The organism is Micromonospora sp. DSM 43699 (assembly GCF_055517075.1).
Genome location: NZ_JBTMMT010000017.1, coordinates 1 through 107,674 on the forward strand (window position 1 = coordinate 1; position 107,674 = coordinate 107,674).

Consider the following 107,674-nt stretch of genomic DNA (forward strand, 5'->3'; position numbering starts at 1 on the left):
GAAATGGCGGGTGTGGGAGGGGGTAGGTGGCTTACCCTGCGCTGCGTGACGATTACCTCCGTGGCCGCCAGCTGGACCGACCCGCAGTGGCGGTCCGACGCGCTCGACTGGGTGAGCGGGCAGCTCGACAGGCACGGCCGCCGGGTCACCGGCCCGGTCGAGCCCCGGATCCGCCCCTGGTCGCTGGTGTGGCGGGTGCCCACCGACACCGGGCCGTACTGGTTCAAGGCGAACAACCCCGGTACGGCGTACGAGGCGGCGCTCCTGGTCGAGCTGGCCCGGCGTGCTCCCGGTCGGGTGCTCGAGCCGGTGGCCGTGGACTCCGGCCGGGGCTGGTCGCTGCTGCCCGATGGTGGCCCGTCCCTGCGTGACCTGGCCGAACCCGATTCCGGTCGCTGGGCCGACGTGCTCGCGACGTACGCCGCACTCCAGCGGGCGGTGGCCCCGACGGCGGACGAGCTCGTCGCGCTCGGCGTACCAGACCAGCGACCGGCGGTCATGCCGGGCCTCCTCGCCGACCTGCTCGACGACCGGGCCGCCCTGCTTCTCGCCCCGGAGAACAGGCCGCACGCCGCGGACGAACCGCACGCCGAGGGCGGGCAACACCCCGAGGGCGGGCAACACCCCGAGGGCGGGCAACACCCCGAGGGCGGGCAACACCCCGAGGGCGGGCAACACCCCGAGGGCGGGCAACACCCCGAGGGCGGGCAACACCCCGAGGGCGGGCAGCACCCCGAGGGCGGGCAGCACACCGAGGGTGACGGCGGCGACGAGCGGATGGACGTGGCTACCCACGACCGGTTACGGGCCTACCTGCCGCGCTTCGCCGAGGACTGCCGGCGACTCGCCGACAGTGGCATCCCGGCCACCGTGCAGCACGACGACCTGCACGACGGGAACGTGTTCGCCACCGGCGACGGATACCGCTTCTTCGACTGGGGGGACGCCTCCGTCGCCCACCCGTTCGGCACCCTGCTGGTGACCCTGCGCTCGGTGGCCCACACGTACTCGTTGGCCGAGGGTGATCCGGTGCTGCTCCGGCTGCGCGACGCCTATCTGGAGCCGTGGACCGACCGGCACGACCGGGCCGCCCTGCGGGAGATCGCCGGCCTAGCCGTGCGGGTGGCCACGGTGGGCCGGGCGCTGTCCTGGCGGCGGGCCCTGGACACCACCGACCCGAGCCGCACCGGCTACGCCAGCGCCGTGCCCGGCTGGCTCGGTGAGCTGTTCGCGCCCATGCCCGTCTGACCGAGCGCCGGGGCAGACACCGATCATCGCCGGGTAAGGCGGCGATCATCGGCGGTTCAGGTGTCGATCACCGGCGGGTCGGGAGGCGATCACCGCGGGGTCGGGCGGGAGGACGCACCTCCGGTGCGACCCGGGCGGGTGGAATATCCAAAAGTCGACAGTGACCCATGTCACCCCTGGTTACGGCTCGTTGGCCGAGTATGGACGTCTTCTCGCGCACCTTCCTCCCGGCCGCCGCCGAGACCGGGCTGGCGGTCCAGACGGTGAGCCGACACATGCCGGTCTTCCGGCAGTGTGTCGGGTCGGGTGACGCCACCGTCCTGGTCGCCCGGTGCGCCCGCCCCGACCGGCCGGTCGGCGGGGAGTACCTTCTCCTGCTCACCCACCGCCGGTTGGTGGTCACCCAGCAGACCCGGGTGCTGCACCGGCTGCGTCTGCACCTGAACACCGAGCTGCGTGAGCTGAGCAACGTCACCTGGAGCCCCGACGCCCGGGCGCAGGCGGTGGAGCTGGCCGCCACCGCGATCGACGGGGTGCGCGAGCGGTTCGTCATCCGTACCCAGCACCCGAAGCAGGTGTGGCAGCTCGACACGCTGCTGCACCACGCGTTCCGGACCCGGCTACGCAAGCCCGAGGAGCGGGTCGTCGCCACCATCGGTGACGCCCCGGCCGTCGCGCCGCACCCACTGCCGGTCCGCTGACCGCATCCTTACCTGACCCGAACACCGTCGCACGTCCCGCCCGACCCCGGGTCGGTCATCATGGGCCGGTGACCGTCGACGCCGCCCCGCAGCGCGGGCTCGTCCTCGTGGTGGAGGACGAGCCGGCCATCGCCGACCTGGTCCGGCTCTATCTCAGCCGGGACGGGTTCGGCGTACACCTGGAACGGGACGGCACGGCCGGGTTGGCCGCCGCCCGCCGGCTGCGACCGGTGGCCTGCGTACTCGACATCACCCTGCCCGGTCTGGCCGGCACCGAGATCTGCCGCCGGCTACGCGAGGCCGGCGACTGGACCCCGGTCATCTTCCTCACCGCCCGCGACGACGAGGTCGACCGGATCGTCGGCCTGGAACTGGGCGCGGACGACTACGTCACCAAGCCGTTCAGCCCCCGGGAGCTGGTCGCCCGGGTCCGGGCGGTGCTGCGGCGCACCGCCGGCGCACCGGACGGTGTGGACCGACCGCGCACGGTCGGCCCGGTCACCCTCGACCCGGGCCGCCGCACGGTGCTCTCGGCCGGCGTCCCCGTGCAGCTCACCTCCACCGAGTTCGACCTGCTCGCCCACCTGATGGCCCGCCCCGGCCGGGTCTTCACCCGGGAGGAGCTGCTGGCCGGCGTCTGGGGATACGCGGCACACGGCGGCACCCGTACCGTGGACGTGCACGTCGCCCAGGTCCGGGCCAAGCTCGGCCCGGCCAGCGTGATCCGCACGCACCGGGGCGTCGGATACGCCGCCGATGGCTGACCCCGCCGCCCGGCCGCGACGCCGTCGGCCGCGCCGCCGGTTCACCCACACGCTGACCGCCCGCGCGGTCCTGGTCACCTGCGCGGTGGCGCTGGTTTCGGTGCTGGTCACCGCGCTGGTCGCGGTCCCCCTGGCGGTACGCGGGGTGGAGCGCCGCGACCAGGCCGCGCTGGCCGCCCAGGCCCGCCTCGCCGCCGACGTGCTCCGGGTACGCCCCAGCCGCCAGCGCGACGCGGCAGGCGACCGGCTGATCCGCCAGCTCCAGGAACAACAGATCGAGGTGTACGTCGTCCAGGGCGGGCTGGCCGACCGCCCCGGCCTGCCCCGGCAGGTGGTGAACCGGATCTCCGCCGGCCGGGACGTCTCCGGTCGACGGTTCGTCAACGGCCAGCGGACCCTGGTCGAGGGGCGGGCGCTGCCCGGCGGGGACGGGGTGGTGCTGACCCGGGCCACCCCACAGGGACCGTGGCGGCAGGTGCTGCGCGCCCTCTGGCTGCCGCTGTTGGCGGGGCTCGCCGCCGGGGTGGCCGCCGGGCTGCTGCTCGCCCGCCGGTTGGCCCGGCCGATCCGGCACGCCGCCACCGCCGCTGCCCGGCTGCGCGCCGGTGACCGGGCGGTCCGGGTGCCCGTCGAACCCCCCGACGAGGTCGCCGACCTGGCGTACGCGTTGAACGGGTTGGCCGCCGCGTTGGCCACCAGCGAGGGTCGACAGCGGGAGTTCCTGCTCTCCGTCTCGCACGAGTTGCGTACCCCGTTGACAGCGATCCGGGGTTGGGCAGAGGCGCTCGCCGACGGGGTGATCGACGCGGACCAGGTCTCCGCCACCGGCCGGACCATGCTCACCGAGGCGCAGCACCTGGACCGGCTGGTCGCCGACCTGTTGGCGTTGGCCCGCCTGGAGGCGGTGGACTTCCCGCTGGAACCGGTGCCGGTGGACCTCACCCGGTTGGCCGTCGACGCCGAGCGGACCTGGGCGGAGCGGTGCGCGGCCGTCGGGGTGCCGTTCCGGCTGGAGACGCCGGGCACGGCGGTGCCGGCGTACACCGATCCGGGGCGGATCCGGCAGGTGCTGGACGGGCTGTTGGAGAACGCGCTGCGGGTCGTACCGCCGGGGGCGCCGGTGGTGCTCGCGGTCCGGGCGGCCGGTGCCGGGCCGGCCGCCGGTGGGCTGGTCGAGGTCCGCGACGGCGGACCCGGCCTCACCGACGACGACCTGACGGTGGCCTTCGAGCGTGGCGCGCTGCACCAGCGGTACCAGGGGGTACGCAAGGTGGGCAGCGGGTTGGGGCTGGCGCTGGCCGCCGGGCTGGTACGCCGGCTCGGCGGCCAGATCGTCGCCGGGCACGCCGCCGAGGGCGGGGCCGCGTTCACCGTCCGGCTCCCCGCTGGTCCTTACCTGACCCGAACGTCGGCCTGACCCCGCGCCCATCCCGCTGCGCGACGCTTGTGGCACCACGGACGAGAGGGAGAGTCATGGCACATCGGGGAATCGCCGTCGCCGCCACGTCGCTGCTCGCGGCGCTCGCACTCGGCGTCGCCGGCTGCGGATCGGCCCAGGTCGCGCAGGACAGCACGAAGGCCGCCGCGATCGACGTGGCCGCCGCGCTGGGGGTCGAGGGGCAGGCGCTGGTCGCACTGGGCGTCGACCCGACCGAGTTGGACCTGCTCGCCGCGCCCGCCCCGGCAGCCGGGGAGTCGACCTCCCCGTCCCCGTCGGCCGGGGCGAAGGGCAAGCGTGGGGAGCGGGCGCAGGAGCTGCGTCAGCGCCGACAGGCCCGGGTGCTGCTGGGCCGCAACGGCCTGCACGGTGAGGCGGTGGTGCAGACGAAGGACGGCGGCACGAAGACCGTCGTCGTGCAGCGCGGCGCGGTGACCGCGATCGACGGCGGCTCGGTGACCGTGAAGTCCACCGACGGCTTCTCGCTGACCTGGAAGCTGGGCGACCAGCTCCGGGTGGTCGAGCGGCGCACCACCATCAAGGCCGCCGACGTCAAGGTGGGCACCAAGGTCCACGTGGCCGGGGCCCGCGACGGCGACGCCAGCGTGGCCCGGCTGATCGTGGTGCCCGTCAAGCAGCAGTGACCCGTGGGGGACGGTCGGGGCCGGCGTGGACCACCGCGCCGGCCCCGACGTGTGCCGGCCGGCGGTGAGCGCTGAGGTCAGCCGATCGCCGCTGCGGTCGGCCCGGCCTGCGCTGCCGGCGGTCGGGGTCGTCGGTCAGCGGGTCGGGGGCAGCGCGTAGCCGACGTGGTCGCGGTACTGGATCGTCCAGCCCGCCGGGACCAGCCGGGCGCACTCCGTCCGGGGGCCGGTGCAGACGATCGCGTCGACCGAGGTGGGGGCTGCCGGCGGCCGGTCCGGCAGCACCGACTGCAACGCCACCAGCTCGGGCGACCGGCCGTCGTCGTCACGCAGCAGCAACCACCAGGGGTACTCCCAGTTGTCGTTCTGCTGCACCAGGCCGATCCGTCGGGCGTCACTGGCCCGGACCGCCGAGGCGGCCCAGCGGAACTCGTCGGCCCACTGCGGCCGGCGCAGGAACCGGGTGTCCCACTCGGCGGTGGTGAAGACCGAGCCGCTGCCGACCAGCCGGCGCGGGAAGCCGTACGACAGGGCCAGCACGCCGGCCAGCGCGGAGGTGGCGAGCACGGTCACCACCAGCCCGGCGGCCACCGACCGTCGGCCGGGACCGGACCGCCGGCGCAGCACCGCGTCCACCCAGAGCCCGGCCAGCGGTACGGCCAGCACCAGCGCGTAGAGCAGCAGCCGGTTCCCCCACGGCTGCCACTTGATCATCGCGGCGTGCAGCAGCACCGCGAACACCACCACACCCGCGTACGCCCGCAGCGCCCCCGCCCGCCCGGGGCTGAGCCGCCGGGGTCGGGTCAGGGCGAAGACCGCCCCGAGCAACGCCAGCGACCCGGCCAGCGGAAAGGCCACCCGGTCCTCGTCGGGATACCAGGACGGCACCGGGAAGACCTCCCGGCCGAAGGTGATGGCCCGGTCCTGGGGGTCCACGCCGACCGCCCGGGAGCCGGCCTCGATGACCCCGGCGGTGCCGGCGCGCAGCGGGCCGAGCGGGGTGTCGAACGCGGTGTGCCCGATCCGCAGCGCGTTGACCAGGACGGATGCCGGGTCGTGCCGTTCCATCGGGATGGATTCGCGCAGCCGGGGCGGCCCCAACGGGTGGCCGAACTCGGCGGTCTCCCGGGCCAGGAACGGCCCCACCACGGTCACCGCGACCAGCAGCACCAGCAGCGAACCGCCCATCGTCCGGGCCACCTGCCGGGCCCCGCTGAGGCGGAGCTGGGCCAGGCCCCAGAGCAGCAGCAACGGCCCGACCGCGAGCAACCCGCTGGTCTTGGTCAGCGCGGTCAGGCCGGTGGCCGCGCCCAGTGCCAGCGCGTCGGCGAGGTCGGCCCGGCGACGCAGTCCGTCCAGCGCCAGGGTGGCGGCGCAGGCGGTCCAGGCGGCGGCCACCAGGTCGGTCTGGGTGCTGGTCGCCTGGAGGGCCACCATCGGCGTGGTGGCGAGCAGGAACGCGGTGAGCAGTTGGGCCCGCCGACCGCCGCCGAGCTGGGCGGTGATCCGGGTGGCCGCCAGCAGGCAGCCGATCCCGGCGGCCCACTGCACCAGGTTGTGCAGAGCGTCCCCGCCGGTGAACAGGCGCAGGTGCAGCAGCAGGTATTCGGCACCGGGCGGGATGGTCACCTGCCGGTGGATGGCGGTGGGCCAGAAGTCCAGGCTGCCCTGGGCCACCCAGTGCTCCACCTTCGGCAGGTGGTAGGTCTGCGAGTCGAAGTTGTTCGGCTCGGCGAGCAGCGCCACCACCAGCTCGACCAGCACCAGCCCGACCACCGTGCCGGCGAGCAGCCGCTCGCCCCGGGTGGCCGTACGCCGGAGGTCGGCGAGCCGGTCGACCCAGCCGGTCAGCATCGCCGCGACGCCGGCCCGGCCGGTGGCCGGTGGTGTCGCCGATGCGGCCGGCAGCTCCGCCCCGGGCGCCGCGTCGGGCCCGGCGGCATCACCCACCACCGAGCCGCCCGAGACCGAGCTACCCACGGCCGGGCTGCCCGCTGCCGGGCTGCCCACGGCCGCGCCGACCAGCACCGCCCGGCGGGCCTCGGCGACCCCGGCCCCCTGCCGGACGGCGTCCCGGCCGCGTCGCCGGCCGGCCGCCGCCGCGATCCCGGTGACGAAGAGCAGCCAGGCCAGGGCGAAGGCGGGCAGGGTGAGCGTGCCGAACGCGCCGAGCAGTTCCACGGTCAGCACGGCGAAGACGCCGGTCAGCAGGGCGGCCCGGATCACGCCGAGGCGGTTCGGGGCGACCGACCCGGCGGCCCGGGGCCGCAGGAGGGCGGTGAGCATCACGAGCGCGGCGACGGGGGCCGCCACGAGCATCCAGCCGGCTGCCGACATGGGCGGAAGTAAACACCATCCGGCTGAATGACCGGGTGCCGGCCGGTCCGGTGGCGACCCTCGCGCGGCTGACCTGCCAGGCTAGGCTAGGGCCCGACTCACTGTCGCCACCGTGGAGATTCCCGTGAAGCTCTCGATCCTCATGCCGGTCTACAACGAGGAAGAACGCATCGCGGATGCCCTCAAGCAGGCATTGGCTGTCGATTACCCGTGCGAGATCGAGCTGGTCGTGGTGGACGACGGCAGCCGGGACGGCACCGGGGAGATCCTCGGCCGGGCGGACGACGCGCGGCTACGGGTGATCACCCATCCCCGCAACGCGGGCAAGGGCGCGGCCATCAAGACGGCCGTGGACAGCGCCGAGGGTGAGTACATGGTCATCCTCGACGCCGACCTGGAGTACGACCCGCAGGACATCCCCCGGCTGCTCGCCCCGGTGCTCGACGGGCGGGCCACCGTGGTCTACGGCAACCGCACCTTCGGCAGCCACAGCGCCTACAGCTTCTGGTACGTGATGGGCAACAAGGGCGTCACGATGGCGGCGAACGTGCTGTTCAACTCCTACATCGGCGACCTGGAGACCTGCTTCAAGCTGATGCCGGTCGAGCTCTACCGGTCGCTGGGCATCCGCTCCCGGGGTTTCGGGATGGAGGCCGAGGTGACCGGCAAGCTGCTGCGTCAGCGGATCCGCCCGTACGAGGTGCCGATCAGCTACCGGGCGCGCGGGCGCGAGGAGGGCAAGAAGATCACCTGGAAGGACGGCGTCGAGGCGATCTGGATCCTCGGCCGGGAGCGCACCCGCCGCCGTACCGCCCGCGCACCCCGCTGAGCCCGGCGACGGCCCCGCCCGGGTTGGCGACCCCGCCCGGGTTGGCGGGTCCGGCCGCCGCCGTCGGCCCGGTCACCGCGACGGGGCACCCTGCGTCCGGTCGCCCGAGGTCAGGAAGTCGCCGATCGCGCGGCGCAGTCCGGCCGGGTCGAGGCCGTGCCAGCGGTCGTGGTCCTCGGCGGTGCCGTAGCGCCGCAGCTCCGCGCGGCCCACACCGAGGCTGAGCAGCCGGTGCGGCCGGTCGGCGAGCGCCTCGGTCACCACCCGGGTGGAGGTGCCGGCCAGGTAGGGCTCGACCATGATCACCTCGCTGCCCGCCAGCGTCCGCAGCCCGGCCACGTCGAACGGCCGGGGCCGGTGGGTGTAGGCCACAGTCACCGGCAGGTCGGCCACCGCCGCGAGCGCGTCGTCGAGCACCGGACCGACCGCCACCAGCAGCGCCGCGCCCGGCCCGGCGTCGCGCACCACGTGCAACCCACCCGCCTGCGGGTACGCCCGCGCGTTGCTGCGCAGGGACAGCCGCAGGTAGGTCGAGTGCTGCCCGCAGACCGCGTCCCACAGCAGGTCGGGCACCTCGTCGGGGTGACCGGGCACGTGCACGGTCCAGCCGTCCAGGGTGTCGATCAGGGCCACGTCGGCCGGGGCCAGATGGGTCCGGCCGGATTCCGCCCGGTCGTAGGAGGCGCCGATGCTGACCAGCACCGCGCCGACCCCCTGGTGGTCGAGGTCCAGCTTGATCTGCTCGTACGCCCGCTCGACGAGGAACGGGGCGTAGCTGTGCACGATCGGGCGTTGCCCGGTGAGGGCGAGCCCACCGGCCACCCCGATCATCAACTGTTCCCGGATGCCCACGTTGACGACCCGGTCCGGATACCGCCGGCCCGCCTCGGTGAAGGCGTCGGCGGAGATGTCGGCCAGCACGATCGTGGTCCGGGGGTCGTCGAGGAACCCGGTGGCGCTGGCGACGAAGGCGTCCCGCATGATCATTTCCCGCTCCCCGGGGTAGGGCCGTCGACGGCGACGACCACGTGTGGACGGTGGCCGTCGTGGCCGGTGAGGGCCGTGTGCAGGGCGTCGTGGTCGTGCCCGTCGACGACGCTGGCGGTCCAGCCGTTGACGGTGAACCGGCTGGCCGGCCCACCCGGCCAGCCGTGACTGGCCGACGAGTTGTCGACCACGATCGCGGTGAGCCCGGCCAGCCCGGTGGCCCCGGCGTAGGCGATCGCCTCGTGGTTGGAGCCCTCGTCGAGTTCGGCGTCGCCGAGCAGGACGTACACCCGGGGGGTGGTGCGGCCCTGGGCGCGTAGGCCGAGCGCGGTGCCGACGCCCAGCCCGAGGCCATGGCCGAGGGAGCCGGAGCCGATCTCGACGCCGGGGACCAGGGTCCGGTCGGGGTGGCCGCCGAGCCGGCTGTCCGGCCCGCCCTCGTCGTCGAGCCAGTCGAGGGGGATGAACCCCTTGGCGGCGAGTACGGCGTAGTAGCCCGACACGGCGTGCCCCTTGGAGAGCAGGAAGCGGTCCCGGTCGGGGTGGTCGACGGTGGCCGGGGTGACCCGCAGGACCCGGTCGTAGAGCACCCAGTGCACGTCGACGGTGGAGTAGACGTTGGCGTCGTAGCTGCGGCCGGCGCGGAGGCGTTCCAGCGGCGCGACGACGGGCGCGGGGAGGAGCCGGCCCGGCGGGTGGGTTGTGGTCGATGTGGTCATGCCGCTAGCGTGCAACTTGAAGTTAACTTCAGCTCAAGGACAGTGATGCACGAGTCACTCACCATCGGACAGCTCTCCGCCCGCAGCGGGGTGGCCCAGTCGGCGCTGCGCTACTACGAGCGGCTCGGCCTGATCCGCGCCGAACGCACCGGCGGCAACCAACGCCGGTACGCGCGCACCGAGCTGCGCCGGGTGGCGTTCATCCGGATCTCCCAGCAGGTCGGCATCTCGCTGGAGGAGATCCTTACCGCGCTGGACTCGCTGCCCTCGTCGCGCGCGCCCAGCCCGGACGACTGGGCCGCCCTCTCCCGCACCTGGCGGGAACGGTTGGACGAGCGGATAAAGCTGCTCGGCAAGCTCCGCGACGACCTGGACGGCTGCATCGGCTGCGGCTGCCTGTCGTTGCAGCGCTGCACCCTCTACAACCCGGGCGACTCGCTGGCCGACGAAGGCCCCGGCGCCCGCCTGGTCCTCCCCCGCCGGGACGGCCCTGTTTCGCCTTCCTGAGCGTGCCGGCGGGGGCCGTCACGCGGTGGTGAGCAGCACCTTGCCCACGTGGTCGCTGGACTCGACCAACCGGTGCGCCTGCGCCGCGTCGCGCATCGGCAGCCGCCGGTCCACGATCGGCCGGATGGCACCCGACTCCACAAGCGGCCACACCTGCTCCCGTACGCCCCGGACGATGTCCGCCTTGTCGGCAAGCGGACGGGAGCGCAGCGCGGTGGCCGTCACCGAGGCCCGCTTCGCCAGCAGCGCGCCCAGATCCAGCTCGGCCGTGCGCCCGCCCTGCATGCCGATCACCACCAGCCGCCCGCCGTCGGCAAGCGCCGCCACGTTCCGGGCCAGGTAGGACGCGCCCATGATGTCGAGGACCACGTCCGCACCCCGCCCGTCGGTGACCCGCCGGACCTCCTCGACGAAATCCTGCCCGCGGTAGTCGATGGTGTGTGCGGCCCCCAGCTCACGCAGCCGGTCGTGCTTGGTCGACCGGGCGGTCACCACCACCGTCGCGCCCAGCGCCGCGCCGAACTGCACAGCGAACGTGCCGATCCCACTGCCACCGCCGTGCACCAGCAGCGTCTCGCCCCTGCCGAGGTGGGCCACCCGGACCAGGTTCGACCAGACCGTACAGGCCACCTCGGGCAGCGCGGCGGCGTCGACCGGGTCGACCCCGGCCGGCACCGGCAGCAACTGCCCGGCCGGCACGACCACCCGCTCGGCGTACCCGCCGCCGGCCAGCAGCGCGCACACCGGCTGACCCACCGCCCACCCGGTCACCCCCGCACCGACCGCGCCGACCACCCCCGAACATTCCAGCCCGGGGTACGCGGGCGCGCCCGGCGGCGGCGGGTAGTGCCCCTGCCGCTGGAGCAGGTCGGCCCGGTTGACCGCGCTGGCGGCCACCTCGACGACCACCTCACCCGCGCCGGGCTCGGGGTCGGGCACCTCGGCCCAGACGAGCGCGTCGGGTCCACCGGGTTCCGGGATCGTGATCGCGTGCATGGCCCAGTCTTACCCGATCCGACCCCCGGACCACCCCGTCCGACGACAACTGCCAACCAGGCCACATCCGGACGGCAGAATCCGCCACCCGTCGTCGGGGGCGGACCATCGCTCGCCCACGACGGTCGGAATTTCGGCCACAGTGGACCGTCCGGGTGAGGCGATGCTGGTCGTGCCATGGATGAGCGAGCCGACTCTGGCACAGGAAGCGTGATTAGGGGGCGGTGGGACGGCTCGCCCGGCAGCCGTTCGTGGCAGACTAGGTACAGCCGTGCACCTCTGGGTGGCGGTCCGGGAGGGTTCGCCTAGTGGCCGATGGCGCTGGTCTTGAAAACCGGTAAGGCAGCGATGTCTTCGTGGGTTCGAATCCCACACCCTCCGCCTCCAAAGCAGCAGAAGCGCACCCTAAACCCGGGCGGACGCCGATCAGGGTGCGTTTTGCCGTTGGTGAACCGCAACCCCCACGGGATGTCATGGCCGCGCTGCCCCCGCACACTGCCCGTGATGACTGCCCCTGCCGGGTGGCGGCTGCTCGACGGGGCGCGGTAGGTGCGCGCGGCGGAGCGCCGCTGCTGGTCCAGTCGGCGTGGGACTGCCTGGACCACCACCGCCACAGCCGGTGCGGGAGGTGCACCGAAGGCGGCTTCTGCCCGATGGTCGAGGCCGCCCGTGCCCGGATCAGGACATGGCGCAGACTACGTCAGGTCTGGGGTCATCGATGAACGCGCCGCTGCCGAAGGCCGGCGACCTGGTGTACGTCACCCGCGCCGCCAGCGTGCAGTTCAGCAAGCCGATCTTCTGCCGGGTCATCCGGGTGCTCGACTGGATCACCTACGACGGGTGGTGCTGGCTCGACGTCTACCAACTGGACGCCAAGGGCGATGCGGTCGTCCGACGATCGATCTTCGTGCAACCGGCGAAACTACAACGCCAGCAACAGGCACCCACGCCCCGCGCCCGGCACGACCAGCGCCCATCCCCGGGTGTGCGCCGCCCTCGTCCGTCGGCTGGGGCCCGGACCGCCGCCCGGATCGACACCTGACCAGCGGAAGTCGTCTGACCCGTTCAACGGTCAGGGGGCAGGGCTGAGGTGGGCCGCGAGGATGCGCCAGCCGTGCTCGTCGTCGTAGGTCCAGGTCCGGGTGTAGCGCAGTCGCGCGGCGAACGCCTCGCCCTCGAAGGTGCCGCGCACCCGGCCGCGGAAGAACGTCACCCCGGTCGTCCCGGCGACGATCAGTTCCAGCTCCTCCTCCACCAGCTCGTCGAGCACCGAGCTGCCACTGCTGTGGGCGGCCAGGTCGTCGGCCTTGCTGAAGGTACGACCGTCCGGCCCGACGGCGACCAGGCGGTCGTCGAGCAGGGCGTCGAGCGCGGCCACGTCGCCGGCCCGCTGGGCGGCCTGGAGGCGGCGCTCCGCGTCCAACAGGTCCGCCTCACGTTCGGTGTCCCGCATGCGCCCTCCCGGTCCTCGGCCCGGCCGGTCGGCCGCGCCCCCTCATTCTGGCGGCCCGACGGTGCGCGGTGCCTCCGGTTCGATCGTCGCGCCCGGCGGGGTAAGAAGGGCAGGCGGGGTAAGAAGAGCAGAGGAAAACGCGCCACACCGGAAGGAACCTTCCCGATGACCCTGGAACGACCGATCGCCCCGGACCCGTACGAGTTGCTGCCGACCGTGTCGTCGTTCGACCTGACCAGTGACGACGTGCACAACGGCGAGCCGATGGACGCCCGGTACGCGCACGGCAGCACCGGTGGCGAGAACGTCTCCCCGCACCTGGCCTGGTCGGGCTTCCCCGCCGGGACGAAGAGCTTCGTGGTGACCTGCTTCGACCCGGACGCCCCGACCGGCAGCGGTTTCTGGCACTGGGTGCTTGTCGACGTGCCCGCCTCGACGACCAGCCTGCCGACCGGCGTGCAGGAGGCCGACCTGGGTGGGGCGTTCAGCGTCCGCAACGACTACGGCGACACCGGCTACGGGGGTGCGGCCCCGCCGCCGGGTGACCGTCCGCACCGGTACGTCTTCGCCGTGCACGCGGTCGACGTCGAGCGGCTCGACGTCGGGCCGGGTGCCAGCCCCGCGTACGTCGGCTTCAACCTGGCCTTCCACACCCTGGCACGGGCGGTCATCCGGCCCACGTACCAGATCAAGGAGTGAACGGTGTCCCGCCGGTCCCGCACATGCTGCGGGACCGGCGGGCGCGACGGTCAGGCAGGCACCCGGGCGACGGCGAAGACGGACTGGCCGAACGGGGGCCGGACGAGCTGCTCGGCGGCCTTGGTGGCGGGCAGGACGAGGGTGTCGTAGACCTTGACCATCGGGCCCTCCTTCGGCATCAGGCGGAAGACCTTGGTGGCCATGAAGTAGCCGATCAGGCCGAGGGCGTTGGCGTAGTGCATCGTCTCGACGTGCAGCCCGGCCGAGGTCATCGCGTCGCCGAGGGTCTTCTTGGTGTAGCGGCGCACGTGGCCGGTGGCGATGTCGGCGGGGCCCATCGCGAACTGGAACGCCGGCACGATGATGATCACCGCACCGCCGGGCCGGACCAGGTCGCGCATGCTGCGCAGCGCACCCACGTGGTCCTCGATGTGCTCCAGGACGTTGTACGAGACGGCCGCGCTGTAGTCGCCGCCGCCCGGGTGCGGCAGCAGCATCTCGCGCACCTCGATGGTCGGCTCGTCGACCAGCCGCTCCTTGAGCAGGATCAGCCGGTCCGGGTCGGCCTCGGTGGCGGTGAACCGGGGAACGTGCCGCGCCCACTCCAGGGCGTAGTCGCCCAGGCCGCTGCCGATCTCGATGGGGTCGTCACCGAGGTGGGGCACCGCCAGTTCGACGAACCACCTGCGGTGGTTGACCGCGGTGGCCAGGCCCTCCAGGACCTCCGACTGGACGCGCTGATCCCCAGTGATTTCTGCCATGCGTCGATTCCTCACGATATATGACTGATCCGCGCCTGGACCGACAGAGTGAATCATCCGCAGGAGGGGCGGAGGAAACGGGGCACCGTGGGGGCTGAAATGTGGTCGGGGGAGGGCACGCGATCGGCGGTCGGCGAACCCGGCACATAGTACGGCAGTACCCGAAACATGTCACGTGCCCGCCATAGGCCAACTACGCTGTGAATTGTCATGACTACTCCCGAATCGGGCCCCGGGGCCGGTCGATCCCCCGGCGACGCCGGGTCGACGTCCGCTCGGCGTGTCGTCCGGCGGAGGTGGCGACGGGCGTTCCCGCCGCCACCGGCAGGCTCGTCGCCGTCGGCGGACGCTTCGGTGCGGGCAGCGCGGTCGGTGGCGGCCGGGCCGACGGCGGCGGGGTGGCGGTGGGACGCGCTCGCCGTGGGCAGCTATCTCCTGCTGGCATTCTGGGTGACCGCCCGGTTCTGGCGCGACCCAGGAGCCGGAGTGCGGGACAACCGCTCGGACCAGGCGCAGTTCGAGTGGATGATGGCGCACGGCGCACGGGTACTCACGGAATGGAGTTATCCATTCGGTTCGGACCGGATGAACGTGCCCGACGGCGTGAATCTGATGGCGAATACCTCGGTACTATCCATTTCGATACCGATGACCCCGGTCACCCTGCTCTTCGGGCCGCACTGGTCTTTTCTCCTTTTCCTCACCCTGGGAATGGCGGCCACCGGCACCGCCTGGTATTTCTTCCTGTCCCGGGTGGTCACCCGCTCCCGGGGGCCGGCCTGGCTCGGCGCGGCGTTCTGCGCGTACGCCCCGGCGATGGTGTCGCACGCCAACGCCCACCCGAACATCGTCTCCCAGTTCGTCGTCCCGCTCCTCATCTGGCGCACCCTGCGGTTGGTCGAGCCCGGCCGGTGGCTGCGCAACGGACTCCTGCTCGGCCTGTTGATCGTCTGGCAGGCGTTCCTCAACCTGGAGATCCTGCTGATGACCGCGATCGGGCTGGCCGTGGTGATCGCTGCCCTCGTCGTCGGCCGACCGCAGCTGCGCACCTCGACCCGGCCGTTCCTCGCCGGGCTCGGCGTGGCCGCGCTCCTCTCCGCCGTGCTGCTCGCCTACCCGCTGTACGTGCAGCTCTTCGGGCCGGGCTCCTACCACGGGCTGTCCCGGCTGATCCGGGGCTACCGCACCGACCTGGGCGCGTTCGTGGGCTGGTCGCGGGAGTCGCTGGCCGGCGACGCCCGGTCCGCCGATCCGCTGGCCCGCAACCCCACCGAGGAGAACGCCTTCTTCGGCTGGCCGCTGGCCGTCCTCACGGTCGCCCTGGTCTGGTGGTTGCGGCGCAGCGCCCTGGTGGTCGGCCTGGCCGTGCTGGGGCTGCTCTTCGCCGTCCTGTCGCTGGGGCGGGAGGTGCAGCTCAACGGGCGCAACACCGGCGTTCCCGGCCCCTGGGCGCTGCTGGAGAAGCTGCCCCTGTTGCACTCCGTGGTGCCCACCCGCTGGTCGCTGGCGATCACCCCGATCGTCGGGGTGCTGCTGGCGCTCGGCACCCAACGGGCCCGGGACCTCGCCCGTCGACACCCGGCGGCCCGCCGGCAGATCCGGTTCGTCACCACGACCGTCCTGCTGATGGCCCTGCTGCCGCTGTTGCCGACCCCGCTGCCGGCGACCCGTCTGGACCCGGTGCCGGAGTTCGTCACCTCCGGCGGCTGGCGTCCCTACGTGGCGGGGGGTCGCAGCGTGGTGACCCTGCCGCTGCCCGACAACACCTACGCCGACCCGCTGCGCTGGTCGGCCCGGACCCGGCTGGAGATGCCGCTGGCCCGGGGTTATTTCCTCGCCCCGGACACCCGCCCCTGGTCACCCGAGCCCGGGGCCGCCCTGTTCACCGCGCCATACCGGCGGACCAGCAACCTCTTCGGCGGAATCGCCCGGACCGGAACGATCCCGCCGGTCACCGCGGCGGACCGGCGGGCCGCCGTGACCGACCTGCGTTACTGGCGGGCCGGCGTGGTGGTCCTCGGCCCGCACCGGTACGCCGACGCGCTGCGCCGGGCGATGACCGCGGTGACCGGCATCACCCCCACCTGGACCGGCGGGGTGTGGCTCTGGGACGTCCGGCCGCTCACCGGTTGACCCGGGCCGGCACCCGGGGGGGGAGGTCAGACCGAGCGAACGCAGCAGCCCTGGCAGACCTTCGGGCTGGGCAGGGTGAAGGCCAGGCAGCAGGTACGCCGTTGCACGGTCGGCTCGCCGTTGCGGCCGGGCACCAACTCGACCAGGTCCGCCACGCCGAGGGTGTCGAGCAGGGTGTCGACGGTGCGCACCGACGAACCCGGCAGGGCGTCCGCCGCGCGCAGGATGCCGTGCGCGACGCCGGAGGCCACCGAGCCGAGCAGGGTACGGGCACCCACCCGCACCTCCGCCTGGATGGCGGCGATCATCGGGACGAGGTGGGCGTCGAGCAGCGAGGCCCGCAGTACGCCGAGCAGCTCCGCCTCGTCGGCGACCACCCGGACGCCGGGCTGACCGGTGAGGGCCAGCGGGTCACCGGGCAGCACCGCGACCTCGGTCGAGTGGCGCAGGCCGATGGTGAGCAGTTGCCTGTGGTCCTCGAAGTGGATCAGCACGTCGGCCGGGTCGAGCAGCGACACCCGGCGGGCCGAGGCCCAACCGAGCACCACCGGCAGCGCCGTCCAGTAGCTGTAGGACTTCCAGGCCAGCGCGGCGCACGCGTGCGGGGTGCCACCCCAGCGGCGGGCGGCGGCACCCAGGAAGTCGGGCATCCGGGTGCCGTCGACGAGCGTGGTCGCGGGGCTCCAGCCGGCCTCGTCCGCCACCACCAGGCCGGGCGCGAGGCCGGGCAGCGCATCGGTGCCGAACATGGCGCGCAGGGTCGCGGTCACCGGGGCGAGCCGACCGGCGAGATCCTGACCCGGCATCACCGCCGTCATCCGGACCGCCCTCCCGTCCCCCGCTCGGCCGCCGCGGACGGCGGCGGTCTCCTCGGCCACTCCGGTGCCGGAGGGGTCGCCCGTGAAGCTAAGGCTAGCCTAACCATGCCCGGGGGTCGGAGGGAAGCCTCTCCCGGAGGCCGATCGGGAGGCCGGGATCACGCGTCCGTCCCGCCGGTCCGGGCGGGTGCCGAGAGCCCGGTCGGCCAGGTTCGGCCCGACCGGGTGCTGATCGGCCACGTTCGGCTCCTACCCGGCGGAACGCGGAGAAAACACGAGGCGATGTCAAGGCATATGTCGGCAACGTGCCAGTTCGCTATGGGCCGCCGACAAGAACATGAAGACTTGTCATCCCGGCTGCGTGAGGAAGCTGATGACGACCTCCCCTCTGGAGCGGGCCGCCGACGCGTTCGCGGCGGATCTCGCCCGGCACCGGGCGGGGCGAGGGCTGACCAAGAAACAGCTCGCCACCATGATGGGCTTCGACCCGTCGTACGTGAGCCACGTCGAGGGGCGTCGACACCGGCCCACCGAGGACTTCGCCCGCCGTGCCGAGGCCGTCCTCGACGCCGGCGGTCTCATCTGGCAACGGTTCCGCGAGTACGACCAGCTCCGTCAGGCCCGCACCGCCCCCGGTCAGCGCGAACCCGCACCCCCCGGGCGGTGGCTCCCCCCGGGCACCGGGCTCGTCGTCGAACGGGAGACCGCCAGCCTCACCCTGGTCGACGGCACGTACCGGTGCGTGGTCCGTCGCCGGCTGCACAACGCCGGCACCGAACCGGTCACCCGATACCTCGTCCGGGTCGCCGTCGACAGGTGGCCCGACGACCCGGGGCGCTCCAACCGGCACCACCGGGAACACCCGCTCACCTTCGCCGAGCTGCGCTTCCGGGCCGTCCACCACGACGGCGGGGCCCGCGAACCGATGCACTGGCGGGTCCGCCACGACCGGGACGCCTACAAGGAGATCTGGCTGCTGTTCGAGAACGCCGACGGGCCGTTCCCGCTGCACCCCGGCCAACGCGCCGAGGTCGAGTACGCCTACCGGGTCGGCCGGGTCAAGTGGGGACCCTGGTTCCAACGGGCCGTCCGCCTGCCCACCCGGCACCTGGCCGTGCGGCTGGACCTCCCGGCATCCCTCGACCCCCGGGTCTGGGGTGTGGAGACCTCGCTCTCCGCCGACGAGGGGCCACTGCGCACCCCGGTACGCCGACACGACCGCGGCGACCGGGCGGTCTTCGACTGGTCCACCGAAGACCCGCCGCTCAACACCCGGTTCCGCCTCCAGTGGCGGTTCCGACAGGAGCCCACGGAGACGACCTCGCGGGTGCCGACCCGCCCCGCCGAGCAACTGCGCGCCCTCGGCGTACCGGCCCCCGACGCGACCCCGCCCGGCCGCCCGGCCCGCCCCTTCGACCTGCCCCGGGAGGCCACCGCCGCCCGTGAGGTGGTCGGCCGGCTCACCGACCTGCTGACGCAGGCCGACGAACTGCACCCGTTCAGCGCCGGAATGGGCCTCGCCGCACCTCAGCTCGGCCTGGACGTCGCGGTGGCGGTGATCCGTCCCGCCGACCGGGCCGCCCCGCCGGTCGTCCTGGTCAACCCCCGCGTGGTCGGCGAGAGCCCGGAGACCGTCGAGCAGTACGAAGGCTGCCTCGCCGCCGCCGACCACCGTGGGCTGGTCCCCCGCCCGCTGCGCATCGAGGTGGAACACGCCCGCTGGGACGGCGGACGGATGATCACCTCGTTCGCGTACGGGATGGCCCGGTTGGTCGCCCACGAGATCGACCACCTCGATGGCCGGGCCTGGACCGACCGGATGGCACCCGGCGTGCCGTTGGTCCCCGTCGAGGAATATCGCGACAGCAACGTCTGAGCCCGACGGGCCGACCCGTCGTCGGCACCCGGGCGGCCCGGTCGACGGCGACCGGCAGGCACGGACGTGACCGGGCAGGCACAGACATGACCGGACAGGCGCGGACGGGCGACCGGGTCGCGTGCCCCAGGGGGCGGAGGCACGCGACCCGGTCTCGGGGGGAGTAAAGCTCTACAGGTTGCCGAAGGTGTCGTACCGGATGTGCTGCGGCGGCACCTCGTCCTCGGCCAGCGCCCGCAGCGTCGCCCGGACCATCGGGGCGGAGCCGGAGACGTAACAGTCGTGCGTCGTCCACGGCCCGTAACGGGCGACCACGTCGGGAACGTCCCCCCGCTCACCGTCGAAGTCCGGGTCGTCGCTGCACGACGGGGTCACCGACAGCCAGGGGTGGGCGGAGACCAGCTCCTCCAGGCCCGCCAGGCCGTACAGCTCGTCGGCGTGCCGGGCACCGTAGAAGACGTGCACCCAGCGTGCCCGGTTCCAGCCGGCCAGCTCCTCCACCATCGCCTTCACCGGGGCCAGGCCGACCCCACCGGCCACACAGAGGATGTCCCGCTCGGATTCGCGGTCCACCGTCATCGAACCCATCGGCGCGGCCACCCGGAGCAGGTCACCCGGCTTGGTCCGGCGGACCAGCGCGCCGGAGACCCAACCCGCGCCGACCGGCGTACGGACGTGGAACTCCAGCACGTTGTCGTCGTTCGGGGCGTTCGCCACCGAGTACGTCCGCCACACCCGGGGCAGGTGCCGGGGCACCTCGACGCTGACGTACTGCCCGGCCTTCCAGACCAGCGGGTGCTGGAGGGCGCGGACGGTCAACACGGCGGTGTCCGCACCGAGCCGCTCGTGGGTGAGCACCTCCGCATGCCAGTACGGCGGATTCTCGTCCAACTCCGCCCCGGCCAGCATCGTCGCCGTGATCGCCGCGTACGCGTCCCGCCACGCCTGGTCGTACTCCAGGTTCCAGCCGCCGCTGGCGGTGCTGCGCAGCGCGTCCAGCAGCGCCACCCCCATCGTCGCGTAGTGCGCCGCGTCGACGTGGTATTTGCGGTGGTCCCGACCCAGGGAGCGCAGGTACTCGGTGAAGCTTTCCGGGTCGTCCATCACCTGGGTGGCGGTGACGATGGCGTCCAGAATCCGGTCACCCTGGCCGGTCATCTCCACCGGGAAGAGCTTGCGCAGCTCGGGGTCGAGCAGGAACAGCCGGGCGTAGAAGCGACCGCTCAACCGGTCCCGGTCCTCCTCGACCAGGGTCCAACTCTCCTTCAGCAGCCGAGCGAAGTTGTCCACGGGGGGCGGTCCTCCTCCTGACGGCGGATGGGGCCCGGATAGAATGTCCACGGACCGTGGTCACCGGTCGCACAGTCAGTGCGACCGGCCGATACCAGTCCATTGGCCGGTGCCACCGGCGCGCCCCGTCGGGCAGAGTGGTGCGGTGACCGTTGAGCAGCACACCCGCCCGATGCCCCGGCGGGTCCTCGGCACCGAGACCCTGCTGGTGCTCGGCCTGTCACTCGGGCAGTCGGCCGTCTACGCCGTGGTGTCGCTGACCGCCAAGCTGACCGCCGACGGGCCGTTGTCGAAGCAGACCGCCTCGCTCAACACCTCGCAGTCCGCCCGACCCTGGCTCGACCTGACGTACCAGCTGCTCGGCATCGTCTTCGCGTTGCTGCCGGTGCTGCTCGCCGTACACCTGCTGGCGCGGGAGCCCGGCGACCCGGCGCGGACCCTCGGCGTGGACCTGCGACGGCCCGGGTCCGATCTTGCCCGGGGTGCCGGGTTGGCCGCGCTGATCGGCCTGCCCGGCCTGGCCCTGTTCTGGGTGGCGGCGCAGCTCGGCGTCAACGCCACCCTGGTCCCCGCCGGCCTGCCGCCGCTGTGGTGGGCGGTGCCGGTGCTGATCCTCGCCGCCGTGCAGAACGCCGTGCTGGAGGAGGTGATCGTGGTCGGCTACCTGGTCACCCGGCTGCGCCAGCTCCAGTGGCGGCTCGGCGCGGTCGTCGCGACCAGCGCCCTGCTCCGCGGCTCCTACCACCTCTACCAGGGCTTCGGCGCGTTCGTCGGCAACGCCGTGATGGGCGTCGTGTTCAGCCTGTTCTACCTGCGCACCCGGCGGGTGATGCCACTGGTCGTCGCGCACACCCTGCTCGACGTGGTCGCCTTCGTCGGCTACTCGCTGCTGCCGAGGGACTGGTTCGACTGGCTCTGACCACTGCCGCCGGCCCGGCCCGGCCGGTAGGCGGCCACCGCCCGCGCGGCGAGCCGTCGCGTCGCCGCCGCGTCGCCCGCCGCCGTCGCCAGCACCGCCGCCCCCGGCAGCAACCGGGCCGCCAGGCGTAGCGCGGCCCAGCCACCTGCCTGCGCGGCCAGCGGGGCCGCCAACCGCGAGGCCGCCTCCGCCGCGCGTGGCCACGGCCCGTCCGCCGGTCCGTCCGCCGCCCGCGCGGCCTCCAGCGCGGTACGCGCGCTGTCCGCGTCCGGGTGCACCCGGGTCAGCACCAGAAGTTCCACCGCCCGGTCCGGGTGGACCGGATCCCGGCCGTACGCCGCCGCCAGGTGCAGCACCAGCGCCGACTGCGTCCAGAGCACCGCCGCCAGCTCGGCCACCGGCGCGAACAGCCCCGCCACCGCCGCCGCGGCCCCGCCCGCCCCGGCCAGCCGCACGAACCGCCGGGCAGCGAGCCGGGCCAGCCCGTCCGACCCGGCTCCCGGGTACGCCTCACGCAGCCCACGCGCCCACTCCCGGGCGCGCGGCCCGATCCCCTCGACGGCGGCCAGGGCCAGCAGTTCCGGTGCGAACCCCGGGTGGGCCAGCAGCCGGGTACAGAGCATCGCCAGCTCCCCTCCCCCGGTACGACCCGACACCGCGACGCCCATGCCCGTCGCCGCGGCCCGGGCGGATTCTGCGGTGGTGGTCGGGTCGGTAGCGGCCGGTTCGGTGGTGAGGGTCGGTGCGGAGCGCACAGTCCTGCTCGGCGTCGTCGCCGCAGCGACCGCATTGCCCCGGATCGCGGTCTGTTCGGTCTGTTCGGTCGGCACGGTCGGCGTGGTCGGTCTGGCGGTGTTTTCCGAGGTGGTGTTCTGGGGCGGGGTCGCCCGTTTGCGCGGTGTGGCATTGCGGGAAATCTGCCCTGTTTCGTCCTTTACGGTGGCCTTTCGGGTGGTCCGCTTTCGTGGCGGCGTGCTCGTCCCCGCCGAGGCGCTGTCCGTGCCGGTGTCGGCACCCTCGACGGGTTCGGTGGGGGTCCGGGCTGGCCGAGCCTGTGCGCCGGTCAGCGCCTGCCCCTCTGATGAGGCGGCGGCCGGCGGAGCGCTGCCGGCAGCCTCCCCCGTCGCCCGACTGCGGGGGGCCCGACGCGGGGTCACCTTCGCGGGGATCGCCTTCGCGGGGATCGCCTTCGCGGGGACGGAACCGCGTGCCGAGGTCGGCGCAGCATCCGTCTCGGGCTGGGCAGAGCCTGCCGGCGCGCCGTCCGTCGCGGCGGTCGGCCCACCCACCGGCGTGGTGTCGTCAACCGCTCCGCGCGATCGGGTCGCTGCCGGCGGACGAGGCGTGGCCGGCTCGGCGGCGGGCGGTTGGAACAACACGCCCGGTGCCGCCTGCGCCGGACGGGTCCGCTTCGGCCGGGGCGTCGCCTCGTCGTCGGAGGGTTGCTGCTGGCGGGGTGGGGCCGGCGGCGGGGTGAAGGTCGCCTCCGGGGAGCGACGACGCGCCCGGTCACTGGCGGGGCGGCGGGGCGGGTCCCTCGGCGGCTGCTCCTGCATGTCGATGGAGCGTAGTCGCGAACGTGACCTCGCACACGGTGGAATACGGCGCGGTCCCGCGCGGCGTGGCCTCCTGGGCCGGGCCCTCACCAGCGAACCGAGCCCCGCCCGGATAGTCGCTTTGCCCCGGGTGGGGGCGGACCTGTATCCTCGTCCGCGGTGGTCCGCAGGGTCACCGGGGAGACTTCGCCTAGTCTGGTCTATGGCGCCGCACTGCTAATGCGGTTGGGGTTTTAAAGCCCCTCCCGGGTTCGAATCCCGGAGTCTCCGCGCAAAACCGGTTGTGTAGACTGGCTTAGCACCGAGCGCCCGTAGCTCAATGGATAGAGCATCTGACTACGGATCAGAAGGTTAGGGGTTCGAGTCCCTTCGGGCGCACAAGATCAACAGGGGTCTGACCTGCCGAAACGGCAGTCAGACCCCTTCGCTTTTCTGTCCCTTGTGGTCGGTTGGGTGCTCGGTGGGTGCTCGTGCGACGAGCATCCCTCACGTCCGGCCGTGTCCGATGCGCGGGTGCCGTGTCCGGGTGGGTTTTGATCATGGTGAGGTCTACCGTTGCTGGTGCCCACATTCTGGTACGCGAATCTGTTCCGAGTTCGTCGTTGAACCTGGTGGGTTTGGGTGTTTCTCGGTTTGGGGGCGTGTGCGGTGGTGCCCTCGGGTGGGGATGGCCCCCTGCTACTGCGATCGTCTACTGTCAGCGTGCCGTGAGGGGTCAGTAGCGAATGGTGATCAGCCCCTCCGATGACGTGGGGGGACGTCCTCATGGATCCGCAGGGACTCAGTGACGTGAAGCGGGCGCTCGGGCGGCGGCTCGGGGCCTGGCGTAGGAAGCGTGGGCTGACTCAGGATGATGTCGCGCGGTTGGTGCACAGCACGCGGAGCACGGTGGCTAACGTCGAGAGTGGCCGGCAGGTGGTGGACCGGGTCTTCTGGGCGCAGTGCGAGTCGCTCCTTCGAGCCGGCGGCGAACTGCTCACCGGTTACGACGAGTACCGCTCTCTTGATGCCCGGCATCAGGAGGAGAAGGCGCAAGCGGCTCGGCACGCCCGTTGGGGAGCGTTGGCGTCGCTTGACCCGGCTGCGGGGCCTGGGGTGGTGGGTCGTCGGGACGAGGTGGTCGAGCCGGTTGCGGAGGTGCAGGCGCGGGTCCGCGACCAGCATTTCTACGTGCTCGACGAGTCGTTCCTCGACGCGATGGAGGCATTCGTCGCTGAGGTGGTCGATTCGTACGAGCTGCGGGGGCCGCGGGTCCTCGCGCCGCTCCTGGTCGGGGAGCGGCGGCGTGTTCAGCCGATGCTGATGGGCCGGGCGCGTCCGAGGCAGCAGCAGCGTCTGCTGGCCGTTGCGGGGCGTCTTTCCGGTCTGTTGAGTTACATGTCGGTCAACCTGGGGCGCTTTGACTCGGCTCGCGCGTACGCGCTGGAGTGCTTCCAGTTGGCGGAGCAGGCCGACGATCGTGATCTTCAGGCGTGGGTGCGGGGAACGCAGAGTCTGGCCGAGTTCTATGCGGGCAACTACCGTGACGCTCTCGCCTTCGCGCAGGACGGCCGGCGCTTCGCCGGCACGGGACGTCAAGCGGTACGACTCGCGGTGAATGGCGAGGCGAGGGCGCATGGCAGGCTGGGCGACCGTCGCGCGGTGGAGAAGGCGGTCGGTGACGCCTACGATCTTCTTGCGGGTTTCTCCCCGGAGCCTGGCATGACTCCGTGCATATCGTTCGGTGTCTACAGCGAAGCCCGCACCGCGTCGAATGCCGCCACCGCGCACCTGGGGCTGGGAAACGCCGGGCCGGTCCTTCAGTTCGCTGGACGCGCCCTCGACATTGTGGACAGCTCGCCGTCGCGGTGGAGTCAGGCTCTGGTGCGCCTGGACATGGCATCCGCCCTGCTCGACACGCCGACCGAAGACCTGGACCAAGCCTTGGCCTTGGCACGCGCGGCGATGGCCGCCTCGGAAGGCAATCGCATCGAGTCGATCGAGCAGCGACTGCGATCCTTCGCCGCAGGACTGCAAGGATCCTCCGACTACGCGCCGGTAGCGGCCTTCACCGATGAGGTGCGGCAGTGGTTGCGTGAGCGGAAGCCGGACAATGACAACCTCTTCTAGCCAATCCAGCGAACGGCGCGAACCGTACGACTACGTCGAGGAGGACTGGGCGCGCTACCGCGAACTCGATCATCTGGTCAATCACTGGGAACGGACGGGCTGGCACCCAGGCCGACGCTCCTACCACTGGATGATCTGTCTCGGCGAGAGCGAAACTGTACGCGCGCTCGCAACGAGATGCCAGGCCGCACTTGGTCATATACCGACCCTGGACCTGGTCCCCCTGAAATGGCTGCACCTCACCGTGCAGAAGGTTGGCTTCACAGACGAAGTGCCTGCCGCGCAGCTCGACCAGATCGTCGCAGCAGCGCAGCGACAGCTCGCCGCCATTCCCCCGATCTCACTGCGCGTGGGGCCGCTGGCGGGATCAGCGGGCGCTGTGCGATTCAGCGCGGGCCCCCATCCCCTGGTACGCAGCGTTCGCCAGGCCCTGCGGCAGGCGCTCGCGGACGTCAGAGGCGAACGTGCGGTCCCCACGCGCGCCACCGCCTTCGTCCCCCACGTCAGCATCGCCTACAACAACACGCCGACCGACGCGACGCCGGTCATCGACGCAGTGGCCCGCCTCCGCCACATCGCATCCGTCACGACCGTCGTTCACCGCGTCGAGCTTGTCGAGCTACGCCGAGAACCCCGCAGCTACGCGTGGCATGTCCTGGCTACGGGCACGCTCGCCGACGACGAACAGCCCCCCAGATCATGACCCCCCGAAGCTCCCGCCCGCCCAACAGCGACGGCAGTCCCCCGCAGCCCGACCAGGCCATCGACAGTTTTACGGCGGCCATCAACGAATGTCCCGAGCACCGCCAGCGCGAACGGCGCATCTACCTCTCCCGCACCGCGCACAAACACCTTGTGTCGGCTCCAGATCCCCGCCCCGTCACCACCGTCAACGCTTCAGCGCCGGCGATGGCGGCGGGCGTTGCTTGGGTCCGCCGAGACGTTGCCGCCCGTGCCCGGCAACTCGAATCTCGCCGAGGTCAGCGGGACGTGCGGCATCTGCTCGACCACCTGGCCACGGCCAGATGAGCCACCCGCCCGGTTCAGCGCAGATGTCCGGTGTGCCGCGTGTCGCCGTCGTGGGCCGCGCCAACATCGACATCACTGTGCGGATTCCCGGGCCGCCGGTTCCTGGCCGCACGACGTTCGCGTCGTCGCCGGCGACGACTACCGCTGGCGGTAAGAGCCTCAACCAGGCCTTGGCCGCCAGCCGGGCGGGCGCGCACACCAGCCTGATCGGCAACGTCGGCGACGACCACTGGGGCGCCTTCCTGTACCGGGCACTGACCGACGCGGCCGTTGACGTGTCCTGCTTCCACCTCGTGCCGTCGGCGTCGACCGGAGCCGCGGTCATCGAGGTCGACCCTGACGGAGAGAACCGCATCATCCTCGCGCTGGCCCCGAAAACCGAACTCACCGGCGAGCAGGTGAGCAGCCGACTCGCGGGGTTGCACGCCTCGGTCGTGGTGACCCAACTCGATCTGCGACCCGACGCCGTCGACGCCGTCTTCCGACACCACCGCGCGGACGCTCATCGGCAACCTGGTGCCGCATCCCACGCTTGGGCCGGCTGCGTTGGCTCCGCTGGACCTGTTCGTTGCCAACGAGGCCGAGGCAGCGGCGATACTTGGCCGCCACCACGACGATCCCACGGTCGCCGCGCGGGAGCTCCGCGGACTGGGCCCCAGAGCGGTCGTGGTGACCGCCGGCCCGCGCGGCGCCGCCTACAGCGACGCCCACGACACGGCGCTCGTGCCCGCACCACACGTCAACGCGATCAACACCAGCGGAGCGGGCGACACCTTCCTCGGCACTCTCGCGGCACGCCTCGCCCACCAGATCCCGCTCTCCGACGCGGTCGCCGACGGGGTGGCCGCCGCGACGACCTTCGTGAGCAGCAGCATGCCGCAATAGCACCACTCCGACAGGAAGGACACAGTCGTGACCACGGTCGTAGCCGCCGAACCCGTCCATGTCGACGCGATCGCCGCACTTCTCGAAGAGTTGCACACCTTCTACGGCGAGACCGAGGTCGAGCCCCGTGACGTGCGGATCCGTCAGATCACCGAGGCGCTCTTCGGCGACCCGCCCTTGGCCCACGCTGTGCTCGTCGAGGACACGCAGGCACTCGTCGGGCTGGCGACGTACTCCTTCCTGTGGCCAGCCGCCGGCCTCACCCGCTCGCTCTACCTGAAGGAGCTGTACGTGGCGGAGGCGGCCAGGGGGCAGGGCCTGGGAACGCTGCTCATGGACAGTCTGGTCGGGGTGGCCGTCGCGAACTCCTGCAGCCGGATCGAGTGGACCACCGATCGGGACAACACGCAGGCACAGCGCTTCTACGACAAGATCGGTGTCGCGCAGCGCGGCGACAAGATCTTCTACCGACTTGAGGGCCAACTGCGTCCAGCGGCAGATGCCAGGTGACCTCGTGGCGGTAGCGTCGCTGACCATGACGGATACGGGGGATGCGGGGTGAACCCGGGATTCATGACCACGGCGACGACCACGGAAGAGGCCACCCGACGCGCGGATGTCGCGGTGCTGCCGGTGGGCAGTTTCGAGCAGCACGGCGATCACCTGCCCCTGCTGACGGACACGATCGTCGCCTGCGCCATCTCGAAGGCCGCAGCCGCCGCATACGACCTGATGCTCCTGCCGCCGGTGACCATCAGTTGCTCGCAGGAACACACCGGCTGGCCCGGCTCGGTGAGTATCCGCTCGTCCACCCTGGCCCGCATCGTCACCGACGTCGCCGAATCCCTGCGCGGCTCGGGTGTCGATCGGTTGGTCGTGGTCAACGGTCACGGCGGGAACTACGTCCTGTCGAACGTCGTGCAGGAAGCCAACGTCGGCGGACGCCGCATGGCGCTGTACCCACGCCGGGAGGACTGGGAGACCGCCCGCCGGCAGGCAGGGCTGGACAGCAGCGGCCACGACGACATGCACGCCGGGGAGATCGAAACCTCCCTGCTGCTGCATCTGTGCCCCGAACTCGTCCGCGACAGCCATCGGGCAGCTGATCACCGCGTCGAGCGTCCGGACCTCCTCGTTGTCGGGATGCGCGGCTACACCGACACCGGGGTCATCGGCGCACCATCCCTCGCCACCGCCAGCAAGGGAAAGGCGGTCCTGGACAGCCTGACCGCCTCGTTCGCGAGCACCCTCGCCGTGCTCCGAGACCCTGCACAGCACTGAACGACCTCTGGGTAAGGATCGAGGCGCGTTCGATGGAGCGAGGCCCGGCGTACGCGGCGTCGGCGTTCGTTCATATTGCCGCGCGGGCACGTGGTGGCCGTGCTACAGGGTGGTGACGTCGATCGCCCGGGCGGGGTAGCCGTCCTGGCCCGGAACCTCGTAGTGGCCTCGCACCCGCTGGCCCGGTGCGAGGCTGCGGTACTCGTTCGGGCCGGCGACAATGTGCGAGTAATGCACCCAGACGGTCAGGTCGACGTGATCGAGGGCGACGGTCCCCCAACCTTCTTCGGAGCGCCAGGTCTTCACCACGCCGGTGTCCTGTAGGCCCTGATCACTCATACGCATGAAGGTATCGGCTCGGCGAGGGCCGGGCACGGGATCTGCCCCGGCTGGGATGCCATGATGTGGGACATGTCTGTGACTCCGTTGCGGGTGGCCGTGCCGAATAAGGGATCGTTGAGTGAGGCGGCGTTCAAGCTGCTGACCGATGCCGGCTACCTGGTCCATCGGGGCAATGGCAGGGAATTGCAGTGCAATGATCCCGAGAACAACATGACGTTCTTTTTCCAGCGGCCTCGTGACATCGCGGTGTACGTCGGATCGGGTGCCCTCGACGTGGGTGTCACCGGGTTGGATCTGCTTCTGGACTCGGGTGCCCCGGCCAGTGAGGTGCTGCGGTTGGGGTTCTCGCGGTCGCGGTTCCACTTCGCGGCCCGACCGGACGGCCCGCAGCGGCTTGCTGACCTGTCGGGGTTGAGTGTGGCCACCAGTTACCCGACTCTGGTCGGGAAGTACCTGGCCGAAGCCGGGGTGAGTGTGTCGTTGGTGAAGCTCGACGGGGCGGTGGAGAACGCGATCAGTCTGGGGCTGGCTGACGCTATCGCCGATGTCGTGGAGACGGGCACGTCGTTGCAGAACTGTGGGCTGGTGACGTTCGGTGAGCCGTTGATGGAGTCGGAGGCGGTGCTGATCCGCAGTGAGGCGTCCCGGAGGTCGGAGCGGGCGGCTGGGGCGATCGACGCGCTCGTGCAGCGGCTGGAGGGTGTGCTGACCGCCCGCCGGTATGTGATGGTCGAGTACGACTGCCCGGCCGAGGCCCTGGACGCGGCGTGCGCGTTGACTCCCGGGATCGAGGGGCCGACGGTGTCGCCGTTGGCGCGTGAGGGTTGGATGGCGGTCCGGGCGATGGTCCCGAGGGCCGGAGTGCAGCGGACGATGGACGGTCTGAAGCGGGCCGGAGCGCGGGCGATCCTGGTCACCCCGCTGGAGGCGTGCCGGATGTAGCTACTGGTGGTGCGTGCGCCCTGGCCCAGCGCCCTCGACAGCGATAGCCAACCGGAGACGAGCACAACGCATGCATAGCCACGAACTCACCCCAGGCCGGATGATCGGCGTCGTCCTCGACCACGGCGACGACTTCTTTACCGCCCTCACCGACACCTGCCGTGCACACGGCATCAAGCAGGGCTACATCCCCGTCTTCATCGCCGGCCTCAGCACCGCGAGGATCGTCGGCACCTGTCAGCGGCTCGACAACCCTGACGCCCCGGTCTGGTCCCACGTCGACCTGACCAACGTTGAGGCGCTCGGTGGCGGCACCATCGCCTGGGACGAGAGCACCCAGACGATCAAGCCCCACATCCACATCACGGTCGGACTGAAGGAACACAGCGCGACGGCCCACACCAGCCACCTGTTGGATGCCACGGTCCAGTTCCTCACCGAGATGCTCATCATCGAGATCAGCTCGCCGGCGATGAGCCGCCTACCGAACTCGGGCCTGTACGACGTGCCACAACTGCGGTTCGGCCAACGAGGCGGCACCGAGACATAGCCCTACGCGGACGGCCCTGCCGGCGGCGCGTCGTCCCCTGAGGGCAGACCGCAGGTAGCAGACCGGGGTCTCCGCGCCGCGGCAACGGCGCGTGCCCATGCTACGTAGTGCTCGTCGCCTGGTCGGTGACCTGCTCACCCTTGCACGACGCGCCGTCACCGTCGTGTTTGGTGTTCGACGCCGTTCAGTCCCTGCGACGGCACTGTGGCTGCAGTCCGGCGAGAGTCCTCCTAGCGCATCCTTGGTCGGGTCGTTCGCCGTCGAATGCCCTCACCGGGTGTCGTCGGGCCTCCGGCGTCCGGTCTTACCACCGGCCGTCCGGGGTGAGGGGAGCATCGGAGAAGGCTCCCAGCGCCGCGTGGCTGGTCTGAGTGGCAACGTAGACGAATCCGAGGTGACCCGCGATCGGCGGCATGGGGATGTCCGCACGGTCGTGGACGCAACCCGCAACGGCCCGAAGCACGGTCCCCGGGCCGCTACGGGTTGGGAGGCAGTCTTAAACGCCGGCCGGGCTGGGTAGCGGTAGCCGGGGTACCCGGCTGGCCAGCGTCACGGTGCCATCGAGCAGTTCGAGGATCGGCCGGACTGCGGTGTCCGGGTCGCTGTCCGCTCGGCAGGTGAAGATGTCGACGTGCGCCAGCGTGAACTCCGGCCAGGTGGTCACGACGATGTGTGACTCGGCGAGCACCAGTACACAGGTGACGCCGTGTGGCTGGAAGGGCTCGATCAGTTCCGAGCGGGGCATGTTGCCCAGTAGCCGGCAGGTTTCGCGCATGGCGGTCATGATGTGTGCTGGGCTGACCTGGGACACCCGGTGGCAGTTGGTGAGATCGTAGACGGCGTGGATCACCGGGGGCCTCGATTCAGGCGGCGCAGGGCGCGGAACGGGCGGTGAGGTGGTCGTCCAGCAGGGCGGCGAAGTAGTCGACGGTGTAGCTGCGGTGTAGGCGACGGGGTTCGGTGGCCCACCGGTTGACCTCGGTCCACAGTGTGTCGAGTACTCGGTCGCCGTGCTCGGCCAACAGGACGTCGAGATTGAGGAACAACTCCGGCAGGCCGGCGTAGGCGCCTTTGGCGACGTAGAGGCTCTTCGACAGTTTCCCGCCGGTGTGGTCGACGACGAGCGGCGTGAACACGGAGATCGGCCAGTCGCGCGATGGTATGCCGAGGGTTGCCAGGCCCGGGGCGAGGACATGTCCGTGCCAGGCGCCGCCCCAGTCGGCGCCGTCGACGGAGACGGAGCATGCGTCGTAGAGTTCCCGTTCGGCGGCCAGGAGGAAGCCCTTCTGGATTGACCGGACCGGGGTGTTCGCGTCGTACCAGCCGCCGCCTTCCACCGGTAGATGCTCCTGGTAGGGGCCGTGGTCGGGGCAGGCGCTGTCGAGCCGTACGGCGTCGGGCAGTGCGGTGATCCGCAGGCGCTTGCCGGCCTTCTCCATCAGCTGGCAGGCAGGGCAGCGGGGGCGGACCTTGACGATGCCGTCGCTGGGCGCGCAGATCGGGGCGAACGCGTCGACCTGCTGGGCCATGCGGTGGAGGCACTCCCGGACCGGACGCAAGTTCTGGTAGACGGCGTACGGGCGGAGTTCGTACGGCACTCCTGAGCGGTCGCGGGCCCAGTCCAGCAGCCGGCGGAAACCGTCGGTGCGTTGGGTGCCGTCGAGGCGGCCGGCGTCGATGAGGTCGCCGACGGTGCGGGTGTAGTGCTCGCCGTCGCGTTCCAGGTGCTCGGCGGGTGCGTTTTCGAGGGCGTCGAAGACGACGGTGGGGGGCAGTCCCAGGTCGTCGGCGGCGTGGGCGGCGAACGCGAACACGGTGAGGATGGTGACGGTGGTGCCGAAGTGCGGCACCCCGTTGAGTTGGGCGGCGGTGGTGACGCGCAGCGTGGACCGGCCGGTCGCGGCGGCGCGCAGCAGATCAGCGTTGCGGTGGGTGAGATGAGCGATGCCGACCGGGGCGAAGATGAGGTCGTCGCTGGGGGTGGTCACTGCTTCCTCCCGAGGTAGAGCCACAGGCTGGGGAACTGCGGGTCGACGCTGGGCACGCGGCGCAGCAGGTGCGGGTGGATACCGGCGTCGGCGAACGCGCGGCGGTAGAGGTCTTCGGTCAGGGCTACCCGGTCGGCTTGGCGGGACGGCTCGGGCACCCAGTTCGCCCCCGCGCACCAGCCACCCGACGTGAGTGGTTCGTGGGCACGGCGCCAGGTGTGGATGAAGTGCTCGGGTGACTCGGTGAGGCCGAGAAGGCCGAACTGAGTCAGCAGGTCGGTGGTGTCGGGGGCGAGGGGCAGCGCGGGGGCGCCGAGGCAGTCCGCGACGACCGTGCCGGCCAGGGATCGACATCGGGTGGTGTAGTCGTCCCGGGTGCGGTCGCAGAGTCTCAGGGCCGTCGCGTACGCGGGCCGGGGCTCTTCCTGGGCGGCGTAGCGCGACAGGATGGCCAGCCGGTTCGGATCGACGTCGACCGCGATGAGGTGGTCCGCGGCGAGGGGGATGGACCACAGCAGCGACTCCGAGCCGGACCCGAGATCGCACCAGGTGCGTACGGCCGGCACGTCGGCCAGCGTGGCGAGTACGTCCTCGGTGCCCATCCCGAACTCGAACTCGGCGTGGTAGTACCGGTCCCAGTACGCGTCGGCGGCGGCGATACTCCGTTCGGTCATGTTGGTGCTCCGGTGAGGACGACCTCGGTGAGCTGGCCGAGACCAGGCCGGTACGTGGCCACCGTCAGTCCCGCGACGGTCGCCGCGTGCGCGATCGACGCGCGGTCGGTCAGCCGCAGGGCGACGGTGTGCTCGTAGACGAGGGACCTGTCGCGGTGCAGCGTGAAGTCGACGCTGACCGTGGCGCCGTGGTGGCGTTGCCGCCGGCGACGCACCAGCGTGCCGCCGGCCGGGTCCGGGATACGCCGGTCGACGAACCAGGAGCCGCCGCGTAGCGGTTCGTAGAAGCCGCACGCCTCGACGGGCTCGCCGAGGAGGGCCTGTACCAGCACCTGCCCGCCGGGGGCCAGCACGCCGGCGAGCGTCCTCAGGATGTCGGGCAGGGGCTGGGTGTGGGCGAGTTGGTTCAGCGCGCCGTTCGGCATCACCGCCAGGTCCGCCAGCAGATGCTCGGCGGTGAGCGCTTCGAGCCGCGCGTGCACGAAGCTGACGTCCGGGATGCCCGCGGCGCTGTCCGCTGCGGCGGTGAGCATTTCCTCGCTGGCGTCGACGAGCACCGTCCGGCATCCGGCGTCGGCGTACGCGCGCACGTAGTGCCCGGTGCCGCTGGGGATCTCGGCCACGGTCATCCCGGGCCGGAGCAACGTGTCGAGCAGTTGGGGCGCTGTCAGCCCGGCGGCCACTTCCGCCGCGTACGTCCCGGCCCGGCCGGCGTACCCGGGCGGCGCGGCGGTCACTGTGCCATCCCGTAGAAGCGGGCGTGCTGGAGGATCACCGGGTGCACCAGCGCGCCCTCGGCGGTGATCTGCGCCGACCGCACTGTCGGGTCGTCCCGGCCGCGTAGCACCGTCTCGGCGAGGCGGAGCAGGTACGGCGCGGCGTTCGCGGCGTATGCGGTGCTGGCGGTGACCGGTACCAGGGCGGGCCACACGTCGACCTTGACGTGCAGGACGCCCTGGACGATCTTCGGTGGGTCGCCCGCCTTCTGCACTGGGCCGGCGGTCGGAAGGTAACCTGGCCCGTAGCCGCAGGTGGCGTCGACGATCACCGCGCCGGTTCGCATGCTGGCCAGGTCGTTGACGTCGATCATGGGCGGGGTGTCGTAGGTCGAGATGAGGACGGCCCCGATCACGAGGTCGGCGCTGGCCAGGCACTCGCGCAGCACCGGACGCTCGTTGACGAGGACCGTGACGTCGGCGGGAGCCTCTGCCTGGTACGCGTCGCGGGACTCGGGTCCGCTGGTGAGTGCGGTGACGAACCCTCCGAGTTGCGCGGCGGTGAGGGCGGCTGCGCGGCCGACGTTGCCGCTGCCGATCACCATGACGTTGGCTGGCGCGGCGCCGGGGATACCGCCGAGGAGGATGCCGCGCCCGGCCGGGTGCTGCAACGCCTGCACGCCGGCCAGCACAGCTTGGATTCCGGCGATCTGCCCGCCCGGGCGACCGAGGGGGAATCGGCCGCTTTCGGCCAGGAACTCGTAGCTCCATGCGGTCGCGCCGCTGGCGGCGAGGGCGGTGAGCAGCTTCAGGTCGCCCTCGGCGTGGAAGAGCGCACCGATGTGCTGGCCGGAGCTGAGACGGGCGAGGTCGCGCGGGTCGGGTGACTTGTAGCGCAGCACCAGCGGCGCCGCCCACACCTCGTCGGTCGGGCAGAGCCGCACGCCGGCTTGGCGGTAGGCGTCGTCGTCTAGGAATATGCCCGTGCCGACGCCGGGTTCGGCAACGACGTCGAAGCCAGCTTCGGTGAGAGAGCCGGCGAGCGCTGGGGTCAGAATGGTCCGGCGGTCGCTTCCACTTTCACAGGGAAAGCCGATGGTCTGCGGGGGGTGATGGGTCACAGTGGATGACCTCCCGATGAGTGCCCGACTGGTAGTGGAACCATCACCTGGAGTGGCTGCGGGAGCCAGTTCACTGTTGTCGTCGCGCTGTCGACCGGTTGTTCACCCGCTGCTGACGAGGCCGCGAAAGCGCAGATCAGCGTGGTGTGAGCAGGCGAAGAAGTGTCCGATGGTAGACAGCCTGCACCGGTGGGATGGAAGCTAGCCGGATGCGCTCGTCCGTACCGTGCAGCCCTTCGTAGTCCACACCGAACCCGGCGGTGGCCGGGATGCCGAGACCTGCGAGGTAGTTCCCGATGTTCGACGGGCCGGCGATCTTCGGCGTCGGAGCGAGTCCGTAGTGTCCGGCTGATTCGACCAGTTCGCGCACCATCGGTGTGGTGGCGGGCAGGGCGTACGGCGGCCATCTGGTGGTGATCTCGACGTGGGTCGGGGCGGTGTCCGGCCACGCACGGTCGATCGCCTGCACGCACTCGCGCAGCAGCGCTTCGCCAGCGTGGTGGTCGAGGGCGGGCGTCAGCCGCACGTCGATGTTGAGCGTGCACAGATCGGGCACGACAGAGTATCCCTCGCCACCGCTCACGGCGGTCACGGTGAGCTTGGGCGCGGGCGGAAACCCGTCGCTGGGCCCGGGAAGCTGCGCGGTTTCCAGCCCTCGAATCAGGGCGGCGGCCTTCACAATGGCGTTGGGAGTGGAGCGGCTACCCCCGGAGTGGCTGGAAACCCCGTGTACGTGCAGGCGGGCGCGGAGGACGCCCCGGCCGCCGACGACGATGTGCTCACCACCCGGATAGCCGATCATCACACCGTCGACGGAGCCGGCGTCGCGGAAGTACGCCTTTGCTCCCCCGAACGCGCCCGTGTGCTCATCGACGTCGAACAGCAGCACCGCCGTGCCGCATAGCTGCTCAGCGGCGGCGGCCAAGCGTAGGCCGATGTGCGAGAAGACCGCGACGGCTACCTTGGAGTCGGCCGCGCCGCGTCCGTACAGCCAGGCATCCACCGTGGTCGCCGACGCGGGCGGGTACGTCCACGCAGCCTCGTCACCGAACGGCGCGGTATCCAGGCAGGCGTCGAGCACGTACCGCGGCCCCGGCCGAGCACCAGCGATCTCAACCACCAAGGCGACCGGCTCGCCGCCTTGGCCGTTCAGCCGGCGCGCGGGAAGCCCGCGCTCGCCCATCCAGGCACCAAGGTAGTCGAGTGCAGGGCCATACGGGTCGATACCGCCCCGGCTCGGCAGCCGGACCAAATCCGTCGTCAGAGCAGCGACGGACCCGTAGTCTTCCTGCGCGGCCCGCCACACCGGATCCTGGCTCACCGGTCCTCCCGCTCCCGCAGCACGTCCAACGCCTGGATGTCGGCCACCGTCTCGATGCGTCGAGCGGCAGCGTACGCCTGCCGGCCGTGGTCGAGCAGCCGTGAGGCCGGCCCCGCCCCCAGAAGCACCCCAGAGTCGAACGCCTCGTGGGACGTCAGCGAAGGGATAGGCACCACCGCGGCCCGTTCGCTGGCGACGAAGAACCGCTCCGGTGCCAGCGGATCCTCATCGATGCCCAGGTTCAGCGTCTTCACACCGAGGCTCCGATCGCGCGGGTCGCGCAGCTCCAGCAACCGCAGCAGGTGATCCCAGAGCACCCGGTAGTGCGGCGGGCCGTGCAGGACGCGGTAGAAGATCAGGGCCGGGCTGGCGGCGAGAGCCGCTTCGATCGCCTGCAGGTAACCGCCGTTACGCGAACGGGAGCCGGTGACGACCAGACACTCCCGGGCCTCCGCGACAACGGTCACCATCGCCTCGTGCAGATCGGCGTACCGTGCCAGCAGCACAGGGCCCTCGCCGGCCGCGGTGAGTTGTTGGTCCTGGTGGACGAACAACTCGTCGATGCTCTTGCCGTAGATGGCGCACAGCGTCTTGCGGTGGGCGTGGCTGGTCGTATGCCGTCCCAGCTCCCAACCGCTGATCATGGTCGGGGTGACGCCGGAGTGCCCGCCGGGCGTGCGCTGGTCGATCGCCTCGACGACGTTCTCCAGCGTCCATCCTCGCCCCAGGCGAGCCCGGCGTAGCGGCGACGGCTCCCGTGGGGTCGCCCGGCGACGAGCGATGATCTCCACCTCCCAGTCGTCTCGGCCGAGCGTCTCTAATGACCGGACACGGTCATCTCGCGGATAGGCGAGTCGGCCGTGACCTTGTCGCAGATGCTCAACAGGTCAGGATGCTGACGCAGCCTGGTGTACCCCTGCGGCGGCTGAAACGCACCCAGCTCAGTCCTTAGCTGCTCCAACGGCATCCCCGGATACTCCGCGACCCGCTGAATAGGGATCGCGAACGCCTGGTCCAGATCCCGTACGTACTCCCACACCGAGGCACCGTTGCCGACACGGGCCTGCTCGGCGATCTCGGCGATCCGCTGCGGCGCGTCCACGACGGCGGGCCCGAGGTCGATCACCGCGCTGAGGCGAGCGACCGGAGCGGTGAGGTAGACGTACCAGCGCACCGACTGACCCACCAAGAAGCGGCGCCGAAACTCGTGCCGCTTCTCGCCGGCCCAGATCAGGTCGTAGTACACCGGGTTCAGCGACATGAGCACCGGCTCACGCCTATCGCCCACCGGATCGTCGTCGTCGAACAGGCTGGGCTGCCCACTGCCGAAGAGATTCATCGTCACCCGATCCATACTGCGGTCACTCACGGTCGACATGCCATTGCCCGACCGGCGTGTCATTTCCTGCCGTGCCGAGGTGCTCACGATGATCCGGTCTTGAGTCGCCCTTGGTGTGGGGCTGAGATGGCCCCTTGATGTCCTGACGGGCGGCGTCATCCATTCAGAGGCGCGGTTGCCATGGTCGACCATTGGTAGGTGCGGTCTTCTCTGCGTAGTGCGATCAGTGAGACCTCGCCGATAGTTGCCCGTACTGGGGGTAGGTGTCGCAGTTCGGCCAGTCGGGCGCGGATCGGCGCGGTGGGCGTGGGCGCGCCGCTGTAGGCGATGGTGACGTGGGGCCGGAACCCGTCGGCTGGTTCGGGAACGGTGGGCCACACTGCGGCGATCGCGGCCCGGACAGCAGCGCGTACTCGTTCGACGGCGACCCAGGGTTGGACGAGCAGGCCGATGCCTTCGGCGTCAGGGTCAACGGGTCCGAGGGACAGCTTCAGCGGTGGCAGGGCGGCGCACCGTTGGCGGGCTTCGGCGACGATCGCGTCGATGTCGTTGTCGGGTACTTCGTCGGTGAAGCCGATGCCCTGGGTGGTCAGGTGCAGGCCGTCGAGCGGTACCAGGTCCAACCCGGGCAGCGGGGCGAGTTGCTGTTGAAGGTCGGTGACGTGGTGGTGGAGGGCGGGCTGCTGTTGGAAGGTGAGGTGCCAGGTGTAGAAGTGGCGGCCGGCGTGCCAGCCGGGACGCCAGTACCAGTGCTCGGTGAGGGTGGGCAGGTTCTGGTAGGCGGTCCACCGTTGCCGCAGGCTGGTCATCTCCCGGCTGCTCATGTCGGCGATCGTAGGCCCGCTGGTGGCGCGGTGCGGGGGTGTGTGCGGTCGGCGAGCAGGTCCGCGACGTCGCGTATCCGGGGGTGGTGGCGTAGGGGGTGGGCGGTGGTGAGGAACTGGTGGGTGCGTTGGTGGACGGATTCGAAGCGGTGCTCGGCGGTGAGTGCGAGCGCCTGCAACGCCAGCTCGGCGGCCTGTTCGGGGTCGCCGGCGTGGAGGTGGGCGGTGGCCAGGTCGAGGCGGCTGAGGGCTTGCGGGCCGCGTAGCTGGGCGGTGTCGAATGCGGCGATGGCGGTGGTCAGGTGCCCGGCGACGTCGTCGGTGTGGCCGATGGCAAGGTAGGCGGTCGCCGCGTTGGCCGCGGCCCGGGTGGGGCAGTACGGGCCGAGGGTGAGGCTGGTGCTGACCTGCCCGCCCGACGGATGCTCGGCCAGCAGGTCGAATGCCCGGCCGACAGCCCGGTCGACGCCGGCCCGGTCGCCGAGGTGGGCGAGGGCCCGCGCCTGTCCGTTGACGGTAAGGCGGATCCGGTGGGGGCCGGTGCCGGCGTGGCGGAGGCCGTCTTCGGCGTAGGCGAGCGCGTCGCGGTGGTTGCCGGTGTAGAAGGCGATCAGGCTCTGGGTGGCGCGGGCCCAGGCCTGGGTGTCGGGTTGTTGGGCGGCGTGGGCGAGGTCGAAGGCTTCGGCGGCGTAGGCGTGTGCGACGCGGAAGGCGCGCAGGTCCAGGGCGAGGGCGGCGAGGAGACCGGACAGGTGCGCGGCGGCGGTGTAGAGCCGGGCGCGTTGTGGCGGGTGCTGCCGGCCGGCCATCAGCTGGTCGACACAGGCCCGCAGTGGACGTAGCCGGGCGACGAGGGCGGATGGTGGGCAGCGTTCGTTGTCGGCGATCGCCTGCCGGACTTCGTCCTCCAGGTGCGTCAGCCGGGCGTCGTCGTCGGTGGCGGTGGTCAGCGCCGACCGGCGGGCGGTGATGGCGTCCTCGGGCTCCCACCACGCCGCCGCGCTGGTGCTGTCGGGGGATTCCGCCGGGCGGTGGCGGCGGTGGTGCAGGTCGGCGATGCGGTCGTACTCGGCGGTCAGCACACCTTCGGTGCGTAGCACGTGGTCGCAGCGGGTCCAGAACGGGCGTTCGGGATGCTGTCGGCCGGTTTCGGTGTTCGCCACTGAGCTGCGCCCGTACTGCACGAGCCGGGCGAGGCTGTGCTGGGTGTGGCCGGCCTCTTTGCGCAGGTGGGCGAGGTGGCGGCCGAGCGCGCGGCGGGCGGCGGTGATCTCGTCGTGGTCGACCATCGTTGCCACCCCCGGGTTGCCGCGGTCACGATGAGCGCACACCATAGCTGCCCCGGGTGACACTTTCCGAGCTGCCGGCGACGGCCTCGCCCGGCTGTCGGCGGTGGTTACGCGGGTTGCGACATCGCTGTCGGCAGGTCGGGGCGGCAGTGCTGGCGTTGTCGGGGTTGGTGTCGGAATCTGCCGACAATGTCGGCGCACGGCGCTGCGGGCGTGTCGCCCCTGCCGCGCCCTACCGTCTCCGCATGCCCTCCGGACGCCGCGACTTCACCGCCGATCTGCCCCGTAAGCGGATGGCCGCCGGGCTGCTGATCACCGACGCGGACGAGCGGGTTCTGCTGGTCGAACCCGTTTACAAGGCGGAGTGGGAGATCCCCGGTGGGTGCGTCGAGGCGGACGAGTCGCCGTACCAGGCCGCGATCCGGGAGTGCCGGGAGGAACTCGGCATGGACCTGACGCCAGGCCGCCTGCTCGTCGTGGACTGGGTACCGGCCCGCGACGGGCGCACCGAGGGCGTCATGGTCGTCTACGACGGCGGCACCCTCGACGCCACCGCGACGGAACGGATCGTGGTGCCGCCCGGCGAGTTGAAGGGCTGGGCGTGGTCCGACCCGCTACAGACCGCCCGGCGGTTACGGCCGCTGCTGGCCCGCCGGGTCGCCGAGGCGCTGCGCGCCCGCGCTGACGGGTGTTGCTACTACCTCGAAGACGGCGTCCGGGTCACCTGAACGTAGGCCGACCGGGGCCCTTCCTGCGGGAGACGCGTCTTCGGCGGCGCCAGCCGATATCACCGGCGGGGCCTGGGCGTCCCGCCGTCCGCCATCGAAACACCACCACCGTCGTTCACGCTGCCCACCTTCGGGAGGTACCGCCATGCCCAGAGCCGCTAACCCCGATCGGACGTCCGCCGGTTCCGAGCCGCAACGGGATTCGGTGCTGCCGGAGTTGCGGGAGATGTGGTGGGAGTCCGGGGTGCGGGCGCGGGCGCAGGCCGGCCTGTTCGCCGTGTTCTCCGAGTTGCCCCGCCTGGTGTGGGCCGCGCTCGTGGTGAGTTGGCGCGCCGACCGGGCACGGACGGTGGTGGTGGCGGGCACGACGGTCGGCGCGGGGGTGATGGCGGCGTTCGGGCTCCTCGCCGTGCAGCGGGTGCTGGTGGAGTTGTTCGCCGGTGGCCCGACCGCCGACAAGGTCACCGCCGCGCTGCCCGCCCTGGCCGCGCTCGCGGCGGTGACGGCGCTGCGCGCAGGCATGGCCACCGCGATGGGGTACGCGCAGAACGGCTTAACGCCGAAGGTGGACCGGGAGGTCGAACGTGGCCTGTTCGAGGTGACAACCGCGGTGCGGCTGGAAGCGTTCGACGCCGACGCCTTCGCCGACGACATGGAACGGGCCTCCCGCGGCGCGAACTCCACCACTGGGCTGGTGCAGGCGTCGATGAACCTGCTCGCTGGGCTCGCCGGTGTCCTCGCGGTCGCCGTCGCCGTCGTGGTGGTCCACCCGCTGCTCCTGCTGGCGCTGCTGGTGGCGACGGTGCCGAACGGGTGGGCGTCGCTGCGCGCCGGGCATCTGCGCTACCAGACCTACGCCGCCGGATCGGTACGTCGTCGGCGGTTGTGGCTGCTGCACCGGCTGATGGCCGAACGCGACTCCGCCCCCGAACTACGCTCCTACGGCCTGCGCGGGTTCCTACTCGACCAGTACGACCGGGTCATGGCCGTCGAAACCGACATCCAACTCGCCCTGGCCCGCAGGGTCACCACGACCACCACCGTCGGCGCGATGATCGGCGGGATCGCCACCACTGCCGTCTACGTACTCCTCGGCGTGCTACTCATCGACGGGCAGATCCCCCTCGCCGCCGCCGCGACCTGCGTCATCGCCGTCCAATCCGCGCAACGCTCCCTGGCGGTGGTCACGTTCCAGATCGACCGCGTCTACACCGAAGGGCAGCACTTCCGCGACTACACCGGCTTCATGACCCGCGCCACCGACTACCTGCCCACCCACACCGAACCGGACGCCAGCACGCCAGCCCCGGACCGACTGGCGGAGATCACCGTCGACGCGGTCAGCCTGCGCTACCCCGACCGCGACACCGCAGCCGTCGACGAAGTCAGCCTCACCATCGAGGCGGGGCAGACGGTGGCGTTCGTCGGGGAGAACGGCTCCGGCAAGTCCACCCTCGCCACCATGATCGCCACCCTGCGCACCCCCACCGGCGGCACCATCGGCTACAACGGCCGACCAGCCGACGACTGGGGCACCGACGCGCTACGGGCGAGGATCGGGGTCGTGACGCAGGAGTACCACAAGTGGCCGTTCACCGCCGCCACGAACATCGCCATCGGCGACATCGCCACCACGACCGAGCAGGGCCGCATCGAGGCCGCCGCCGACCGCGCCGTCGCCCATGACATGATCACCGAACTGCCCCACGGCTATGAGACGTTGCTCGACCGCACCTTCGCCGGCGGGCAGGACCTCTCCGGCGGCCAGTGGCAGCGCATCACCGCCGCGCGCGGGTTCCTGCGCGACGCCGACGTGCTGATCATGGACGAGCCGTCGTCCGCCCTCGACCCGCGCGCCGAGGACGCCCTTTTCCAGGCCATTCGGGACCGGCAGGGCCGTGGCATCACCATCCTGATCACCCACCGGCTGGCCAACGTCCGCCACGCCGACCGCATCTACGTCCTGCACCACGGCCGCCTCGTCGAGTCCGGCACCCACGAGCAGCTCATGAGCGCCGGCGGGCGGTACGCGGAGCTGTTCACCCTGCAAGCCGCCGGCTACGACACCACCGGGCCCGCCGCGACGGTGCCCCGCCAGACCGCCACCGCCTGACGGAGCACGCCATGACGACGCCGAACCCCACGAGACTCTCGCCGCCTTCGTTGGTGATCATTCGAGGGAACTCCGGCAGCGGGAAGACCACGACGGCCCGGGAGGTCCGGCTACGTTTCGGGCGCGGTGCGGCGCTGCTGGAACAGGACTACCTGCGTAGGACCGTGCTCAGGGAACACGACAGCGCCCGCATCGACCCGGTCGCCCCGACGTTCATCACCGCGACCGTCCGCACCGCCCTCGACCTGGGCTACCACGTCATCCTCGAAGGCATTCTGCACACGGAACGCTACGCGGTCGTGCTGCACCAGCTCATCGACGACCACTCCGGCCCGGTCGCGGTGTTCTACCTGGACGTGTCCTTCGACGAGACCGTCCGCCGCCACCTCGGCCGCGACGAGCCGATCCCCGTCACCCCCGACGAGATGCGCCACTGGTACACCCACCGCGACCTGCTCGACACCCCCGGGGAGACCGTCATCGGCGAGACCAGCACCTTCGAACAGACGGTCACCACGATCCTGTACACCAGCGGCCTCACCACCGCCATACCGCAGACGCCCTGCCCCCGACGATGCCCGCACTGCGCCCGCAAGGCCGACCAGACGACCACCGCGACGGATGCTCCTTGACACCGCGCCCGGACCGAAGCCATGAACACGAGACCTCGCCCTGGTCCGCCTCAACGCATCCAGGGCGTACCCAGCCAAGAAGGGAAGGACCGCACCGATGAGAGATACGCGGCCGACGTCTCGACGGACAACCGAGGTGACCAGCACGTTCGTGATCGATGGTGTTCCGGGACGGCTGACCACAGCCGTCGCGCCCAGCGGCGAACTCGGTCACGTCGACCTGCGGGTCGGTACACACGGCTCCACCCTGGCTGGGCTCACCGACGCCCTGTCCACCGCGATCACCACCGCACTCCACGCCGGAGCACCCCCAACCGTGTTCGTCGACGCCTTCCGCCGCACCCACTACATTCCGGCCGGCACCACCGGCGACCCAGACGTGCCCTACGCGACATCGCTGGGCGACTACCTCGCCCAGCGCCTGCGCCACAACCACCCCGACGGGCCGGAACGCCCATGACGGCGCTGCCCGCCGGCCGGGCCGACCCGGCAGACATCGAGCGCGGCGACGAGCTACGGGAACTGGTCAGGGCCGACGTGCCGCTGATGCGGGCGCTGGCCGTGGTGCGGGACTCGGGGCTGCTCGACGCGTGGATCGGCGCGGGTGTCCTACGCGACCTGGTCTGGGGACGCCGCTACGGCACCGGGTTCGACCTGCGCGCGGTGCGGGATGTGGACGTGGCGTTCTTCGACCCCGCCGACCTGAGCCGGGACAACGACGACCGGGCCACCACCCGGCTGGCCACCGCCGAGCCGGGCCTGCCATGGGAGGCGAAGAACCAGGCCGCCGTACACACCTGGTACCCGCGACGACTCGGCGGCCCGCCCGTCCCACCGTTTCGCGGCATCGCCGAGGCGGTCGCGACCTGGCCCGAGTACGCCACCGCCGTCGCGATCCACCTCGACCCGGACGACCACCTCGCGGTCTGCGCCCCGCACGGCCTCGACGATCTCCTCGACGGCGTGTGGCGACGCAACCCCACCCGCGTCAGCGAACAGACCTCCCACGAGCGGCTTGCCCGGCACCGGCCGGCGCAGCGGTGGCCGGGAGTCCACGTCATCACCGGCCCTCCCGCACTCGGGGAGGGCCGGTGACCGGGTTGTTCCTCGTCGACGGGCACCAACTGCTCTACCGCGCCTGGTTCGGATTCCCCGCCCGGATCACCAGCCGCGACAAGACCCGCGACCTGACCGGCGTGTTCGGGTTCCTCGCCCTCATGCGCAAAGCCCACCGCCTCCACGCACCCGACCACGAACTCGTCGTCGTCTTTGACGGCGAATACGCCGCCGCCCAACGCGCCGCCGCCGTGCCTGGTTACAAGGCGAACCGGGCTGGCGCCGACCACACCCCCATCACCGCACTACCCGACGTCAAACGAGCGCTCGACGTCGCAGCCGTCCACTGGACAGAGATCGACGAGATGGAAGGCGACGACATCATCGCCACCGCCACCACCAGCGCCGTCCAGACGGGCCGATCCGTCGTCTGCTACTCCAGCGACCGGGACTTCTACCAACTCCTACGGCCCGCCGTCACCGTCCTCACCCCCACCGCACCGTCATCACCGCCGCCGAGATCCACCGCCGCTATCGCATCCACCCCCGCCAGTGGCCCGACTACCGGGCACTCACCGGCGACCCCGCCGACAACATCCCCGGCATCTGCGGCATCGGCCCCACCACCGCCGCCACACTCCTGACCGACGGCTGGCACCTCGACCAACTCCCCAACAGCCCTCGACTCCGCAACCCACGCTGCCACCCCATCACCCACCAATGGACCCAGCTGCTCGCCTGGCGCGACGCCATCCGCCTGCGCACCGACATCCCACTCCCCGACACCCTGATCACCGGCCAGCCCACCGCACCCCTGCCCCACGCGGCCCACCTCCTCGACGAACTCCACCTCTGGTAACAACCCGATCCGGCCGGCCCGAATCGTTGGACCCAACGCCGGCAAAGTCGTCGGTGCAGCCACTGTCCGAAAGGAGTAATCCGCACCAGCAGTACCGATGGACGCCGGGATCGACCGCGCTGAAGGGCTGACAGCGCGCCCTGGCTCAGCCCTCGGCGACCCTGAAGCCCAGCCACCAGCAACGGCCGCGAGCCGCTGTGCGGCTCGGACCTGCCGCACGCCGTCGAGGCATTCGGCAGATCGTCACCGGGGCGGCAAGGCGAAGAGTCCAACCGACTCACAACGCGAGGGAGTAACCAATGTCTGAGCCTGTTATCGACATCAAGATCCGCACCGGCGGCTGCCTGTGCGGCAAGATCCGGTTCACCGTGAGCGGCGAGCCCGACTACCCCCACGTCTGCAGCTGCCCGCACTGCCAGAAACGGGCCGGCGGGCCGATCCAGTCGTGGGTCAGCTTCCCGCAGGAAGGGCTGAACTGGACCGGCGAAGCCGGCGAGCCGACGTGGTTCGACACGTTTCCAGGCGAGACCACGCGAGGCTTCTGCGCCGCCTGCGGCAGCTCGGTAGCGGCGTTCGACTACGGCGACACGCTCATCGGCATCAACCTCACCGCCCTCGACGACCAGGACGACCCTTGCCTCGTCCCGGTCAACCAGTCCTTCCGCGGCGACGCGGTCACCTGGCTGCCTCAGGTCCCCGACACCCAGCACAGCATCATCAGCTGAAAGCCTGGCGCCGGGATGCCTGACAGCAGGAGGCCCGAAGCCTGGAGTTCTGCCAGGGGCCCCCGGCGCATGTCCACGACTACCATGCTGTCGCCCGAACATCGATGCCGAGGAGGACTGACGCTCCGACACGCCACGCCCACCATTGGAACACTCGTTCGATGAGGTTAGGCTGGCCGCTGCCCGAGCCACCAGAACGAAGGCGGTGATCCTCTTGCCTATCGTGGGCGCCCTTATCGTCGAGAGCCTGGCCCTGAACGCCACGATCGACGTGCCGTTGACGTTGCGGCGTATCCACCGCCTCCCCGCCTGGAGCGCCGCCGGCGACCAGCCGGCCCAGTGGACACTGATCGACTTCACGGGCCCCGACGACGCTGGCGACGAACTCGCCCGTCAGCTCGCCGCCGCGCTGTCCCCGGGGCGCTGGTACGCCGACTACGCCACCGACAGCACCAGCTGGGTCGTGTTCGCCGGCCGTGTCTTCACCTATCCCCGAGGCGACGACATCGGGCGGCGGGAAGCGGTCACCTACGCCCGCGATGTCGGCGTGCCCGAGGCGCAACTCGACTGGCCCCGCTGACCGGAGTTGGCCAGCGCCGGTCGCTCTGCGGGAGGCGTGCCGGATGTGGTCGGGGGCGTCGGAAGCCGTTGTGGGGGAGGACCGTCGCTGTTGGCATCGGCTACTGTCAGCGTGCCGTGAGGGATGCGTAGCGAGCGGTGACAGCCCCTCTGGCGGTGGGAGGGAGGTCCTCGTGGATCCGCAGCAGCTCAGTGACGTGAAGCGGGCGCTGGGTCGACGGCTCGGCAGGTGGCGTCGGACGCGTGGGCTGACTCAGGACGATGTCGCGCGGCGGGTGCACAGCACCCGGAGCACGGTCGCCAACGTCGAGAGCGGCCGGCAGGTGGTGGACCGCGTCTTCTGGGCGCAGTGCGAGTCGCTGCTCCATGCCGACGGTGAGTTGATCAGCGGTTATGACGAGTACCGGTCCCTTGAGGTTTGGCACCAGCAGGAGAAGGCCGAGGCGGCCCGTCATGCCCGCTGGGGAGCGGTCCTGGATCGCCGGGTGATCGCCGAGGCAGCGCAGCATCACGACACGTCGTTCCTGCCCCGGGGCGATACCGCGACGGCGGAGGCGGCGTTTGTGGGGGCTGCGGACGGGGCGTACGTTGGGGTGCAGCAGGCGATCAGGGTCGCCGCGCGGGAGACCAGCGAACACGCGATGAACGCGGGGGCGAGGGCCGTGTCAGACCTCACCGTCGAGCAGCTACGCGACGACGCGATCCGAATGGCCCAGAGTTACGGGCAGTTGACGCCGACCGTGGCGATCACCGAGACCTTGCGGGTGCGGGCACTCGCCGTCGAGGCTCTGGGGCGCACCCACCGTCCCGGTCAGCAGCACGAGTTGTACCTGATCACCGCGCAGGCGGCGGCGTTGCTGGCCAGCGCGAGCGCGGATCTGGGTCTGTGGACGTCGGCGATGCAGTACGCCCGTGCGGCCGACACCTACGGCGAGATCATCGGCCACCCCGGTGTGCGTGCCTACGCGCGGGGGATGCAGGCCACCATCGCGTACTGGACCGGCCGCCACGAGGAAGCCGTGCGGTACGCGATGGCAGCGGTGGACACCGCCCCGTCCGGCATCGCTCAGGTGCGTGCCCAGTGCGTGTTGGCTCGGGCCTGGGCGCATCGGGGCGCCGTCGACCAGGTCCGCGAGGCGCTCTCCGCAGCCGACGACGCCCGCGCCGTCGATGGTGACGACGTCCTGCACGACGCCATCGGCGGGGAGTTCGGCTTCACCGCGTCCCAGCAGGCGCGCTGCGCGAGCACCGCCTGGCTGCAGGTCGACAACCTGGACGAGGCCACGAAGGCAGCGACCGTCGCGCTGCGGTTGGCCGCGACGCAGGACGCCACCCCGTGGTCGACCATCGAGGGCGAGGCCCGAGTTGACCTGGCCACCTGCCACCTTGCCGGCGGACGGCTCGACGCCGCGCAGGAGACGCTGGCGCCGCTGTGGTCGATACCGCCCGAGTGGCGGCGCACCGGTCTGCTCGGACGCTTGGGCAGGGTGCATGAGGTGCTGTCGGCGCTGCGGTGGCGTCAGGTGCCCGAGGCGCGTCAGCTCGCCGAGCTGGCGAGTTCCTTTGCCACGGCCCGGCCCGTTCCTCCCGCGCTGCCGTCGCTATGACCTTCGGGTCAGCCGCGCTGGTGCCAGGCCTGCAGTAGCTCGCGTTCCCGCTCGGCCGGGATGCCGTGGTCGGCGGCCCGGCCTGCTTCGCCCTCGCCGGTGATGGCGCTACCGCCTGCGGTCATCCACGACCAGGTTTCGTTGACGGTGTCTCGCAGGGGCCTGCAGGCTAGTCCTGCTTTGGCGGCGCGGGAACTGTCGACGGCCCACACGCCGGGGTGGGTGCGCCACAGCGGCAGCTCCGTCCACTGCTGCACACCCTGCTGGATCAGCCAGTCGGGGTCGGTCCACACCGGCCGGGTGCCGGCGTCCGTCACGGCGATGCAGGCGTCGACAAGCTCGGAGAACGTCGCGTGGCCGACCGGTGCGGTGACGTTGAACGAGCCGTACTCCCGTCCTGCCGCGCGGGCCAACGCGAACGCGGCGGCGTCGCGTACGTCGACCGGTTGGATGGGCCGCTCCGCAGGTCCCGGCGCCAGCAGTTGACCGCCCCGGGCGGCGCGTGCCAGCCACCAGGTCAGCCGACCTACATACTCGCGAGGTCCGAGGATCACCCCGGGCCGCAGCAGCACGGCTCGTTGTTGCCCGACGGCGTGGGCGACAGCGTTCTCGCAGCCTGCCTTCAGCGCCCCGTACTGGCCGGCGTAGCCGAGGTCGGCGCCGAAGGTCGCGTCGGCGTCCGGCGGGCAGTCGAAGACCGGTGAGTCGTCGTCCAAGGGCTCGTTCGGCCAGCCGGTGTACACGTTGACCGAGGACACGAACACGTAGCGGCCGACGACCGGCGCGAGGGCGTTCGCGGCGGCGAGGACCTGGTTGGGGACGTAGCCGATGGTGTCGATGACGGCGTCCCACGGGCCGTGTTCGGCCAGCCGTGCCAGGTCCTCGGGTCGTTCCCGGTCGCCGTGGACGGCCTGGACGCCGGGCAGGTCGGCGGCGGAGACGCCACGGTTGAACGTCGTCACCGACCATCCCGAGGCCAACGCGAGTTCACCGAGAGTGCGCCCGAGGAACCAGGTTCCACCGAGTATGAGCAGCCGCATGCCCGCCATCATCGCCTATGGTCAAGCGACCGGCACACCCAGCGCGTCTCGCGGAGGAGACCCCACTCGTAACCCCACAGAGCGCGTTGTCGTCGAGACAAGGCCGGTGCGGAACGGGTACGCAAACGTTCAGCGGGGAGGTGAGTTCGCAGTGACGAAGCGGCGGCGAGCGGCGGCGGTGATCGTACGCGATGGTCGGGTGTTGATGGTGCGGGAGCGCGGGCGTGGTCCTTCCGGTCGTCACGACGGCCAGGAGTACTGGACGCTGCCCGGTGGTGGCATCGGCGTCGGCGAGACAGCCGAGGACGCAGTCCGTCGCGAGGTTGTCGAGGAAGTCGGTCTTCGGCCCGTGGCTGTGCGGTATCTGCTCGGCGTGCCGTACCCGTCGGGTCTGACCTCCTGCTTCGCGGTGCAGGTAGCCGACGGCGAACCGGGACTCGGCGATGACCACCTGCCGTGTGACTGCCCGGCCATGGTCGGCGTGGACTGGGTACCGCTGCCCCAGCTTCAGACCGAGACGCCAGGGCTGCCCATCCCGACGATGATCGTCGTCTGGGAGCCGTCGACGTAGGCAGGGGTGACCACACGTGCGCCCAGCGGCGAAGCCGCCCGGCTCTGGCAAGCCTGGTCACCGTCGCGTTCTGTTCGCGCTCGAGTGGAAGCCGGACCGCAGATCGCTCTTCGAACGAGTGGATGAACGACATCGGGGCCAACATCGAAACAGCAACGCCAAGATCTGGCCATGGTCCGGCGGGCAACGGCACGCGCCTGATCGGCGAGAATCTGCCGGGCCGGATCAGCCACCTCACGCTGGCGTGGTCACCGCCCGTGCGATGCGGTGTCCGACAAGCCGCTGCGCCGTGGAGAGCGGGTACCACGCGGCACTCCGGACCTCCGACTCTTGGATACGCCCTACCTCCGCCCGCGCTGTCACGAACGAGTAGCCGAAGTCGAGATGGAAGTGTTCCGGCTCGTCCTTCGCGGCCCGTGCCGGAACCTTCCCGTACTCGACGTAGACCGGGACCTCCGACGCAGGGAAGAGCCCCCTGGGGTCAACCCCGGTCTCTTCCACCAGCTCACGCAAGGCGGCGCTGATCAGCGTGGAATCAGTCGCCTCAAGATGCCCTCCAGGCTGCAAGGGGATTCCGTAGGCAAGGTGATCGACAAGCAGCACATCCGTGCCGCAGACGAGGAGCGCACCGACAGTTACGTGCATCGAGAAGTTTCGCCGCGAGGCGAAACCCGCCCCTTCAGCCAGCAGCCGCAGCGGCTCGGACAGCGACACGGCATCGTCGGGATAGCGCACGAGATAGGCCGACAGCGCACTCGAGATGTCCGAATCACTGATCGCCACGAGTCGACCCCCCAGCCTGAGAGCCCGGATGCGCAGGATCGCCTGCCATAACAGGGGCGGCGTGACCTGACACGACAGCTCCAGTCGCATGGCGTACGAGGGAGGATCTCGCACTCTACAAGCGAGCCTGGGTGGCGGGCGCGTGCCACGCCGCGACACAGCAGCATCCGCGTGTGCCGGATCCTGGTGGTCGACGTTCCGTTTCGCCTACGGTCCTGCCGTGACCCCGCTTCGTCCAACCCGCCGAAATCGGGAGGGCTCAACACAGTTCAGGTTCTTTCAAGGACCTGCAGTCGAACAGCGACCTCATGGGTGGGGCGACCTGGAGCCGGGAAGTCAGAACATCACCGCCAGACCAAAGAACCGGTCCTCACCAGTTAGAGGCCCGAGACGTTGCCGGTCGCTGTCGCATGCTGTGCTGATGAGGTCAGGCAGTCGGGTGTCCTGCACCCACGCGCATTGCGGGCCGGTCAGCTCGGCCGGCCGACTGGACAACGTCTCCCAGAACTCGTCGTCGAGCGGGATCTCCACCACTCGCTCCGGCGAGTAGAGGACCTCGGCCGCGCGGTTGTCGGCTATCGCATCGCGTAGCAGGTCCACGGCCCGCGACCACCAAGGGTTGGGGAACCAGGCCGCGGCGTAGATGATCCCCGAGAGGCCCGCGTACCAGAGGGCGCGCCGAGCCCCGATGAGATCGGTGACCTTGATGTGTGTCGCCACCTTGCGCATGACATCTTCGGCGTACTCGTCCCACGTCGCGCCGAGAACGTCACCGGCGGTGACCGCCGAGCCTCCCACGGTCAGCTCCCGGTCCGGGTCCTGCAATAGCTCGACCAACGCCGCGATGTGCTCGGGCACCGAGCGCCGGTCGTAGGCAATCTCGGCCCCTGGCTCGGTAACCGAGTCTGGTAGGACGTCGTCGAGCATGTCTCGGACATCCAGGGCGGTACTGATGTTCAGCCTCATCATGATGTCGTCGGGGATACCGAAACCCTGCTCGCGGCCGTCGAGGAACACGTCGATTCGAACACTCTCGTCGGGGTCGACGTCGGCCATCATCTCCCAGTTGGCGTTCAGCAACTGGTAGTGGTCGCGCCGGGTGCGGCGCTCCGCAGCCTGCACATCAGGATCGTCCGGGTCCCTGCCCAGCAGTTCCAGGCGTTGGACGCGTTCGACTCCGCCGTGGACGCCTTCCAGCGCGGTGTTGCGCCAGCAGAGCACGGTCAGCCCCACCGCCACAGCGTCCAACAGTTGGTCACGGTCGCGCAGGTCGAGGCCGTAGTCTCCGGCCCACGCCAGCCACTGGTCGTCGCTGAGCCAGCCGTCCGGCGCGGCGAGTTTCGGTCTGCGGGTGTGCTGCGCGGCACGCCGACGACGTTCCGCTTGCTGCCTTCGACTAGCCATCCTCGTCTCCTGTCGTCGACCGGGCGCCACACCGGCCGGTCATCGCGCTGACGGTACGCGGCGACTACGATATTCCTGGGCAGCACGCGGTTGCCTGTCTCCGTGCCGGCCGACGCCCACACCGTCGCGGCAATCGCGGACAAGGGCCTCCGGCTCGCGCGCTGCTCACACCCGTCTTTTCGTCGGTGCGGGGTGTGGGGCCGCCCGAAGGGGTCGAAGACGATGGTCAAGGACAGCGCTCGAAAGAAGGCCGCCAGGGCATACGCTGAGGCGACGGGGGTGTCCCACGCGGCCGCTGCGCGACTAACCGCCCGCCGCCACGGCGGCTTCAGCGCCGCCGCCGTGCACACCGAACTGATGCAAGCCCTGCACGAGGCGGGTTGGCCCGTGGAGTACGAAACCTTCGCGGAGAACGCAGAGTACCGCGGCTACGCTGGCCCGGCCCGGTTCTTGGTTGGTCGCGCCTCCCAGGTCGCGGAATTCGGCGGCGAAGCCCCGGACCCGGACGACGACACGCGGCTCGATGTGTCCCAACCGCCGACGGTGGAGATGGCCGCCCCGCTGACCCCGACCGGCTTCGAAGCACACGCCCAGATCAGCGGTGACCGTCCCGCCCACGAGTTGATCGCGGAACTGAACCGCATGCTGGCCGCCGGACGTGCACGCGCGGTGGCGAAGGCCGCCAACCAGGCACAATGCGCCGTGTGTGGGGACGCCTACCCGGGCGCACACTTACTCCCCGCCGCTGGCGACGATGAGCTAACGCTGTGCCCGGTCTGCGCATTCGATGGTGACGTGCACGTCACTGCCGGGCACGTCACCGCCTACCTGACCTACCAGATCGACCAGTTGGCCGCGACCGACCTCGCGATGCCGGCTGGCTGGGCCGGGCCAGTGGCGCTGCTGGCGTGTACGGCACCAACCGGGTTCGACGACCAGCTGACAAGACTGTGGAAGCAGGCGGGCACGGTTCTTCTGCCCGCGGACTACTGGTCGCAGCCGGAACAGCTCTGGGTATGGCTGCCGCCCGGTGCCCGGCCCGCTCCATTGGTCAGGTTCGGGCCCGGCGCCCGACTCGGAGCCCTCGTCGCAGCACTGGACGAACAGTGCCCCGACCTTCGCCAGCGTGCCCGTTCTGCCGAGACCGAGAACTGGCGCGACGCGGGGTGGAGTGACGACGAACCTCCTCCCGGGCTGTTCCTCGACCAGTTGTGGCCGGCCGCTGTCGCATACGCGGTCTCGCTGCAGACCCAGGCTGCCGAACGCCGCGAGCATCGACCACCACTGCAGCACCTTGCCGGCTCGTTCGACTCCCTGCTCGACCACCTTGCGCTCATGGAAAGCACGCTCGACTTCGATGACATCGAGTCGACCCTCAGCGTCAGCATCGAGACCATCATCGACGTGTTGTGGCCACACCCGGCACAGACGTCGCCGCCCGAGGGCGGAAGGCACTCGGCGATGAGGTGACCCTGGGGCGGCGCCAGAATCCCACATGACAGGGCAGGGCATTCACAGAAGACGCTATGGCACCGGCCGGCGCGCGTAACTGTGCAGCGCGAGGGTTGAAACTCGCTGGTCGATGGCGGCCAGGCCCGCCATCGACCAGCGAGCGCCGTCCTTGACGGGTCAGGTCGGACCAGCGGCGGCCAGGCAGACGACGTTCAGCGCGGCCTACCTCGTTGAGGACTGGGACAACTGCACCAACCACGCGTGCGTCCCGTCGTGCTCCCCCTACTCGGTTGAATCCCACGCGACGCGGAAGCGAATGTCAACGACGTACCCGGATGGGGGCCATGCCTCCGGTAGGGCGGAGCGGGATGCTCAACTGATTCCGAGATCGGCCTCTGACCTACCGGTCACGCCGAGCGGCAGTTCCCCGCTCCGGGTCCTGGACCGTGCTCTGGCCCGCTACGGCCATCCATGCCAGAGACCACAGCCTTCCTCGTCGGGGGCGCCCATGCGGGCGCCCCCGACGACTTTGTCCCGCATGATCCAAGGAAGGTCGGCCAGTAGGCACCAGGATGTGGCTATCCGGTCGCGAGGACCGCGAGCACCGCTCCGCCTACCAGGTACGGCCCGAACACGGGGTGGCTGCGCCCGCGTGCGGCGACGCCAATCGCGACGGCGTGGGGCTCGGCGAGGAGATAGGGCAGTACCGCTCCGAAGAGCACCGCGGTCCACGTGGTAGTCCCGAGGGCCAGGCCGAGCATTCCGGCGAGTCGGACGTCGCCCATCCCCATTCCGCCGCCGAGCAGCGCGAGTAGCAGGTAGATCCCCGCGAGCAGTCCGCCGGCCGTGAAGGCGTTGACGAGCATCCAGGGCTGGCGAGAAACGGTGGCAGCGACACCGACCACTCCGACCAGGGCGGCGGTAGCGAGCACGATCGGGGTGGGTAGCCGTCGTACTGCCACGTCCACGCACGCCAGCAGCACCGCGACGGACGGTCCGGGCCGCTGACGCCAGTGGCCGATGACCTTCAGCAGCGCGAGAACGGCATGAGCGGATGTTCAGGTAAGGTCGTCACCGCTGACCACCGGGCAACCGAAGAGATCGCTGAGAACTGTCCGCTGATGCTCGGTCAACGGGTTGACAAAGACGGCCATGGCGGCCGCGGCTGACCGGCAGGCGTCGGCGACCTCGTGGGCCTTGCCCGAGCTGAGCAGGGTTCGCCGAGAGAACGGCAACGCCATCCTGCTCGCGCCGCCGCGTGAGATACCCCGCCTCTGGACCTGCCGGCCAACCACTCGTCCACCACGTGCTTCCACTGAAGCCGCCAGAAGGTCAAGTTTCGTGTCAACCTGCCTGTCCTTGGCAGAGAACAAGCCGACTAGCACCACGTCGGTGCCCGCCAGACGGATGCTTGGGTGCCCAGTTCGCCTTCCTGTCACTACGCAAGGTTACAAAGCCCCGCCACCTCGCAGGCGGTTGCCGCACCCGGTCGGCGGCAGACGCGGGCTGCCTGCGACGTTACCGTTGACCTGCCGGGCGGAGGATGTGGTGATGGAGTCGAACTTTCCGTCCCGAGCTGCGATGGAAGCAGCGACGGCCGACCTGCTCCATCTGGGCTTCCTGGAGATCCGATTCCTCACTGCGCCGCTACCCGAGTCGCACCCGGCAAACGCTCTGGTCCGACGTAGTGAGCGCGCCAACTTGATCGCCGACATCTGCCACCAGCTTCCCGGGCTCCTTGCGCCACAGCGACGCGATCAGCTCGCCGACGGGCTGCGATCCCTATGGGTCACGGCGGGCACGACCAAGCGCCAGTGGCTGCGATCCCGCTGGGACCACCTGAACTATGACCACCGCTGGCTGACCGAAGCCGGGACCACCGAAGGCTGACGAAGGGTCGACGCGGGCTCTCTCGGATGGCTCCTGACACCCCAAATCGTCTGCACGCTCATCGGCAGATCGGACGCCGCCGGTCGACCAACATGACTGACTGTAGTCGATCCTGAAGAGCAAGCTCGGCCGTGAGCTGCAGCCGCGTTCGCAGATGTCGGTAGCTGCCGTGTACTCGGTGGCGGCCCTGGCTCTGCACTCGAAGCCGTACGCCGACAACAGCGGCGGTACTTGTCCTACCTGATGCGCCGGGGCCGTGTCGAAGGTGCGTGTCGAGGGTGTTCGACACGTGTCGACCAGCTTCTACTTATTTCCGGCACTCGAGGGTTCGGCGGTTTGGCCGGGCGCCAGCGACGGTGGGTGTCAGTGGCGTCAGGAGGCATCCCGGACGCGGCAGCACCCGTAGAGGTGAGGCCGCAGCGGGCGCGTCCAGACCGCATCGAGATCCGGGGACGGGTGCCGGTGAAGAAGGGAAGCGGTGGTCATGGGCTTGGATCACACGTCTGCTAGGGAAGAGATCATCCGGCACCGTGGGATGTTCGTCGGTCCAGAGGGGGTTGACGGGGCTGGCAGGACAATCGTTGTCGATCATGCCCTCGAGGTGTTGGGCGGTCGTACCGCCCTGAGGTTGCGCTGATGGTCAGGCCGCCGATTCCCCACGTCGCTATGCGTCCGCTCTGGCGGTGCCGCAACTGTGGTGCCGAGTGGCCCTGCCAGCCGGCACGGCTGGCACTGCTGACGGAGTACCGGCACGACCGGACCGCGCTGCTGCTGTTCCTCGGGGTGCTGATGACCGAGGCGAGCGGTCAGCTTCACCAGCTCCACCCGGACCGGCCGCCCAATCTGACGGAGCGGTTCATGTCCTGGGCCAGGGCCCGCTGATGAGGGCTATGCCAAGGGTGAGAGGTCCCCCGGCCTCGACCCTGCCGCGAGTCACCTGCGCTTCATGACCGCTTCACCGCAGAACAGGCATGCGGACCCCCAGCTCCGTACGCGGCGTCGACCAGCGCCGCTGACCGCACCAGGTGTAAGGAGAGAAGTCGTGACTGTCACCGCACACGAACCGACCACGACCGCGACCACGGCCGCCCTCGACCCTCGGAACCTTGTCACGCCCGAGGTGTTCGGGAAGCTGGTCGACTACTTCGCTGCCGACCGGCACGTCACCCGCGCGTACGCCGAGCGGGCCGTGGAGCAGTTCCTGGTCTTCCTCAAGGCGCACGCCGACACCGTGGGCAACGAGGATTTCGGGATGTTGCTGCCTGACGGGTCGATCGGCCGTGTCGTGCCGACCCTCCCGGTCGACGCCGTGTGGCATTGCGTGTTGCAGCACACCGTGCCCTACGCCGCGGCCTGCGAGCAGGTCGCCGGGAGCTTCGTCCACCACATCCCCATCCTGACCGAGGGGATGATGGACGGCACCGCCGTCACGTTCACGCTCGCGGCGCTGCACGCCACCGGGTACCGGGTCGACATGGAGTTCTGGCACGGTGAAGCCGAGTCGTGCTGCCCGCCCGGGGAACCGGACTTCACCGGCAAGTAACAACGAGAGGTGATCATGCGCAGCGACTGGGCCGCCCTACCCGAGCATGTGGGAACAGCGGTCGGCGAACGAGTCGGCGGCATCGTCGGCGTGTACCCGGCTCCGCGTGGTGACCACGCGGAGATCGCGTCGACCGTCATCGGTTCCACCGGCACCGTCTTCGTCAAGGCCGCCTCTTCGGGGCCGGGCGTCCGGTCACTGCGCTACGAGGTGGCGGCAACCAGAGCCATCGACAGGTTTCCACCTACGGTTCTGTGGGACTTCGAGTCCGACGGCTGGTTGGTGGTGGGGGCCGAGCACCTGGACGGCCCCCACCCCGACCTGTCACCCGGGAGCCCGGACCTCGACACGCTCGCCGCGACCCTCGAAGGGCTTCAGGCGACCGTCGCGCCGGACGTGCGGCTGTTCGGCCCAGCGGGGCGGCTCAGCTTCGCCCACCCGGCGATGGAAGGCGATGCGCTCGTGCACTCCGACCTCAACCCGGCCAACCTGATACTGACATCGCAGGGACTGCGGATCGTCGATTGGGCGTACGCGACCAAGGCGGCACCGTGGGTCGAGCTGGCGTTGCTCACTCAGTGGCTGATCGGCAACGGCCACACCCCGGCCCAGGCGGAAGACTGGCTGAGCCAGTTCCCCGCCTGGGCCGGGACCGACCCCGAGGTTCTGGACGACTTCGCAGCGAGGAACGCCTCGAAGTGGGCCAACAAGTCACGGCAGAGCGCGGAGGGCTGGGTGCGTGACCTCGCATGCTGGACCTACGAATGGGCGGCCCACCGGGCCTAAAGTATCGGCCACGCAAACGGAAGGGACACCCCCTGTCAGGGTCATTGCATTCTGGGTAACTGCTGGTCAGGGTGGCGATGAGTTCGGGTGAGCGGCGGTTGGCGCAACCCTGTCTGTCAGGGTGTCGAACACCCTCGACACGAAGTCTCGACAGTCGCTCCCACCGTTACCGGCTACTGTCAGGTTGCCGTGAGGGGTACGTGCCGAACGGTGATCGACGCCCCCGATGATGGGTGGAGGGCATCTTCGTGGATCCGCAGCAGATCAGTGACGCGAAGCGAGCGCTGGGGCGGAGGCTCGCCGGCTGGCGCAAGACTCATGGACTGACTCAGGATGATGTGGCGCGTCGGGTGCACAGCACCCGAAGCACGGTCGCCAACGTCGAGAACGGCCGGCAGGTGGTGGACCGCGTCTTCTGGGCGCAGTGCGAGTCGCTCCTGCAGGCCGGGGGCGAGTTGCTCACCGGCTATGACGAGTACCGGTCCCTTGAGGTTCGGCATCAACAGGAGAAGGCCGAGGCGGCCCGTCACGCCCGCTGGGGAGCAGTCCTGGATCGCCGGGTGATCGCCGAGGCGGCACAGCATCGGCAGCCACCAGTCGCTGACGCGGAGGCCGGCCGTCGCGAAGACGACAACTCTGCCGCCGCCCGCCTACTGGCTCACCTTCGCCACCGTCTACTCGCACCCCACCGACCGGACCAGGCGATCGACCCCACCAGGTTGCCGGAGGTCCGTCAACGGGTCGCGCATATCCACAACCTGTATCAGCGGGGCAACTACGCCGAGACGATCCGGGAGCTACCCGACACGATCGAGCAGGCGGACCTCATGATCCGCGCCTGCACCGGCACCCACCGCAACCGGGCTGCCGCGGTCCTGGCCGGGGCGAATCTCGCCGCTTCCAAAGTCGCCGTCAAACTCGGCGATCCCAGCCTCGCGTGGATAGCTGCCGACCGAGCCGCCCGTGTCGCCGCCGACCACACCGAGGACGCCGCCCTCGTCGCCGCAGCGGCGTTCTCGGTGGGAACCGCACTGCTGGCCATGCCACACCGCACCGACAGTGCCGAGGCAGTGGTACTGGCAGCCCTTGACCACCTCAAAGAGACCGCAGTTCCACGCGGGCCGCGGGCTCTGTCGGCCCAGGGAGCGCTGGTCCTGCTCGCGGCACTGGTCGCCGCCCGCCAGGCCCAGCCCGCTGCAGCCGAGCGGCACCTCGACGACGCGCATGCCCTGGCCGAACAGGTCGGCGCTGACCGCAACGACCTCTGGACCGGCTTCGGACCGACGAACGTCATGATCCACCGCATCAACATCGCCACCCGAACGGACCGACCACAGCTAGCCATCCATCTCGGCGAACACCTCGACACCTCGTCGCTGCCGAAGGCCCTGATGAGCCGCCGGGCCCAAGTCCACCTCGACCTCGCAGCGGCTCACGCCAGTTCGTCCGGCAACGATCCCGCAGCAGTGCTGCACCTCCTCGAAGCCGAACGCATCGCACCCCAGACCGTGCACGTGCACGCCAGGACACGCCGCTTGATCGGCGGTCTGCTCGCCCGTGAGCGACGCTCCGCCACCCCCGGCCTGCGAGCACTCGCCGAACGAGCCGAGATCGCCGCCTGATGCCCGAGCCTGTGAACACCCGGCTGCTCTACCTGGTGGTCTGTGCCGCTCCACCAGCCCGACACATCGCCGAACTGGTAGAGGCGGCACAGCGCGACGGCTGGGACGTGTACATCATCGCGACCGAAACCGCCTACACCTGGCTTCCCACAGAACAGTTGGCCGCACTGACAGGGCATCCCGTCAGCTACCGGCAGCGGCACCCCGACGAACCCCGCAGCCTGCCACCTGCCGACGCCATCGCCGTCGTCCCGGCAACCTTCAACACCATCAACAAATGGGCCACCGGCATCAACGACAGCATGGCCCTCGGCATCCTCAACGAAGCACTCGGCACGGGGCTTCCGATAGTGGCCTCCCCCTTCGTCAAGACCAGCCTGGCCCGCCATCCCGCGTTCAACGCCCACCTACGACTACTCGCCGACCACGGCGTACGGCTCACACCTCTCCAAGCCCTGAGCCCTTGCGAGGACGGCGAGACCTTCTGCTGGCACGTCATCACAAAAGAACTTCACATTCTGCCCACCTCGAACCGGTAGCATGCTCCCCCTGGCAGGATCGAAGGGCTTGATCAGTCGGTCTGGTCCGTTCCGTCGTCCCGGTTGGCCAGTTCGATGAGAAGTCGTTCGTACTCGGCCTGGCTGCCGATAGCCGGCCGGTGTTCAGGACGACAGACGTAGTGTCGGATCGCGGTGGCGAGGAACCGGGCGTCGACGTTGTCTGTGCGCAGTGCGTTGCGGCTCCACGGGATGCCACGGCGCTTCACGAGCAGCGGTTCCGCGAAGGCCATGCGAAGCCGCGAGGGACGATCGGTGCCTGGTCGGAGCTGAGCTGCGGGGATTGCCTCCCACGGTACGGTGAGCGAGCCGAGCGGCCAGCTCTGCCGTATGCCGTAGGGCCGTAGTTGCACCTCGTTGTCCCGCCACACATCGATCAGTAGCAACGTAACCGCTACGAGCCAGGCGAGAGCAAGGACCACGTCGAGCGTCGACACGAAGTCCGCCCTCGTGGAGCGGACCAACGCGCCGAGGCTCGCCGAGTTGGGCCAGAGGACGCCCAGCGCAAGGAACACCTTCCATGCCGGCGGTGGCGTCGCGAAGGCCGGCACATCCGGAAGCACCACGAAAGAGGCCGGCCGGATCCCCATGGCGATCACCGACAAGAGCAGAACCGCCAAGGTGATCAGGACGAGCGGGAAGAACAGGATCTGTCCCAGGGAGGGCGTGAGTCCGATGGTGGCAGCGTTCACGACTGCCACCAGCAGGCCGAGCAGGAGAACGACGTGCCGATGGCGCACCGTGGCAGCGCACAGCTCACTGATCATGCCCGTGACGATACGAGCCAGCGGTAGCGGGACAAGGTGGGCCGATCGGCTCTCACCGGCAGACGCGATCGGTGATTGATCGACTGACCGTCGATCTCACGGCGCTGGGCGGCTCAGGCTACTCGGCGTCGGCCTTGCGATTGCGTCGACGGCGGCGTTCGCAGGCTGATCCGGGTGACAAGGAGCGTAACCGGCCCGGAGAGGCCCGCGAACTCCCGTGGCACGGCAGGCCAGTTCAGCCCTGCTGGCGCAGCCCGTCGACGGTCCGTCGTTTCGCGGGACGAAGAGGCGCCTGACCGGCGGGCCGGCGGATCTATCGCCGCGCGGCAGGGTGGGGTGGGGTGATACCAGCGTCGGTGAGTCTCTGTTGGTAGCGGGTGAGGAGCACGTCGGCGTCGTGGGGTCTGCCGAGTGTGGCCAGGGTGTCGGCGGCTTGGTGGTGGAGGTGTTCGTTGTAGGGGTCGAGGCGGAGGGCGTTCTGGAGGTGGTGGAGGCGGGTGTGGGGGTCGGGTGCGCTGGTGGCGAGGGTGGTGTGGGCGTCGATGACGTGGCGGCGGGTCTTCTCACGGATGGGGTCGAGCCAGGGCCAGGTGTGGTTGGCGGCGATGTCGCCGGTGTAGAGGTCGATGACTGCTTGGTGGGCGTGGGCGTGGTTAGCGACGGTGGTGGTGGCGTGGTCGATGGCGGCGTTGAGGTGCCAGAGGTCGACGTCGATGTGGTGGTGGAGGAGGTGGTATCGGTCGTCGGTGTGGGCGATGGGGTGGGGGTGTCCGGTGGTGGTGATGTCTTTGCGGAGGTCGCTGAGGGTGGTGTAGAGGCGCCGCGCGACGGTGCGTCCGGCGAGACCAGGCCAGATCGTGGTGGCGAGGTCATGGGTGGTGGCGCCGTCGGGGTGGACGGCGAGGGCGACGAGGATCTGCAGGGCCGCAGTGCGGCGGATCGTGACGGGTTTGCCGGCTGCCCACAGGGTGGGGCTGCCGAGGACGCGCAGGGTGAACAGCTTCGGTGCGGGGGACGCCTCGGGCGGTGGGGTGGGCGCTGGTGGTCGTTGCCGGGGTACGGCCACCGCCGGTGGTGTGGCCGGGGTGGGGGTGAGGACGGCGAGGAGGTCGCGGGCGGCGGTGGCGGTGAGTACACACAGCCGGGTACGGCCGCCGCCGATGCCACGCTCGGCGTGTCCGTCCGGCGTGATGTTCCAGGTAGGGCCGTGAATCCAGGTGCCGATGACAACACCGGGAGTGTGGGTCAGGGCGGCGGAGAGGCGGGTGGCGGTGTCGGGGTCGGTGGGTGCGTGGGTGAGCAGTATCGGGTGTGCCGCGCCTGGGTGAGGCGGGTGGGTGATGGTGGTGATGGCGTCGGCGGGGGTGTCGGTGACGGTCAGGCCTGGCAGGTGGTGCAGGGGCAGGGTGTGGGGTCCGAGGAGAGTGTGCAGGTCGGTGCGGCTGGTCACGATCGTGGCGGGTTGTGTGGGGTCGCGGAGGGTTCGGAGCAGGGTGGTGAGGAGGATGCCGCGGGCGGCGTCGGTGGCCGCCGGTCCGGTCAGGCCGATGCCCCCGGTGGGGATTCTCAGCGGGGTGGCGGGGGTGGGTGGGGTGTCGGTAAGGGCGGCTTGGACGGCGGTGACGGTGGGTGGCAGGGCGGTCAGGTCGCTGTCGTCGCGGGGTTGTCCGGGGAGTGGGGGCCGGTAGAGGCGGCGGCGGCGGAGCCAGACCAGGGTGCCGGCGGCGGCGATCTGGTGTGCGGTGTCGGCGGGGATCCATCCCCCGGGCACGTCCACCCCGGCGTCGGCTGTCTGCCGGAGGTGTTCGCCGGTGCTGGTGGGTGTGGGGGCCGGTGGGGTGTCGGTCGTGGCGGTGGTGGTGGGTGCCCACAGGGCGGCGGCGCCGGCCATGCCGGTCGCGGTGGCCTGCATCGGGGTGGGCAGCGGCAGGCGTCGTAGCCGCCGGATCGTCGCCGCCGCCCGTGTCACGGTGGTACGGAGGGTGAGCCCGGCGATGAGGAGCCACAGCATCCAGGCCAGAAGCACCAGGCCGGCGATGAGGGTGTCCTCGGTGAGGGGGTCGCTGAGCCACTGGCGGAGGTGTTCCTGGGTGGGGCGGGTGGGCAGGGACCAGCCGGCGGTGTAGGTGAGCACGATCGGTGGACCGGCCAGGACGGCGGCGACCGCGGTGGCGGAGGCGATCTGGCGGGGCCACCTCACCGTGCCCGTCCACCATGATCGTGTCGATCCGGCAGCGGATGCCGGTGGCGGGGCCGACCCGTGGTGGGGTGGTGGCGGGTCATGGAGTGGCCGGGGCGCGAATGAGGCGGGTCCACAGCCGGTACACCCACCATCCGGCCACGGCGGTGGCGTAGATACCGGCGAGGGTGCCGGTGATGCGGGGTGCGGTGATCGCGGCGGTGATGACCGCCAGCGGCGCGCCCAGGACGAGCCGGAGCGTCCAGGGGCGGACCAGGGCCATGACGGTGCCGATGCCGAGCAGGAGTCCCCCGACCCGGCCGGCGAGGTCGATCCAGACCACCATGTCGGGCCACCGGGCTGCGGTGTTCGAGTACTGGACCAGGGCGATGCCCAGGCCAGCGGTGAGGGCGGAGCTGGTGGGGAACGCCAACAGCGCCGACCACCCACCGGGTGGGGTGCGCCGCTGGCGGGCGGCGACGAAGGCGGCGACGAGGGCGAGCACGACGATCGGGGCGATGGGGTACAAGGCCCAGCGCAGGAACGGGCCGACCGGCATCTTCAGGTACTGGGCGGCCACCACCGCATAGAGACTCGCAGTGGCGGCGCCCAGGCAGACGGCAGACAGGACGCCGATGCTGACGGTGCCCGCGGGAGACTGGGTCATGGCTCCGGGGTTGTGGGCGGCGGCCAGGGATCCGATGATCGTGCCGGCGGACAGACACGCGATGACCGCGAACACGGCGGCCATCGCCAACAGCCCCCACGCCGGTTCCGCCCACTCGAGGGGGTACACCCCGCCGCGGGTGACAGTGAGGAGCATCTGCGTGATCATCACCAGCGACGCGAAGCCGGGCACCGCGATGCCCAGCACCCGCCGCACCTGCGGCACCGGCTCCTGCCCCCCACCATCACCACCACCCGCGGCGGTGGGGCTCGCGCCGACGGCGCCGTGAGCCGCAGTGAACGTCGGGTCGAGGGCGACCTGCGGGATGAGGCCGGTTCGTTCGGCGATCACCGTGGCGGCCAGCGGTAGCCGGGCCGTGCCGCCGACCAGGTACACGCCGGTCAGGTCCGCCGGGGTGAGTTCCGCAGCGGCGACCGCCTCGCAGGTCAGCTGACCTACCCGGTCCAGGACCGGCCGCGCCGCCTGCTCCAGGGTCATCGTCGTGGCCACGACCGCCGTGCCGTCGGGCTGCGGCACAGTGATCGCCGCGTGCTGGGCGAGGGCTTCCTTCGCGGCCCGCACACTCGCCACCCACGCCCACCCGCCGTCGCCCTCCCCCGCCAGGGTGGTCGCGAGAGCCTGGTCGATGGCGTCCCCGCCGGCGTCGGGGTCGGCGAGGGTCGCGAGGACCTCGAACCCGGAGGGACCACGACGCAGGACCGTCACCTCCGCCCCACCGCCGATGTCCACCACCGCCAGATACGCGCCCACCGGCATCTGCGTACCAGAGGCAACCAGGTGGTCCGCCACCGCGACCGGGGCCTCCACCAGGTGGGGCTGCCCCAAACCGGCGCGGTGCGCCGCGTGCCGCATCCAGGTGCGCCGTCGTGGCCCCCATCCGGCCGGCACCACCAGCCGTACGTCCCCCACCGGCCCGCCGGCCACCTGCCCAGCCTGTTCGGCGACCCTGCGCAGGGTCGCCGCCACCAGCGTCGTCGCCTCGACCTGCCGGCCGTCGACGGTGAGGGTCTGCTCGGCGAACCTCTGGGGCGCCGCGACGAACCGGTGCGGCTGACGCGCGGCGGCCTGCCACGCCTGCTGCCCGGTCCACACACCCGAGTCCTCGGCCACCCACACGGCACTGGGCATCACCGGGTTGCCATCGACGGCCACCGGAACCCATCGACCGTCGGGCCACGCCAGCACCGCCACGGTGCTGGTAGCGCCGTAGTCGATCGCCAGCCGCACCTGCCCTGACATGGACATCAGTCAAACATGAATAAGATCCTCACGTCACCCGTCAATATTGCAGGGGCCAGGAGGAGAGTTCCTACCGGTGGCCACCTCACCCAGGTCGCCAACCTCGCCCCGCCTGGGAGGCTGAACCAGCACCAGCCCCAAGGTCGCGGAATAGCCGTCCGGTGGCGTCAAGCTCGACCGCAGCGGTCACGGAGCTTGGCAATGACCTCTTTCTCGTGTGCGGTGACGTCACCGTCTACCGTGGCCACCCGGTTGGCAACGTCAACAAGGTCCGTCAGGTCCCCGGACTCGGCGTCCAGACGCTTCCACACATCGTCGGGGTCCATATCGACGACACTGGCCAGTTGATCATCGACCACCCCGTGCAGGTCGCGGACGGCACGCGCCAAGTGTTTCATGAGCAGTGATTCATCGTCGCCGACTTTGTTGTCCGCTGTGATGACGAGCCACGCGACCCACAGCAACAGCTGGGGGTGCTGACTCCGGCTGCTCAGCTTCTCGGCGAGTTCGATCACCCGCGCCTCGTTGCGGAACACGGCTCGCGCGTGCCGACCAGCGATCAGCGTCGTATAGCGGTTGAGCACGACAGTGAGGGGAATGCCGACCAGGGGGATGCCGACCTTGATGACGTTGCGCTGCAGGAGATACTTCCCGACGACGGGTAGCCCCTTGGCTGCACTCAGGACGTTCCTGGAGTAGAACCGCTTGACCAACGGATGCACCATGAGCGGGACCGCCTTTGTGACGCCCTCCCGCGCCAGTTCCCCACCCTTGATCGTGAAGGCCACGCGAATGAGCTTCCACATGTCGTCCGGGTCGTCCACGTCGAGCGGAACCCCATATAGCACGGAGATGTCGTAGGCCAGGCGCAGCTGAAGCTGGGTGATATAGGCAACGTCGATCATGAGTGTCACCGCGGCGGCTGGCAAGGTCAGAGGTGAGGCACCGCCGCCGCTGCCGATGGTGGCGGCGACGGCAGCTGAGTAAGCCCCTGCAGAGAGTCCGCCTTCGAGAGCGGCATACCGCGATGCCATCGTGATCCGCTGTTCGACAATGCCGTCCGCCGGCACACCCTGGTACTTGTCTCGAAAGTACCGCCAGTCAACCTTGTCGGTGTAAGAGCTTAGGGCCTGCGCGACGAGTTTCGTGAACCAGTTTCCTGACTTGACGTCGCTCGGACTCAGCCCCTTGATGAACTCCCGCAGCTCTGCCCGTTCCCGCTCGACAGCCTCCCGGGCGGCATCGTCGCCGGGGTCGCTCCCGTCAATCGGAGCTTCGGTCATGGCGAGTTCTCCCAGAAGGTTCGGCGGGCAACCAGCTCGCTGATGTCGATCGTGCCCGCTGGAGTCTCAACGCGGCGACGCAGCATCCACAACACCTGTCGCCGGATGCCGAGTTGAGCCGTCACTTTAGCCTGAGCGTCCCACTGCTTCCACCGCCTGCGGTCTGCATGATCGCTTAATCCGGCATACTGCGGCAGCCACATTCGTTGATCTTGCGGGTAGCCCTTGATCGGTTATTCCTGCAGCTCATCGCCGACGCTGATCCCGTCGGCAGTCACGGCACCAATCCATCGCGACGTGACACCACGGGCCTTGAACCGGTCGTGGAGAGAGCAGCACGGAGAAAGCCCTACCTGTCGTCTATCTGCGATCGTGCTCGCCGCTCCCGACGGTCGGCCGACCAAGGCTGGTAGGCCTCTGACCTGCGTTTGTAAGGTCGTGTGAGGTGCTGTGACCTTCTGTGAACCGCCGAATCCCGTCCCACCGACCTGTCCGGGCCTAGCGTTCCCCGCACACCTCACCGGTCGGCAGAAAGGGACGTCATGGGCATCCGGACAATCGCACGCGCTTGCAGGGCACTGATTGGCGGAGCCGTCATCGGCGCTCCCGCGCTCCTGCTGTACGGCCTCGGCCACTCCCAGGTGCGATGGCCAACCGGCAACGACGCGCGGGCGTGGGTCGCCCAGCCGTTGACACCGGGGTTCCTCGCCATCCTGGCGATCACCGTGGGGTGGGCTCTCTGGGCGCTACTCACCGTCACCATGCTCACCCATCTGTCCGACCTGGCGGACCGCCGCCTGCGCCGGGTCGCCTTGCTGCGCCTTCCGGGCCCGCTGCAGGGGCTGACCGCAGCACTGCTCGGGGTCACCGCCGTGACCGCCGGCGTCAGCGGTACGGCTCCCGCCGCCCTCGCCGCCACGGCCACCGACTCCCCGGACAGCACCCCGCCACCTGCCAGCAGCGACAGCGAGGTCCGGGCAGCACCGGCATCAGCGAATCCGCACGGAGGCGAGGCCTCGCAGCGGCGGACCGTCACGGTGCGCCGGGGAGACACCCTGTCCGCGATCGCCGCACGCCGTCTCGATGACCCCGATCGGTGGCGGGACATCTACTCCCTCAACCGTGGCGCACGGTTCACCACCGGCAGCCTGACCAACCCGGACCTCATCCAACCTGGCTGGAAGCTGCGCCTACCTGCTCCGGCGAACGCTCCCGCCCCACGCCCGCCCTCCGCTCCCTCACGATCCGCGCCCGACACCACGCCGAACAGGACGCCGGCTCCGCCCGACACGGACACCAGCCCCTCGCCCGCACCGGGCACCACCACCCCGGCGACACCGGTCGCCCCCGGTCCTGACGAAGCATCGGCCGACTGCGACCAGACCGGAGTGTCGCTCGGCGAGCAGGGATGGATCGACGCCGCGTTGGCCACGGCCCTGCTGGCCGCCGGCACTCTCGCCTACGTCCATCGGCGACACCGCCACACCCCGCCACGTGACCCGTCACCCAGAGCCCCCAGGCACGATCCGCAGTCACCGCCGCTGCCTGCCGTCCTGGCCCACATCCGCCGCGCCCTTCCCCGCCTCACATCCACGTCCGCCATCTCGAGCAGCGGAACCTCCGACCACGCCTCCCGTCCGGCCACGACAGCAACCGTTCCCCCGACGGCCCCCGCCGACCCGCGCCTCGTCGACACCGGCCCTGTCCCGACCAGGTCGTCTCTCAGCGGTCGATACGGATCCCTCTGGCTGGGTGCGGCCGCCCCCACTCCTCCCGATCAGCTGACGTCCGGGGCGTGGCCGGCGACGGGACTCGGCCTGACCGGATCGGCTGCTCACGCGGCGGCACGCGGCCTCCTGGTGTCCGCACTCGCCGCCGGCGCACCAGCCCAGCCCGCCCACGTGGTCATCCCGGCCAAGACCCTGGCCACCTTGCTGGAGGACCACACCCACCTCGTCGGGGACATGCCTCACCTGACCGTCACCGGTGATCTCTCTGACGCGCTGATCATGGTGGAGGAGCAGATCCTGCACCGCACCCGGGTGTGCCTCGACTACGAGGCCGACACCGTCGCCGTCCTGCGTGACACCCATCCGTCGGCTGAGGCGCTGCCACCGCTGTTGCTCATCGCGGACGCCGCCGCAGAGCACGAGCGTGCCCACACCGCCGCGCTACTCACCCAGGGACAGCACCTCGACATCCAGGGCGTCCTGCTCGGTACCTGGCCCCACGGCCACACGATCGCCGTCGCTATCGACGGAACCACCACGGCCGCCGACGCAGACGAGAGCCAGGGAGCAAACCTGCCGGAGGTCGGCCGGTTGACTGTCCTGACGGCCGCGGACACCATCGACCTGCTCACGACGCTCGCCGACGCTCACACCGGCCCACACCAGGCCCCTGGGCCGAGTCAATATGCCGATACCCGGGGACCACGGACCTCTCCCCCAGTAAGCGGCGGACCGGGAGCGGACGCAGGCCCGCCGACCGCCGACGAAGGCCCACCGGTGCCCGTCGCGACATCTGCAGCCTCGACGAACGCCGACCTTCCGCAGGTCCCATCGCCTGCGGACGGGCCACCAGAGTTCTGTGGCGGGCAGGTGGGAGTACAGGTCCTCGGCGGGGCTCTGATCCTGGGCAGAGACACCGGCATGCCGCTGCGGGCGAAGGCCCTCGAACTGCTGGTCTACCTCATCGTTCACGACGGCGAAGCGACCCAGGACGCGATCCTCGACGACCTGCTGCCCGACGCGCCCGCGGCGAAGGCGCCGCATCGGCTGCACACCTATGTCTCCGCGCTGCGTAAGGCCCTCACCCGCACCGGTGGCCCAGGCACCTACCTCACCCACCCCACCCACCGGTATGCCCTCAACCGGCAGAGGGTCGACACGGACCTGTGGCGTATGCGCGCCGCGTTGCGCGACGCCGCCCGCGCCACCAGTGACGTCGACCGGATCGCCGCGCTGCGCCGCGCCGTCGACGTCTACGGCGGCCCTCTCGGCGAGGGCTTCGACTACGAATGGATCGAAGCCCACCGCGAGGGCATCCGCCGGCAGGCGCTCGACGCCCATCTCACCCTGGCCACCACGACACCAGACCCGGACGAGGCCCTCACTGTTCTACAGGCCGCTATCAGACATGACCCCTACGCCGAACCGTTGTACCAGCAGGCGATGCGGGCCCACGCCGCCCTGGGGCAGCTCGACGAGGTCCACGCCCTACGCCAGAGCCTCACCCGCCGCCTGGCCGAGATCGACGCCACACCGAGCAAGGACATCCTCGCCCTCGCCGACCACCTCGCCGCCGGCCCACCACCCCACCGGCCCGCAGACCAACGTCGGACTCGAGGCAACGGACCCCAGCGATGACGTCACCTCCCGCCCCGCAGGACCTCGCCGGTCCGTCCGCCACCACCCTGACCGGACCTGCGACACCGGCCGCCGACGGCCGTTTCGGCCTCCCATCAACACCCCCACCCGGCGAGACCACGTCGTCCGTGACCGGTCACGGACGTGCGGACGTGCGGCGATCCCACGCCGTTCCGGTAACCCGCGCCGACCTCGACGCCGAGGTGCTCCACGCCCTCAGACGAGCGACCCGGACCCGGCAGGCGTTCTACGTCCTGGTCCTGGCCGTGGCCCTCGTCGGTCAGGTGACCGGTGCCGCACAGGCCCTCGGCATCCCGCTGGTCGTCGCCGTCCCCGCCGTCGCCACCCTGGAACTGGGTGGCGTGGTGGTGATGGCCGACGCGGACGTACGCCGCCGGCTCGGCGAGCGGGCACTGGCCTCCCGGCTGCTCTCGGCGGCGATCGCCGCCGCGGCGGTGACGTTCAACTGGACCGCCCACCCCGACCACCTCCTCGGCGGCTTCTACGCCGGCATGTCCGCCCTCGGATACCTCGTCTGGCTCATCCACGCCGGCAACCAACGCCGCGATCGGCTCCGCGCCACTGGGAACCTCCCACCCACACCACCGGCCTACGAGATCGTCGGACACTGGATCCGGCATCCCGCCCTCACCCTGCGAGCCCGGACGATCGCCAAGACCGACGGCCTCGACCTCTACGAGTCCCTTCAGGAAGCCCGCGCCGGGATCACCCGGGAAGACCGCAACACCGCGATCGCACGGCTGCTACACCGCAAGATCCGCGCGAATCTGGACCCCACCACCGCCGACATCGCCGTGCGGGTCTACGACCTCGACGAGATCGCCACCCGCCTCACCGCCACCGCCGACTACCACGGGCTGACCACACTCCTTGCCACGGACCTCACCCCAGAACGCGTCATCGCGGCCACCGCCACCGGCCGTCGCCGCCGCCGGTGGCACCGTCGAAACAACCACACCGAGATGACGAGGGCGGCGCAGCCCGACGCGTGTCCGCCAACCGCCTCCGTCCCGCCCGCAGCGCACATGCCGGCAGATGACGGACGGGAGCCGCAGCCGCGGCCAGAGCGGGAGCCCGAGCCCCTCCCCCACAACGAGCAATGCCCGCCTGATGCAAGCCACGACGGTGTTCCCCCACCATCGTCCGCGCCGCCGCCGAACGCACCGGCTGCCACGCGCCCGGAAGATCGCAGCGAGAGCGGTATTGATGCCGCTGACGGTGACGGGGAATCCGAGGTTCCTCAGGGAACCGCGGAGGCAGTGGCCTACTGGCTGCGTAGAGAACCGAACATGGACCCCGAGCTGCTTGCCGAGAAGGTCGGCAAATCGCTGCGTTCGGTCTACCGGCACCTGCCTGCGGACTACCCCCGGCGACCGGGAATCGCAAGAGACCGGACGCGACAACATCCCCGCCCCGTGCGGCGTGCCGGCCAGCGCGAGTGACGCCCGCCGAAGCGACATCCATCCGCCGATACAACGCGAAAGGGGACCGGCTTCCTCCTCGAGCTCGGGGTGGGGGGGGGGGCCCGCCCCCCCCCCCCCACCCCCGACGATCTGCGGAAGCTACTCCGCACCCGTGTCGTGGCAACCATCCCCGCGTCCAGCCTCGGTGTGGTCACCTTCTGGCCATCGGTAGAGGTAGGTGGCGATGCGGCCGCGCGGTGCCCGTCCTGGGAGGCCTGCGGGGCGTCCGGGGCTCAGACGTGTCGGCGGGGTTGTCCGGCTACAGGCTGGCGATCAGCGGCTGTGCTTCGGGGTCGAGGCTGTACCCGGTTTCCCAGGGGAACAGGCCTTGTTGGTCGGGCCACACCATCTGCTGTAGGCGGATGTGAGCGCGTCCGTAGCGGGCGATCGCCATCCCTGGTAGCAGGTCGTCGGTGGGAGGGCCGTCGATGATGATGGCGTCGTAGCTGGCGATGAGGTTGTGGATGCGCTGGCCGTGGGTGAATCGTTCGGCTCTGTCGTAGACCCGGCGGGCGAGCTCGTTGAGCAGGCTGTGGGCGATGTCGGGGGACAGCCCGGCGGTGATCAGCTCCGGATGGTCGTGGGCGGTGAGCCCGACGGTATAGGTGAACGGGGTGGTGCCGGAGTCGTCGGTGGGCAGCACGTGCGTGACGGCCCAGCCGGTGGTGTCGATGATGTGGTCCTGGCGTCGGAGGAAGTCGTCGATGCTCGGCATGTGTCGTCTCCTGATCATTCGGGGGTGCGGGTGGAGTCGGGGTCGGGTGGTGCGACTTCGACGAAGCCCCAGAGCCGTTGCATGACCTGCAGTTGCCAGGTGCGGTAGCGGTCGGCGAAGCCGCGGCAGACGGCGGGTGGGATCGGGCTGCCGGCATACGGCAGGGTGGAGTGGCAGATGAGGTAGCCGGCGTTGCCGCAGGCCTCGGTCACCATCTGCTTCAGGCGGCCTGGCTCGAGGTGCATGGGGTTGCCGGGTCTGAAGATGCAGGTGGCGCACTCGCGGGCGAGTAGCCGGGTTTTGCCTAGTTTCGGATCGCCGACGGTGAGGCAGGCCTGTGGGTCGGCGTCTGGTTCTTCTTCTGCGGGGTGGGTGGTGGTGTCCATCGTTGGTTCCTTGTCGTTACGGCGTGGGGCCCGCATCGGTGGATGCGGGCCCCACGTGCTGTGGTAGGGCGTTCTGGTGCTGGTGTGGCCGGGTTCAGAGCTGGCTCAGCCAGGTCAGGACCGTGTCGATGTCGGTGCTGCGCAGCCCGTGGCGCGGGTCGACCGGGTGGAGCAGGGTGGGGGTGCCGTCGGCGGTGCGTTGGTCGGCGGTGGTGGGGTCCTTGCCTCCGAACTCGTCGTCGAGGACGGCGAGTGGCCGCCGTGCGGCCCAGGTGTAGAGGGGGCGGAGTTTGCTCTGGTGGCCGAAGCGGACACCGCCCGCGTGGACGGGCATGTGCGGCCAGGTGGGCGGGAGGCCCAGCCGCGGTGCGATCCACTCGGCGGCAAGGTGGTTCCAGCTGGTGCACCACACCGGTTGGGCGTGGTCGGCCAACTCCCGCAGCCATGACCCGTGGTCGGGGTGGAGCCAGACGGTGCCGGTGACGTGCCGGCCGTCGGGTCCGGGCCCGTCGTAGCGGTGCGGCTGGTAGCCGAGTGCCGCGGCGCGGGCCGGGTCGTCGGGGTTGAGCACCCCGTCGACGTCGATGGCCACCACCGGTGGGAGCGCCGGGCGTACCTGCGGGTGGGTGCTGGTCATCGCTGTGGCTCCGGCAGGGTGACCGGGTGCAGGGGCACGATGAGCCGGTCTGCGGTGCGGCCGGGTCCGGTGTCGGGTTGCCACGCGTCGGCGGCGGCGTGGCTGGGGAACGGGCCGACGGTGGCGAGCCGGCCACCGGTGCGGTCGAGCAGCACGAGAACGGCGGTGCGGGCATCGTCGAGGGCGGGCCGTAGGGCGGCGGCGAGGTCGGTGGGCAGGTCGACCCAGCAGGTGGCGGGCAGGGTTGGGGCGGCGGGGGCGTGCAGCGGTACGGGCCTGGTCGCGGCGAGGGTGGTGCTGTCGAGGGCGAGCGTCGCCGCGTGGGAGCGGGCGGCGGCGGCGCCGCTGGTGGGTCCGTACGCGTCGAGTTCACCGCCGGTGTGGACGGTGAGCAGCGTGTACGGGTCGCCGATCTCCAGGGAGTCGAGGACGGCGAGGGTGACCGTGTCCCCGCTGTGCATGTCGATCAGGGTGAGCAGGACCGGCCAGCCGTCCGGGTCTCGGGTCCAGGTGATCGCGTCGAAGTGTTCGCTCGTGACGTCGCCGAGGCGTCGCCAGGCGCGGTTGTCGGTGTCGAAGGGGTGTTCGCTGTCGGTGTCGTAGCGCATGGGATGAACTCCTGGTGATGGGTAGCGTCGTACCGCGTTCGGCCCCGGCCTGCGGTGGCCGGTCGGGTACTGCGGTGCATGCACGCTTCGATGGCGCGGAATGGTCAAGTCGCGGACCTGGGCGAGGGCCGCCCGTGCCCGTGCGACGCGGGCCGGTGGCCGGTGGCAGCCGCGATTCCCTCGTGGAGTGGGGTATGGCGTGGTCGGCGCACGCGGCGCTGCCCGGCTGCGGCCATCGCCGCGCCGCGCCGCGCCGCGGGGCGGGGCGGGGCGGGGCGGGGCGGGGCGGGACTCGGTTCGCCGCCCGGACGGGTCCGGGTCGGCGTGGTGTTCAGGCCTGGGTGAGCGCGGTGACGGCGGCGTCGGCGATCGCCGTGATGGCCTCGACCGGGTCGGTGACGGTCAGCGTGGTGGCGTGGGTGAAGGTGTTTCCCCAGACCTCGTCGGGGTTGACCGGTTCGCCGTCGGTGGGCGGGTCGGCCGGGTGGAGCCACAGCACGGCGCAGCCGGCGCGGTGCAGGGTGGTGACGAGTTGTTGTCCGGCGGGGATGTCGTCGAGGTAGCCGTCGGAGACGACGGCGAGCATCCGCAGGGTGCGGCCGTGGCGCAGGTCGAGGAGTTGGTCGGCGACCTTGACCGCTTCGGGGAAGGTGGCGGTGGCGAAGCCGGTGCGCATGTGCAGCACCTGCTTGGGGTAGGTGCGTGGGGGTACCAGGACGGTGGTGCGGTCGCCGAAGCTGATCGTGGTGGTCGTCGCGTCGGCGCGCTGTGCGGCGTGGGCGAAGATCCACGCGGCGGAGGACATCGCCTGCGTGTAGGGGTCCATCGATCCGGACAGGTCGACCAGGATCGCCAGGTGCAGGCGGGGTTTCTCCGGTGGCAGTGGGGTGCGTTGCTGCCACGGGGCGGCCGTGGGTAGTTGCCCGGCGGCGGTTTGCGCGTCGGCGGTGATGGCGTGGCGGGTGCGGAGCCGCCCGGGTGGGATCAGGGAGGGCCGCCGGCCGGGTTCGGGGTGGCGGGTGCGGGCCTGCCGTAGCCGGTTGGCGAGGTCGCGGGCCGCGCGGTGTTCCTGCTCGGTCGGGTCCCGGCGGTCCCATTCCGACGGTGGGCTGTGCCGGTGGGCCAGTATCGCCGCGGCGTACTCGGCCGGGGTGACGCCGGCGGCGACGGCGAGGTAGTCGACGAGGGCCGCGGCGAGGCGGCCGGGAAACAGGCCCGGGTCCGGTACGGGGGTGTCGTACTGCTGGTCGGGGTCGATGCCGAGGACCTGACACCACCGCCGGGCCAGGGCGATCATGGTGTCGACGTCGGTGTCGGCGCAGGTGTGGGCCTCCCGCCAGATGTCGCGTAGTTGCCGCAGGCGTGTGCGTCCGAGGACGCCGGTGACGGCGTCCCGGACCGGGCGGACGTCTTTACTCGTGACAATGCGGGCGTCGACGCGGGCCAGGAGCAGGGCGGCGAGTTGCCCGGCGTGCCACAGGTCGTCAACGGCCGCGTCGTCGGGGTTCAGGAGGGTCTTCACGACGTGGCGCAGCCAACGGCGGTCGCCCCGGCGGCGGGCGCGTTGGCGACCTTCGGCCCGGGATTCCTCCAGCATGTCAGCGACGGAGGCGAGGATCGGCGGCGTGCCGGGCGGGGTGTTCCAGCGGCTGTGCGCGGCGTGCGCGGCACCGTGCACGAGCAGCCCGTACCCGGTGGGCACGAGGCGCTTGTGCCGCGGCTTGGCCGGGTCGGTGATATCGGGCCGGTCGGCGATGTAGGTGGCGTCGACCTCGATGCGGTTCAGGTCGGGGTAAAAGCACTCAGGCGCGTCCCCGGCGGCGCCCGGGGCGACGAGGACGGTGAGGTCGGTACGGCCGGTCAGCAGCGGCACGTGCCGGGTCCACGCCGCGGACCAGGCATGCCAGTCGCTGCCGCCGGCCGGCGTCGGCGGTGCGCCCTGCTGGAGGTGGGTGCTGGGATGTGACACGGGATTGGCTCCTTCCAGAGAACTGAGGGGATGGGTCAGCGCTTGCCGAGGGCGAGCGCGGTGATCGGGGTGCCGGTGTGTCGGGACAGGACGGCGGTGACGTCGTCGCGGGCGTCGGCGGGGGCGATGCCGGCCAAGTTGGCCAGGGCGGCGGTCATGCCCAGGTGGTCGCGGACCTTCACGAAGCCGAGCAGCTCGCGTAGCTGCGGCGCCCACACCGTCTTGCCGGCGTGGAGGTCGGCGTTGAGGTCGATCGCGGCGGCCACGACCTGTTTGGGGACGCCGAGTTGGCGGGCGAGGTCCCAGTCGGTGGTGACGTGCAGGTGGACGGTGAACCGGGAGGCCAGGGCCTCGGTGAGGACCGCGCCGTGCACGCCCGGGTTGTGGCCGGCGACGATGTAGAACCCGTCGACGGCTTCCACGGTCTCGTTGCCGTTGGCGGGGATGGTGATGACCCCGCGGCCGTCCATGGCCGGGTACAGCACGGCCAGGACGCGGGGTGGGATGAGGGTGGCGTCGTCGACCAGCAGCACCCGCCCGTTCCGCATGGCGGTGACTAGGGGTCCGTGGACGAACTCGTAGCCGCCGCCGGGGACCGGGTTGTAGGAGCCGAGGAAGTCGTCGACGACGGTGTCGCCGGTACCGGCGACGGTCAGCAGGTCGGGGAACGCGGCCTCGACCATGGCGGTCTTGCCGGTGCCGGGCGGCCCGTACAGCAGCACGGGCACCTGCTGGGTGCGCAGCCGCCGTAGTTCCTCCACGTCCCAGCCCTTGCCGAGCCGCCGCGGGTGGTACAGCGTCCCGTTCGGTCGCGGTACCGGCGCGGGCCGAGACTGCCGCCCACCACCAGCGCTACCGCTGGAGCGGGTGCGGGGTGCGGCGGGTGGGAGGGTGCCGGCGGCGTCGATGCCGGCCTGGGTGATCTGGAAGCGGTGGTGCGGGTCGCGGTGGTGGGTGGCATGCCCGGCGGCGGCCATCTTCTCCAGCGCCCCGAACACCGCCCCGGACGACGGTGCGCCGATCGCCTGGGTGATCTCGCCGACCTTGAGAATCTGGTCGGGGTGGTTGGCCAGGTGCAGGGCGACCTTGCGGTAGAGGTAGCCGGACCGGCCGGAGCCCGCATCGGCGGTGGGAGTGCCGGCGCTGCCGGGCGGGGCCGGGTCGTTCTGCGGTGAACCGGCCGGCGGGTGTCGTGTGGTCATGGGGTTGCCTCGATTCAAGGGGTTGGGCCCGCGCACCCGTCTCCGGGTGCGCGGGCGGTGGGTACCGCACAGCGGAGACGGGCGGGGCCAACCACTGCCGGCCCTGAATCGGGCCGGGCAGGTGGGCGACCACACCCCGGTGGTGCTGAAGAGTCACGGCGACACGTCGGGTCGCCGCTGGTGCGTACTGGTCGGTGTCGGGGCCACGCGGGCGGTGTCGACGCCGACGATGGAACCCCCGCCACCCCGATCGATCAAGTCGAATGGGTGCGCGGTGCAGGGGTATGGGTGCGCCGCTGACTACCCGCGCACCGTGAGGGCCGGGAGCGACGCTGGCGGTCCGGTCGTGGTCAGTCGGCGCAGCCGCGTTCGCAGCCCTGCGGATCGCACTGCTGTCCCTCGGCCATCCGGGCCAGGGCCGCCCTGGTGTCGCCGTCGAGGTCGTCGAGGAACGACCAGCCGAACCCGTCGGCGAACGCCTTCACCTTGGGCGCCCCGTACATCGGGTAGCCGGCGTTGTCCATCGTTGCCGCGATGTCGTCGCGGCCGAGGAGCCAGGCGAGTTCGCCGAGCTTGTCCACCGACCTACTTGCCGAGTTGCCGCGGTGGTCGAGGATCTTCCCGATGGCGAATCGCAGGTAGTCCCGGGCGTAGGTCTCGTGGTCGACGCGCCGGGTCCACGCCTCGGGGTGTCGGGGGGTGATGACCTGGCGGGCGTGGTCGAGGTCGAGGGCCTCCACGAGCACCTCCTCCCGGAAGCCGAAGATGTCCTCGCGGTTGGCCCGCAGAGCCCAGACGCGGGTGACGATCTCCTCTTGGGTACGGATGGTCACGGGGTTTCCTTCCTGTTGGTCTCACCTGTCGTGGTGGTGTCGGGTGCCGCCGCCGCCGGCGACGCGGCGGGGCTCGGCCGGGGCACGGCCTACGCCTGATCGGGGTCGGGCAGGTCGCCGATGATGCGGTCGCAGGTGTACGGGTCGACGGCCTCCCAGCACCAGGTGTGGCCCATCACCACGTACCGGCCGTCGCCGTCGGGGGTGATGCGGTCGATGGCGTCCGGGTCGTCGGCCAGGGCGCGTTGGTCGGCGATGATGACGTCGCCGTCGAAGGACAGGTCGGCCAGCGCTTCGTCGACCCGACGGTCCAGCTCGTCGGCCGGAACGCCCTGCTCGCGGAGGTGGTGGCGGTGCTGGTCGCGGTGGTGCTGCTGGTTGGCGACGATCTCCTCGGCTACCGGGCGGGTGCAGGAGAACACCGCCCATCCGTTCCATGAGTCGATCAGTGTGCCGACGAACCCGACCGCGATGCGGTCGTCGCCGTCCGGGCCGGTGGTGCGCGCCCAGTCGCCGGCGAACACACCGACGCCGCCGACCCGGACCCGGTCGGGGTGCAGGTGGGCTACATCGGCGCCGGTGGGGCTGGCCGCGAGACGACACAGTTCGGTCACGCGGTCGGTGACGGCGGTGTCGTAGGCGTCGCGGTAGACGGTCATCGCCTCGTCGCGCTGCGGGCTACGCAGTCCGAACCAGGCGGAGACGTCGCCGGTGGCGTCGGCGAACAACTCCCACCCCGCGGTGTCGACCGGCTCTCCGGCCAGGGTGAAGTGGGGCAGGGTGTCGAGGACGGCGGGGTCGCCGTCCTCGACACCGGCCAGGATCCGATGCGCGGCCAGGCGGGTGTCGCCGTTGGCTCGGGCGCCGATGGTGTCCTGCGCCCACCGTTGGGCGGCGGTGCGTCCGGCCTCGGTGCCGGCGGCGCGCATCCGCCGTAGCGAGGTGGCCCATCCGGTGGCCTCGTCGACCAGTCCGCCGGTTGGCGCCGCCGTGGTGGTGGCTGGTGTGATGTGGTCGCCGTTGTCGAGGCACATCGCCAGGGTTGAGCCGCTGTCCCAGGTGACCTCGACGGTGTGGTGCCGTTGGTCGTGGTAGCGGACGGTGCCGGTGTCGCCGGGCCGCAATCGGGTGTGCGGGTCGTCGGTGTGGACCAGGGTGACGCGCTGGCCGGGCTGGTAGTTCATGGTGTGCTCCGATCGGTGAGTGGACAGGGCAGGCCGCCGCCGGAAGGCGACGGCCTCGGGGTGGGCGTGCTCATGGGGTGCCGCCTGTCGTGCCACCCGTCGGGGGCTGCGGCGGCCAGGGCTTGCGGACGAGGTGGTCGCCGAACATCGGGTCGGTGGCGATCGAGGAGCCGCAGCGGGTGCAGCTGGTGACGGTGTCGTAGCCGTAGCCGGCCATGGACGGCACCTCGACGTGGTCGATCTCGTCGACCGCCCCGCACACCGTGCACACCGTCATCCCCGGGCCACCGCCGTCGCCGGTGGGTTCGGTGACGAACAGTTCCTCGACAGGGTCGAGATGGTGGGCACTGTGCCGCAGCCAGCGGCCGTGGACCGTCGCCTCGTACACCACCAGCCGCCGCTGGTCGAGGTGCAGCAGGTACATCCACTCGACGACCCCGTCGAGGTCCTCGCGCAGCGAGCCCTGCCGGACCGCGCCGTACTCGGTCGGGTAGCCCAGTCCCGGTACGGGCGGCAGCCGGTCCCACCGCCGACGCTTGGGGTTGACGGCGAGGGTCCACCAGTCGTGGGCCAGCAGCGCGACGCCCATGGCGTCGGCGTCGCGGCCGAACGTGTCGGTCCAGATCCGGCGCAGCAGCGGCACCAGGGTCTCCGGCGCCTCACCGAACTGGAGCCGACGGGCGGTGTACCTGCCGCGTAACGCGGCGACACCGATCAACGTGGGTGTACTCATGTGCCTTTCCTCCTCAGGAATGGGGATGGGGTTGCGGTGGTCGCCCCCTGGCGGGACGACCACCGAGCTGGGGTCGGCCGCAGCGCTGCCGGTAACCGCGACCGGGTCCTGCGGACAGACGCGGTGTACGCATCGCGTGGAGTTCCTTCGTCGACCGCTTCGCCGGGACGGAGCCCGGCCTGGGTGCGGGCGGGGGCTGTCGGTGGTCGCCGCTACCGTGCGGGGCATGGCGGCACCCATGAGGCGCGCGAAACACATCGCGGCCGCCCTGCGGGGGACCTACCTGCAGGGCCACGTGATTCGGCCGGAGATCGGCGAGACGTTCGTGGTGAGCGGGGTTGATCCCGCTCACCTGCTCGAGGCGTGGCAGGCCGCTCACGCGGTCATGCCGGTGACCGGCCGGTGGCCCGTCTTCACACTGCCGGGCGAGCTACACCACGGCCCGTCCACCGCGGAGATCGCCGAGCTGCGCCGGGTGGCGCAGTCCGTGGATCCGTGGCCGGTGTTCACGCGGTACCGCGTCGACGAGCCACAGCACCACGCGGACGTGGAGCGCTACGTGGGGGCGTTCCTGGGTGACGAGATGGTCGCCCCGGCGATGGAGCAGCTGGGGCTACCGACCACCACGAAGGCGCTGACCCGGTGGACCTACGACACCCTTCTCGCCAATCCGCACCTCGCCGCCCGGGTGGTCCGCGGCTACGAGCACCTCATCGGCACCCGGCAGTGGCACACGTTCTCCGAGGTGCAGTTGGTACTTCTGCCGACGACGTCGCAGTGGCTGGCTCCCGCCTGGGTGCAGTACTTCGGCACACCCTGCGAGAACGGTGTTGCGGCGTGGGCGGCGGCGATGCGGCAGTGGGAGCAGCGGTGGGGCGCCGCCCTCATCGCCGCCTGGGGCACCATGCTGCAATTCACCGCGCAACGCCAGCCTCCGCCCGGTCCGCAGGCATGGGAACTCGCCGGCCAGCTGATGGCTGTCGGCGGCAGCCTGCAGTGCCAACAGTGGCAACTCGCGATCGCTCTCACCCGCAGCGACGCCTGGTTCCTACACGACCGCCCCTGAACGGTGTCGGTGGTCTTGCTCCCTTCGGCCTGGCGGCCAATGCCCTCCGGGTTCGTGGACAGCCAGGGCTGCGAATGGGCGGTCACCTCGTGACGCTGGCTGTTGCTGGCTGGGTGCCTCAGGTTGGTTCAGTCACTCGGTCGCGGGGAGATAGCGCAGCTGACCCTCTCTGGGGATCAGGTACCCGATGCTGTGGTGTGTGGGTGGATTGGCGGCGAAGGTGGTGGCGTCGATCTGGCCGGACACCTCGTTGCCGATGAGACCTAGGCGGAAGTCGACTGCGGTGTAGACCCGAGCGCCCAGGTCAGCCAACCAGTCGTCGATCGGTCTGCGCCAGGCCAGGGAGGCCGAGTTCTGATCGGGATCGCCGGCCATGTGCTCGTGGGAGCGTGGGTCTGCCCGGCCCAGGGCACCCAGCGGCAGGTAGAAGTCGAGCCAGTCGGGGCCGTTGTCCTCGCGGACGGCCACGACGCCGCAGACGATCGGTGCGCCGTTGGGCAGCTGTACCACGCCGTACAAGTGGCTGGACCGCTCCAGCGATGCCAGGGTGCAGGGAACAACCTCTTGGTCGGCTGCTGGAGTCCAGCGGCTGCCGTAGCAACCCTCTACCCCGGCGGCCGACCACAGGGCGCCAAGCGCGGCCTCCAGCCGTACGTCGCTGGTGTCACCCAATTCGAGTGCCAGTTCGTAGAAACCGCCGCACCAATTGTCGGCGAGGGTGAAGTCTGCGGACTCGATCACCTGACGATCATCCATCCGCTCCAGCAAGCCGGGCACCCCCATAGCGACACGGTCACCGCTGGCAGCCGCTATGCACGCAGGCGATCCTGTCCTCCTGCCCGCTGTCCGGCCGTGCTCTCTCACCGGGCAGGGGGAAGCGGAGCGTTCTGTGCGGCCATGAAGGGCACCGGATCGACCGCGCCTTGAGGGCCGGGGTCGCCATGGTGGTGCACCTCGTAGTGAAGGTGCGGGCCGGAACTGTGGCCGGTGGAGCCGACGACGCCGATCGGTTGGCCGACGGTGACCTGTTGCCCGACCGTCACCATCGGCGGCTGGTCCATGTGGCAGTAGCGGGTGAGTAGGCCGGCGGCGTGGTCGATGTCGACGTACCAGCCGCAGCCTGCGGTGAGGATCGGGTCACCGTCGCGGTCGCACCCCCACTCCGCTCCCGTGTTGGCGTGGACGGCGTTGCAGCGCACGGTGCGCACGGTGCCGGCGGACGCCGCGCGGATGAGGGTGCCGCGTGGGGCGCTCAGGTCGACGCCGTCGTGGCCCGGCCGGCCCGAGGTGCGAAACCCGGATCCGACCGGGGCGAGCACGGGCTGGGTCCACGGGCCGACGGCAGCGTCGCACGCGGCCAGGCTCGCAGGGGGTAGGCCGATGGTGTCGGTGATCGCGGTGACGAGGTCGGTGGCCGGGGTCTCCCATGTGGCGTAGGCGTCGGGGTAGCCGCTGATCTGCACGGCCTGCGCGGCGTCGGTGAGCGGCATCGTCTGCCAGCCGCTGATGGTGACCAGCTTGCCGAAGAACCTCTCCGTCGCCGAGACGGGATCCCGTAGTTGGGCCGGAGTACCCCAGCCCTGGCTGGGACGCTGCTGGAACAGGCCGACCGAGTCCCGGTCACCGCCGGCAAGGTTGCGCAGGGTGCTTTCCTGCATCGCGGTGGCGACCGCGATCACCCACCCACGGGCCGGCACGGCGAGACGGACGCCGGTGGTGACGATCGCGGCGGCGTTGCCGACCTGGTCGCTGTCCCAGTCACCGATCACCGGCCACCCGCCCGATGGCACGAACGGCGACGTCAACGGCGACGAGACGGCGGAAGACGCGGCCACGGGGACGCACCGGGCAGCGGCATTGCCGCCGAGGAGGAATCCGCCGAGACCGCCGACGCAAAGGATGAACACGATGGTGAGCGCCACCGTCAACGACACCAGGGATCGAAGTGTCATCCGCGCCTGCAGCAACCGGCGGTGAGGCGGCGGGTCCGGCGCGGACGCCAGCGGACGGCCCGAGCGGTCCTGCCAGGTCGTCCCCGCAGGTGCGCGTCGCGGCCTGGAATACCTGCCCGCAAGCCCGGACATCGAGGGATGAGGGGTGAGCAGTGGATGGGACGGGCAGACGTCGACACAGCGACGTCGCCGGTGTCGACGTGGCGGGTTGCTCCCACGGTGATCTCCTTGCGTTGGCAGGCGTGGCGAGATGCGGGCACGCCGACGGCCCGGCCGCCGTGATGAGCGGTCGGGCCGTCGGCGCGGGCGGGTGGGGTGTTGGCTCAGCGGGCGAGGACGGCGACCTTCTCGCCGTGCAGCAGTGGTGCGCCGTCGGGTCCCTTGATGTGGGCGTGGATCCAGATCCGGTAGGCCTGGCCGTGTCGGTCGGTCAGGCGGCGCCAGTGGCCGCGGACGACGAACCGGACCCGGTAGCGCCACCTTGCGGGCCCGTCGGCGGGTTCGGTCAGGCCGGAGGTGCGCCGCAGCATGACCACGCGGGTGTCGTGGACGATGCGGGCGCGTGCGGCGCGGCGGCGGGCGGCCCGGTCCAGCGGCGCCGGCGTGGCGATGGCGATGGGTTGGGCTTGGATGCGCCAGAAGGCGTAGGCGATCGCGGCGCAGACGTGGGTGCGGGCGGTGGCGTCGGTGATGACGTACCGGCCGTCGGGTGCGGTTTCCCAGTCCCGGTCGGGTTCCTCGACGTCCAACGGGTCGACGGCGGGCACGGGTTGTGCGATGGGCAGCACGTTGACGTCGGTGAGCACGTACGGGCCGAGTCGTGACAGCAGGGTGGGGTCCTGCTGGGCGTAGGCCTGGATGCGGTTGGCGTGGGGGTCGTCGGGGTCGTCGCGGTGGGCCCAGCCGCAGATCAGCCAGGATCGCCCACGGGGGGAGGTGATGGTGGTCCAGGTGATCGCGGCGATGCCGCTCACCCGGCCGGCCAGGGTGCGGTGGTAGATGGGTTCGGGAAGGAACAGCACGCCGCCGTCGGTGGGGGCGGCGTCGGCGGTGAGCAGGTCGCCGGTGAGGTCGAGGGCGTCGGCTCCGGCGGCGACGACGGCGGTCATGGCGGGGGCGATCACGTAGGCCTCACCGTGGGCCCATACGGCGCTGTTCGCGCGGTTCAGCATGTGGACGAGCTTGTTGTTCGGATCGGCCGCGTCATCGCCGCCGGTCGGCAGGAGTGCCGCCCAACGGGTCTCGATGAACGCCTTGTGGTATTCGTGGCCAGCGAGGCTGGCGCAGTACTCGTACATGCGGGTCTTCATCTCGACGGCGGCTCGCGCGTAGCCGGCGAGAGTGGTCTCGGTGCGCAGGGTCATGCTGTCCTCCTGATCGGTTCGGATGGTCGTGGGCCCTTCGCGGGCCGGGGCCGGGGATTACGCGGCGTACGCGGCGGTGAGCGCCGCGCCGGGAACACGGCGCGGCAGCCGATGCGGGATGCGCGACCGTAGGTGCGTGGCGGTGGCGGCGAGTCCGGCGGTGAACCAGCCGACGAAACCGCCGACGTCGCGCGTACGCCGCTGGGGTGCGTGTTCGCGGCTGCTGACCGCCGGCTGCGGCAGGGGCGTTGGCGGGGGTGCCGCGGCTCGGGCGGTGCGCATCGCTTGTTGTGCCTGCCTCGCGGCGACGCACGGGCCGGTGCCCTGTGCGGCGCACTGCAGGTTGACGCACCGGTTGTCGGGTCCGGGTTGGTGGGCGGTGAGGACGTCCACGGCCAGCCGCCACAGCAGCCGGTCGGTGACGTCGCCGGGTACCAGGGCGCGGTGGGAGGGGCGGTTTCGGTGCCGGTCAGACATGGGCGGGTGACCTTCCTTGAGGTTTCGGGCAGGAGTCATCGCCCGCCCGGGTTCGGCGGTGTCGTGCCTGATGAACGGCTCGAACGACGACCAACACGATCGACGCTCTTCTCTGCGTGAAGGTCAAGTCGTTCGCTTCAGGCTGGGGCGGCTGGTGGTCTCGACGAGGCGCGTCAGCCCGGCCCGGAGAGCGGGGGCACTGTCGCGGTCGAGGTGGTCGTCGACGCGGACCACGGGACGTGGCTCGTTGCGCTGCCGGGTGATCAGGTAGCCGCGCCGGTCGACGTCGACGGCGTCGATCCGGCGGACCTCGTGGATCTCGTCGGCGGCGACCCGCACGTCCTCGTAGCGGACGGCCCAGGCCAGCAGCCGGATCCCGGGGGTGGGCTCGGTGAGCAGGTCGGCGATGAGGCAGGTGTCGACGCAGGTCGCCAGGGTGGGTCGGCCGACCGGGCGGTCGGCGCGCAGCGTGTGGCCGAGGTCGGGCAGGAAGTCCACGAGTCCGGCGCGGTAGCGGCCCAGGCGATGGTCGTCGAGGGGGAGGTGGGCGACGCGCATCTGACGTCGTGTGCCGCTGGCTGCTGAGGGGGCGGGCCGGTCCTGGACGAGCAGCAGCAGGGGCGGCTGGCCCCAGCCCTGGAGGTCGGCGGTGGCCTCGACGTCCAGCAGGCACCCGGTGAGGGTGCGGACGGCGTTGAAGGTCATCACGGTGATGGGCTCCTTGACGCGTGCGAGCCCCGCAGGCCGGGGCTGGCCTGCGGGGCTGACATAGGTGGCAGAAGGGTCTTCTGGGGGTGGGCGCGGGGTGTTACCGCAGGTCGCGGTAGCGGATGCCGGTGCCCGGAGGCGAGGTTCGGCCTGGGTCGTGGGCGTGGGCGCCGCCGCGGGTGCGTTTGGCCAGGTACATGGCCTGGTCTGCGGCGTGCAGGAGGTCGCGGGGCAGCATGTGTGGCTCGGCGGTGGCGTAGCCGACGCTGGCGGTGAGCGCGATCCGCTGGCCGGCGATGTCGTACGGGCTGTCCGAGACACGCCGGTGAGCGGCCCGGGCGACGGCCTCGACGTCGCCGTGGTCGCTGTGGACGACGAGGGCGAACTCGTCGCCGGACAGGTGCGCGGCCAGGACCACCGCCGGCCCGAGGGCGATCAGACGCCGACCGACCGCGTACAACAGGTCGTTGCCCACCTCGTGGCCGTGGGTGTCGTTGACCTGCTTGAACCGGTCGAGGTCGATCAGGACGAGCCCGAGCGGCTCCCCGAGCGAGAACATGGCCTCGAGGACGGTCCGGAGAGCACGCCGGTTCGGCAGGTCACTGGTGTCGCTGTGGGTGGCCAGATGGCGCCAGCGGGACCGGTCCCGTTCACGGTCGGCAAGCGTCCGCCGCTGGTGGCCGATGATCCGCCGCTGCCGCGTGAGCGGGAAAGCGGCGGCGGCGAATCCGGCGACCAGGCCACCGGCCGCCGTCAGGTAGGGGTACAGGTGAGACACTCGGCATCACTCCTTGTTGGTGAAGGAGCACCGGGGTGGGCGTGGTTCCGCCAAGTTCGACGCCCACCCCGGGCTACCACGGGTGTGGGATCAGCGGTCCGGGTGCGGGGCGAGTTGGAAGGCCGCCGGCCTCTCGACGACCTGGACCGCCAGACCGTCGGCGACGAGCTTGTGCACGGCGTTGACGACCGCGCCCGCGCTGGCCCTCGCCGCGCCGCTGCCCGCGTTCGCCTCGTCGACGGCCCTGCACAGCTGGCTGGTCCGCAACGCCTGGCCGGGATGGGCTTCCAACACGTCGCGGATCGCGCCGCGCAGGCTGCCCTTGGACCGGCGTGGCTTCCCGCCGGCCGACGCGGCCGCAGTCTCGGCCGGGCCGTCGGCCACCCCCGAGTCGTCGCTGCCCGCCGGATCGGGGGTGTGCCTGGGCTCCGCCCCATCGACGGTCTCGGCCGAACCCTCGTCCTCGGCGCCGGCCGGGGTGCCGTCGATGACGGTGTCGGTCGCGGTCTGTTCGCGGTGGCCGGTGTTCGCCTGTGCTGGCGTAGCCGACGGTGATGGCTGGTCCGTGCCGGCGTGCGGTGTCGGTGATGGCTGGCCGGCCGGCGGGCTGCCGGCCGGCTCGTCTCCCGGCCCGGCCCCGACCGCGGTGTCCGCGCGCTGCTCCAGGGGTGCGGGGGATCCGTCCGGGTTGGCCGGCCCGGGGTGTTCGGTGTCGGTCGTGCTGGCCGGCGGGCCGCCGCTGTCGCCGCGTCCTGACAGGTTGGTGGGCTGTCGCCAGAGCGTGCGCCCGTCGTCGGCGCGGAACGTCTCCGCCTGGCCGGCTTCCTCCAGCAGGCGCAGGCGTTTGGTGGCCGTGGAGTAGCCCACCCCGGCTTGCTCGGCGATCGCCGCGGCGGTGTCCTGGCCGAGTGCCGCCAGAGCGGCGGCGACCCTGTCGAGCGCGCTGGGCGTCGCGGCCTGCTCGGGTTCACTGTCCATCATGTCCTCCTCATTGGTGGTGATGCGTGATATGTGGTGGTGTGGCGTGCACTGATGCACGCTTCGACTGCGCCCGTGATCAAGTGCGGTGACCGGACCTCGGGACGCCGTCGACGTCGCGGTGGGTTGGTGTGGCTGCCAGCGAGAGGCGGCGGGATCGCACCCGCGACGCATCCGACGCGTGAGCCGGAGGCACAGGCTGGAACCTGATCGCGGACCTTGGCACCGACGGGCGTCAGGTCGAACGTCGATCTCCTGGGCGACGCGCTAGCGTCGGGTTCCATGATCGTGTGGCTGAACGGCACCCACGGCGCCGGCAAGACGACGACCAGCGCACTCCTGCAGCGACTGGTCCCGGACTCACGGGTTCTCGACGCTGAGAAGGTCGGCGAGACGCTCATGGACATCACGCCAGGGCTGCCCGAGACGGACAACTTCCAGCACTGGCCGCCGTGGCGACAGCTCGTCGTCGAGACCGCCCGCCGGGTACTCGACTACACCGGCGGCACTCTGGTGATGCCCATGACCGTCCTGGTCGAGCAGTACTGGAACGAGATCAGCACAGGCCTGGCCCACCATGCCATCCCGGTGAGGCACTTCGTCCTGCACGCTGACCACGACACCCTCCGCAGGCGTATCGAGGGCGAACATCCCGTGCCCTCCCCGTTCCGCCTCAGCTATCTCGAGCCCTATGCCGAGGCGGCCCGCACATGGCTACATGCCGAGGCCGAGGTCGTCGACACCACGCACCTCACGCCCGCCCAGGCCGCTCGGCGAATCGCCGGTGCCGTCCGGACCTGAGGCCCGGCCACCCACCGAACGGGCACGGCCGCACGGCCACGCCCGGGGTGATCGCCTGTCCGACCGGCCGTCAGCCGGAGTTGGCGTGGTGCGGGACGTCGAGAGCCGCGGACCCGGCACGCGCTCAACACCTCTGGTCGCTGCCGGACCACCGCTCTTCCATGGCGCTTCCGGTTGACGACCTACCCGGCGTCAAGGATCGCGGCAGCCCGCTGGAAGAGCCGCTCGGCGAGGTTCTCCAGCGGTGTCGGGCTGGTGCTGCGGTACGGCGTGGCAGGGTGCCAGGCCGAGGCGGGTTCGTCCGCGAGCACGGTCCAGGTCATGGCGGGGGTGAGGACCTCGACGAGGGCGTGGCTCTGCGGCGGGTAGGGGTCGCGGTGGATCCGGACCCGCAGTCGGTGGCCGCCGCCGGTGCGGCGGACCTCGGTGAGGTCGTAGCCTCCCCCGCGTTCGCCGAAGCTCCGGTCCACCACCGTCAGGTTCTGTGGGGTCGTGTCGGCATCGCCGGTGGGGGTGCCGCCGCAGGTCACCGCTGCTCCTCGTCTTGCTGTTCGGGGCCGGTGGCGGTGTGGGAGGCGGTGGCGAGGTGGCTCGCGGCGAAGTGCGGGGCAACGGCGGCGTCGGCGAGTGATGCCCGGATCGCGGTGGCGTCAGCGTCGTCGAGGCCGTCGCTTTCGCTGCCGCGTGGGCTGTCGGCGAGGTGCTGGAGCCCGCCCATGAGGGTGTGGGTGAGGTAGGTCAGGGAGGTGGTGAGATCGGCGAGGTCGTGCGGGGTGGGGATGGCGGCGGATCGGGCCGGGCCGAGACAGTCGGTCAGGTAGCTGGCGGCGGTGCCGAGGATCCGCGCGGCGGTGTGGGTCAGCTCCGGGCTGAAACCGGCTTCGTCGCCGAAGGCCGAGCCGACCAGCTCACCCAGGTGCTCGGGAGACGCCTCCTGCGGCTCCTGCGCCACGGCCAGGCTCGCGCTGTTCCCGCCGGATGGTTGCTCGTCGGTTCGCGGTGCGGACGTTGCTCCGGTCAGGGTGGCGAGTGTGCGGATGCGCGACCAGGCCACGCCGGTCGCCTGCGCCGACTGGGCGGACCAGTCGGCGGCGTCGCGCAGCCATACCTGGACGTCTTCGGCGGCGTCGATGACCTCCTCCCGCACGTCGCTGTCGTCGTCGAGGCCGGTGAACTGGGTCTGTCGAGCCTGGTCGAGCAGGTAGGACCCGGTCTGTGCGTGCACCCGGGCGAGGAGCCGGTTGGTGCGGTGCAGGTATCCGAGCAGGGAGGCGACGTCGGCGGCGGTGTGCAGGGACAGCAGCGCGCTGAAGGGCCCGGTGGCTGTGTGCAGCCACCGGTGGAGGTCCTCGGCCGCGGTGATGGCGCTGCCCAGCCGGGCGGGGGTGGAGGGGCCGTCGAGGGCGAACAGCTCGGTCATCGCGTCGATCCAGGCGCTGGTTGCGGCGTCAACCGGCAGCTGGTCCTCGACGAAGACCGCCGGGGCGAGGTTGCCGTCGGCGTCTGGGCAGATGGGTCGGTTGTCCGCGAGGTGCCACCATCGGGCACCGCCGCGGTAGGCGCTGGTCCAGTTCTCGGCGGGCTGGTCTACCACCAACTCGCGGCAGACAGGGCAGATCGGGAGTTGAACCATGGTGCTCGTCCTTTCAGACAGGGTGATATCGGCGACCAGGACCTGGTCGCCGTCGGTTTCGGTGGGGTGACCGGCGGCGGGTGACCCGGTGCTCGCGGGTGTCGCTGCCGGTGGTGGCCGTGGAAGAGGGAAAGGGCGGCCGTGTCGCCGGCCGATAGCGCAACAGGAGCCCCTGCCAGGGGCGGCCGGCGGATCGCAGGCCAGGCGCCGAGCCTCGGGTACGAGGACTGGGGCTGGGCCGGGGCAGCGAACCGGGGCCGGCTGGTCGCGGCCGAGGTGCTCGGCGAACACCGCCCGTGGAGATCGCCTGGCTGGTCGGGGACCCGCGGCGGTCGCGGTAGCCCGTGGGGCAGAGGTGGGTGGCGGGGCCGACCGGGTAGCAGCGCGCGTCCTTCGGGGTGCAGGGATGGCGGCTGCTGGCCCGGTCGGTTCTGGAGGGTGTCAGTGCGGGGCGCGGAAGCGTCCGCGGCCGACACCGGGAATGACGGCGCCCTCGATGTAGTCGACGACGAAGGTGCTCCAGCCGGCGTCGACGCCGGACTGGATGAGGTGCAACAGGTCGCTCTCCGGCCCGCGCAGTGGCATGTCGCCGAGACGACCCGGGTGCAGCCGTCGGTAGCGCCGGCCGGTGAGCTCGCCGGCCAGCACCGGTGTCTCCTGCCAGCCGGTGAGGCTGCAGGTGACGGGCCGCAGGCGGTGATGCTCACCCACGGAGGTGCCGTTGCCGGCCAGGTAGATCTGCTGGAACTCGTCGTGCATCACCCGCAGCGCCGGTGGCGCCGGGTGGGGTGCGTCGCGGTCGCCTGTGTTCCGGCGGTGGGCGCGGATGCAAGCGTCGGCGAGTTGCTCGACCTCGTCGAGCAGGAACATGACGCGGCCCATGGCGGTGTCCTTCCTGTCGAGGCTGGGTCAGAGCGCGACGGCGAGCAGCCGCTGGTCGGGGTCGATGGTGGTGAGCAGGCGGTGGGCCTGTTCGAGGTAGGTGACCCGGTCGGCCATGGCGTCGCTGGCCGGGGCCAGCTTGGCTCCCTCGGCGGTGATCAGCGCGTCGCCGGCGATCGCGGTGAGCGCGGTGTGGTGTTGGTAGGCCATGGGACCGGCCTGGTACATCTCCAGCTCGCCGAGGACGATCTGCCCGCTGCCGTAGGTGGCGGCGTTGTGCATCCGGATCGCGTTGACCCGGGGCTGGTGATGGAAGTCCGCCGCTGCCGTGTCGTAGGGGTACTTGGTGGGGTCCGCCAGGTGGCGGGCCTCGTAGACGTGCCACGGGGTGCCCGGCCGGGTGCCGTGCACGACCTGGCTGAACAGCTGGTGGCGGATGCCCGCTCCCATGCCGGCAGCCTGGCGCATGCCGTGCAGGTCGAGCAGTCGTACCGGTCCGCCCGCGCAGTAGGCGGGACGGCCCTTGCGCAGGCCGAACATCTGGCCGCGCTGCCACGGGTACATGGCGGTGGCCCAGAACCGGGGCGACAGGGTGCCCCGCACACCGAAGTTGCGGTCGAGCTGGTGCGCGGTTAGGGCTTCCCGGGGCAGGTTGTCCGGAACGCAGACGATCATGGTGCTGACCGTCGCTGTGGGCGTGGCGGCCGGCGGGGTGGCCTTGTGGGTCGGGTTCTTGGCCATGGCAGATCCTCCTGAGGTGTGGGCGCGTGAGGGCGCGCGGAGATGACCGGCCCACCGGGTACGTGGGTCGGTCGAAGGGAAGAGGTGTGGTGCGGGGTGGTGCGGTGCGACCTGGGGTCGCCGCGCGGCGCGGCGCCGACCGGCCCTGATGGGGCGGGTGGGCGTGGCGCACCGGTGGGTGCGGCGGTGGTTCCGAGGTGGGACCGAACCGGGGTGGAGATATATGTGGGTGCTGTTGGTGCCGTGAAAGGTAGCGGCCCGTTCTGTCAGGCCGCTGCGGCGAGATGGTCGCCGCAGGGTGGGGTTGACCTGCACTGTGAGACGTTCCGGCCCAGGCTGGATCGTCGTCGGCGCGGACGCTGTGAGACTCCGCGACTCTCACAAACGATCTTGGCCGGTGACAGACGCGGCCGGTAGTCGAGCCCTTGGTTCGAGCGGTCGGTGCCGCTGAGCTGCGGTGTGAGTCCTACAGGTCGTCGAAGCGCTGGGGGTTGGTGACGGTGTCGGGTCCGTGGTCGCAGGGCAGTTCGTGCAGGTACCTGCGGTGGGTGGGGTCCGAGACGAGGGTCCATACCCGGCCGGCGGGGTCGGGGCTGTGGACGGCGGTGGCGATCGGGGTGGTGGTGCGCAGTCCGGCGAGCACGTTGAGGAGGCTGGTCTCGCGGCGCCGGCTGGGTACCCAGAACAGGACGGGGTAGCGGGGGCCGAAGGTGGTGAGGCGTTCGTAGCCGCGCAGCTTGGCCACGACCCGGGCGAGGTTCTCGGTGTCGTTATCGTGTTCCAGGAAGAACCCGGTGGAGGTGTCGTCGACGGTCCAGACGCCGTGGCCGTCGGGGCGGATACCGGCTTGGGCGTAGACGGTGGTGGCGTGCTGCTCGGACCACCACCGCGACAGCCGGACGTTGTCGGTGTGGCGGGCGGTGGCGATCAGGTCGGTGAAGAACTGGTTGACGCCGAGCAGGTGGTTGACCTGTCCGCTGGCGGCGATGCGCTTGGCGCGTTCCAGGGAGCTGCGCGGTGTCTTGCCGCTGTGGCTGTTCGGGTCGTGGTAGCTGGTGGGGTGTAGTTGCAGGCCGACGGGGCCGAGGGTGTAGAGCAGGGATCCGTAGCGGCCGTGGGCGCCGCTGCGGGCGAAGCGGTGCAGCACGTCGAGGCGGTGCAGGATCGTGAGTCGCCGCTGGGCGGTGCGGCGGTTGTCGAAGAACGCGTGGGTGATCTGGTCGGTGGACAGCAGGTAGTGCTCGGCGAGCAGGCCGAGGAGGGCTCGGTCGCGGGGGACGATGCGACCGAACACCGCGAGGGGGTCGGGTTTGCTGGACAGGGGCGGGACGCGGGAGTGCACGGTTGGCTCTCCTTGGGAGGATGAGGGTTCCCTCCCGATGGGAGGGGTGTCTGGCACGGGTGGGGACGGCACCGGGGGTCTGTCAGGGGGTGTGTGCGGCACTGACAGCCCAGGTCAGGGATGTGCGGCGGGTGTCGGGCGGTCACGGGTGGCGATCCTGGTGACGAGCCGGTGGGCGACCCGGGCGACGCCACCGGGCTGACGGAGGACGGTCAGCTGCGGTCGCTCTTCGGACGGTTGCGCCGCTCGTCGGGTTTACGGCTGAGCCGTTCGACGAGGTCGTCGACGGCGCTGGTGTCATGGGCCGGTACCGCCGCCGCTGCGGCCTGACGGATCGCGGTGGCTTCCCCGACGACCGGCTTCGGCGGTCTGGTCTTCATCGTGAACGCCGGTGTCTGGCGGCCGTTGACGACGAGGCGGGCGGCGGCGGTGTAGGCGTCGAGGTGGGCGAGGTCGTGCTCGCCGAGTTCGGGCAAGGTGTGCCGGGACAGCACCTTCGCGTCTTCCGGTGCGACCGTGAAGTAGACCTTGTTGCGGGCGTTGGCGGACGCGGCGGCGAGCAGGTCGCGCGGGAACTGCGCGAGGTCCTGGTGGGCGAGGACGAGGGACAGCCGGTACTTGCGGGCCTCGGCGAGCATCGTGTCCAGGCTGTTGGCCAGGGTCAGGAAGTTCTGCGCCTCGTCAATGATCAGGGTCGCGTCGCGTCGCCGGTCGGATGCGGTGGCGGCGCGTGCGGTCGCGGCCTGCCACACCTGGGCGAGGATCAGGGAGCCGAGGAGCCGGCTGGTGTCCTCGCCGAGGACACCCTTGGGGATCCGGACGAGCAGCACCCCACCGTCGAGGACCTTGCCCATGTCGAAGCTCGACTTCGGATACCGCATGGTGCGTTTGACGAAGTCGCGCAGCAGAAACGACCGCAGCCGGGCCAGGACCGGTCCGATGACCTGCGATCGGAGGCTGTCGTTAAGGCTGTCGTACCACTGCCAGAAGCCGCTCAGCCCGGCCGGATCGTCCAGGTCCACCGTCATCGCCGACCGGAACTGAGGGCTGTTCAGCAGCGGAGGGATGTGCTGCAAGGTGACGTTGTTGTGCCGCAGCAGGGTCAGGCACGCCACCCGCATGACGTCGTCCATCCGCGGCCCCCACGCCTTTTGGAAGATGGTCCCGAAGATCGACACGAGGTTGTCGACGACCAGGTCAGGGTCGTCGCCCTCGAGGGGGTTCAGCGTCGGCGGGTTGTCCTGGTCGGGGTCGAAGAGCACGACGCGGTCGGCGACGCTGGCGGGAAGCCGATCGAGGATGTCCAGGACGAGGTCGCCGTGCGGGTCGATGACCACGGTGCCCCGGCCGGCCTTGATGTCGTCGAGGGCCATGTTGACCAGCAGGGTGGTCTTACCGGAGCCCGTCGAGCCGATCACATGCATGTGATACCTCGCATCCGCCACCGACAGCCCCACACTGTGGCTACCGATTTCCGCGTCGCCGAGCATCTTCACCCCACGCCCGCCGCCGGGAACGGCGACCGGCGCCGGCATGGACGCCGCCCGCGCCCGATCCAGGCCGGGCACGGCGAGGTCCTGCGGCAACGCCGCTAGCGCGGCGAGTTCCGGGGCGGAGGTGAGGAATCCGGGGCCGAGGCGGCGGGCGGCGAGGACAGCAACCGGCGCGGGCATCCGGGCCCGGTGGGTGAGCCGGTTGCGGCCGGTGTGGACGGCGAATGCCGAGGCGAGCGTGTCGGCGATACCCCGCAGCCGACCACGGGGGTCCGCGCCGGGTCGCCGGTTGGTGGTGGCGACGGCGTACCGGATGCCGGTCTGCCACAACGGGTGCGCCGTCTTGTCCAGGATCGCCCGCACATCCCGCTCCACGGTCGGATCCCGGCGGGCGGGCGCGGTGGTCCGGCCACCCCCACCGCCGGGTAGGAACGCGTCGAGCAGCCACAGCAGCGGCGCGGCCGGGTTGACCGCCGGGACGGCGGTCTTGCCGGCGCGTAGCCGTCCGGCGGCGCGGCGGGCTCGTGCCGCCCGCCTGGGTGCGGCCGGGCGGGCGAGGATCTGCACACACGCGTACTCGCCGGGTTTCAGCTGCGCGCCGGCCGACATCAGCGGGCGCAGCGGATCGGCGTCGTGATCGACGGCAAACGGCAGCCACTCCGCGAACACCGGCAGCAGGTGCCCACCGGTGGCCGGGTGCGCGTGCGGGGTAATCGGCGGGGGCGGGTTGGTGTCAGTGGTGGTGGCTGAGTTGGGCCATGCCGCCCGTACCGCCGCCTCGACGGCCCCGGGTGGGACGGTACCGGGTACCCAGATCGAGATGAGCAGCTGCCGACCGGACCAGATGTACTGCCACACGACGTGCGAGGTGCCGTAGAGCAGACGCCGCCGCCGCGACGGGGTGAGGACGCCGGCGAGGTTCGCCCACAACGCGCCCGCGCTGCGCGGGTCGACCTCGGGCGGCGGTGCGATCGTCACGAGCCTGGCGCCGTGGGCGTGGTGGCGGTGCCGCCGGATCTCGACCATGTTCCGGGCTGCGACCCAGACGACCAGCAGCCCGGCGGCGACAGCCGCCAACCACGGCCGATGTGTGGCCCACACGGCGGCGTCGACCAGGGCGGCCCCCGGTCCTGTAGGAGGCGGAACGGAACCGGTGCCCGGCCCGAACGTGGGGCTGGGCACCGGTGGCGGCGACGCGAGCACGGATCGCAGGGCGTCGAGGGGTGGTGTCACAGGTCGTCCTCCTCGTCGCCCTCGGCCAGCTCGGCCGGGTTCGTGGTGCACAGCGCGTGCTCCGCATCGGAGGAGATCGACTCGAAGCTTGTCCTGTTCACCCCGGAGATCAACAGTCCGTGGCCGCGGCGGGCCGACAGCAGCAGGCGTCGTTCGCCGCCGGTGAGCCCGAACGCTTCCCCGACGGCGTCGATGGCCTGTGGGGCCTGCCGTAGCAGCACCTGGGTGGCGGCATTGGACACCACCGCCTGGCCGAGGTCGGTGCCGAGCACGTCGGCGGCGTCCTGGGTGACGACGGTCAGCCCGGCGTTGCGCTTGCGTGCCGCCTTGGACATGCGGAACAGGAAGCGGGCGCCTTCGCCGTCGCGCATCAGCAGCCATGCCTCGTCGACGACGACGAGCCGGCGCTGCGACGGGCGTCGCGGTGCATCGACGGTGCGCCAGATCGAGTCCAGGGCGAGGAGGGTGCCGACGGTGCGCAGCTCATCGGGTAGGTGCCGAAGGGACCACACGACGAGGTGCCCGACCGGCGCCTGGGTGGTGGGGCCGTTGAACAGGTCGGCGAAGCTTCCTTGCACCCAGGGCGCGAGCCGGGCAGCCAGCGTCGCGGCGGCCGGGTCGTCGTCGGTACGCAGTGTCTGCGCGAGGTCCCGTAGCAGCGGCGCCGGCCGGTGGTGGGTGGCGGGGTCTGTGGTGATGCCCGCTTGCCGGTAGACGGCGAGGATGGCCCGGTCCAGGGCGGCCCGTTCCGCCGGTGGCGGCTGGTGGCCGAGTAGGACGCTGATGAGGGTGTGGAGGAACAGGCCGCGGCGGGTCAGGGTGTCGGGGCGGCGGTCGCCTACGGGCAGGTCGAGGGGGTTGATCTTCACGCCGGGTAGGCCCAACCGGACGACGCTGCCGCCGACGGCGTCGGCCAGCCGCAGGTACTCGTCCTCGGGGTCCACGACGGCGATCTGCACACCGTGGTAAAGGTTGCGCAGGATCTCCAGCTTCACGAAGTACGACTTCCCCGCCCCCGATCGGGCCAGAACGATCGAGTTGTGGTTCTCCTGCGCCCACCGGTCCCACCAGACGATCCCGGCGCTGGCCGGGTTGACCCCGTAGAGGACACCGCCGGTCGTCGGCGGGTCGCCGGGCAGCGGAGCGGGCAGGTCCGGGCTTGACAGCGGGAACGCGGCGGCCAGGGCTTGGGTGTCCATCGTGCGGAGCATCCGTAGCCCGTCGGTGGCCAGGGGCAGGGTGGTGGTCCAGCCGGCCAGTTGCCGCCAGGTCGCCGGCTGCACGTCCAGCAGGGTGGACGCGGCGGCGGCCCGTACCTGCGTGCACGCCTGCGCCAGTTCGGGCTCGGAGCGGGCGTGCACGGTCAGGTAGAGGCCGACCCGGAACAGTTTCGCCGCACCACGGGCGAGTCGTTCGGCCAGGTCACCGGCGTCGTCGGCGGCGGCGTCGACGTAGGGGTCGGCCAGCTTGCCCCGGTCGGAGTCGGCCCGCCGAGATGACTCCAGCCGGGCCCGTTGGGTGCGTAGGCGGGCAGCGGCGATCGGTGCTGGCAGCGGTTCGATGTGCAGGGTGAGGTCGAGGCGGCCCGGCCAGGACAGCAGCGGTTCCAGCCACGCGCCGCCGACCTCGGCGGGGTAGCCGGTCACCACGAGGGTTGCGGCGTATCCGTCGCCGACGCGCAGCCACCGTGGGGTGACCTCGACCGTGGCCGGCGCGACCGCCGACGCCAGCGACGCCGGTTGCGGCTGCGTACCGCCTCCCGTGGTTCCTCTCTTCCTGATCATGGTGTCTTCCTCTTCGTGCGCGCAGGGGCGGGGGTGGTGGCGGTGATGACGGCGTCGGGTGCGGCCAGTCCGCCCGGGCGCGGTGGCCGGTAGGGGTCGGCGGCGGATGCCAGTGCGGCGGTGACCGCCGGGCCGTCCAGCACCCGTGGGCTGACGCCGAGGCCGGACAGCGTCCGTGCCGTGTCGTCGGCGCGACGCAGGCCAGCGTGGGGGCTGTGCTCGCCGGCCGCCGTGTGGTGGACGATCAGGACCTGTCGGCGCAGCGGGTCTCGTCGGGTGGCGAGGTCGGTGAGGAACGTGGCGTGGTCGGCGCACGCTGCCCGCAGCTGGGGGTGCGGTTGGGCGTCTGCGGCGGTGGCGAGTGCCCGGCCGTGGGAGGCCAGGTCGACCGGTTGGGCGGACACGACGATCTGCGTGGGCGTCGACAGGCTGTTGAGCCACCTGCCCCAGCCGTCGATCAGGGCCGCCTGCTCGGTGGGGGTGCGTAGGGCGAGGTTCACCGTGGTGGTGCCGACGATCGCCGCCCTGCCTGCGCCGAGGCTGATCTGCCCGTCGTCGTCGATGGCGTCGGCGGGCAGCCGCAGCGGCGCCGGCAGCGGCACTCGTCCGTTCTTGGGTGTGTCGACCCAGTCCGGCGGCCCGGTGTCCGCGGTGACGTTGGTGTTGGACAGCGAGTGGGGGGTGCGGGTGTGGCGGATGGCGTGCAGTAGCCACACGTCCATGGGCAGGCCGTCGCGGCGGCCGAGCGCTAGGCCGGTGACCAGCCCGCCGAGCACCACACCCGCGCCGATGAGGACCGGTGCCGGCACGACGTCGTGCAGGGTGCGCCACGCGGTGTAGAAGAGCAGGGTGCCGGCGGCGACGATCGCCAGTTGGTGGAACGTCAGGCCGTAGGCGACCTTGTCGGGGGCGTCGACGTCGGCGGGAACCCGTGCCCTATACGGCTCGTCAGCCAAGGTACTCTTCGGACTCATTGGTGATCACTCACCCCTTCCATCCATTGAAAGGTCAGCGCTTGACCGTGCTGTTTTCGCAGCGCAAGCGCACTGGGCTGTTCTTCGTGTGCGAGGTCGACGGGAGGCGGCGGATCACCGTGGCTCGGGAGTGGACTGACCGCGGCGTACCGGCCTCGGCTGATCGCCTCGCGGTGGACGGCTTGACGGCGGCGCGGTCGCTGATCGATGCGATCGACCCCAGCGGGGCGCCGCCGGTGGAGGCGGCCGGTACCGGGGATGGCGCGGGTGACCGTCGGGAAACGGGAGCAGATGTCGGGGTGGGATCGTCGCCAGGCGGTGATGGCGGTGGCGAACATGGTCGAGTCGTTGCTGCGCGGCAGCGGGCAGGCCGGCGGTGAACCCGACGGCGAAGATCAGCAGCTCGCATCTGTCGCGGCTGGCGATCGTGTATGTGCGGCAGTCGACGGTGGCGCAGGTGCGGTTCAACACCGAGTCGACCCAGCGGCAGTACGGCCTGGTGGGCACCGCCGCGGAATTCGGTTGGCTGGCCGAGCAGATCGTCGTGGTCGACGCCGACCTGGGGGTGTCTGGCCGGTTCGGCGCCGAACGCGACGGCTACCGGCAGATTGTGGCCCGCATGTGTATGGGCGAGGTCGGTGCGGTGTTCGGTCTGGAGGTCTCCCGGTTCGGCCGCTCGAACGCCGACCTGACCCGGCTGATGGAACTCGCCCGGCTGACCGACACGCTGCTGATCGACACCGACGGCGTGTACGACCTGGCCAACGTCAACGACCGCTTCCTGCTCGGCCTCAAGGGCCAGATGTCGGAAATCGAACTTCACTTCCTGTTAGGGCGGTTGCATGGGGCGAAGCTGGCGGCGGCGCAGCGCGGTGAGCTGCGGCATCCGCTGCCGGTGGGGTTCGTCTACGACTACGACCACACGGTGGTCAAGGACCCCGACGAACAGGTCCAACGGGCGGTCACTGACCTGTTCGCCGAGTTCGAGCGCACCGGGTCGGCGTTGGGGGTGGTCCGCGCGTTCGCCGAGACCGGCCGGTTGTTCCCGCAGCGGGCGTGGGGCGGCGCCTGGGCCGGGCAGCTCAAGTGGGGCAAGCTGACGCACGCCCGGGTGCTGCAAGCGTTGAAGAACCCCACGTACGCAGGCGTGTACACGTTCGGCAAGACCCGCGACGTGCGCCGGGTGCAGCCCGACGGCAGCGTGCGCTCCGCCCGCCGTAAGCGGGCCCGCGAGGACTGGACGGTGGTGATCGAAGACCACCATGAGGGCTACCTGACCTGGGCGGATTACCTGGCCGTGGAGGCGAAACTGGCGGCCAACAACACCCAGAAACATGCCCGGCCGGTGCGCGAGGGCACCGCGTTGTGCCAGGGCATCATCTTCTGCGGCGTGTGCGGCGGACGGGTCGGCACCCGCTACGACCGCCGCGACCGCAAGGTCACCTACAGCTGCCAGGTCAAGGACTCCGCCCGCACGCCACAGTGCCGCAACTTCTCCGCCACGGCGGTGGACGACGCGGTCGCAGCGTTGTTGCTGGACACGATCACCCCGGAGCAGATTGGGGTAGCCGTAGCAGCCGCCGAGGAGGTTGCCGAGCGGCACACCCGTAGCCACCGCGCCGCCGAGCTTGCGGTGCAACAGGCCCGCTATGAGGCTGACCGCGCCGAGCGGGCGTTCAGCAACGTGGAGCCGGAAAACCGTTTGGTGGCAAGGACTTTGGAGTCGCGGTGGGAGACCCGACTCGCCGCGCTGACCGAGGCGGAGGCGGCGCTGGCCACCGCGCAGGCCGCCAAACCGGCCTTGCCGGCCACCACCTCGTTGCAGGCCCTCGCACAGGACCTGCCGCGGCTGTGGCACGCCGAGACCACCAGCCCCCGTGACCGCAAACGGCTGCTGCGCTCCCTGATCGCCGACGTCATCCTTCTGCCCGAGTCGGATGCGCACACTATGCGCATCGGGGTGCGCTGGCACACCGGCGCCACCGACGAACTGACCGTCGCCCGCCCCGGCCCCGGCCGCACCCCCGACGCGGCGCTGGAGCTGATCCGCCAGCACGGCGCCACCCACACCAGCGCCGAACTCGCCGACATGCTCAACACGGCCGGGCTGACCACCGGCAAAGGCAAGCCGTTCACCGCCGGCGGCGTCGCCCGGGTCCGCGACGCCTACAAGATCTTCGGACCGCGCACCGTCGCCGTCCAAGCCGGCGAGGTCAGCGTCAAACAGGCCGCGGTCGAACTGGGCATTCCCGCCGACGCCGTCTACAACTGGCTGCGACATGAGCAGGTACCCGCCCGCCGGGGTCCCAGCGGACGCTGGTGCATCCCCTGGGACCCGGCCACGCAGGAAATCTACCGGCAGAAGGTCGCCGGCTCCTTCCGGCTCAACCCGGTCCTGCCTGCACAGCGCACGACATCCGGGATCGACTCCCCAGGTCAGGGACGGTCCCGGTGAACCGACCAGCGGCATCGAGGCAACGAGAATCGCCAGCCAAATGCAGAACCATTTATCTCGTACGTGTGCGGATGTCGCCGCGCGCCGGTGGGAGCCGATAGTGGCAATCATCATTGATCAGTGAGCTTTGAGCTGGTGCCTGACCCGCTGAGCGGTGATCAAGGATTCCGGCGGCCGATGGTCGGGATCAGTACGGCCGCCACTGCGGCGTGCATCAACGCCAGGATCGTCTTGGTGGCGCCGGTCGCCTCGACGGCGAACAGGGGCAGGAAAGATACGAGCAGCACCAGGATGGCCAGCACGGTCCACACAAGTGATGCCCGGCGGACCAACCGATCCAGCAGCGCACGAACGCCCCACCCGGCGGCGGAGACGACGAAGGTGAGGGTGGCAGCGAACGGCAGGCTGATAACTCCGGGCGGCCGGCCGTTACGGGGATCTACGCGCAACTCGATAGCCAGAAGCTGGGCGGCTGTCCACAGCAGCGCCATCGCGAGGACGGCACCGCAGACCGCGAGGGCGCCGACGCGCAGCCGCACGGTAGGTGAGGTGGCAGGCGTGGTGGTCATCAGAAACTCCCTCACGGAACAAGGATCGTCTTGCCGCGGACGCGGCCGGCCTCGGCATCGCGGTGCACCGAGACCAGATCGGCGAGCGGACGCGACGCGGCGACATCCACACGAACGGCGCCGGCGTCGACGAGCTCGACCAAGGCAGCGAGGTGGCCGGTGTCGTTGCGGGCCACAAAGTGCACCGCCGTCACAGGGGACCCGGCGGGTGCCTTCAACGCAACGGTGGCGGACACAACAACGCCCCCTGGCCGCACCAGCGACATCAGCGTCACGGCGTGCCGCGCACTGACCACGACGAAGTTGAGGATCGCATCGACTGGCTGGTCGAGCGCGTCACCGAGGGGCGTGACCGTGTAGTCGACGAGCTCGTCGGCTCCGAGTTGGCGGACCACGTCGGCACTGCGTAGGCCGGCCGTGGCGATGACGTGGGCTCCGGCGTGCTTGGCAAGCTGGACCGCGAACCCGCCAACGCCACCGCCCCCGCCGTTGACCAGCACCCGCTGCCCAGACGTGATGCCCGCGTGCTCGAACACCGCCTGCCAGGCGGTGACACCGGCGATGGGGATGGCGGCAGCATGAGCGAGGGCAACGGCGGTGGGCGCCGCAACAACGGTGTCAGCTGTGGCGGTGACGTACTCGGCCGCGGCGCCGCCTGTGTCGAGCCGGCCGATGACCCGGTCGCCGACGGCCAGGGTGTGCACGCTGTCGCCGACCTCGACGATCGTGCCGGCGACGTCCCCGCCGAGGGTATACGGCAGATCCAGCGGAAAGACGGAGCGCAGCAGCCCGCGGCGTAACCCGATGTCAGACGGATTGAACGAGGTCGCAGCGACGTGGATCAGCACGTCACCACGGCCCGGCACCGGGCGTGGGACATCTTCCGGACGAATGACCGAGGCGTCACCGTACCGGTGAATTCGCATAGCTCTCACTCTCCGAACTTATGGCGGCGTCCGAAGACGAACCATGCTTTGTGGTCTTCAGTTCATACTTGTTCGTCTCGACCGCGATACTCTGGCCGCGTGGACGTACTCAGCGACGTGATCACGGTCATGCGAGCCGGCCAGCCGCGTTCCGCCCGGGTGGCGTGGCACGCACCGTGGGCGCAGCAGTTCGCATCCGTACCCGGCTCCGCAGGCTTTCAGATAGTCCTGCAGGGACCGTGCTGGCTCATCGCCCCGGACACCGGCCCCGTGCCGCTTGCCGTCGGGGACATCGTGTTCCGGCCGCACGGGCGTGGGCACACGCTGGCCGACAGCCCAACTACGGCACCTACCGCGCCCGCCTGCGACCCGAACGACCCGCAGGTACTCCAGCGCTACGCCACGGACATCGTCGGCACTCCCACCGAGCCCGCCGTCCCCGCCACGGTCACCCTGTGCGGTGCGTACGAACTTGATCCGGCCCGCACCCATCCGCTGCTCACCGACCTGCCCGAGCTCATCCATCTCCCCGCGCACCTCGGGCGACACCCCGGCCTGCGCGCCACCGTGGACCTGCTCGCCACCGAACTAGAACGACCCCGGCTCGGTACCGACGCCATCATTCCGGCACTGCTCGACACCCTGCTGCTGCACATCCTGCGCACCTGGCTCGACCAGAACCCCGCACCCGCGAGCACTGGCTGGGCAGCGGCACTCAACGATCCGGCCACCACGGCCGCACTACAGGCCATCCACCGCGACCCAGCAAGGCCGTGGACCGTCGCGACGCTCGCCGCCGAAGCCGGCCTTTCCCGGGCGCCCTTCGCCCGCCGTTTCACCACGTTGCTCGGCCAGCCGCCACTGACCTACCTCACGTGGTGGCGGATGACCACCGCCGCCCGGCTCCTCCACCAATCCGACGCGCCACTGAGCGCCATAGCGGGCAGCGTCGGCTACACATCCGAGTTCGCCTTCGCCAACGCATTCAAACGCCAGTACGGGACCGCCCCCGGCAAATACCGCCGCACTTGACGCGACAGCACAGGCATGCTGGAAACGTGCATATCGGACCCCGACCCGGTGATCCGCCTCAGCGACGAGCTCGCCCAGGTAGCCACCGAAGGTCCCGCGCGGGCATCGACGCCAACCTCACCTGCCCAACCTCCTCGTCGTCGCGGCACCACGGGCGAACCCAGCCGGCCGCCACGACAGCCGACTGGACCGGTAGCCTCCGATACCAGCAGCAGCCGCCCGGAACGCCCGCAACGCAGCCGGAACCCTCAGAAGACCCGACCCACGACAACCCAAACAACAACCGCAGAGAAGGCAGTATGAAGCGCCCGTCGGCATCCGCGCCCGGGTCAGGTCACTGTCGGGTTCGGGTCGGGTCATCGGATGGTCCTTCGTAGCGTGTTGAGGCCGGGGACGGCGCGGGTGAGTTGCTGGACCACGACGACGCGGACGACCGCGCCGAGCATGTTCGCGGTGCCGCGTCCGCTCTGGCCCGCCCAGCGGGCCATCAGGGTGGGGATCTTGACGGTGGTCCAGAGCAGGACCACGACGACCAGGAGGTTCAGGGTGCCGCCGGGGTCGGCGGGCAGGCCGAACACCGGCAGCATGGCCGCCGGGTCGAGGAGGGTCTGTTCGCCCGCGGTGAGGAAGAACGCTTGGGCGACGGGGATCGCGAGGCATCCGGTGTAGGAGCGCCACCACAGGCGGGCGAGCGGGTCGGTCTGTGGCAGGGCGTGGCAGGCCAGCGCCAGCGGCGCGACGGCGGTCATCACCAGTAACGCCACGAACCGGCCGATCACCTGGAACGCGGTCGTCACGACCAGTACGGCGATGATGAGGACCAGGATCAGGAACAACAGCGGGACCATGTGGTTCTGTGCCGCCGTGAGGTGCGTCCGGATCGCGGTGAACGCCCCCGTGTCGTCGGGGCCGCCCTCGCTGACCGCCCCGGTCAGGGCGTTGGCCACGTCGATCAACTGGGCGCAGGCGAGCTGGGAGAAGTGGGCGGCGGTGAACCCGACGACCAGCCGGGGGAGGAGGTCCTTGATCGTGTATCGGGATTGTTCGCCGCCGCCGGCGACCATGACGAGCACGCCGGCGGCGACGAACGCGAGGACGAAGACGGTGTCGACGATCCAGACCGACCGGCCGGTGAGGGCCTGCACCTGCGGCAGCGCGGTGACCTTCGGGGTGGTGAGCAGGATGCCGGTGATCAGATCGAAGATCGCGGTGAGGCAGGCCAGGATCGCAGTGGTGAGCCAGTCGAGGGCCTGATCGAGGATCCATCCCATGACGTCTCAGCCGCCGACGATGCCCTGGATGATCTGCAGCAGGATCGGCGCGAGGACCGCCAAGCCGTAGCCGATCAGCGCGTTGCGCAGGGCGAGCTTGGCCTTCTCCACCTGCGACGGGTCACCACCGGCGGTGGCCCAGTAGACGCCGGCCAGGACGAGGAAGAGGGTGGCGATCGCGGCGAGGATCCCCATGACCCAGGCCTGAAGGTTGGCGATCACCACCGGCAGAGAGTTCGCCGCCAGGTGGACGGCGCTACCGGGATCGGCGTACGCGGCGGCCGGGATGGTGATGGCCAGTCCTGTGCCGGACAGCGGCACGGCCACGCGCAGCGCGACACGAGCGGCCCGTCGGGTCGTACGGATGTGAGTGGGGGTGCGAGACATTGCGGTTCACCTCCCGCCGCGCCCCGGGACGCCAAACGGCGTGACCGGGGCGCGGCGATTGCTCGAAACGGTCCACAGGGGCCGCCGCCGGGCGTAGGTGAAGGAACGAACGACACCGCGAGCCTCGGGAGGAGCTCGTCCTCCCTTAGGGGTGGGTTGCGGTCATCAATGTGGTGTCAGCGCATCAACGTGGCGCGGCACCCGAGGCACGCAGGTCGTGGTTCCTCGTGTCGCCTGGCGGCGGGCGGGACCATCGAGCGGTACAGCTCGGATGAGTCCCGCACCCCCAAACCGGGTCTTGTGACCTGTGGCGAACACTTGCCGCGCTCCCACGCCGCTCACAGCCCTCGCGGCGAAGACTCACAGCGCAGGTCAGGGCTGCTGAACTGCTCTTTCTCCGTGTTCCTGCTCCGGGCTGGGGGCTTTTCTCCGTCGACGCGTTCCGGCTGTCCGACAGTGGGTGCTGCCCGACGGTTTCTGTCAGGGCGGAGACAGAAACGGCTGTGGCCCGACGTGGTGCACGTCGGGCCACAGCTGCTGCGCTCGGTGGCGCGGGAAACTGTCAGGCAGCCGCCGCAGCCGCCGCAGCCGGCGCCGGGCCGGATCCGCGGCGGGCAGCCGTGGCACGGCCTGCCCGTCGCTGACCGCGTTGTTCGGCTTGCCGCCGCAGCTCCGCGACGGTTTCCGGCGACGCGACCCCGGTCAGCAGGCCGTCGGCGAGGGCCTCGGCGATGCGGCTGTCGATGCGCGACAGCCGCATGCGCAGGGCGTCCACGCTGATGCCGTTGGTGGCGGCGATGGGCTCGATGGCGCGGTGCCCGAGCCGGACGTCGATGTATGCCTGCTCGTCTTCCGGATCGAGGATCCCGAGGGTCACCGCCCGGCGGATCAGGAGGTCCGGATGTCCGTACGGCACCTGCGGGGTCCGGGGGCCGGCGGCGACGTGCTCGATGTCCTCCACCGGCAGGTACTCCTGCTGCTGCAGGCGCAGATCCCGCCCAGCCCGCCACGCAGCCCTGCACAGACCCGCGTACGGCGCCGGCTTGCTCAGGTCCACCCGATCGCGCAGCGCGGTCAGGAAGCCGGTCAGGATCTCGGCGTCGACGTCCGCCGGGTCGCCGTAGTACCCCTGGCAGAGTCGGGCCGCGTACTGCTGCAGGGCCGGCATCGCCATGCCGGCCGCGGCGACGACCCAGTGCGGCCCGTCGAGCCGGGCGCGGCGGATCAGCTCCCGCCACACCTCGTCACGCGCCGTGTAGGCACGGGGGTGGCGCAGCAGCCAGTCCCGCAGCGCGGGCAGCGGCATCACCCGCTGCGGCAGACCGGTGTCGGGACCGAATGCCGCGCAGTCGAGCATCAGCGGCGCGGGTTCGCACGTCAGCGCGGCGAAGGCGGTCGCCGCGGCGTCAAGGGCGGAAGTGGGCCAGTCCGTAGCGTCGGACACGCTCATGTCAAAACTCCTGTGACAGCGAAGGGATTCGATGACCGCCACCGACGTTGTCGCGGCGAGCGGTGGCACCGATTCCGCCACACGAGCATCACAAGCCTCTGACAGAGCTGCTCAGACCCCCGATCACCGCCCAGCGCCCGGCTCCTGTCACAGGCACACCCCTACCAGTATTCATCGAATGTGATCGCTGATAGAAGTTCTGACAAAGGCGGGCTGACCTGCCCTGTGACAGGCTGACAGAACCCGTCAGGCACGCGCGCGACGACGCTGTCACCGGCTCACCTCGCAGCCCCGTGACACGACGCCGACGACACTCACAGCCTCGGGAACGGGAGCCTGTGACAGTCCAGTCCGCTCACGCACCGGTGTCACCGGTCGCCGTCGGTCGGCCCGCGCCAGCTCGTCGGCGGCACCTCCGACAGCGGCAGAAGCTCTGCCACCGTTGACACGGCCAACCTGTGACAGGGTCGCCGAGCCGGTGAAGCCGGGCCGCCCCCGGTGACACTCACACCACTCTCACAGTGCTGGTCAACGCGGTGATCCACGCCGACGCCGCGGCGTCCCCACGGACCGAGACCGGCATCCCCTGCCTGTTCTGTCAGTAACGGACGGTAACTGACAGAGGGGTGGAGTTCAGGCCCGCGTGCGGCAGCCCGGTGGCTGCCGCTGGTCGTCGCCACGCGAAGCCGGCTAGGGAAAGCCGTCCGAACCGGGACGAGCTGCCACACGGTGAGCGCCTGTGAGCGGCGGTGAGTGCGGCAAGTGTTCGCCAGGGATCACAAACCCCGGTTTGGGGGTGTCAGCGCTTCACGGCGCGGCGCGGAGCCGACAGCACATGAGCGAGCACACGCCGCACCAGAACAACCAGGCCGACCACACCGAGCCGGCCGACTCCACACTCATCGACCTGATCGCCGGCGACCCGCCGGTACCGATCACGGTCTGGCGCACGGCCCGCACCGACGCCGAACACCACACCAGCCTGCCCGCCCGTCTGGCCTACCGCCTCGTCGCCGCCTACAGCCGGCCCGGCGAGGCGGTCGTCGACCTCACCCGCGACCACGCCCTGACCGCGACCTGCGCGAAGGGCGAGCGCGCGCACCACCGTGCCTGGTTCACCGACACCAGCTCCGGCCTGCTCATCGGCCCGGCCACCACCAGCCGGCCGGCGGCGACCGACACCAACCCGCTTCACCCGACCGCGCACGAGGACGGCGAGGGCGACGACGTACCCGAGCTGATCGAGTGGTTCGGCGACGACCTCACCGACCCCGACCTGCCCGGCATCGGCCCCGACACCGCGGTCGTCCGGTCGGGCGACGACGGACCGCTGGACTCGGTCACCAGCCTGGTGGTCGCCTCCTGGCCGCTGCACGAAACCGACACGACCGCCCGGGTCCGGCTCGCCTGGCTCCTCGCCGCCTGCGCGCGGCTGCTGCGCCCCGGCGGCTGCCTCGTGCTCGTCGTCGGCGTGCCCACCGGTACGCAGCCCACTCCCGAGGACTTCGGCCGTCTCGTGGCCGCCGCCTCCCGCGTGGGGCTCGGCTACCTGCAGCACATCGTCGCCGTCGAGGCCGGCACCGACGGCGACCAGTTCGTTTACCACGTCGTCACCGATGAGGAGCTGCTCACCCTCGCCCACGCCAACCCCGAACAGTGGGCCGTCGCGCACCTGCGGGTGCACGCCGACCTACTGGTCTTCACCCCACGGCAGCCCAGCCCGGTTGCCGGGCAGCGACGGCGCCGCGACCGCGACGGTGGTGACCGCCGTGCCTGAACCCACCACCACGGAACACCCCGACCCCCACGAGCCGAACACCTTCAGCCCCGCCGCCAGCGAGGACTACCCGGGGCGGCACCGCGAGTACGACGGCCGCCACCGCGCCGAACCCGACGGCCTGTCTGTCTGGGCCACCGCCCAGTCCACCGGACCTGTCCAACGACGCGGCCGGCACGTGCCGCAGTCGGTCAAGCATCCCGCCCGGATGCTCCCGGCGATCGCCGCCCACGCCATCGACGCCTACACCGAGCCCGGGGATCTGGTCCTGGATCCGATGTGCGGCATCGGCACCACCCTGGTCGAGGCGGTCCACGCCGGCCGCGACGCCTTCGGCATCGAGTACGAGCCGCAGTGGTCGAACATCGCCGACGCCAACATCCGCCACGCCCACGACCAGGGCGCCACCGGTCGGGCATCGGTCATCCGCGGCGACGCGACCCGACTGATGTCGCTGGTCCCGAAAGCCCTCACCGGCCAGGTGGCCCTCGTGGTCACCTCACCGCCGTACGGGCCCACGGTCCACGGCCTCGTCCGACCCGGCGCGGACGGGGTCGTCAAGCACGACGACCGGTACAACGACGGCGAGGACCGAGGCAACCTCGCCTACCGCGACCTGACCGGCCTCACCGACGGATTCGCCCAGATCCTGCGCGGCTGCGCCACCCTGCTGCGCCCTGGCGGAGTCGTCGTCGTCACGGCCCGCCCCTGGCGTAAGCAAGGCGAGCTGATCGACCTGCCCAGCGCCGTCATCGCCGCCGGCCGGCGCGCCGGCCTCGTCCCGACCGAACGGTGCGTCGCCCTCCTCGCCGCCGTCCGCGACGACCACCTCGTCGCCCGACCGTCGTTCTTCCAACTCCAACAGGTCCGCAAGGCCAGGGCCGCCGGGATGCCGATGCACCTCATCGCGCACGAAGACGTCCTGATCTTCACCAAACGCCCATCACCGCGAGACGGAACCGGGGTGGTCGCGTGAGCGCACCCACCCACCGCTACCTCTCCCTGGGCGCGGGCGTGCAGAGCACCACGCTCCTGCTGCTCGCCGCCCAGGGCACGATCCCCGGTTTCGACGCGGCGATCTTCGCCGACACGACCTGGGAACCGGCCGCAGTCTACCGCCATCTGGACCGGTTGACCGGCATCGCCCAGGCAGCCGGCATCGAGGTCGTGGGGGGGGGGGCCGGGGGGGGGTTGGGGGGAGCGGTCTGGTCCGGAGGGTGATCGGTGGGGCGTACCGCTGGGAGGTTTGTGGTCTCGTGTCCGGACTTGCATCACCAATGGGTGACGTTGCCAA

General features: G+C 70.9%; 106 protein-coding genes, 3 tRNA genes and 1 pseudogene. 51 read left to right on the top strand and 59 right to left on the bottom strand.

Annotation, left to right across the window (positions count from 1 at the left end):
• Window positions 1-45: 45 nt before the first annotated feature.
• The 5 genes from AC0AIB_RS11420 to AC0AIB_RS11440 all read left to right on the top strand — a co-directional run bounded on the left by AC0AIB_RS11420 (window position 46) and on the right by AC0AIB_RS11440 (window position 4,795).
• Window positions 46-1,248 carry a phosphotransferase gene (locus AC0AIB_RS11420; RefSeq protein ID WP_465096572.1) on the top strand — a complete coding sequence of 401 codons (1,203 nt, stop codon included), beginning with the start codon at window positions 46-48 and terminating at the stop codon, window positions 1,246-1,248.
• A gap of 200 nt (window positions 1,249-1,448) precedes the next feature.
• On the top strand, window positions 1,449-1,949 hold the full coding sequence (locus AC0AIB_RS11425; protein WP_328341204.1) for a hypothetical protein: 501 nt from the start codon (window positions 1,449-1,451) through the stop codon (window positions 1,947-1,949).
• 68 nt (window positions 1,950-2,017) lie between these two features.
• Window positions 2,018-2,713 carry a response regulator transcription factor gene (locus tag AC0AIB_RS11430; protein ID WP_465096573.1) on the top strand — a complete coding sequence of 232 codons (696 nt, stop codon included), beginning with the start codon at window positions 2,018-2,020 and terminating at the stop codon, window positions 2,711-2,713.
• Window positions 2,706-4,130, top strand: coding sequence for a sensor histidine kinase (locus AC0AIB_RS11435; RefSeq protein WP_465096574.1), 1,425 nt, complete (start codon window positions 2,706-2,708; stop codon window positions 4,128-4,130). The genes AC0AIB_RS11430 and AC0AIB_RS11435 overlap by 8 nt, the downstream gene beginning before the upstream one ends.
• Window positions 4,131-4,186: 56 nt before the next feature.
• Window positions 4,187-4,795 carry a hypothetical protein gene (locus tag AC0AIB_RS11440; RefSeq protein WP_328341210.1) on the top strand — a complete coding sequence of 203 codons (609 nt, stop codon included), beginning with the start codon at window positions 4,187-4,189 and terminating at the stop codon, window positions 4,793-4,795.
• 135 nt (window positions 4,796-4,930) lie between these two features.
• Here AC0AIB_RS11440 and AC0AIB_RS11445 read toward each other — a convergent pair whose 3' ends face one another.
• Window positions 4,931-7,132: a phospholipid carrier-dependent glycosyltransferase gene (locus AC0AIB_RS11445; protein ID WP_465096575.1), complete on the bottom strand. Its 2,202-nt coding sequence runs from the start codon at window positions 7,130-7,132 to the stop codon at window positions 4,931-4,933.
• Between the two features lie 124 nt (window positions 7,133-7,256).
• Here AC0AIB_RS11445 and AC0AIB_RS11450 point away from each other — a divergent pair, with 124 nt between their 5' ends.
• Window positions 7,257-7,961 (top strand): glycosyltransferase family 2 protein, encoded by a 705-nt coding sequence (locus tag AC0AIB_RS11450; RefSeq protein ID WP_465096576.1) that lies wholly within the window; start codon window positions 7,257-7,259, stop codon window positions 7,959-7,961.
• Window positions 7,962-8,033: 72 nt separating this feature from the next.
• On the opposite strand, the gene AC0AIB_RS11455 is transcribed toward AC0AIB_RS11450, so the two are convergent.
• Window positions 8,034-8,942 carry a transketolase family protein gene (locus AC0AIB_RS11455; protein ID WP_465096661.1) on the bottom strand — a complete coding sequence of 303 codons (909 nt, stop codon included), beginning with the start codon at window positions 8,940-8,942 and terminating at the stop codon, window positions 8,034-8,036.
• Between the two features lie 2 nt (window positions 8,943-8,944).
• Complete coding sequence (locus tag AC0AIB_RS11460) at window positions 8,945-9,667, bottom strand: transketolase (protein WP_465096577.1); 723 nt, start codon at window positions 9,665-9,667, stop codon at window positions 8,945-8,947.
• Between the two features lie 45 nt (window positions 9,668-9,712).
• Between AC0AIB_RS11460 and soxR the strand changes: the two genes are divergently transcribed.
• Window positions 9,713-10,174, top strand: a complete 462-nt coding sequence (gene soxR, locus AC0AIB_RS11465) for a redox-sensitive transcriptional activator SoxR (RefSeq protein ID WP_465096578.1) — start codon at window positions 9,713-9,715, stop codon at window positions 10,172-10,174.
• An 18-nt stretch (window positions 10,175-10,192) separates the two neighbouring features.
• On the opposite strand, the gene AC0AIB_RS11470 is transcribed toward soxR, so the two are convergent.
• Window positions 10,193-11,170, bottom strand: coding sequence for an NAD(P)H-quinone oxidoreductase (locus AC0AIB_RS11470; RefSeq protein WP_465096579.1), 978 nt, complete (start codon window positions 11,168-11,170; stop codon window positions 10,193-10,195).
• Between the two features lie 294 nt (window positions 11,171-11,464).
• Between AC0AIB_RS11470 and AC0AIB_RS11475 the strand changes: the two genes are divergently transcribed.
• Together AC0AIB_RS11475 and AC0AIB_RS11480 are read left to right on the top strand one after the other, a co-directional pair.
• A tRNA-Ser gene (locus tag AC0AIB_RS11475) sits at window positions 11,465-11,551 on the top strand.
• A 337-nt stretch (window positions 11,552-11,888) separates the two neighbouring features.
• Window positions 11,889-12,212 carry a hypothetical protein gene (locus AC0AIB_RS11480; RefSeq protein WP_465096580.1) on the top strand — a complete coding sequence of 108 codons (324 nt, stop codon included), beginning with the start codon at window positions 11,889-11,891 and terminating at the stop codon, window positions 12,210-12,212.
• A 30-nt stretch (window positions 12,213-12,242) separates the two neighbouring features.
• Here AC0AIB_RS11480 and AC0AIB_RS11485 read toward each other — a convergent pair whose 3' ends face one another.
• A complete protein-coding gene (locus AC0AIB_RS11485; protein ID WP_328341220.1) occupies window positions 12,243-12,623 on the bottom strand; it encodes a nuclear transport factor 2 family protein in 381 nt (126 codons plus the stop codon).
• 165 nt (window positions 12,624-12,788) lie between these two features.
• Here AC0AIB_RS11485 and AC0AIB_RS11490 point away from each other — a divergent pair, with 165 nt between their 5' ends.
• The gene (locus AC0AIB_RS11490; protein WP_328341222.1) at window positions 12,789-13,322 is read left to right on the top strand and encodes a YbhB/YbcL family Raf kinase inhibitor-like protein; all 534 of its coding nucleotides are present in this window, start codon (window positions 12,789-12,791) and stop codon (window positions 13,320-13,322) included.
• Between the two features lie 50 nt (window positions 13,323-13,372).
• Here AC0AIB_RS11490 and AC0AIB_RS11495 read toward each other — a convergent pair whose 3' ends face one another.
• Complete coding sequence (locus AC0AIB_RS11495) at window positions 13,373-14,083, bottom strand: class I SAM-dependent methyltransferase (RefSeq protein WP_328341224.1); 711 nt, start codon at window positions 14,081-14,083, stop codon at window positions 13,373-13,375.
• A gap of 354 nt (window positions 14,084-14,437) precedes the next feature.
• Here AC0AIB_RS11495 and AC0AIB_RS11500 point away from each other — a divergent pair, with 354 nt between their 5' ends.
• Window positions 14,438-16,216 (top strand): DUF6311 domain-containing protein, encoded by a 1,779-nt coding sequence (locus tag AC0AIB_RS11500; protein WP_328341226.1) that lies wholly within the window; start codon window positions 14,438-14,440, stop codon window positions 16,214-16,216.
• Between the two features lie 26 nt (window positions 16,217-16,242).
• Here AC0AIB_RS11500 and AC0AIB_RS11505 read toward each other — a convergent pair whose 3' ends face one another.
• Window positions 16,243-17,022 carry a hypothetical protein gene (locus AC0AIB_RS11505; RefSeq protein ID WP_465096662.1) on the bottom strand — a complete coding sequence of 260 codons (780 nt, stop codon included), beginning with the start codon at window positions 17,020-17,022 and terminating at the stop codon, window positions 16,243-16,245.
• Window positions 17,023-17,407: 385 nt separating this feature from the next.
• Here AC0AIB_RS11505 and AC0AIB_RS11510 point away from each other — a divergent pair, with 385 nt between their 5' ends.
• Entirely contained in the window at window positions 17,408-18,910 is a 1,503-nt protein-coding gene (locus AC0AIB_RS11510) for a peptide deformylase (protein ID WP_328341228.1), read from the top strand.
• Window positions 18,911-19,081: 171 nt separating this feature from the next.
• On the opposite strand, the gene AC0AIB_RS11515 is transcribed toward AC0AIB_RS11510, so the two are convergent.
• Window positions 19,082-20,200 carry a globin domain-containing protein gene (locus AC0AIB_RS11515; RefSeq protein ID WP_328341230.1) on the bottom strand — a complete coding sequence of 373 codons (1,119 nt, stop codon included), beginning with the start codon at window positions 20,198-20,200 and terminating at the stop codon, window positions 19,082-19,084.
• 172 nt (window positions 20,201-20,372) lie between these two features.
• Here AC0AIB_RS11515 and AC0AIB_RS11520 point away from each other — a divergent pair, with 172 nt between their 5' ends.
• Entirely contained in the window at window positions 20,373-21,119 is a 747-nt protein-coding gene (locus AC0AIB_RS11520; RefSeq protein ID WP_465096663.1) for a CPBP family intramembrane glutamic endopeptidase, read from the top strand.
• Here AC0AIB_RS11520 and AC0AIB_RS11525 read toward each other — a convergent pair.
• Window positions 21,080-21,949, bottom strand: coding sequence for a hypothetical protein (locus tag AC0AIB_RS11525; protein ID WP_465096581.1), 870 nt, complete (start codon window positions 21,947-21,949; stop codon window positions 21,080-21,082). The two genes, AC0AIB_RS11520 and AC0AIB_RS11525, sit on opposite strands and share 40 nt — an antisense overlap.
• A 905-nt stretch (window positions 21,950-22,854) precedes the next feature.
• Here AC0AIB_RS11525 and AC0AIB_RS11530 point away from each other — a divergent pair.
• The 8 genes and pseudogenes from AC0AIB_RS11530 to AC0AIB_RS11565 all read left to right on the top strand — a co-directional run bounded on the left by AC0AIB_RS11530 (window position 22,855) and on the right by AC0AIB_RS11565 (window position 27,979).
• A tRNA-Ser gene (locus AC0AIB_RS11530) sits at window positions 22,855-22,945 on the top strand.
• Window positions 22,946-22,980: 35 nt separating this feature from the next.
• Window positions 22,981-23,053 (top strand) — tRNA-Arg (locus AC0AIB_RS11535).
• A 387-nt stretch (window positions 23,054-23,440) separates the two neighbouring features.
• Window positions 23,441-24,784 carry a helix-turn-helix domain-containing protein gene (locus AC0AIB_RS11540; protein ID WP_465096582.1) on the top strand — a complete coding sequence of 448 codons (1,344 nt, stop codon included), beginning with the start codon at window positions 23,441-23,443 and terminating at the stop codon, window positions 24,782-24,784.
• Window positions 24,768-25,487, top strand: a complete 720-nt coding sequence (locus tag AC0AIB_RS11545) for a 2'-5' RNA ligase family protein (RefSeq protein ID WP_465096583.1) — start codon at window positions 24,768-24,770, stop codon at window positions 25,485-25,487. Before AC0AIB_RS11540 ends, AC0AIB_RS11545 begins: the two co-directional genes overlap by 17 nt.
• Before the next feature lie 349 nt (window positions 25,488-25,836).
• Window positions 25,837-26,154, top strand: a pseudogene (locus AC0AIB_RS11550) (PfkB family carbohydrate kinase); the annotation flags it as partial.
• A gap of 205 nt (window positions 26,155-26,359) precedes the next feature.
• Entirely contained in the window at window positions 26,360-26,698 is a 339-nt protein-coding gene (locus AC0AIB_RS11555) for a PfkB family carbohydrate kinase (protein ID WP_465096584.1), read from the top strand.
• A gap of 27 nt (window positions 26,699-26,725) precedes the next feature.
• Window positions 26,726-27,208, top strand: a complete 483-nt coding sequence (locus AC0AIB_RS11560; RefSeq protein WP_465096585.1) for a GNAT family N-acetyltransferase — start codon at window positions 26,726-26,728, stop codon at window positions 27,206-27,208.
• A gap of 63 nt (window positions 27,209-27,271) precedes the next feature.
• The gene (locus tag AC0AIB_RS11565) at window positions 27,272-27,979 is read left to right on the top strand and encodes a creatininase family protein (protein WP_465096664.1); all 708 of its coding nucleotides are present in this window, start codon (window positions 27,272-27,274) and stop codon (window positions 27,977-27,979) included.
• Window positions 27,980-28,081: 102 nt separating this feature from the next.
• On the opposite strand, the gene AC0AIB_RS11570 is transcribed toward AC0AIB_RS11565, so the two are convergent.
• Window positions 28,082-28,318 carry a cold shock domain-containing protein gene (locus tag AC0AIB_RS11570; RefSeq protein WP_465096586.1) on the bottom strand — a complete coding sequence of 79 codons (237 nt, stop codon included), beginning with the start codon at window positions 28,316-28,318 and terminating at the stop codon, window positions 28,082-28,084.
• A gap of 72 nt (window positions 28,319-28,390) precedes the next feature.
• Between AC0AIB_RS11570 and hisG the strand changes: the two genes are divergently transcribed.
• Entirely contained in the window at window positions 28,391-29,263 is an 873-nt protein-coding gene (gene hisG, locus AC0AIB_RS11575; RefSeq protein WP_465096587.1) for an ATP phosphoribosyltransferase, read from the top strand.
• 70 nt (window positions 29,264-29,333) lie between these two features.
• Entirely contained in the window at window positions 29,334-29,813 is a 480-nt protein-coding gene (locus AC0AIB_RS11580; protein ID WP_465096588.1) for a PPC domain-containing DNA-binding protein, read from the top strand.
• A gap of 496 nt (window positions 29,814-30,309) precedes the next feature.
• Here AC0AIB_RS11580 and speD read toward each other — a convergent pair whose 3' ends face one another.
• The 10 genes from speD to AC0AIB_RS11630 all read right to left on the bottom strand — a co-directional run bounded on the left by speD (window position 30,310) and on the right by AC0AIB_RS11630 (window position 39,085).
• On the bottom strand, window positions 30,310-30,663 hold the full coding sequence (speD, locus tag AC0AIB_RS11585; RefSeq protein ID WP_465096589.1) for an S-adenosylmethionine decarboxylase: 354 nt from the start codon (window positions 30,661-30,663) through the stop codon (window positions 30,310-30,312).
• Window positions 30,664-30,676: 13 nt separating this feature from the next.
• Entirely contained in the window at window positions 30,677-31,801 is a 1,125-nt protein-coding gene (locus AC0AIB_RS11590) for a hypothetical protein (RefSeq protein ID WP_465096590.1), read from the bottom strand.
• Window positions 31,798-32,475, bottom strand: a complete 678-nt coding sequence (locus AC0AIB_RS11595) for a class I SAM-dependent methyltransferase (protein ID WP_465096591.1) — start codon at window positions 32,473-32,475, stop codon at window positions 31,798-31,800. The genes AC0AIB_RS11590 and AC0AIB_RS11595 overlap by 4 nt, the downstream gene beginning before the upstream one ends.
• On the bottom strand, window positions 32,472-33,212 hold the full coding sequence (locus AC0AIB_RS11600; protein ID WP_465096592.1) for a class I SAM-dependent methyltransferase: 741 nt from the start codon (window positions 33,210-33,212) through the stop codon (window positions 32,472-32,474). Before AC0AIB_RS11600 ends, AC0AIB_RS11595 begins: the two co-directional genes overlap by 4 nt.
• Entirely contained in the window at window positions 33,209-34,312 is a 1,104-nt protein-coding gene (locus AC0AIB_RS11605; RefSeq protein WP_465096593.1) for a Rossmann-fold NAD(P)-binding domain-containing protein, read from the bottom strand. The genes AC0AIB_RS11600 and AC0AIB_RS11605 overlap by 4 nt, the downstream gene beginning before the upstream one ends.
• A 136-nt stretch (window positions 34,313-34,448) precedes the next feature.
• Complete coding sequence (locus tag AC0AIB_RS11610; protein ID WP_465096594.1) at window positions 34,449-35,633, bottom strand: M20 family metallopeptidase; 1,185 nt, start codon at window positions 35,631-35,633, stop codon at window positions 34,449-34,451.
• On the bottom strand, window positions 35,630-36,424 hold the full coding sequence (locus tag AC0AIB_RS11615) for a helix-turn-helix transcriptional regulator (RefSeq protein ID WP_465096595.1): 795 nt from the start codon (window positions 36,422-36,424) through the stop codon (window positions 35,630-35,632). The genes AC0AIB_RS11610 and AC0AIB_RS11615 overlap by 4 nt, the downstream gene beginning before the upstream one ends.
• Window positions 36,425-36,450: 26 nt before the next feature.
• Window positions 36,451-36,972 (bottom strand): ASCH domain-containing protein, encoded by a 522-nt coding sequence (locus AC0AIB_RS11620; protein ID WP_465096665.1) that lies wholly within the window; start codon window positions 36,970-36,972, stop codon window positions 36,451-36,453.
• 155 nt (window positions 36,973-37,127) lie between these two features.
• Window positions 37,128-37,796 (bottom strand): 2'-5' RNA ligase family protein, encoded by a 669-nt coding sequence (locus AC0AIB_RS11625; protein ID WP_465096596.1) that lies wholly within the window; start codon window positions 37,794-37,796, stop codon window positions 37,128-37,130.
• Window positions 37,793-39,085 carry a helix-turn-helix domain-containing protein gene (locus tag AC0AIB_RS11630; RefSeq protein ID WP_465096597.1) on the bottom strand — a complete coding sequence of 431 codons (1,293 nt, stop codon included), beginning with the start codon at window positions 39,083-39,085 and terminating at the stop codon, window positions 37,793-37,795. Before AC0AIB_RS11630 ends, AC0AIB_RS11625 begins: the two co-directional genes overlap by 4 nt.
• A 245-nt stretch (window positions 39,086-39,330) precedes the next feature.
• Here AC0AIB_RS11630 and AC0AIB_RS11635 point away from each other — a divergent pair, with 245 nt between their 5' ends.
• The 10 genes from AC0AIB_RS11635 to AC0AIB_RS11680 all read left to right on the top strand — a co-directional run bounded on the left by AC0AIB_RS11635 (window position 39,331) and on the right by AC0AIB_RS11680 (window position 47,384).
• A complete protein-coding gene (locus AC0AIB_RS11635; RefSeq protein WP_465096598.1) occupies window positions 39,331-39,813 on the top strand; it encodes an NUDIX domain-containing protein in 483 nt (160 codons plus the stop codon).
• 145 nt (window positions 39,814-39,958) lie between these two features.
• Window positions 39,959-41,926, top strand: a complete 1,968-nt coding sequence (locus AC0AIB_RS11640) for an ABC transporter ATP-binding protein (protein WP_465096599.1) — start codon at window positions 39,959-39,961, stop codon at window positions 41,924-41,926.
• Window positions 41,927-41,937: 11 nt separating this feature from the next.
• Window positions 41,938-42,558 (top strand): AAA family ATPase, encoded by a 621-nt coding sequence (locus AC0AIB_RS11645; RefSeq protein ID WP_465096600.1) that lies wholly within the window; start codon window positions 41,938-41,940, stop codon window positions 42,556-42,558.
• Window positions 42,559-42,694: 136 nt separating this feature from the next.
• Window positions 42,695-43,018 carry a TSCPD domain-containing protein gene (locus tag AC0AIB_RS11650; RefSeq protein ID WP_465096601.1) on the top strand — a complete coding sequence of 108 codons (324 nt, stop codon included), beginning with the start codon at window positions 42,695-42,697 and terminating at the stop codon, window positions 43,016-43,018.
• Window positions 43,015-43,653 (top strand): nucleotidyltransferase family protein, encoded by a 639-nt coding sequence (locus AC0AIB_RS11655; protein WP_465096602.1) that lies wholly within the window; start codon window positions 43,015-43,017, stop codon window positions 43,651-43,653. The genes AC0AIB_RS11650 and AC0AIB_RS11655 overlap by 4 nt, the downstream gene beginning before the upstream one ends.
• On the top strand, window positions 43,650-44,258 hold the full coding sequence (locus AC0AIB_RS11660; protein WP_465096603.1) for a hypothetical protein: 609 nt from the start codon (window positions 43,650-43,652) through the stop codon (window positions 44,256-44,258). Before AC0AIB_RS11655 ends, AC0AIB_RS11660 begins: the two co-directional genes overlap by 4 nt.
• The gene (locus AC0AIB_RS11665) at window positions 44,210-44,473 is read left to right on the top strand and encodes a hypothetical protein (RefSeq protein WP_465096666.1); all 264 of its coding nucleotides are present in this window, start codon (window positions 44,210-44,212) and stop codon (window positions 44,471-44,473) included. Before AC0AIB_RS11660 ends, AC0AIB_RS11665 begins: the two co-directional genes overlap by 49 nt.
• 299 nt (window positions 44,474-44,772) lie before the next feature.
• A complete protein-coding gene (locus tag AC0AIB_RS11670; RefSeq protein ID WP_465096604.1) occupies window positions 44,773-45,198 on the top strand; it encodes a GFA family protein in 426 nt (141 codons plus the stop codon).
• Window positions 45,199-45,421: 223 nt separating this feature from the next.
• Window positions 45,422-45,778, top strand: a complete 357-nt coding sequence (locus AC0AIB_RS11675; RefSeq protein WP_465096605.1) for a hypothetical protein — start codon at window positions 45,422-45,424, stop codon at window positions 45,776-45,778.
• Window positions 45,779-45,950: 172 nt separating this feature from the next.
• On the top strand, window positions 45,951-47,384 hold the full coding sequence (locus AC0AIB_RS11680; protein ID WP_465096606.1) for a helix-turn-helix domain-containing protein: 1,434 nt from the start codon (window positions 45,951-45,953) through the stop codon (window positions 47,382-47,384).
• An 8-nt stretch (window positions 47,385-47,392) separates the two neighbouring features.
• Here the strand turns inward: AC0AIB_RS11680 and AC0AIB_RS11685 are convergent, their stop codons facing one another.
• A complete protein-coding gene (locus AC0AIB_RS11685; protein WP_465096607.1) occupies window positions 47,393-48,424 on the bottom strand; it encodes an NAD-dependent epimerase/dehydratase family protein in 1,032 nt (343 codons plus the stop codon).
• 151 nt (window positions 48,425-48,575) lie between these two features.
• On the opposite strand from AC0AIB_RS11685, the gene AC0AIB_RS11690 reads away from it, so the two are divergent.
• The gene (locus AC0AIB_RS11690) at window positions 48,576-48,995 is read left to right on the top strand and encodes an NUDIX domain-containing protein (RefSeq protein WP_465096608.1); all 420 of its coding nucleotides are present in this window, start codon (window positions 48,576-48,578) and stop codon (window positions 48,993-48,995) included.
• A 234-nt stretch (window positions 48,996-49,229) separates the two neighbouring features.
• Here the strand turns inward: AC0AIB_RS11690 and AC0AIB_RS11695 are convergent, their stop codons facing one another.
• Together AC0AIB_RS11695 and AC0AIB_RS11700 are read right to left on the bottom strand one after the other, a co-directional pair.
• Window positions 49,230-49,868 carry an NUDIX hydrolase gene (locus tag AC0AIB_RS11695; protein ID WP_465096609.1) on the bottom strand — a complete coding sequence of 213 codons (639 nt, stop codon included), beginning with the start codon at window positions 49,866-49,868 and terminating at the stop codon, window positions 49,230-49,232.
• Between the two features lie 246 nt (window positions 49,869-50,114).
• Complete coding sequence (locus tag AC0AIB_RS11700; protein WP_465096610.1) at window positions 50,115-51,182, bottom strand: hypothetical protein; 1,068 nt, start codon at window positions 51,180-51,182, stop codon at window positions 50,115-50,117.
• 102 nt (window positions 51,183-51,284) lie between these two features.
• Here AC0AIB_RS11700 and AC0AIB_RS11705 point away from each other — a divergent pair, with 102 nt between their 5' ends.
• Window positions 51,285-52,652: a hypothetical protein gene (locus tag AC0AIB_RS11705; protein ID WP_465096611.1), complete on the top strand. Its 1,368-nt coding sequence runs from the start codon at window positions 51,285-51,287 to the stop codon at window positions 52,650-52,652.
• A gap of 560 nt (window positions 52,653-53,212) precedes the next feature.
• Here the strand turns inward: AC0AIB_RS11705 and AC0AIB_RS11710 are convergent.
• Window positions 53,213-53,617, bottom strand: coding sequence for a prepilin peptidase (locus AC0AIB_RS11710; protein WP_465096612.1), 405 nt, complete (start codon window positions 53,615-53,617; stop codon window positions 53,213-53,215).
• A gap of 75 nt (window positions 53,618-53,692) precedes the next feature.
• Window positions 53,693-53,875 carry an HflX-like GTP-binding protein gene (locus AC0AIB_RS11715; RefSeq protein ID WP_465096613.1) on the bottom strand — a complete coding sequence of 61 codons (183 nt, stop codon included), beginning with the start codon at window positions 53,873-53,875 and terminating at the stop codon, window positions 53,693-53,695.
• A 310-nt stretch (window positions 53,876-54,185) separates the two neighbouring features.
• On the opposite strand from AC0AIB_RS11715, the gene AC0AIB_RS11720 reads away from it, so the two are divergent.
• The 6 genes from AC0AIB_RS11720 (at window position 54,186) to AC0AIB_RS11745 (ending at window position 59,014) form a co-directional block, all read left to right on the top strand.
• The gene (locus AC0AIB_RS11720) at window positions 54,186-54,524 is read left to right on the top strand and encodes a hypothetical protein (protein WP_465096614.1); all 339 of its coding nucleotides are present in this window, start codon (window positions 54,186-54,188) and stop codon (window positions 54,522-54,524) included.
• A gap of 636 nt (window positions 54,525-55,160) precedes the next feature.
• Window positions 55,161-55,406 carry a flavin reductase gene (locus AC0AIB_RS11725; protein ID WP_465096615.1) on the top strand — a complete coding sequence of 82 codons (246 nt, stop codon included), beginning with the start codon at window positions 55,161-55,163 and terminating at the stop codon, window positions 55,404-55,406.
• Between the two features lie 160 nt (window positions 55,407-55,566).
• A complete protein-coding gene (locus AC0AIB_RS11730) occupies window positions 55,567-56,067 on the top strand; it encodes a glycine-rich domain-containing protein (protein WP_465096616.1) in 501 nt (166 codons plus the stop codon).
• Between the two features lie 15 nt (window positions 56,068-56,082).
• The gene (locus tag AC0AIB_RS11735) at window positions 56,083-56,853 is read left to right on the top strand and encodes a phosphotransferase (protein ID WP_465096667.1); all 771 of its coding nucleotides are present in this window, start codon (window positions 56,083-56,085) and stop codon (window positions 56,851-56,853) included.
• Window positions 56,854-57,086: 233 nt separating this feature from the next.
• On the top strand, window positions 57,087-58,475 hold the full coding sequence (locus AC0AIB_RS11740; protein WP_465096617.1) for a helix-turn-helix domain-containing protein: 1,389 nt from the start codon (window positions 57,087-57,089) through the stop codon (window positions 58,473-58,475).
• Window positions 58,475-59,014, top strand: a complete 540-nt coding sequence (locus AC0AIB_RS11745) for a flavoprotein (RefSeq protein ID WP_465096618.1) — start codon at window positions 58,475-58,477, stop codon at window positions 59,012-59,014. Before AC0AIB_RS11740 ends, AC0AIB_RS11745 begins: the two co-directional genes overlap by 1 nt.
• Window positions 59,015-59,046: 32 nt before the next feature.
• Here AC0AIB_RS11745 and AC0AIB_RS11750 read toward each other — a convergent pair whose 3' ends face one another.
• From AC0AIB_RS11750 to AC0AIB_RS11770, 5 genes are all read right to left on the bottom strand, one after another.
• Window positions 59,047-59,799: a hypothetical protein gene (locus tag AC0AIB_RS11750; protein WP_465096619.1), complete on the bottom strand. Its 753-nt coding sequence runs from the start codon at window positions 59,797-59,799 to the stop codon at window positions 59,047-59,049.
• Window positions 59,800-60,112: 313 nt separating this feature from the next.
• Window positions 60,113-61,999, bottom strand: coding sequence for a BTAD domain-containing putative transcriptional regulator (locus tag AC0AIB_RS11755; RefSeq protein ID WP_465096620.1), 1,887 nt, complete (start codon window positions 61,997-61,999; stop codon window positions 60,113-60,115).
• 79 nt (window positions 62,000-62,078) lie between these two features.
• Window positions 62,079-63,905 (bottom strand): Hsp70 family protein, encoded by a 1,827-nt coding sequence (locus AC0AIB_RS11760; RefSeq protein WP_465096621.1) that lies wholly within the window; start codon window positions 63,903-63,905, stop codon window positions 62,079-62,081.
• Between the two features lie 167 nt (window positions 63,906-64,072).
• Complete coding sequence (locus AC0AIB_RS11765; RefSeq protein ID WP_465096622.1) at window positions 64,073-65,188, bottom strand: tellurite resistance TerB family protein; 1,116 nt, start codon at window positions 65,186-65,188, stop codon at window positions 64,073-64,075.
• Complete coding sequence (locus AC0AIB_RS11770) at window positions 65,185-65,391, bottom strand: hypothetical protein (protein ID WP_465096623.1); 207 nt, start codon at window positions 65,389-65,391, stop codon at window positions 65,185-65,187. Before AC0AIB_RS11770 ends, AC0AIB_RS11765 begins: the two co-directional genes overlap by 4 nt.
• A gap of 1,656 nt (window positions 65,392-67,047) precedes the next feature.
• Here AC0AIB_RS11770 and AC0AIB_RS11775 point away from each other — a divergent pair.
• Window positions 67,048-68,556, top strand: coding sequence for an AfsR/SARP family transcriptional regulator (locus tag AC0AIB_RS11775; protein ID WP_465096624.1), 1,509 nt, complete (start codon window positions 67,048-67,050; stop codon window positions 68,554-68,556).
• A 284-nt stretch (window positions 68,557-68,840) separates the two neighbouring features.
• Window positions 68,841-70,019, top strand: a complete 1,179-nt coding sequence (locus AC0AIB_RS11780; protein ID WP_465096625.1) for a hypothetical protein — start codon at window positions 68,841-68,843, stop codon at window positions 70,017-70,019.
• A 280-nt stretch (window positions 70,020-70,299) separates the two neighbouring features.
• Here AC0AIB_RS11780 and AC0AIB_RS11785 read toward each other — a convergent pair whose 3' ends face one another.
• From AC0AIB_RS11785 to AC0AIB_RS11825, 9 genes are all read right to left on the bottom strand, one after another.
• Window positions 70,300-70,755 carry a DUF4262 domain-containing protein gene (locus AC0AIB_RS11785; protein ID WP_465096626.1) on the bottom strand — a complete coding sequence of 152 codons (456 nt, stop codon included), beginning with the start codon at window positions 70,753-70,755 and terminating at the stop codon, window positions 70,300-70,302.
• 14 nt (window positions 70,756-70,769) lie between these two features.
• Entirely contained in the window at window positions 70,770-71,141 is a 372-nt protein-coding gene (locus AC0AIB_RS11790; RefSeq protein WP_465096627.1) for a hypothetical protein, read from the bottom strand.
• Between the two features lie 94 nt (window positions 71,142-71,235).
• The gene (locus tag AC0AIB_RS11795) at window positions 71,236-71,778 is read right to left on the bottom strand and encodes an HAD domain-containing protein (RefSeq protein WP_465096628.1); all 543 of its coding nucleotides are present in this window, start codon (window positions 71,776-71,778) and stop codon (window positions 71,236-71,238) included.
• Window positions 71,775-72,386: a hypothetical protein gene (locus AC0AIB_RS11800; RefSeq protein ID WP_465096629.1), complete on the bottom strand. Its 612-nt coding sequence runs from the start codon at window positions 72,384-72,386 to the stop codon at window positions 71,775-71,777. The genes AC0AIB_RS11795 and AC0AIB_RS11800 overlap by 4 nt, the downstream gene beginning before the upstream one ends.
• Before the next feature lie 331 nt (window positions 72,387-72,717).
• Window positions 72,718-74,355: a VWA domain-containing protein gene (locus AC0AIB_RS11805; RefSeq protein ID WP_465096630.1), complete on the bottom strand. Its 1,638-nt coding sequence runs from the start codon at window positions 74,353-74,355 to the stop codon at window positions 72,718-72,720.
• Window positions 74,356-74,390: 35 nt separating this feature from the next.
• A complete protein-coding gene (locus AC0AIB_RS11810; RefSeq protein ID WP_465096631.1) occupies window positions 74,391-75,557 on the bottom strand; it encodes an AAA family ATPase in 1,167 nt (388 codons plus the stop codon).
• Window positions 75,558-75,907: 350 nt separating this feature from the next.
• Entirely contained in the window at window positions 75,908-76,390 is a 483-nt protein-coding gene (locus tag AC0AIB_RS11815; RefSeq protein ID WP_465096632.1) for a hypothetical protein, read from the bottom strand.
• Between the two features lie 89 nt (window positions 76,391-76,479).
• Window positions 76,480-77,574 (bottom strand): DUF4314 domain-containing protein, encoded by a 1,095-nt coding sequence (locus AC0AIB_RS11820; protein WP_465096633.1) that lies wholly within the window; start codon window positions 77,572-77,574, stop codon window positions 76,480-76,482.
• Between the two features lie 70 nt (window positions 77,575-77,644).
• Window positions 77,645-78,307 carry a hypothetical protein gene (locus AC0AIB_RS11825; RefSeq protein WP_465096634.1) on the bottom strand — a complete coding sequence of 221 codons (663 nt, stop codon included), beginning with the start codon at window positions 78,305-78,307 and terminating at the stop codon, window positions 77,645-77,647.
• Window positions 78,308-78,533: 226 nt separating this feature from the next.
• Here AC0AIB_RS11825 and AC0AIB_RS11830 point away from each other — a divergent pair, with 226 nt between their 5' ends.
• Window positions 78,534-79,373: a DUF4253 domain-containing protein gene (locus AC0AIB_RS11830; protein WP_465096635.1), complete on the top strand. Its 840-nt coding sequence runs from the start codon at window positions 78,534-78,536 to the stop codon at window positions 79,371-79,373.
• A 132-nt stretch (window positions 79,374-79,505) separates the two neighbouring features.
• On the opposite strand, the gene AC0AIB_RS11835 is transcribed toward AC0AIB_RS11830, so the two are convergent.
• The 7 genes from AC0AIB_RS11835 to AC0AIB_RS11865 all read right to left on the bottom strand — a co-directional run bounded on the left by AC0AIB_RS11835 (window position 79,506) and on the right by AC0AIB_RS11865 (window position 85,630).
• Entirely contained in the window at window positions 79,506-80,156 is a 651-nt protein-coding gene (locus tag AC0AIB_RS11835; protein WP_465096636.1) for a hypothetical protein, read from the bottom strand.
• Between the two features lie 77 nt (window positions 80,157-80,233).
• Entirely contained in the window at window positions 80,234-81,325 is a 1,092-nt protein-coding gene (locus AC0AIB_RS11840) for a M23 family metallopeptidase (RefSeq protein ID WP_465096637.1), read from the bottom strand.
• A gap of 323 nt (window positions 81,326-81,648) precedes the next feature.
• Window positions 81,649-82,689, bottom strand: coding sequence for a hypothetical protein (locus AC0AIB_RS11845; RefSeq protein WP_465096638.1), 1,041 nt, complete (start codon window positions 82,687-82,689; stop codon window positions 81,649-81,651).
• Between the two features lie 57 nt (window positions 82,690-82,746).
• Window positions 82,747-83,166: a hypothetical protein gene (locus tag AC0AIB_RS11850; protein WP_465096639.1), complete on the bottom strand. Its 420-nt coding sequence runs from the start codon at window positions 83,164-83,166 to the stop codon at window positions 82,747-82,749.
• Between the two features lie 123 nt (window positions 83,167-83,289).
• The gene (locus tag AC0AIB_RS11855; protein WP_465096640.1) at window positions 83,290-83,871 is read right to left on the bottom strand and encodes a hypothetical protein; all 582 of its coding nucleotides are present in this window, start codon (window positions 83,869-83,871) and stop codon (window positions 83,290-83,292) included.
• A 103-nt stretch (window positions 83,872-83,974) separates the two neighbouring features.
• Window positions 83,975-84,652, bottom strand: a complete 678-nt coding sequence (locus AC0AIB_RS11860; protein ID WP_465096641.1) for a GGDEF domain-containing protein — start codon at window positions 84,650-84,652, stop codon at window positions 83,975-83,977.
• A 90-nt stretch (window positions 84,653-84,742) separates the two neighbouring features.
• Window positions 84,743-85,630 (bottom strand): winged helix-turn-helix domain-containing protein, encoded by an 888-nt coding sequence (locus AC0AIB_RS11865; protein WP_465096642.1) that lies wholly within the window; start codon window positions 85,628-85,630, stop codon window positions 84,743-84,745.
• 282 nt (window positions 85,631-85,912) lie between these two features.
• On the opposite strand from AC0AIB_RS11865, the gene AC0AIB_RS11870 reads away from it, so the two are divergent.
• Window positions 85,913-86,431 (top strand): AAA family ATPase, encoded by a 519-nt coding sequence (locus tag AC0AIB_RS11870; protein WP_091250974.1) that lies wholly within the window; start codon window positions 85,913-85,915, stop codon window positions 86,429-86,431.
• Window positions 86,432-86,613: 182 nt separating this feature from the next.
• Here the strand turns inward: AC0AIB_RS11870 and AC0AIB_RS11875 are convergent, their stop codons facing one another.
• The 8 genes from AC0AIB_RS11875 to AC0AIB_RS11910 form a co-directional block, all read right to left on the bottom strand.
• Window positions 86,614-86,961 (bottom strand): hypothetical protein, encoded by a 348-nt coding sequence (locus tag AC0AIB_RS11875; RefSeq protein WP_465096643.1) that lies wholly within the window; start codon window positions 86,959-86,961, stop codon window positions 86,614-86,616.
• On the bottom strand, window positions 86,958-88,064 hold the full coding sequence (locus AC0AIB_RS11880; protein ID WP_465096644.1) for a hypothetical protein: 1,107 nt from the start codon (window positions 88,062-88,064) through the stop codon (window positions 86,958-86,960). The genes AC0AIB_RS11875 and AC0AIB_RS11880 overlap by 4 nt, the downstream gene beginning before the upstream one ends.
• Before the next feature lie 441 nt (window positions 88,065-88,505).
• Complete coding sequence (locus AC0AIB_RS11885; RefSeq protein WP_465096645.1) at window positions 88,506-88,946, bottom strand: hypothetical protein; 441 nt, start codon at window positions 88,944-88,946, stop codon at window positions 88,506-88,508.
• Between the two features lie 27 nt (window positions 88,947-88,973).
• The gene (locus tag AC0AIB_RS11890) at window positions 88,974-89,687 is read right to left on the bottom strand and encodes a hypothetical protein (RefSeq protein WP_465096646.1); all 714 of its coding nucleotides are present in this window, start codon (window positions 89,685-89,687) and stop codon (window positions 88,974-88,976) included.
• Between the two features lie 466 nt (window positions 89,688-90,153).
• Window positions 90,154-91,029: a replication-relaxation family protein gene (locus tag AC0AIB_RS11895; protein WP_465096647.1), complete on the bottom strand. Its 876-nt coding sequence runs from the start codon at window positions 91,027-91,029 to the stop codon at window positions 90,154-90,156.
• Between the two features lie 212 nt (window positions 91,030-91,241).
• Window positions 91,242-93,755: a type IV secretory system conjugative DNA transfer family protein gene (locus AC0AIB_RS11900; RefSeq protein ID WP_465096648.1), complete on the bottom strand. Its 2,514-nt coding sequence runs from the start codon at window positions 93,753-93,755 to the stop codon at window positions 91,242-91,244.
• Window positions 93,752-95,539, bottom strand: a complete 1,788-nt coding sequence (locus AC0AIB_RS11905) for a VirB4 family type IV secretion system protein (protein WP_465096649.1) — start codon at window positions 95,537-95,539, stop codon at window positions 93,752-93,754. Before AC0AIB_RS11905 ends, AC0AIB_RS11900 begins: the two co-directional genes overlap by 4 nt.
• Window positions 95,536-96,513, bottom strand: coding sequence for a PrgI family protein (locus tag AC0AIB_RS11910; RefSeq protein ID WP_465096650.1), 978 nt, complete (start codon window positions 96,511-96,513; stop codon window positions 95,536-95,538). The genes AC0AIB_RS11905 and AC0AIB_RS11910 overlap by 4 nt, the downstream gene beginning before the upstream one ends.
• Window positions 96,514-96,515: 2 nt before the next feature.
• Here AC0AIB_RS11910 and AC0AIB_RS11915 point away from each other — a divergent pair, with 2 nt between their 5' ends.
• Window positions 96,516-96,893 carry a DUF5372 family protein gene (locus AC0AIB_RS11915; protein WP_465096651.1) on the top strand — a complete coding sequence of 126 codons (378 nt, stop codon included), beginning with the start codon at window positions 96,516-96,518 and terminating at the stop codon, window positions 96,891-96,893.
• Window positions 96,890-98,968, top strand: a complete 2,079-nt coding sequence (locus tag AC0AIB_RS11920; RefSeq protein WP_465096652.1) for a recombinase family protein — start codon at window positions 96,890-96,892, stop codon at window positions 98,966-98,968. The genes AC0AIB_RS11915 and AC0AIB_RS11920 overlap by 4 nt, the downstream gene beginning before the upstream one ends.
• Before the next feature lie 158 nt (window positions 98,969-99,126).
• On the opposite strand, the gene AC0AIB_RS11925 is transcribed toward AC0AIB_RS11920, so the two are convergent.
• Together AC0AIB_RS11925 and AC0AIB_RS11930 are read right to left on the bottom strand one after the other, a co-directional pair.
• Complete coding sequence (locus AC0AIB_RS11925; RefSeq protein WP_465096653.1) at window positions 99,127-99,537, bottom strand: DUF6069 family protein; 411 nt, start codon at window positions 99,535-99,537, stop codon at window positions 99,127-99,129.
• Window positions 99,538-99,548: 11 nt separating this feature from the next.
• A complete protein-coding gene (locus tag AC0AIB_RS11930) occupies window positions 99,549-100,463 on the bottom strand; it encodes an NADP-dependent oxidoreductase (protein WP_465096654.1) in 915 nt (304 codons plus the stop codon).
• A 99-nt stretch (window positions 100,464-100,562) separates the two neighbouring features.
• Between AC0AIB_RS11930 and AC0AIB_RS11935 the strand changes: the two genes are divergently transcribed.
• Window positions 100,563-101,495, top strand: a complete 933-nt coding sequence (locus tag AC0AIB_RS11935; RefSeq protein ID WP_465096655.1) for an AraC family transcriptional regulator — start codon at window positions 100,563-100,565, stop codon at window positions 101,493-101,495.
• A 356-nt stretch (window positions 101,496-101,851) separates the two neighbouring features.
• Here AC0AIB_RS11935 and AC0AIB_RS11940 read toward each other — a convergent pair whose 3' ends face one another.
• The 3 genes from AC0AIB_RS11940 to AC0AIB_RS11950 all read right to left on the bottom strand — a co-directional run bounded on the left by AC0AIB_RS11940 (window position 101,852) and on the right by AC0AIB_RS11950 (window position 104,603).
• Entirely contained in the window at window positions 101,852-102,766 is a 915-nt protein-coding gene (locus AC0AIB_RS11940) for a hypothetical protein (RefSeq protein WP_465096656.1), read from the bottom strand.
• 6 nt (window positions 102,767-102,772) lie between these two features.
• Window positions 102,773-103,153, bottom strand: a complete 381-nt coding sequence (locus tag AC0AIB_RS11945; RefSeq protein WP_465096657.1) for a pilin — start codon at window positions 103,151-103,153, stop codon at window positions 102,773-102,775.
• Between the two features lie 562 nt (window positions 103,154-103,715).
• Window positions 103,716-104,603 carry an RNA polymerase sigma factor gene (locus tag AC0AIB_RS11950; protein WP_465096668.1) on the bottom strand — a complete coding sequence of 296 codons (888 nt, stop codon included), beginning with the start codon at window positions 104,601-104,603 and terminating at the stop codon, window positions 103,716-103,718.
• Between the two features lie 835 nt (window positions 104,604-105,438).
• Here AC0AIB_RS11950 and AC0AIB_RS11955 point away from each other — a divergent pair.
• From AC0AIB_RS11955 to AC0AIB_RS11965, 3 genes are read left to right on the top strand one after another with little or no spacing between them, the layout of a single operon-like run.
• A complete protein-coding gene (locus tag AC0AIB_RS11955) occupies window positions 105,439-106,380 on the top strand; it encodes a hypothetical protein (RefSeq protein WP_465096658.1) in 942 nt (313 codons plus the stop codon).
• A complete protein-coding gene (locus AC0AIB_RS11960) occupies window positions 106,364-107,356 on the top strand; it encodes a TRM11 family SAM-dependent methyltransferase (protein WP_465096659.1) in 993 nt (330 codons plus the stop codon). The genes AC0AIB_RS11955 and AC0AIB_RS11960 overlap by 17 nt, the downstream gene beginning before the upstream one ends.
• A complete protein-coding gene (locus AC0AIB_RS11965) occupies window positions 107,353-107,601 on the top strand; it encodes a hypothetical protein (protein ID WP_465096660.1) in 249 nt (82 codons plus the stop codon). Before AC0AIB_RS11960 ends, AC0AIB_RS11965 begins: the two co-directional genes overlap by 4 nt.
• Window positions 107,602-107,674: the final 73 nt, after the last annotated feature.

Coding starts and splice junctions, on each gene's coding strand:
- AC0AIB_RS11425 (WP_328341204.1), top strand. CDS start 1,449: ATGGACGTCTTCTCGCGCACCTTCCTCCCGGCCGCCGCCGAGACCGGG.
- AC0AIB_RS11435 (WP_465096574.1), top strand. CDS start 2,706: ATGGCTGACCCCGCCGCCCGGCCGCGACGCCGTCGGCCGCGCCGCCGG.
- AC0AIB_RS11440 (WP_328341210.1), top strand. CDS start 4,187: ATGGCACATCGGGGAATCGCCGTCGCCGCCACGTCGCTGCTCGCGGCG.
- AC0AIB_RS11445 (WP_465096575.1), bottom strand. CDS start 7,132: ATGTCGGCAGCCGGCTGGATGCTCGTGGCGGCCCCCGTCGCCGCGCTC.
- AC0AIB_RS11455 (WP_465096661.1), bottom strand. CDS start 8,942: ATGCGGGACGCCTTCGTCGCCAGCGCCACCGGGTTCCTCGACGACCCC.
- AC0AIB_RS11460 (WP_465096577.1), bottom strand. CDS start 9,667: ATGACCACATCGACCACAACCCACCCGCCGGGCCGGCTCCTCCCCGCG.
- soxR (WP_465096578.1), top strand. CDS start 9,713: ATGCACGAGTCACTCACCATCGGACAGCTCTCCGCCCGCAGCGGGGTG.
- AC0AIB_RS11470 (WP_465096579.1), bottom strand. CDS start 11,170: ATGCACGCGATCACGATCCCGGAACCCGGTGGACCCGACGCGCTCGTC.
- AC0AIB_RS11480 (WP_465096580.1), top strand. CDS start 11,889: ATGAACGCGCCGCTGCCGAAGGCCGGCGACCTGGTGTACGTCACCCGC.
- AC0AIB_RS11485 (WP_328341220.1), bottom strand. CDS start 12,623: ATGCGGGACACCGAACGTGAGGCGGACCTGTTGGACGCGGAGCGCCGC.
- AC0AIB_RS11490 (WP_328341222.1), top strand. CDS start 12,789: ATGACCCTGGAACGACCGATCGCCCCGGACCCGTACGAGTTGCTGCCG.
- AC0AIB_RS11495 (WP_328341224.1), bottom strand. CDS start 14,083: ATGGCAGAAATCACTGGGGATCAGCGCGTCCAGTCGGAGGTCCTGGAG.
- AC0AIB_RS11505 (WP_465096662.1), bottom strand. CDS start 17,022: ATGCCGGGTCAGGATCTCGCCGGTCGGCTCGCCCCGGTGACCGCGACC.
- AC0AIB_RS11510 (WP_328341228.1), top strand. CDS start 17,408: ATGACGACCTCCCCTCTGGAGCGGGCCGCCGACGCGTTCGCGGCGGAT.
- AC0AIB_RS11520 (WP_465096663.1), top strand. CDS start 20,373: ATGCCCCGGCGGGTCCTCGGCACCGAGACCCTGCTGGTGCTCGGCCTG.
- AC0AIB_RS11540 (WP_465096582.1), top strand. CDS start 23,441: ATGGATCCGCAGGGACTCAGTGACGTGAAGCGGGCGCTCGGGCGGCGG.
- AC0AIB_RS11545 (WP_465096583.1), top strand. CDS start 24,768: ATGACAACCTCTTCTAGCCAATCCAGCGAACGGCGCGAACCGTACGAC.
- AC0AIB_RS11565 (WP_465096664.1), top strand. CDS start 27,272: ATGACCACGGCGACGACCACGGAAGAGGCCACCCGACGCGCGGATGTC.
- AC0AIB_RS11570 (WP_465096586.1), bottom strand. CDS start 28,318: ATGAGTGATCAGGGCCTACAGGACACCGGCGTGGTGAAGACCTGGCGC.
- hisG (WP_465096587.1), top strand. CDS start 28,391: ATGTCTGTGACTCCGTTGCGGGTGGCCGTGCCGAATAAGGGATCGTTG.
- AC0AIB_RS11580 (WP_465096588.1), top strand. CDS start 29,334: ATGCATAGCCACGAACTCACCCCAGGCCGGATGATCGGCGTCGTCCTC.
- AC0AIB_RS11595 (WP_465096591.1), bottom strand. CDS start 32,475: ATGACCGAACGGAGTATCGCCGCCGCCGACGCGTACTGGGACCGGTAC.
- AC0AIB_RS11620 (WP_465096665.1), bottom strand. CDS start 36,972: ATGAATCTCTTCGGCAGTGGGCAGCCCAGCCTGTTCGACGACGACGAT.
- AC0AIB_RS11625 (WP_465096596.1), bottom strand. CDS start 37,796: ATGAGCAGCCGGGAGATGACCAGCCTGCGGCAACGGTGGACCGCCTAC.
- AC0AIB_RS11630 (WP_465096597.1), bottom strand. CDS start 39,085: ATGGTCGACCACGACGAGATCACCGCCGCCCGCCGCGCGCTCGGCCGC.
- AC0AIB_RS11635 (WP_465096598.1), top strand. CDS start 39,331: ATGCCCTCCGGACGCCGCGACTTCACCGCCGATCTGCCCCGTAAGCGG.
- AC0AIB_RS11640 (WP_465096599.1), top strand. CDS start 39,959: ATGCCCAGAGCCGCTAACCCCGATCGGACGTCCGCCGGTTCCGAGCCG.
- AC0AIB_RS11645 (WP_465096600.1), top strand. CDS start 41,938: ATGACGACGCCGAACCCCACGAGACTCTCGCCGCCTTCGTTGGTGATC.
- AC0AIB_RS11655 (WP_465096602.1), top strand. CDS start 43,015: ATGACGGCGCTGCCCGCCGGCCGGGCCGACCCGGCAGACATCGAGCGC.
- AC0AIB_RS11670 (WP_465096604.1), top strand. CDS start 44,773: ATGTCTGAGCCTGTTATCGACATCAAGATCCGCACCGGCGGCTGCCTG.
- AC0AIB_RS11685 (WP_465096607.1), bottom strand. CDS start 48,424: ATGCGGCTGCTCATACTCGGTGGAACCTGGTTCCTCGGGCGCACTCTC.
- AC0AIB_RS11695 (WP_465096609.1), bottom strand. CDS start 49,868: ATGCGACTGGAGCTGTCGTGTCAGGTCACGCCGCCCCTGTTATGGCAG.
- AC0AIB_RS11700 (WP_465096610.1), bottom strand. CDS start 51,182: ATGGCTAGTCGAAGGCAGCAAGCGGAACGTCGTCGGCGTGCCGCGCAG.
- AC0AIB_RS11715 (WP_465096613.1), bottom strand. CDS start 53,875: ATGGCGTTGCCGTTCTCTCGGCGAACCCTGCTCAGCTCGGGCAAGGCC.
- AC0AIB_RS11720 (WP_465096614.1), top strand. CDS start 54,186: ATGGAGTCGAACTTTCCGTCCCGAGCTGCGATGGAAGCAGCGACGGCC.
- AC0AIB_RS11725 (WP_465096615.1), top strand. CDS start 55,161: ATGGTCAGGCCGCCGATTCCCCACGTCGCTATGCGTCCGCTCTGGCGG.
- AC0AIB_RS11735 (WP_465096667.1), top strand. CDS start 56,083: ATGCGCAGCGACTGGGCCGCCCTACCCGAGCATGTGGGAACAGCGGTC.
- AC0AIB_RS11745 (WP_465096618.1), top strand. CDS start 58,475: ATGCCCGAGCCTGTGAACACCCGGCTGCTCTACCTGGTGGTCTGTGCC.
- AC0AIB_RS11750 (WP_465096619.1), bottom strand. CDS start 59,799: ATGATCAGTGAGCTGTGCGCTGCCACGGTGCGCCATCGGCACGTCGTT.
- AC0AIB_RS11760 (WP_465096621.1), bottom strand. CDS start 63,905: ATGTCAGGGCAGGTGCGGCTGGCGATCGACTACGGCGCTACCAGCACC.
- AC0AIB_RS11765 (WP_465096622.1), bottom strand. CDS start 65,188: ATGACCGAAGCTCCGATTGACGGGAGCGACCCCGGCGACGATGCCGCC.
- AC0AIB_RS11770 (WP_465096623.1), bottom strand. CDS start 65,391: ATGTGGCTGCCGCAGTATGCCGGATTAAGCGATCATGCAGACCGCAGG.
- AC0AIB_RS11785 (WP_465096626.1), bottom strand. CDS start 70,755: ATGCCGAGCATCGACGACTTCCTCCGACGCCAGGACCACATCATCGAC.
- AC0AIB_RS11790 (WP_465096627.1), bottom strand. CDS start 71,141: ATGGACACCACCACCCACCCCGCAGAAGAAGAACCAGACGCCGACCCA.
- AC0AIB_RS11795 (WP_465096628.1), bottom strand. CDS start 71,778: ATGACCAGCACCCACCCGCAGGTACGCCCGGCGCTCCCACCGGTGGTG.
- AC0AIB_RS11800 (WP_465096629.1), bottom strand. CDS start 72,386: ATGCGCTACGACACCGACAGCGAACACCCCTTCGACACCGACAACCGC.
- AC0AIB_RS11810 (WP_465096631.1), bottom strand. CDS start 75,557: ATGACCACACGACACCCGCCGGCCGGTTCACCGCAGAACGACCCGGCC.
- AC0AIB_RS11820 (WP_465096633.1), bottom strand. CDS start 77,574: ATGAACTACCAGCCCGGCCAGCGCGTCACCCTGGTCCACACCGACGAC.
- AC0AIB_RS11825 (WP_465096634.1), bottom strand. CDS start 78,307: ATGAGTACACCCACGTTGATCGGTGTCGCCGCGTTACGCGGCAGGTAC.
- AC0AIB_RS11830 (WP_465096635.1), top strand. CDS start 78,534: ATGGCGGCACCCATGAGGCGCGCGAAACACATCGCGGCCGCCCTGCGG.
- AC0AIB_RS11835 (WP_465096636.1), bottom strand. CDS start 80,156: ATGGGGGTGCCCGGCTTGCTGGAGCGGATGGATGATCGTCAGGTGATC.
- AC0AIB_RS11840 (WP_465096637.1), bottom strand. CDS start 81,325: ATGACACTTCGATCCCTGGTGTCGTTGACGGTGGCGCTCACCATCGTG.
- AC0AIB_RS11845 (WP_465096638.1), bottom strand. CDS start 82,689: ATGACCCTGCGCACCGAGACCACTCTCGCCGGCTACGCGCGAGCCGCC.
- AC0AIB_RS11850 (WP_465096639.1), bottom strand. CDS start 83,166: ATGTCTGACCGGCACCGAAACCGCCCCTCCCACCGCGCCCTGGTACCC.
- AC0AIB_RS11855 (WP_465096640.1), bottom strand. CDS start 83,871: ATGACCTTCAACGCCGTCCGCACCCTCACCGGGTGCCTGCTGGACGTC.
- AC0AIB_RS11865 (WP_465096642.1), bottom strand. CDS start 85,630: ATGGACAGTGAACCCGAGCAGGCCGCGACGCCCAGCGCGCTCGACAGG.
- AC0AIB_RS11870 (WP_091250974.1), top strand. CDS start 85,913: ATGATCGTGTGGCTGAACGGCACCCACGGCGCCGGCAAGACGACGACC.
- AC0AIB_RS11880 (WP_465096644.1), bottom strand. CDS start 88,064: ATGGTTCAACTCCCGATCTGCCCTGTCTGCCGCGAGTTGGTGGTAGAC.
- AC0AIB_RS11885 (WP_465096645.1), bottom strand. CDS start 88,946: ATGGGCCGCGTCATGTTCCTGCTCGACGAGGTCGAGCAACTCGCCGAC.
- AC0AIB_RS11890 (WP_465096646.1), bottom strand. CDS start 89,687: ATGGCCAAGAACCCGACCCACAAGGCCACCCCGCCGGCCGCCACGCCC.
- AC0AIB_RS11905 (WP_465096649.1), bottom strand. CDS start 95,539: ATGATCAGGAAGAGAGGAACCACGGGAGGCGGTACGCAGCCGCAACCG.
- AC0AIB_RS11910 (WP_465096650.1), bottom strand. CDS start 96,513: ATGAGTCCGAAGAGTACCTTGGCTGACGAGCCGTATAGGGCACGGGTT.
- AC0AIB_RS11925 (WP_465096653.1), bottom strand. CDS start 99,537: ATGACCACCACGCCTGCCACCTCACCTACCGTGCGGCTGCGCGTCGGC.
- AC0AIB_RS11930 (WP_465096654.1), bottom strand. CDS start 100,463: ATGCGAATTCACCGGTACGGTGACGCCTCGGTCATTCGTCCGGAAGAT.
- AC0AIB_RS11940 (WP_465096656.1), bottom strand. CDS start 102,766: ATGGGATGGATCCTCGATCAGGCCCTCGACTGGCTCACCACTGCGATC.
- AC0AIB_RS11945 (WP_465096657.1), bottom strand. CDS start 103,153: ATGTCTCGCACCCCCACTCACATCCGTACGACCCGACGGGCCGCTCGT.
- AC0AIB_RS11950 (WP_465096668.1), bottom strand. CDS start 104,603: ATGAGCGTGTCCGACGCTACGGACTGGCCCACTTCCGCCCTTGACGCC.
- AC0AIB_RS11955 (WP_465096658.1), top strand. CDS start 105,439: ATGAGCGAGCACACGCCGCACCAGAACAACCAGGCCGACCACACCGAG.